Origin of the sequence: Sphingobacterium sp. BIGb0116, from assembly GCF_024808035.1 — a bacterium.
GTDB classification, from domain to species: Bacteria; Bacteroidota; Bacteroidia; order Sphingobacteriales; family Sphingobacteriaceae; genus Sphingobacterium; species Sphingobacterium paramultivorum.
This window is the reverse complement of sequence record NZ_JANUDT010000010.1, coordinates 1-115343: the sequence shown is the minus strand read 5'-3', so window position 1 is coordinate 115343 and position 115343 is coordinate 1. Positions and strand designations below refer to the sequence as shown.

The 115343-nt window shown below is 39.2% G+C and carries 113 protein-coding genes and 1 pseudogene (1 of these 114 running past the window's edge); 76 read left to right on the top strand and 38 right to left on the bottom strand.

All coding sequences use genetic code 11. The annotated features are described in order from the left end of the window. Together M2419_RS22005 and M2419_RS22000 are read right to left on the bottom strand one after the other, a co-directional pair. Positions 1-2208, bottom strand: partial view of a DUF1080 domain-containing protein gene (locus M2419_RS22005; protein WP_259255618.1) — the 5' portion only. 1194 nt of this gene lie to the left of the window's left edge; the window shows 2208 of its 3402 coding nt (coding positions 1-2208); it begins with the start codon at positions 2206-2208; its stop codon lies off the left edge, out of view. A 12-nt stretch (positions 2209-2220) separates the two neighbouring features. After that, positions 2221-3489 carry a Gfo/Idh/MocA family oxidoreductase gene (locus M2419_RS22000; protein WP_088160080.1) on the bottom strand — a complete coding sequence of 423 codons (1269 nt, stop codon included), beginning with the start codon at positions 3487-3489 and terminating at the stop codon, positions 2221-2223. Between the two features lie 384 nt (positions 3490-3873). Here M2419_RS22000 and M2419_RS21995 point away from each other — a divergent pair, with 384 nt between their 5' ends. Then, positions 3874-6015 (top strand): glycosyl hydrolase family 95 catalytic domain-containing protein, encoded by a 2142-nt coding sequence (locus M2419_RS21995; RefSeq protein ID WP_259255617.1) that lies wholly within the window; start codon positions 3874-3876, stop codon positions 6013-6015. Between the two features lie 168 nt (positions 6016-6183). Next, positions 6184-7431: a glycoside hydrolase family 88 protein gene (locus M2419_RS21990; RefSeq protein ID WP_159731401.1), complete on the top strand. Its 1248-nt coding sequence runs from the start codon at positions 6184-6186 to the stop codon at positions 7429-7431. A 196-nt stretch (positions 7432-7627) separates the two neighbouring features. On the opposite strand, the gene M2419_RS21985 is transcribed toward M2419_RS21990, so the two are convergent. Next, positions 7628-11503 (bottom strand): hybrid sensor histidine kinase/response regulator transcription factor, encoded by a 3876-nt coding sequence (locus tag M2419_RS21985; RefSeq protein WP_153844927.1) that lies wholly within the window; start codon positions 11501-11503, stop codon positions 7628-7630. 136 nt (positions 11504-11639) lie between these two features. On the opposite strand from M2419_RS21985, the gene M2419_RS21980 reads away from it, so the two are divergent. The 7 genes and pseudogenes from M2419_RS21980 to M2419_RS21950 all read left to right on the top strand — a co-directional run bounded on the left by M2419_RS21980 (position 11640) and on the right by M2419_RS21950 (position 22567). After that, positions 11640-14981, top strand: coding sequence for a TonB-dependent receptor (locus M2419_RS21980; RefSeq protein ID WP_153844928.1), 3342 nt, complete (start codon positions 11640-11642; stop codon positions 14979-14981). Between the two features lie 108 nt (positions 14982-15089). Next, positions 15090-16982, top strand: coding sequence for a RagB/SusD family nutrient uptake outer membrane protein (locus M2419_RS21975; protein WP_259255616.1), 1893 nt, complete (start codon positions 15090-15092; stop codon positions 16980-16982). Positions 16983-17121: 139 nt separating this feature from the next. Next, entirely contained in the window at positions 17122-18390 is a 1269-nt protein-coding gene (locus tag M2419_RS21970) for a DUF2264 domain-containing protein (RefSeq protein ID WP_153844930.1), read from the top strand. Between the two features lie 38 nt (positions 18391-18428). Continuing rightward, the gene (locus M2419_RS21965; protein WP_153844931.1) at positions 18429-19703 is read left to right on the top strand and encodes a glycoside hydrolase family 88 protein; all 1275 of its coding nucleotides are present in this window, start codon (positions 18429-18431) and stop codon (positions 19701-19703) included. A gap of 590 nt (positions 19704-20293) precedes the next feature. Continuing rightward, positions 20294-20761, top strand: a complete 468-nt coding sequence (locus tag M2419_RS21960; protein WP_259255615.1) for a hypothetical protein — start codon at positions 20294-20296, stop codon at positions 20759-20761. A gap of 132 nt (positions 20762-20893) precedes the next feature. Continuing rightward, positions 20894-21085, top strand: a pseudogene (locus tag M2419_RS27410) (glucuronyl hydrolase); the annotation flags it as partial. A gap of 528 nt (positions 21086-21613) precedes the next feature. Further along, complete coding sequence (locus M2419_RS21950) at positions 21614-22567, top strand: YafY family protein (protein ID WP_153844933.1); 954 nt, start codon at positions 21614-21616, stop codon at positions 22565-22567. Positions 22568-22718: 151 nt separating this feature from the next. On the opposite strand, the gene M2419_RS21945 is transcribed toward M2419_RS21950, so the two are convergent. Further along, positions 22719-23189: a DinB family protein gene (locus M2419_RS21945; RefSeq protein ID WP_153844934.1), complete on the bottom strand. Its 471-nt coding sequence runs from the start codon at positions 23187-23189 to the stop codon at positions 22719-22721. Between the two features lie 338 nt (positions 23190-23527). Between M2419_RS21945 and rplC the strand changes: the two genes are divergently transcribed. From rplC to M2419_RS21775, 34 genes are all read left to right on the top strand, one after another. Next, complete coding sequence (gene rplC / locus M2419_RS21940; protein WP_104385215.1) at positions 23528-24145, top strand: 50S ribosomal protein L3; 618 nt, start codon at positions 23528-23530, stop codon at positions 24143-24145. 5 nt (positions 24146-24150) lie between these two features. Next, positions 24151-24780, top strand: a complete 630-nt coding sequence (gene rplD, locus M2419_RS21935) for a 50S ribosomal protein L4 (RefSeq protein WP_075990873.1) — start codon at positions 24151-24153, stop codon at positions 24778-24780. Position 24781: 1 nt separating this feature from the next. Next, on the top strand, positions 24782-25072 hold the full coding sequence (gene rplW, locus M2419_RS21930) for a 50S ribosomal protein L23 (RefSeq protein ID WP_075990874.1): 291 nt from the start codon (positions 24782-24784) through the stop codon (positions 25070-25072). Between the two features lie 6 nt (positions 25073-25078). Next, positions 25079-25906, top strand: a complete 828-nt coding sequence (rplB, locus tag M2419_RS21925; protein ID WP_046674867.1) for a 50S ribosomal protein L2 — start codon at positions 25079-25081, stop codon at positions 25904-25906. Then, the gene (rpsS, locus tag M2419_RS21920) at positions 25906-26172 is read left to right on the top strand and encodes a 30S ribosomal protein S19 (RefSeq protein WP_002997495.1); all 267 of its coding nucleotides are present in this window, start codon (positions 25906-25908) and stop codon (positions 26170-26172) included. The genes rplB and rpsS overlap by 1 nt, the downstream gene beginning before the upstream one ends. A 6-nt stretch (positions 26173-26178) precedes the next feature. After that, the gene (rplV, locus tag M2419_RS21915; RefSeq protein WP_077438121.1) at positions 26179-26613 is read left to right on the top strand and encodes a 50S ribosomal protein L22; all 435 of its coding nucleotides are present in this window, start codon (positions 26179-26181) and stop codon (positions 26611-26613) included. Positions 26614-26624: 11 nt separating this feature from the next. Beyond that, complete coding sequence (gene rpsC / locus M2419_RS21910) at positions 26625-27419, top strand: 30S ribosomal protein S3 (RefSeq protein WP_046674869.1); 795 nt, start codon at positions 26625-26627, stop codon at positions 27417-27419. Between the two features lie 60 nt (positions 27420-27479). Continuing rightward, positions 27480-27902: a 50S ribosomal protein L16 gene (rplP, locus tag M2419_RS21905; protein ID WP_046674870.1), complete on the top strand. Its 423-nt coding sequence runs from the start codon at positions 27480-27482 to the stop codon at positions 27900-27902. 92 nt (positions 27903-27994) lie between these two features. Then, complete coding sequence (rpmC, locus tag M2419_RS21900; protein WP_153844935.1) at positions 27995-28213, top strand: 50S ribosomal protein L29; 219 nt, start codon at positions 27995-27997, stop codon at positions 28211-28213. 14 nt (positions 28214-28227) lie between these two features. After that, positions 28228-28482 carry a 30S ribosomal protein S17 gene (rpsQ, locus tag M2419_RS21895; protein WP_153844936.1) on the top strand — a complete coding sequence of 85 codons (255 nt, stop codon included), beginning with the start codon at positions 28228-28230 and terminating at the stop codon, positions 28480-28482. Between the two features lies 1 nt (position 28483). Continuing rightward, positions 28484-28852 (top strand): 50S ribosomal protein L14, encoded by a 369-nt coding sequence (rplN, locus tag M2419_RS21890; protein ID WP_046674873.1) that lies wholly within the window; start codon positions 28484-28486, stop codon positions 28850-28852. 2 nt (positions 28853-28854) lie between these two features. After that, a complete protein-coding gene (rplX, locus tag M2419_RS21885) occupies positions 28855-29199 on the top strand; it encodes a 50S ribosomal protein L24 (RefSeq protein WP_070570406.1) in 345 nt (114 codons plus the stop codon). Next, entirely contained in the window at positions 29199-29768 is a 570-nt protein-coding gene (gene rplE / locus M2419_RS21880) for a 50S ribosomal protein L5 (RefSeq protein ID WP_153844937.1), read from the top strand. The genes rplX and rplE overlap by 1 nt, the downstream gene beginning before the upstream one ends. After that, complete coding sequence (rpsN, locus tag M2419_RS21875; RefSeq protein ID WP_028071569.1) at positions 29761-30030, top strand: 30S ribosomal protein S14; 270 nt, start codon at positions 29761-29763, stop codon at positions 30028-30030. The genes rplE and rpsN overlap by 8 nt, the downstream gene beginning before the upstream one ends. Before the next feature lie 136 nt (positions 30031-30166). After that, positions 30167-30568 (top strand): 30S ribosomal protein S8, encoded by a 402-nt coding sequence (gene rpsH, locus M2419_RS21870; RefSeq protein ID WP_223584601.1) that lies wholly within the window; start codon positions 30167-30169, stop codon positions 30566-30568. A 21-nt stretch (positions 30569-30589) separates the two neighbouring features. Further along, a complete protein-coding gene (rplF, locus tag M2419_RS21865; protein WP_153844938.1) occupies positions 30590-31144 on the top strand; it encodes a 50S ribosomal protein L6 in 555 nt (184 codons plus the stop codon). Further along, entirely contained in the window at positions 31141-31503 is a 363-nt protein-coding gene (gene rplR, locus M2419_RS21860) for a 50S ribosomal protein L18 (RefSeq protein ID WP_172392455.1), read from the top strand. Before rplF ends, rplR begins: the two co-directional genes overlap by 4 nt. A gap of 12 nt (positions 31504-31515) precedes the next feature. After that, a complete protein-coding gene (rpsE, locus tag M2419_RS21855; RefSeq protein ID WP_075990876.1) occupies positions 31516-32034 on the top strand; it encodes a 30S ribosomal protein S5 in 519 nt (172 codons plus the stop codon). Between the two features lie 5 nt (positions 32035-32039). Continuing rightward, the gene (gene rpmD / locus M2419_RS21850; protein ID WP_046674880.1) at positions 32040-32219 is read left to right on the top strand and encodes a 50S ribosomal protein L30; all 180 of its coding nucleotides are present in this window, start codon (positions 32040-32042) and stop codon (positions 32217-32219) included. A gap of 119 nt (positions 32220-32338) precedes the next feature. After that, on the top strand, positions 32339-32785 hold the full coding sequence (gene rplO, locus M2419_RS21845; RefSeq protein WP_046674881.1) for a 50S ribosomal protein L15: 447 nt from the start codon (positions 32339-32341) through the stop codon (positions 32783-32785). A gap of 3 nt (positions 32786-32788) precedes the next feature. Continuing rightward, on the top strand, positions 32789-34126 hold the full coding sequence (secY, locus tag M2419_RS21840) for a preprotein translocase subunit SecY (RefSeq protein ID WP_046674882.1): 1338 nt from the start codon (positions 32789-32791) through the stop codon (positions 34124-34126). Between the two features lie 9 nt (positions 34127-34135). Continuing rightward, the gene (gene map / locus M2419_RS21835; protein WP_046674883.1) at positions 34136-34918 is read left to right on the top strand and encodes a type I methionyl aminopeptidase; all 783 of its coding nucleotides are present in this window, start codon (positions 34136-34138) and stop codon (positions 34916-34918) included. A gap of 74 nt (positions 34919-34992) precedes the next feature. Next, positions 34993-35211 (top strand): translation initiation factor IF-1, encoded by a 219-nt coding sequence (infA, locus tag M2419_RS21830; protein WP_002997456.1) that lies wholly within the window; start codon positions 34993-34995, stop codon positions 35209-35211. 45 nt (positions 35212-35256) lie between these two features. Then, positions 35257-35373: a type B 50S ribosomal protein L36 gene (ykgO, locus tag M2419_RS21825; RefSeq protein ID WP_013665024.1), complete on the top strand. Its 117-nt coding sequence runs from the start codon at positions 35257-35259 to the stop codon at positions 35371-35373. A gap of 30 nt (positions 35374-35403) precedes the next feature. Then, positions 35404-35781: a 30S ribosomal protein S13 gene (rpsM, locus tag M2419_RS21820; protein ID WP_112373918.1), complete on the top strand. Its 378-nt coding sequence runs from the start codon at positions 35404-35406 to the stop codon at positions 35779-35781. A gap of 10 nt (positions 35782-35791) precedes the next feature. Continuing rightward, complete coding sequence (gene rpsK / locus M2419_RS21815; protein ID WP_046674885.1) at positions 35792-36181, top strand: 30S ribosomal protein S11; 390 nt, start codon at positions 35792-35794, stop codon at positions 36179-36181. A 60-nt stretch (positions 36182-36241) separates the two neighbouring features. After that, positions 36242-36850 carry a 30S ribosomal protein S4 gene (gene rpsD, locus M2419_RS21810; protein ID WP_153844939.1) on the top strand — a complete coding sequence of 203 codons (609 nt, stop codon included), beginning with the start codon at positions 36242-36244 and terminating at the stop codon, positions 36848-36850. 95 nt (positions 36851-36945) lie between these two features. Then, a complete protein-coding gene (locus tag M2419_RS21805) occupies positions 36946-37938 on the top strand; it encodes a DNA-directed RNA polymerase subunit alpha (protein WP_153844940.1) in 993 nt (330 codons plus the stop codon). A 130-nt stretch (positions 37939-38068) separates the two neighbouring features. Continuing rightward, positions 38069-38572: a 50S ribosomal protein L17 gene (gene rplQ, locus M2419_RS21800; protein ID WP_153844941.1), complete on the top strand. Its 504-nt coding sequence runs from the start codon at positions 38069-38071 to the stop codon at positions 38570-38572. A gap of 157 nt (positions 38573-38729) precedes the next feature. Then, complete coding sequence (locus M2419_RS21795; protein WP_153844942.1) at positions 38730-39875, top strand: aspartate aminotransferase family protein; 1146 nt, start codon at positions 38730-38732, stop codon at positions 39873-39875. 141 nt (positions 39876-40016) lie between these two features. Further along, positions 40017-40979 (top strand): acetylornithine carbamoyltransferase, encoded by a 963-nt coding sequence (locus M2419_RS21790; protein WP_075990879.1) that lies wholly within the window; start codon positions 40017-40019, stop codon positions 40977-40979. A gap of 51 nt (positions 40980-41030) precedes the next feature. Continuing rightward, positions 41031-41828 (top strand): acetylglutamate kinase, encoded by a 798-nt coding sequence (gene argB, locus M2419_RS21785; protein ID WP_046674891.1) that lies wholly within the window; start codon positions 41031-41033, stop codon positions 41826-41828. A gap of 27 nt (positions 41829-41855) precedes the next feature. Next, complete coding sequence (gene proC / locus M2419_RS21780) at positions 41856-42662, top strand: pyrroline-5-carboxylate reductase (RefSeq protein ID WP_153844943.1); 807 nt, start codon at positions 41856-41858, stop codon at positions 42660-42662. Next, the gene (locus M2419_RS21775; RefSeq protein WP_259255611.1) at positions 42652-43716 is read left to right on the top strand and encodes a M20 family metallo-hydrolase; all 1065 of its coding nucleotides are present in this window, start codon (positions 42652-42654) and stop codon (positions 43714-43716) included. Before proC ends, M2419_RS21775 begins: the two co-directional genes overlap by 11 nt. A 35-nt stretch (positions 43717-43751) precedes the next feature. On the opposite strand, the gene M2419_RS21770 is transcribed toward M2419_RS21775, so the two are convergent. Then, entirely contained in the window at positions 43752-44225 is a 474-nt protein-coding gene (locus M2419_RS21770; RefSeq protein WP_046674894.1) for an Lrp/AsnC ligand binding domain-containing protein, read from the bottom strand. 389 nt (positions 44226-44614) lie between these two features. Here M2419_RS21770 and M2419_RS21765 point away from each other — a divergent pair, with 389 nt between their 5' ends. Next, the gene (locus M2419_RS21765; RefSeq protein WP_153844945.1) at positions 44615-45661 is read left to right on the top strand and encodes a hypothetical protein; all 1047 of its coding nucleotides are present in this window, start codon (positions 44615-44617) and stop codon (positions 45659-45661) included. On the opposite strand, the gene ruvC is transcribed toward M2419_RS21765, so the two are convergent. Continuing rightward, a complete protein-coding gene (gene ruvC, locus M2419_RS21760) occupies positions 45662-46228 on the bottom strand; it encodes a crossover junction endodeoxyribonuclease RuvC (protein WP_153844946.1) in 567 nt (188 codons plus the stop codon). Between the two features lie 100 nt (positions 46229-46328). Here ruvC and M2419_RS21755 point away from each other — a divergent pair, with 100 nt between their 5' ends. Further along, positions 46329-47303: a lysylphosphatidylglycerol synthase domain-containing protein gene (locus M2419_RS21755; protein ID WP_153844947.1), complete on the top strand. Its 975-nt coding sequence runs from the start codon at positions 46329-46331 to the stop codon at positions 47301-47303. Beyond that, the gene (locus tag M2419_RS21750) at positions 47287-48417 is read left to right on the top strand and encodes a glycosyltransferase (RefSeq protein WP_259255608.1); all 1131 of its coding nucleotides are present in this window, start codon (positions 47287-47289) and stop codon (positions 48415-48417) included. The genes M2419_RS21755 and M2419_RS21750 overlap by 17 nt, the downstream gene beginning before the upstream one ends. 7 nt (positions 48418-48424) lie before the next feature. Here M2419_RS21750 and M2419_RS21745 read toward each other — a convergent pair whose 3' ends face one another. Next, positions 48425-49159: a lysophospholipid acyltransferase family protein gene (locus M2419_RS21745; RefSeq protein WP_153844948.1), complete on the bottom strand. Its 735-nt coding sequence runs from the start codon at positions 49157-49159 to the stop codon at positions 48425-48427. Between the two features lie 123 nt (positions 49160-49282). Between M2419_RS21745 and M2419_RS21740 the strand changes: the two genes are divergently transcribed. The 4 genes from M2419_RS21740 to M2419_RS21725 are packed head-to-tail and all read left to right on the top strand — an operon-like array spanning position 49283 to position 52079. After that, on the top strand, positions 49283-49582 hold the full coding sequence (locus M2419_RS21740) for a DUF2089 family protein (protein ID WP_153848180.1): 300 nt from the start codon (positions 49283-49285) through the stop codon (positions 49580-49582). Between the two features lie 45 nt (positions 49583-49627). Next, positions 49628-50119 (top strand): hypothetical protein, encoded by a 492-nt coding sequence (locus M2419_RS21735; RefSeq protein ID WP_153848179.1) that lies wholly within the window; start codon positions 49628-49630, stop codon positions 50117-50119. After that, positions 50109-50693 carry a hypothetical protein gene (locus M2419_RS21730; RefSeq protein WP_153848178.1) on the top strand — a complete coding sequence of 195 codons (585 nt, stop codon included), beginning with the start codon at positions 50109-50111 and terminating at the stop codon, positions 50691-50693. The genes M2419_RS21735 and M2419_RS21730 overlap by 11 nt, the downstream gene beginning before the upstream one ends. A 12-nt stretch (positions 50694-50705) precedes the next feature. Further along, complete coding sequence (locus M2419_RS21725) at positions 50706-52079, top strand: S9 family peptidase (RefSeq protein ID WP_159731390.1); 1374 nt, start codon at positions 50706-50708, stop codon at positions 52077-52079. A gap of 159 nt (positions 52080-52238) precedes the next feature. Here the strand turns inward: M2419_RS21725 and M2419_RS21720 are convergent, their stop codons facing one another. Beyond that, a complete protein-coding gene (locus M2419_RS21720) occupies positions 52239-52946 on the bottom strand; it encodes an SDR family oxidoreductase (protein WP_159731388.1) in 708 nt (235 codons plus the stop codon). A 2-nt stretch (positions 52947-52948) separates the two neighbouring features. Beyond that, positions 52949-53863, bottom strand: a complete 915-nt coding sequence (locus tag M2419_RS21715; protein ID WP_075990891.1) for a lysylphosphatidylglycerol synthase transmembrane domain-containing protein — start codon at positions 53861-53863, stop codon at positions 52949-52951. A gap of 474 nt (positions 53864-54337) precedes the next feature. On the opposite strand from M2419_RS21715, the gene M2419_RS21710 reads away from it, so the two are divergent. The 3 genes from M2419_RS21710 (at position 54338) to M2419_RS21700 (ending at position 57317) form a co-directional block, all read left to right on the top strand. Then, positions 54338-54892 carry a lipocalin family protein gene (locus tag M2419_RS21710; protein WP_046674905.1) on the top strand — a complete coding sequence of 185 codons (555 nt, stop codon included), beginning with the start codon at positions 54338-54340 and terminating at the stop codon, positions 54890-54892. Between the two features lie 248 nt (positions 54893-55140). Further along, positions 55141-56292: a GDP-mannose 4,6-dehydratase gene (gmd, locus tag M2419_RS21705; RefSeq protein WP_046674906.1), complete on the top strand. Its 1152-nt coding sequence runs from the start codon at positions 55141-55143 to the stop codon at positions 56290-56292. A gap of 98 nt (positions 56293-56390) precedes the next feature. Beyond that, positions 56391-57317, top strand: coding sequence for a hypothetical protein (locus M2419_RS21700; RefSeq protein WP_153848173.1), 927 nt, complete (start codon positions 56391-56393; stop codon positions 57315-57317). Between the two features lie 313 nt (positions 57318-57630). Here the strand turns inward: M2419_RS21700 and M2419_RS21695 are convergent, their stop codons facing one another. The 5 genes from M2419_RS21695 to M2419_RS21675 all read right to left on the bottom strand — a co-directional run bounded on the left by M2419_RS21695 (position 57631) and on the right by M2419_RS21675 (position 65865). Further along, positions 57631-61377 carry a HAMP domain-containing sensor histidine kinase gene (locus M2419_RS21695; RefSeq protein ID WP_159731386.1) on the bottom strand — a complete coding sequence of 1249 codons (3747 nt, stop codon included), beginning with the start codon at positions 61375-61377 and terminating at the stop codon, positions 57631-57633. Positions 61378-61546: 169 nt separating this feature from the next. Beyond that, a complete protein-coding gene (locus tag M2419_RS21690) occupies positions 61547-62320 on the bottom strand; it encodes a succinate dehydrogenase/fumarate reductase iron-sulfur subunit (protein WP_259255605.1) in 774 nt (257 codons plus the stop codon). 14 nt (positions 62321-62334) lie between these two features. Continuing rightward, positions 62335-64269, bottom strand: coding sequence for a fumarate reductase/succinate dehydrogenase flavoprotein subunit (locus tag M2419_RS21685; protein WP_088160104.1), 1935 nt, complete (start codon positions 64267-64269; stop codon positions 62335-62337). Positions 64270-64326: 57 nt separating this feature from the next. Further along, positions 64327-65097, bottom strand: a complete 771-nt coding sequence (locus tag M2419_RS21680; protein WP_046674909.1) for a succinate dehydrogenase cytochrome b subunit — start codon at positions 65095-65097, stop codon at positions 64327-64329. 171 nt (positions 65098-65268) lie between these two features. After that, a complete protein-coding gene (locus tag M2419_RS21675) occupies positions 65269-65865 on the bottom strand; it encodes a porin family protein (RefSeq protein WP_153848169.1) in 597 nt (198 codons plus the stop codon). An 87-nt stretch (positions 65866-65952) separates the two neighbouring features. Between M2419_RS21675 and M2419_RS21670 the strand changes: the two genes are divergently transcribed. From M2419_RS21670 to pruA, 6 genes are all read left to right on the top strand, one after another. Further along, positions 65953-66162: a hypothetical protein gene (locus M2419_RS21670; RefSeq protein ID WP_070561956.1), complete on the top strand. Its 210-nt coding sequence runs from the start codon at positions 65953-65955 to the stop codon at positions 66160-66162. Further along, positions 66159-66500, top strand: a complete 342-nt coding sequence (locus tag M2419_RS21665) for a tRNA-binding protein (RefSeq protein ID WP_153848168.1) — start codon at positions 66159-66161, stop codon at positions 66498-66500. Before M2419_RS21670 ends, M2419_RS21665 begins: the two co-directional genes overlap by 4 nt. A gap of 9 nt (positions 66501-66509) precedes the next feature. Further along, entirely contained in the window at positions 66510-66977 is a 468-nt protein-coding gene (locus M2419_RS21660; RefSeq protein ID WP_046674913.1) for a nucleoside deaminase, read from the top strand. A 101-nt stretch (positions 66978-67078) separates the two neighbouring features. After that, positions 67079-67687 (top strand): superoxide dismutase, encoded by a 609-nt coding sequence (locus tag M2419_RS21655; RefSeq protein WP_120333147.1) that lies wholly within the window; start codon positions 67079-67081, stop codon positions 67685-67687. Between the two features lie 155 nt (positions 67688-67842). Then, positions 67843-68502, top strand: a complete 660-nt coding sequence (gene msrA / locus M2419_RS21650; protein ID WP_159731384.1) for a peptide-methionine (S)-S-oxide reductase MsrA — start codon at positions 67843-67845, stop codon at positions 68500-68502. 168 nt (positions 68503-68670) lie between these two features. Next, positions 68671-70308: an L-glutamate gamma-semialdehyde dehydrogenase gene (gene pruA / locus M2419_RS21645; protein ID WP_159731382.1), complete on the top strand. Its 1638-nt coding sequence runs from the start codon at positions 68671-68673 to the stop codon at positions 70306-70308. A 61-nt stretch (positions 70309-70369) separates the two neighbouring features. Here the strand turns inward: pruA and M2419_RS21640 are convergent, their stop codons facing one another. The 5 genes from M2419_RS21640 to M2419_RS21620 form a co-directional block, all read right to left on the bottom strand. After that, a complete protein-coding gene (locus tag M2419_RS21640) occupies positions 70370-71551 on the bottom strand; it encodes a metallophosphoesterase (RefSeq protein WP_259255604.1) in 1182 nt (393 codons plus the stop codon). Positions 71552-71569: 18 nt separating this feature from the next. Then, the gene (locus tag M2419_RS21635; protein WP_182330305.1) at positions 71570-72337 is read right to left on the bottom strand and encodes an endonuclease/exonuclease/phosphatase family protein; all 768 of its coding nucleotides are present in this window, start codon (positions 72335-72337) and stop codon (positions 71570-71572) included. A gap of 190 nt (positions 72338-72527) precedes the next feature. Continuing rightward, the gene (gene recA / locus M2419_RS21630; RefSeq protein WP_153848162.1) at positions 72528-73553 is read right to left on the bottom strand and encodes a recombinase RecA; all 1026 of its coding nucleotides are present in this window, start codon (positions 73551-73553) and stop codon (positions 72528-72530) included. Between the two features lie 67 nt (positions 73554-73620). Further along, a complete protein-coding gene (gene nth, locus M2419_RS21625; RefSeq protein WP_153848181.1) occupies positions 73621-74298 on the bottom strand; it encodes an endonuclease III in 678 nt (225 codons plus the stop codon). Positions 74299-74737: 439 nt separating this feature from the next. Next, positions 74738-76363 (bottom strand): S8 family serine peptidase, encoded by a 1626-nt coding sequence (locus tag M2419_RS21620; RefSeq protein WP_259255603.1) that lies wholly within the window; start codon positions 76361-76363, stop codon positions 74738-74740. A gap of 368 nt (positions 76364-76731) precedes the next feature. Between M2419_RS21620 and M2419_RS21615 the strand changes: the two genes are divergently transcribed. Then, positions 76732-78795 (top strand): S9 family peptidase, encoded by a 2064-nt coding sequence (locus M2419_RS21615; RefSeq protein WP_259255602.1) that lies wholly within the window; start codon positions 76732-76734, stop codon positions 78793-78795. Between the two features lie 22 nt (positions 78796-78817). On the opposite strand, the gene M2419_RS21610 is transcribed toward M2419_RS21615, so the two are convergent. Beyond that, a complete protein-coding gene (locus M2419_RS21610; RefSeq protein ID WP_046674987.1) occupies positions 78818-79081 on the bottom strand; it encodes a hypothetical protein in 264 nt (87 codons plus the stop codon). Positions 79082-79655: 574 nt separating this feature from the next. Here M2419_RS21610 and M2419_RS21605 point away from each other — a divergent pair. From M2419_RS21605 to M2419_RS21590, 4 genes are all read left to right on the top strand, one after another. Then, positions 79656-80372: a GNAT family N-acetyltransferase gene (locus M2419_RS21605; RefSeq protein ID WP_070561978.1), complete on the top strand. Its 717-nt coding sequence runs from the start codon at positions 79656-79658 to the stop codon at positions 80370-80372. A gap of 160 nt (positions 80373-80532) precedes the next feature. After that, complete coding sequence (gene argG, locus M2419_RS21600) at positions 80533-81717, top strand: argininosuccinate synthase (RefSeq protein WP_259255601.1); 1185 nt, start codon at positions 80533-80535, stop codon at positions 81715-81717. Positions 81718-81819: 102 nt separating this feature from the next. Continuing rightward, positions 81820-82833 (top strand): N-acetyl-gamma-glutamyl-phosphate reductase, encoded by a 1014-nt coding sequence (argC, locus tag M2419_RS21595; RefSeq protein ID WP_259255600.1) that lies wholly within the window; start codon positions 81820-81822, stop codon positions 82831-82833. 577 nt (positions 82834-83410) lie between these two features. After that, entirely contained in the window at positions 83411-84703 is a 1293-nt protein-coding gene (locus M2419_RS21590) for a DUF3472 domain-containing protein (RefSeq protein ID WP_259255599.1), read from the top strand. A 109-nt stretch (positions 84704-84812) separates the two neighbouring features. Here the strand turns inward: M2419_RS21590 and M2419_RS21585 are convergent, their stop codons facing one another. Beyond that, positions 84813-85649 (bottom strand): hypothetical protein, encoded by an 837-nt coding sequence (locus tag M2419_RS21585; RefSeq protein WP_259255598.1) that lies wholly within the window; start codon positions 85647-85649, stop codon positions 84813-84815. 273 nt (positions 85650-85922) lie between these two features. Between M2419_RS21585 and M2419_RS21580 the strand changes: the two genes are divergently transcribed. Genes M2419_RS21580 through M2419_RS21565 form a run of 4 tightly spaced genes read left to right on the top strand, consistent with a single transcriptional unit; the run spans position 85923 to position 88249 of the window. Then, positions 85923-86438 (top strand): RNA polymerase sigma factor, encoded by a 516-nt coding sequence (locus M2419_RS21580; protein WP_259255597.1) that lies wholly within the window; start codon positions 85923-85925, stop codon positions 86436-86438. A 41-nt stretch (positions 86439-86479) separates the two neighbouring features. Beyond that, positions 86480-87169, top strand: coding sequence for a hypothetical protein (locus M2419_RS21575; RefSeq protein ID WP_259255596.1), 690 nt, complete (start codon positions 86480-86482; stop codon positions 87167-87169). A gap of 6 nt (positions 87170-87175) precedes the next feature. Continuing rightward, complete coding sequence (locus M2419_RS21570) at positions 87176-87697, top strand: DUF4252 domain-containing protein (RefSeq protein WP_259255595.1); 522 nt, start codon at positions 87176-87178, stop codon at positions 87695-87697. Between the two features lie 6 nt (positions 87698-87703). Then, positions 87704-88249: a DUF4252 domain-containing protein gene (locus M2419_RS21565; RefSeq protein ID WP_259255593.1), complete on the top strand. Its 546-nt coding sequence runs from the start codon at positions 87704-87706 to the stop codon at positions 88247-88249. Between the two features lie 92 nt (positions 88250-88341). Here M2419_RS21565 and hemL read toward each other — a convergent pair whose 3' ends face one another. From hemL to M2419_RS21535, 6 genes are all read right to left on the bottom strand, one after another. Further along, positions 88342-89652, bottom strand: coding sequence for a glutamate-1-semialdehyde 2,1-aminomutase (gene hemL, locus M2419_RS21560; protein ID WP_259255592.1), 1311 nt, complete (start codon positions 89650-89652; stop codon positions 88342-88344). Between the two features lie 87 nt (positions 89653-89739). Continuing rightward, positions 89740-90132: a hypothetical protein gene (locus M2419_RS21555; protein ID WP_259255591.1), complete on the bottom strand. Its 393-nt coding sequence runs from the start codon at positions 90130-90132 to the stop codon at positions 89740-89742. Between the two features lie 143 nt (positions 90133-90275). After that, positions 90276-91244, bottom strand: coding sequence for a porphobilinogen synthase (gene hemB / locus M2419_RS21550; protein ID WP_070561999.1), 969 nt, complete (start codon positions 91242-91244; stop codon positions 90276-90278). A 20-nt stretch (positions 91245-91264) separates the two neighbouring features. Next, on the bottom strand, positions 91265-92851 hold the full coding sequence (gene hemC / locus M2419_RS21545) for a hydroxymethylbilane synthase (RefSeq protein WP_259255590.1): 1587 nt from the start codon (positions 92849-92851) through the stop codon (positions 91265-91267). A gap of 353 nt (positions 92852-93204) precedes the next feature. Continuing rightward, positions 93205-94446 (bottom strand): glutamyl-tRNA reductase, encoded by a 1242-nt coding sequence (hemA, locus tag M2419_RS21540; RefSeq protein ID WP_259255589.1) that lies wholly within the window; start codon positions 94444-94446, stop codon positions 93205-93207. 219 nt (positions 94447-94665) lie between these two features. Beyond that, positions 94666-95505 (bottom strand): hypothetical protein, encoded by an 840-nt coding sequence (locus M2419_RS21535; protein ID WP_259255588.1) that lies wholly within the window; start codon positions 95503-95505, stop codon positions 94666-94668. A 223-nt stretch (positions 95506-95728) separates the two neighbouring features. Here M2419_RS21535 and M2419_RS21530 point away from each other — a divergent pair, with 223 nt between their 5' ends. Continuing rightward, positions 95729-96127: a hypothetical protein gene (locus M2419_RS21530; RefSeq protein WP_259255587.1), complete on the top strand. Its 399-nt coding sequence runs from the start codon at positions 95729-95731 to the stop codon at positions 96125-96127. A 50-nt stretch (positions 96128-96177) separates the two neighbouring features. Here the strand turns inward: M2419_RS21530 and M2419_RS21525 are convergent, their stop codons facing one another. The 4 genes from M2419_RS21525 to rbfA are packed head-to-tail and all read right to left on the bottom strand — an operon-like array spanning position 96178 to position 98960. Beyond that, positions 96178-96828, bottom strand: a complete 651-nt coding sequence (locus M2419_RS21525; protein ID WP_259255585.1) for a hypothetical protein — start codon at positions 96826-96828, stop codon at positions 96178-96180. 2 nt (positions 96829-96830) lie between these two features. Further along, complete coding sequence (locus M2419_RS21520; protein WP_259255584.1) at positions 96831-97919, bottom strand: aminotransferase class V-fold PLP-dependent enzyme; 1089 nt, start codon at positions 97917-97919, stop codon at positions 96831-96833. Continuing rightward, positions 97912-98559 carry a leucyl/phenylalanyl-tRNA--protein transferase gene (gene aat, locus M2419_RS21515; RefSeq protein WP_259255582.1) on the bottom strand — a complete coding sequence of 216 codons (648 nt, stop codon included), beginning with the start codon at positions 98557-98559 and terminating at the stop codon, positions 97912-97914. Before aat ends, M2419_RS21520 begins: the two co-directional genes overlap by 8 nt. A gap of 29 nt (positions 98560-98588) precedes the next feature. Continuing rightward, the gene (rbfA, locus tag M2419_RS21510) at positions 98589-98960 is read right to left on the bottom strand and encodes a 30S ribosome-binding factor RbfA (protein WP_259255580.1); all 372 of its coding nucleotides are present in this window, start codon (positions 98958-98960) and stop codon (positions 98589-98591) included. Between the two features lie 583 nt (positions 98961-99543). Here rbfA and argH point away from each other — a divergent pair. Further along, positions 99544-100875: an argininosuccinate lyase gene (gene argH, locus M2419_RS21505; RefSeq protein ID WP_259255579.1), complete on the top strand. Its 1332-nt coding sequence runs from the start codon at positions 99544-99546 to the stop codon at positions 100873-100875. Between the two features lie 84 nt (positions 100876-100959). Here argH and M2419_RS21500 read toward each other — a convergent pair whose 3' ends face one another. Beyond that, the gene (locus M2419_RS21500) at positions 100960-102018 is read right to left on the bottom strand and encodes an aldose epimerase family protein (RefSeq protein ID WP_153848138.1); all 1059 of its coding nucleotides are present in this window, start codon (positions 102016-102018) and stop codon (positions 100960-100962) included. Positions 102019-102268: 250 nt separating this feature from the next. Here M2419_RS21500 and M2419_RS21495 point away from each other — a divergent pair, with 250 nt between their 5' ends. Continuing rightward, the gene (locus tag M2419_RS21495; protein WP_153848137.1) at positions 102269-103627 is read left to right on the top strand and encodes a deoxyguanosinetriphosphate triphosphohydrolase; all 1359 of its coding nucleotides are present in this window, start codon (positions 102269-102271) and stop codon (positions 103625-103627) included. 111 nt (positions 103628-103738) lie between these two features. Then, positions 103739-105850 carry a type IA DNA topoisomerase gene (locus M2419_RS21490; RefSeq protein WP_153848136.1) on the top strand — a complete coding sequence of 704 codons (2112 nt, stop codon included), beginning with the start codon at positions 103739-103741 and terminating at the stop codon, positions 105848-105850. 33 nt (positions 105851-105883) lie between these two features. Here M2419_RS21490 and M2419_RS21485 read toward each other — a convergent pair whose 3' ends face one another. The 4 genes from M2419_RS21485 to M2419_RS21470 are packed head-to-tail and all read right to left on the bottom strand — an operon-like array spanning position 105884 to position 108060. After that, complete coding sequence (locus M2419_RS21485) at positions 105884-106774, bottom strand: TIGR01777 family oxidoreductase (RefSeq protein ID WP_153848135.1); 891 nt, start codon at positions 106772-106774, stop codon at positions 105884-105886. 27 nt (positions 106775-106801) lie between these two features. Beyond that, positions 106802-107182: a hypothetical protein gene (locus M2419_RS21480; RefSeq protein ID WP_075990933.1), complete on the bottom strand. Its 381-nt coding sequence runs from the start codon at positions 107180-107182 to the stop codon at positions 106802-106804. Positions 107183-107186: 4 nt separating this feature from the next. Further along, positions 107187-107549 (bottom strand): hypothetical protein, encoded by a 363-nt coding sequence (locus tag M2419_RS21475; protein ID WP_153848134.1) that lies wholly within the window; start codon positions 107547-107549, stop codon positions 107187-107189. 4 nt (positions 107550-107553) lie between these two features. Beyond that, positions 107554-108060, bottom strand: coding sequence for a GbsR/MarR family transcriptional regulator (locus tag M2419_RS21470; RefSeq protein WP_112373885.1), 507 nt, complete (start codon positions 108058-108060; stop codon positions 107554-107556). A 225-nt stretch (positions 108061-108285) separates the two neighbouring features. Here M2419_RS21470 and M2419_RS21465 point away from each other — a divergent pair, with 225 nt between their 5' ends. The 3 genes from M2419_RS21465 to M2419_RS21455 all read left to right on the top strand — a co-directional run bounded on the left by M2419_RS21465 (position 108286) and on the right by M2419_RS21455 (position 110636). Further along, the gene (locus M2419_RS21465) at positions 108286-109269 is read left to right on the top strand and encodes a hypothetical protein (RefSeq protein ID WP_153848133.1); all 984 of its coding nucleotides are present in this window, start codon (positions 108286-108288) and stop codon (positions 109267-109269) included. Between the two features lie 115 nt (positions 109270-109384). Then, positions 109385-109789 (top strand): energy transducer TonB, encoded by a 405-nt coding sequence (locus M2419_RS21460; RefSeq protein WP_159731349.1) that lies wholly within the window; start codon positions 109385-109387, stop codon positions 109787-109789. A gap of 79 nt (positions 109790-109868) precedes the next feature. Beyond that, entirely contained in the window at positions 109869-110636 is a 768-nt protein-coding gene (locus tag M2419_RS21455) for a suppressor of fused domain protein (protein ID WP_202883701.1), read from the top strand. A 61-nt stretch (positions 110637-110697) separates the two neighbouring features. Here the strand turns inward: M2419_RS21455 and lat are convergent, their stop codons facing one another. Both lat and M2419_RS21445 read right to left on the bottom strand, forming a co-directional pair. Beyond that, complete coding sequence (lat, locus tag M2419_RS21450; RefSeq protein ID WP_153848130.1) at positions 110698-111987, bottom strand: L-lysine 6-transaminase; 1290 nt, start codon at positions 111985-111987, stop codon at positions 110698-110700. Positions 111988-112006: 19 nt separating this feature from the next. Beyond that, complete coding sequence (locus M2419_RS21445) at positions 112007-113536, bottom strand: aldehyde dehydrogenase family protein (RefSeq protein ID WP_259255577.1); 1530 nt, start codon at positions 113534-113536, stop codon at positions 112007-112009. 125 nt (positions 113537-113661) lie between these two features. Here M2419_RS21445 and M2419_RS21440 point away from each other — a divergent pair, with 125 nt between their 5' ends. After that, entirely contained in the window at positions 113662-114834 is a 1173-nt protein-coding gene (locus tag M2419_RS21440) for an acyl-CoA dehydrogenase family protein (RefSeq protein WP_153848128.1), read from the top strand. Positions 114835-115343 lie beyond the last annotated feature (509 nt).

The window sequence follows — 115343 nt, the reverse complement described above, 5'->3', positions numbered from 1 at the left end:
TAGGTCTTTACCGTTGAACATCGAAACATAACCTTCTTTGATTGGCATTTCAGCGAGATAGCGAACAACAGCTTCTTTAAGGTATCCACTTTCACTACCCGACAATTTACCGATTACCTGTTCAAGAACCTCTCTAACCTTTTTGCCATAGAACTTGTTGTCCATTGCAATGTTCATCGCTACATTGGCCGCAGTTCCGCCAAGTTGCGCATCGTTCATTAAATCGGCGGCAAAAACTAAAGACTGATATGTTCCTGTAGGTTGTAACGCCGATAATGCTGCTTTTTTCTGGTCTGCTGTTTTGGCAACGCTGAATGCATCTTTTAATAACAAAGTTTTCTGTTCAGGCGTATTCGGAGAAGAAGAAATTGATTTAATTAATCCTCTGTATACTGTTTTGAAAAGATTATCGTCTTTTTCTGTTCGGGAAAGAGATACCAATTCTGGTAGTGCGTTGGAGGTAGACCAGCTAGCCAAAGACTCAATTGCTGCGGACCGTAGACCTGTATTATTGTTGTTAAGGTATGCAGTTACAGCTTTCAATGACTGGGCGTCACCAAGCCCAGCAAAAATAGGGAAATATTTAGCCGTATTAGGCGCTGCAGACTTCGATATATTGGCTGCTAGTTTTTCTGTTAATCCTTTTGAATTTGTGCTTGACTGAACCACATTGACAATGGCACGTTGCAATAACACAGCAGATTTATTGTCTGTCGTATTGTTTAACCTACTGAATAGTTCCTCTAAATCCGATTCCTGAGCTACATTTGGGAGTGCTTTGTTGATCGCTTCTTCGACAGCAGGGTTTGAACTCTTTATGGCTAATACAGCTTTGGATGATGCATTGTTGGAACGTTTACTTAAAATATCCAGCAATTGAATCTTTTTGTCGTCGTCTACAGTGGCAAGTGCATTGTTGACATCGGTAACGACATTTGCATCTTTCGATGAAAGGATCAATGCTTTTACCGAATTGTTGAATTGTTGATCTGCGTTGAGCGCCTGGATTAAGGTATTGGTTTCTTTACCCTGAGATAGTGTATTTAGTGCACTTAATCCAGCTAATTTAGTTACGGGAGACTGTGTTTTATTTACTAATGCTTGGATTAGTTTTAAGCTGCTTGCCGAACCATTGTGGGCTAAGTAGTTCAATACACTTTCTTGCACTTCAGGAGTACCCTTGCTTGCTAAAGCAAGCAAGCTTTTTGCGTCGGCGCCTTTTCCGTATTTTCCAAGTAATTGTAATGCAATGTTACGGTAAGCACCATTATCGCTCTTAACAGCTGCTAACAAGTTCTTTTGTTGTTTCGCTGGGTCGATGGTCGTCAATAATTTAAGCGATGCAATTTGGCCGTTGATCGATTTTACTTTTTGTGATTCCTGGAAAAACTTGTTTAGGAACTTAACCGCATCTTGGTCGTGTTTATTGTCGATCAATGCTTGAGCATAGTCAATACCAAGTCCTACCGCATCCAATTTGTCATAGCTATAGCCGGCAGCATTTAGTTTTTCCTGGAATAGCGATTCAGAAGCTGTGCCCCCGATTTTGCTCAGCGCGATTAATGCTGTCCTTTGGAAGCCATCCGAATTATATTTTTGCGTTAATCCTAAAATGGCACTTTCAGCATTTTTATCTTTTAGATCTCCGAGTGCTGTAACCAGGGCAATGGCAGTTTTCTCTGTTGTGGATGATGCTAAAGCTTTTTCTAAGACTGCTGTCGATTCAGGGGTACGAATAGATACTAGGGTTCTCGCTGCTGCATCGGCAAGATAATCGTTTGTCAAACAATTAGCGACAGCTGGTATAGCTGTATTATCGGCGCATTGACGTAACAGGCGTAGGGCAAAGACCTGATTTGTTGGTTCACTCAATTGCGCTATGGATTTTGCCAATCCTTCAACAAACACTCTTTTCTGCTGTTCTTTGCCTGGTTGGTTTACGTAAAACGAATAGCTGTTTGCCGCAAATTCTATCGGAGCATTGTTGCTACCTGGTGCTTTAAGTCCTTTGAGGAAGGTAACGACGTCATCAGAAGAAAAACCTTCCAGCTCATGCATGGCAAGTAAAAACTTTTCTTTTTCTTCGGCAGGCTGTTGTGCCAATACGTCTGCTATTTTAGTTGCAGTCGTTCTATTTTGTGGTTGCTGAGCGTAGGTTGCACTAGATATAAGAAGCAATACGGTCAGCGAATTGAATATTCTTTTCATTAGGATATCTTTTTAAATAGACCAAGGGCCTCTCATTGGTTGGTGAATTAATCTATTTGCGGCGTCGTCATTAATAAATAGCTCATTTTGGGAGTCATATTTTAGTGATCTGTTCAGTCGCAATGCTGCTAATCCCATGTTGACCAATGTACAAGAACGGTGTCCATTGATTTCATTCAGTGCAAACTTTTCTCTTGTGCGAACGGATTCCAAGAAGTCAGTAATCTGTGGTGCAGGTTCAGGGTACTGTGCAAGTTTTCTTTCCAAATCTGGTATATCTGATTGGAATCCTCGATATAATTTACCTTTTGGACCTTCAATATAGGCTGCCTTTTCATCTTTCGCTTCACCGTCTAAAATAATCTGACAACCATCGGCATAGGTAAATGTAATTCGTCTCCATGTGCCCACGGCATCCGGATGTTGCTGCGGAGCATCAACGTCGACGGTAATCGGGCTTTCGTTGTCTTTACCTAAGAAGTATTGAACAGGATCCATATAATGTTGCCCCATATCTCCTAGACCGCCACCATCATAATCCCAATATCCTCTAAAAGTGGTATGCACGCGGTGTTTATTGTAAGGCTTGTATGGTGCCGGACCTAACCAAAAATCGTAGTCAAGTTCAGCCGGTACTTTCTCCTCTGGTAAATTTTCCTTTCCTACCCAATAGAACTTCCAGTCAAATCCGGTATGTTTGCTTATCGTAACTTTCAAAGGCCAACCTAACATGCCAGTATCAACTAATTTTTTGATTTTGCTTACTGGAACATTCATTCCATAAAAGTCATCCTTGAAACGAAACCAGGTATTTAAACGGAAGATATTGCCATGTTGTGCAATGGCTTCTTTCACTTTTTTACCTTCACCGATAGTACGTGTCATTGGTTTTTCACACCAGATATCTTTTCCTGCTTTTGCCGCTTCAATGGACATCAGTCCATGCCAATGTGGCGGAGTAGCAATATGCACAATATCTACTTCCGGAGATTTAATCAACTCCCTAAAGTCATGGTATTCCTTCACACCACCGCCTAAGTCTGCTTGTGCTGCCGCTAGATGGGTTTTGTCCACATCACAAATGGCTACTGTTTTAGTTCCGGCGTAGCCAAAGTGCCCACGGCCCATATTGCCGACACCAATTACACCTTTGGTTAGATGGTCGCTCGGAGCAAGATAGCCCTGTCCTCCGAGTACAAAGCGTGGTACAATAGAAAATGCCGCAGCACCGACCACGGATTTTTTTATGAAATCACGCCTTGATGAATTCTGTTCTTTCATTTTGGTTGGATTAGTTGTTTTATAATTGATCCACTATTAGGCTGTTAAAAATAACGGCATTGGATATTTAATCTTAAAAATAGATAAAAAACTGATAAATGTAAACTGATAACTAAAATTTTACGTATTGTTTATTTGTGTTTTGTTAAAAAATAACAAAAGAATACTGTTGAATTCATTTCTTTCATATATAGCTACCCCATTATTGCCTATGCTTTGTTGTTTTATCTATTAAATTGTTACATTTCAGTGATGTAGCTATTCGATGTGATGGACAGAGAAGAGCTTGAATCTAGGTTTTCCTCAATCGTTTTCGTAAAAGAGGCTTGATTTCAGGAGAATAATCCAGCATCTTTATGGTCGCTCTGATAGCATTAAATCCTAATGATGAATCTAAGAATACTGTTTTTACTCGTTTGCATCCTATGCCAGCCATTTGGAGGATCAGCTCAATTTAGAATTCCAGTATTGGGCCATACGATTTATGAAGGTGTGTTTACCGGAAATGGTCTCCTGGGAACGATGACTTACTTAGCTGGTAAGAATTCGATGCGTGTGGATATTGGAAGAACTGATATTTATGATCATCGAGCGAATTCGGCCGATAAATTGTTTGATCAGGCGCGTATGTCGTTAGGTCATTTTGAAATGGAATTTGAAAGCCCTATTGTGCAGGCACAAGGAGAAATTCATTTAAAAGATGCCTATGCTGAGGCGAAAGTCAGCACAGACCATGGGATGGTGAGAATTCGGACGACCACCTTATCGAATGACAACATTATTTTGCTAGAGGTATTTAAAAAAGATTTTAACGGGATTTACCATCTTACATGGAAACCCGACGAAGCCATCAGTCCTAGGATGGGATTCAGCTATACGCAAAAACCGAAAAATTATCCAACAAATCCAAAAGGAAGTTTTGGCACGCAAGGCGAAACAAAATATTTTGATCAGCCTCTTCTAGCCGGGGGAGGGTATGTGACGGCTTATTGTGGCAGATCCGGCAAAGAGGTGGATACTTATTTAATTACTGTAGATTATAACCAGCAGGGAACCGCTTATGTCAAAAAGGCGATCAATTATATTCGGAATTTTAATAAGCAAAAGTTAACAAAGGGACTGGCAGCCCATCGCAAGTGGTGGACAGACTATTTTGCAGCATCTACACTGGAGCTGCCAGATACGGTTTACCAGCAGTTTTATGATATGCAACTGTATAAGCTTGCCAGTGCAACAAGGTCAGATAAACCCGCGATGGATTTACAGGGTCCCTGGACAAGTCCAACTCCGTGGCCAGCGTACTGGCTTAATCTTAATATGCAACTTGCTTATTCCCCTGTTTTCAAAGCGAACCAGCTCGGTATTGCAAACTCGTTGATCCAGATGATTGATCGGAATAAAGATAATTTAAGACAAAATGTTCCCGAGCCTTATCGCTATAACAGTTTGGCTGTTGGTCGCTCCTCGGGGCCGACATTATGGAGTCCTGTTCTTCTGGCAAAAAATGTCTCATTGGATGCGGCTTCCGATGGAGAAAAGGAACTGGGGAATCTCGTATGGCTGTTGCATAGTTATTATCAATATTATCGAGCGACCCTGTCGCAGGAAGTATATGATCGCTTATTCCCGCTACTGAAGGAAGCGATAAATTATCATTTGCACCTAGTGGAAAAGAATCAAGCAGGAAAATACCATATCGGTGTGAAAACCTATTCGCCAGAATATTCAAAAGGGTATGCTTATGATACAAATTATGATCTTTCTATTTTCAAATGGGGTCTCAAGACGCTTATTGAGCTGGATCAAGAAAGAGGCGGCAAGGATAAACTTCATGCTGTCTGGAAAGACGTATTGGCCAACTTGATTGATTATCCACAAGATGTCGATGGCTTTATGATCGCAAAAGATCTTCCCTATGGCGAGTCGCATCGGCACTATTCGCATCTAATGATGATTTATCCTTTTTACGATATAAATTGGGATCAGGTAAATAATCAGGCTCTTATCGAGCGCTCTATTGCACATTGGCAGAGCAAAAAGCAATGGTTGCAGGGCTATTCATTTACGGGGGCTGCCTCTATGTATGCCATGATGGGGAGAGGAGATTCGGCTTTGGCTTCACTGGATGTTCTATTGCAGAAATATATTAAAGCCAATACGCTATATGCTGAAAGCGGTCCGGTGATAGAAACCCCACTGGCAGCGATGGCGAGTATTCAAGAATTGTGCATGCAGTATTGGAATGGTGTATTACGCGTGTTTCCTGCTATTCCTCATAAATGGAAGGATGTTTCCTTTACCAATTTTTTGACAGATGGTGGAAATCTCGTATCAGCAGAGCGGAAAAATGGAAAAACGGCCAACATCCGGATCAAAAGTCAATATGGAGGTCGTCTATGTTTAAAATCCGATATCGGAATACCAGAGGTAAAGATACAGGGAGAGGGTACGTTTGATATAAGGAAAGACGGAATGATTGATCTGCAGCTCGATAAGGGAGCAATCGCTTTGATCAACACACATTGATAACGCGAGATTAAAGAAAGTAAGACAGGACGAGCTAAATAGGCAGATTCTGTGAATCAACGCTCTATATTCCTCAATCAATTGAAATAAGGAAAAAGAGCATATTATTGAGGTATAAAATTGAAGCGCTAATGCGCTGACCAAATAAAAATAAAAGAATAGAAAATAATGAAATTAAAACAACTTTCCGTGTTATTATTGGCCATTTTGGGTACTTCGACTGTCGTTCAGGCGCAAACGGCAAAACCAAATCTATCCAAAGCGTTTATTCAGCAGCAGCTAGATGCTGCAGCGAAGCAAATAAAAGTCCTGGCGAGTGAAACTCCGGCAGAAAAGTTTCCAAAAACTTTCGAAAATGGCAAAGAGGTATTTTCTTCGTCGAGCTGGTGGTGTTCGGGGTTCTATCCAGGGACATTGTTGTATTTATATGAAGGCACTAAAGATGAAGGGCTATTAAAGAAAGCAACTGAGAAATTGACCTATCTAGAAAAAGAAAAGAACAACAAGGGTACACATGATTTAGGGTTTATGTTATTCTGTAGTTTTGGAAACGCACTGCGTCTCACGGGTGATAACCAAAAGTATGGACCAGTACTCAGCACCGGCGCCAATTCCCTAGCATCTCGCTATAGTCCAACTACCAAAACGATCCGTTCTTGGGATCACGGATCATGGCAGTATCCGGTTATAATCGATAATATGATGAACCTGGAGTTTTTGACACAGGTGTCTAAAATGACTGGAGATAAAAAATTCTATGATATTGCGGTATCTCATGCTGAAACAACCTTGAAAAATCACTTCAGAAAAGATTATAGCTCATACCATGTGATCGATTATGATAAAAACACAGGTAAGGCCATTGGTAAAAAGACCCATCAGGGCGCATTTGATGAATCGGCATGGTCAAGAGGACAAGGATGGGCGCTGTATGGTTATACCATGATGTACCGCGAGACAAAGAAGAAAGAATTTTTGAAGCAGGCCCAGCAAATCGCAAAGTATATCCTAAGCAATCCGAATTTGCCTGCTGATCTGGTTCCTTACTGGGATTTTGATAAAGATAAAATTGCGCAGTCAGATAAAATGTATCCGAATAAGGATCTGCGGGATGTATCTGCGGCGGCATTATATGCATCTGCTTTGTTAGAGCTCTCACAATACACAAAGGGAAGTGAAGCTTTGAATTATTTTGATAAAGCAGAAACGATTCTTAAGAACCTGTCGAAGGTACCTTATCTGGCACCTTATGGTCAAAATGGTGGGTATATCTTACAACACAGTGTTGGAGCGCTGCCATTAAATTCGGAAATCGATGTGCCGTTGACTTATGCAGATTATTACTATGTTGAAGCCTTGGTTCGTTATCAACGCCTATTGTCCGGAGAACCTATGATCAAAGAGATCGCTAAATAAGGTTGTCAACAGTTAAAAGCTTATTTTAGTGGGATCAGATCGTTTAAAAAATGATTTGTTTTAAGTAAGGCTCGAACTTGATTAAAAACGTAGTTAAAGCTAAAAGACAGAGGTGGCTATGCCACCTCTGTCTTTTTTATTGGGAATAACAGCGTTTATTGAGCATTACGGAGACTACAGTTCGATATAACAGGGTTTAGCTATTCTGGTTGGGCGTAGCGGTTTGTTCCGACGGATTGTATCCAAACTGTTTTTTAAATTCCTTACTAAAGTACTTCCTGTCCGAAAACCCCACAGCATAGGCGATCTCACTGATGTTCATGTCAGAATTCAGTAGTTCTTTCGCTTTGTTTAGCCTATACGTTTTAACATAATTATTGAGCGATAAATTGGATATGGCCTTCAGCTTACGATAGAGAATTGGAGCGCTCATTCCCATTGTACGCGATATAAAATTAACATCAAAGCTATCTGACTGGATATTTTCTTCGATCAACTCATTTAGGGATGAGATGAATTGCGCATCAAGTTCATTGTCGAATGAAGCTGTTTTGACCTGAAATTCTTTACTCTTTTTGTGGCTGATAGCCAGGAGGTTTTGAGCAGAAAGAAATAGTTGTTTATTGTCGAAGGGCTTTGTTAAATAGATATTTGCACCCTGCTCCAGGGCTAAGGTTTGTGAATGGCTGTCTGTTACGGCTGTCAACAAAATGAACGGAATATGGCTTGTCACCATATTTGTTTTAACGGCCTGACACAGTTGGGCTCCATCCATATAAGGCATCATCAGGTCTGAAATAATAAGATCAGGGATATATTCCAATGCTTTGGAAAGAGCTTCTTCGCCATGATCAGCCGTAATGATTGTGTAGGTGTCCTGAAACAGACTGACTACCGTTGCTAATAATTCTTTGTTGTCTTCTACAATTAAAATAGTTTGTTGCAAGGAAGTATCGAGCGTGTTTGGTACCAGTATGCTAACGTCTTCTGCTTCCTTTGCAAGGAGGCCTATTGCTTGTGGCTCTACTTTCTCGCCAGCTTGTTTCGGTAAGGTTACCGTAAATACCGTCCATTTTCCTTTTTCATCGTCCTGTGAAAAACAACGAATCTCTCCCTTGTGCTGCAGTACAATTTGTTTGGTAAGTGCCAAACCAATGCCTGTGCCGATCGCATCATTAGCTTGTTCTTCACGATAGTATTCTTCAAAAATTTTAAACTGATTGTCTGTGGCAATGCCAATGCCGTTATCAACTATGTTTATGGAAAACGAGTCCTCGCTTTCGATCAGATCCAGATAGACTGTACCATATTCGGGTGTGTATTTGATGGCATTGGAGAGTAGGTTAAACATCACTTTGTCAAATTGGACTGTATCGATGGACTGCAGTCCTACAGCATCCAACTGACGTATATAATAGTTGAGATGTTTTGTTTTGGCAAGGTCATTCAGTAAGTAGAACGTATCTTCTATGTATTCTCTAAAAGAGATGTCGGTTTTCTTCAGCACAAAGTGTTTGTCATCGAATTTTTTAAAGTCCAGCAGCTCGTTGATTACACCAAGGAGTTTACTGGCATTCTTTTTTATCCGTTTTACTTTGTTTTGAGTAGCGGTAAGATTGGCCGTTTCGGAAATAATTTCGTCTAATGGAGCTGTAATCAAAGTCAAGGGTGTGCGAATTTCGTGCGATATCTGTGTAAAGAATTTTATTTTCTTTTCCTGTTCCCGTTCTGAATTGATCAACATCTCACGTTCGACAACGAACTTGATGACAAAATGTACCCCCAGCGTAAACAAGCCGGCATACAACAGATACGCCCACCAAGTTCTCCAAAAGGGAGGTTTAATATCGATATTGATCCGTAGGGGTATACTGCTCCAGATGCCGTCGTTATTACTAGCGAATATGGTCAAGGTATGCATTCCGACTGGAATATTGGTATATCGTATTGACGGAGTACTTGTTTCAAGCCAATCCTTGTCAAAACCATCGAGCTTGTATCGGTATCTATTCTTTTGCGGTTTGATGAAATTAGAACCTGAGAAATTAATCGTAACAAAGTTTTCATCATGTCGGAGTTTGAGCTGATAACTGTTGGGATCTGTTGTTTTCTGAATCCGTCCGTAGTTCAATGGTGTCTCTTCAAGAAAGATATTTCGGAAAAATACCTCAGGGATAGTCAGATTGAAGATTATTTTTCGGGTATCCAGGGCAACTACACCATTGAGAGTTGTGACGAATAGTGTTCCTGTTTTGCTGGCAAAGACTTTGGCTCCAAGTAAATTTTTGACCGGTAAACCGTCATACTGATTCAGGAGGTAGCTATGTTTTGTTTTGGGATTATAGCATATTAATCCATTTTTACTGGTAAGCCATACCTGCTTGTTCACAAAGATGGGCCAGCCTAGCGAATTGTTCGGAAAGCGAGATACCTTGGTTAAGTGATCATGCTGATCAAAATGATATAAGTATTCTTTGGATGTCAGCCAGATGTCCCCGTTCGGATGAACATAAAACCCACCTAGCGTCAATGTATCCAGCTGTTTTATTGGTTTTATGTTTGATTCATTCGTTTTTTTGCGAAAAAGTGTACCTCCTCTGAGAAAATATGTCTGCTGTTTATTGTCCGCTTGGATATCATCAATTGTGCCTGTTTTTAATGCAGCGTTATATGCTGCAGGTTTTCCAGGATCGACGATGTAAAGCCCTTTATTGGTTCCGAGGTAAATGCGGTGAACTGGATCGACATAAATGCTATAAATATTGTTTTTGAGATTCAGGAGATCTTTTTCCAGGTAAAAGTGTTGTGTGTTTCCAGATTGTGCATCGATAATGGAATAACCGCCGCCATACTGTGCCGCATAAATTTTGTTATCTCTAACGTATAGATCCTTGATCAGGTTTGACTGGGTTAATTTAGACAAAGGGGAGGTCATTTCTGTTCTTTTGTCAATTTTGTTGATTCCTTCTTCTTCTGTTCCAATCCAAAACGCATTTTCTGACTCTGCGAAACTGCCGGTGATATCGCTGTTGAGGCTGAGACCAGGACGTGAACGTGTTGAATAATGCTGTATGGGGATCAGATCGGGGTAGATGGCATTGATTCCTCCAAAATAAGTTCCTATCCAGGTGATCTGTTGTCGATCAATAAAGATATCATAGATAGAGTTTTGACTCAATGAGTTTTTGACGGAGGTATTATGTTTATAATTTAGGAAATGTGGTGCCCCATTAAAGATGGAGAGTCCTTTTAATGTACCGATCAAGAGGTCTCCCTGTTTAGTTGGGACGATTTTTCTGATGTTATTGCTGAGCAGATTGCTATTTGTTTCTGTTAGATTATTCCATTTTTTATCAACGAAGTTGTATTGGAATATTCCATGCAATTTTGTGCCAACCCACAGGATGTTTTTATGAAGATACATTGTGCTGAAAATCTGTTCTTTTAGCGGCAGGGGGGATGCTATAAGATTCTGGATCGTAGAAATTTGATTATTTTTTAATGAAAAGGACGTTATACCATCCATGCTCGCCATGATATAGGTTTCCGGTCCTGTCTGAATAATCGATTGTACACGGGATTGGTTAATGATTTTTTTTAGATTGTAGGTGCCTGCTGTGGGGATAGCCTGAAAGAGCCCTTTGTCGGTGCACAGAAATATTTTGTCTGAAAAGATCTGTATGTCGGCGACGGCAATTTTTTCTTGAAAAGGTTTTCCCTGTTTAAATACCGCTTTGCGTTTGTCGATATCGAAAATGAATAACTGCGTTGCTGTAGCAATGAAAAGGTCATTATTTGCGTTGATGGCAATCTTGTTAATGTAATCTACCTTTTTAAATACCGTATCCTGTACGAGAATATTGGTGATATTTTGGGAGTCATATACAAAAAGGTTGGCTCCGCCGCCGAACCAAAGTTTACCTTGTTTATCTTGAGCAATTGCTAATACCGCCTGTTTATCCAATACGTTCTCCTGGCTTAGTGTCTCAAATTTTAAATTCTGGGCATGACAAATGGAAATGATGGATATCAACAGCAGAAATTGTCGCGATAAAATAGGTAGTATGCTCATGGTTATGGGGTATTTGTGTCAAATTTAAGATTTTACCCCCAAATATTTATGAATTTCACCCCTCTTAATTTGCTCATAGACTCATCTTTGACCTATTAAACAACCAATTTTTATCATAAAACTAATTTCCTAAAGTATGGCAAAGTTTTACAAAGTTGGACTGTCTGCTATGATGATGTTTACTGTGGGTGCGAGTATGGCACAACAGAAAATTTCAATTACGGGGCGGATTACAGACAGTCAAGGAGCACCTTTATCGGGTGTAACGATTCGAGAAAAGGGTGGAAAGACCGCCACTTCAACAAATGAGGCAGGTCAATATGCCATTTCTGTTTTAGAAAATGCTACATTACTGATTTCATATATAGGATATCAGGATCAAGAAATCAATCCTAAAGGGCGTTCGATAATTAATATCAGTCTGGAAAAAAACACCTCAGCGCTTGATGAAGTTGTTGTTGTGGGTTATGGCACGCAGAAAAAAGTCAATTTGACTGGATCTGTCGCTACTGTCGGTGCAGATAAACTTACAAATAGACCGATAATGAACCTTGCCGCGGCTCTAGGTGGAACTGCACCTGGTATACGTGTTACGCAGGGCAATGGGAATCCCGGAAGCGAGGATGTGTCCATTCGTGTTCGTGGTACAGGGTCTTTCAATAATAATAACCCGCTGATTCTTGTTGATGGTGCTGTAGCCGATATGGTTCCATTAAATACGGATGATATCGAGAATATTTCTATTTTGAAAGACGCGGCTTCAGCAGCAATTTATGGATCTCGTGCTGCTAATGGCGTCATTCTCGTAACTACTAAAAAAGGGCGGAAAGGTGAGGCGCCTAAAATAACATTCAATGCATTGTATGCGCGTGAGAAAGCGCAAACTGATTTGAAATTTATGTCGAGTACAGCAGATTGGATGGAACTACACAACATCGCTAAGGTGAATGCTAACCCGACTTCGACATCTCCTGATTATACACTTTCAACGATTGAAGACTGGCGCAAAGCAAATGCTGATCCTAATGGTACATATACTAATCCGATCACTGGGAACAGCATCCCTAATTGGTTGGCATATCCAAATACTGATTGGGCGCAGGTTCTCTTCCAGCCTCAATATTATCAGCGATATGGTGTTTCAGTAACTGGAGGGAGTGATAAATCTTCTTATCTCATGTCCGCCGGATACCAAAATAATCCTGGAACGTTGGCAAATACTGGAATGAAGAGATTCAACATTCGGACCAATTTGGAAACAAAAATTGCGGATAGAATTACTTTTGGAACACAAACCTATGCTACAAAGGAGTATAAGCAGCCTGGTAGCACTTCAATGACTTATTTGCTTCAGGCTTTTCCAGGAATGACACCAATTTATGAGGGAAAATATGGATCCAGTGAAGATCCCAACACAACAAATAAGGATAATATTCTCCAACAGGTGGCTTCGAATGGTGGAGAAAACAACTACACACGTATCAATAGCACATGGTATGCTAACGCGGACCTTTGGAAGGGAATTATTGCAGAGGCTCGCTTTAACTACAGTGAGTATACGCGTGAAGATGAAAATTATTCCCAAAATTTGCCGAGGTATAGTTTTAGAGAAAGCTTTGAGAAGCCTAAAGAGGGTATAGGAAATTTGGACCAGGCGACAACTTACCGTTTTTCTTATAAATCTTCCAGTTATACAGCGAATGCATTATTGCGTTATGCACATACTTTTGGAAAACACGATGTTGGCGGATTAGTAGGTTACGAGCAATATTATTCAAAGACAAGTGGGTTTAATGCTACTCAACGAGGATTGCTTGATTGGAGTGTTACTGATATAAACTCGGGAGGTACAATGGAGTCCATTGGCGGCTCTGATCAGAATAGAAAAGATAATGCAAAAGCGGAGAACGCAATGATTTCTTATTTTGGGCGGGTAAACTATGCCTATGATGGTAAATATTTGTTCGAAGGAAACTTTCGTTCGGATGCGTCATCTAAGTTTGCTCCAGGACATCGCACAGGATTTTTCCCTTCTTTCTCGGCAGGTTGGGTTATCAGTAACGAAGGGTTTTTTGATCCAGCCAAAACAACGGTTAATTACTTAAAGCTTAGAGGGTCCTATGGAACCTTAGGGAATACAATAAGTGGAAATTACGATTGGCAGACTCTTTATCAGAAAGTGAATAATGTATTTAACGAGTCGGTTGCGAATGGGGTTATTCAGCAAACTATCCAAAATCTTAGTTTATCATGGGAGAAACTAACGACATATAATGTTGGGTTGGAAGCCAGTTTCTTAAATCGTCGTTTGAGTGTCGAGGCCGATATGTATTCCCGAAAGACTTCTGATATCTTAACGGCAGCTATTATTTATTTGACGATGGGTAATATCAATGCACCGATGTCCAATACTGCTTCAATGAATAATAAAGGGATAGAACTAAATTTGGGGTGGAACGACAAAATTGGAGATTTCAGGTATGGAGTTAGTGGTAATATCTCTTACAACATGAACAGAGTTTCCGGATTTAAAGGAACGTTAAAGTATGAACAAGATCCATCGACTCTCGATATTTGGGGTAATCCAACTTGGCGTTATACGAATTTAGCAGATGTGTCTACAGGAGGAAACGAGCGTCGTGTGGAACAGCATATGCTTGACGAATGGTTTTTAAGAAAGCCTTACGCGGGTACTGGAACTTATATGAAATCTGATGGAAGTGTAGATCCCAATGGTGGTCCAACAGATGGAATGATTCGTACTAAAGCCGACCTGGAGTGGGTGAAATCCATGATTGCTGCAAATTATTCTTTCAATAACAATACAGTGGGCCCGGGAGCAGCAAATATTTGGTATGGACAAATGCTTATGGCAGATGCGAACGGTGATGGTAAGTACGGTAATGATGATGACCGTGAATTCACTGGGAAGTCTTCTGTTGCCAAATTTGTGTTTGGCTTAAATCTGACAGCAGCGTACAAGGGCTTTGATCTAAGCATGCTTTTGGCGGGACGTGTCGGCTCTTATCATTATATTAATGAGCGTGGATCTAATGGATCAATCTTAGCGAATACAGGTGATCAATTGCCAGCAGATGCCTGGACCAAATATTATTCTTATGATGCAGTAAGAGCAAATAGCGATTATGATAATTATGATCCTGCTACAGATCCAAATGCAAATATAAATGGTAAATATCCACGTTTACTTTCTTCAAGTTCAATCATGCAGGCTAATACATTCTATCTGTACAATACCTCGTATTTAAAGTTAAAGTCTTTGCAGTTGGGGTACACATTTCCTAAAAAATGGATTAATCAAGCTAAAATTAAAGACTTAAGGGTATTTGTAACTGGAGAAAACCTATTGACTTTTAAACATAAAGACTTTCCAGGAGTGGACCCGGAATTAGGTGGTTCATTGATTGTTTATCCGATCGCGAAGTTATATTCCGCCGGGGTATCAGTAACTTTTTAACTTAATCTCAGAACAGAAGGATAAGTTAATTTGAGTTTTCAATAGAGTAAGACTTAGACTAGCATCTTAATCTTAAACTCTGTTTAGTCAAATAAAATAGAAATAGAGATGAAAAAAATATTAAAATCTGTCATAGCAATTAGTATAGCAAGTTCTTTATCGTCTTGTACGAAAATATTGGACCTTGCACCTAATGACAAAATATCTTCGGGAACAATGTGGTCAACGGAAACGCTGGTTGATCAAGGGGTAATAGGTGTTTACTATTCGTTACAACGTCCGGTAAGAAGTGACGGAATTGTAGGGACATCTGCAAATATTGGGTATTATGCTTATGAGGCATTTGGTATGACTGGTCAAGGTGAATATAACTTAAATAACCTTTTCTCCAGCGCTGTGAATCCAAGTAATTCCTATTTTTCATTCCAATGGAAATGGTTGTATGATGGTGTACATCGCGCTAACGATGCAATTGTTCATATTCCCGGTGCGACGATGGCTCAGGAGAAAAAGAATAAATTAGTAGCCGAATGTAAAGTATTACGAGCCTTTTTTTACATGCGGCTCAATGAACTGTATGGTCGGAATGGTTTAGGTGTTCCTATTTACACCGAGCCTATCAGTCCTGCAGAAGGTAATAAAGGGCAGAGTTCAGAAGAGGATGTTTGGGCGCTTATTATTAAAGATTTGACTGATGCAATCAATGAGAGTGCTTTGCCGAACAATCAAATCCAAGGTGAAGGACGTGTGAGTAAAGGTGCCGCTTATGCACTACGTGGCCGTGCTTATCTTATGACCAAAAAATACGATCAGGCAGTTGCTGATTTTGCGAAAGTTGGAGAGAGCGGCTATAAACTCTTTTCAAATTATAAGCAATTATTTAAAGTTGCCAATGAACGTTGTGAAGAGATGATTTTGAGCGTTCAATATATTGAGGAACCTTCAGGATACGGTTCTGCCGTACAGAAATATACCGCCGCATTTCAACAGGGAGCAAAAGATAGTAGAGGGTGTTGGACAGATTTGCAAGTAACCCCGGCTTTGGTCAATTTGTATGAAGAAATAATTGATGGTACTACTGTACGTCCTTTTAGTTGGTCGGATTATATTCCTGAATGGAATACTGTAAATGCTTTAGGAGCTCCCAATAGAAAGGTCTTTTTTATACGAGACCAAAAAGTTAACGGAAATGATGTTCACCCTACGGTAACCACAGTAATCAATACAGAATTAAATAAATTGAATAGTACTGCGCGAGTGTTGTATCTGCCTGAGGGTAACGAAGCACGGCTTAAAGCAGCTTATGCAAATAGGGATCCACGGTTAGCTTATAATGTAGTGACTCCTTATGCATCTTTCCAGGGAGTGAATAGCAATTCCACGGCTGCAGGTATGTATACATACAGATTCCCAGTCACAGGTAAGTACTATGTAGACCAATCTGGAGCTGAGCCCAATTTAAATAGTAGTTTACCTGGTAGTTATTATACTTCGGGAAGTGCCAATGCGCAGGCAGAATTTAAGTATATCCATCGTAAGTTTGTGGGCGAAGGGTTAGAATATGCTCGCCGTGAGCAAAATCCGGTCGACGAACCTATTATTCGTTATGCTGATGTTTTGTTGATGTGGGCAGAAGCATTAGTCGAAATGAATGATTTACCTGGTGCGATGGCAAAAGTAAAACAGGTCAGAGATCGGGTTGGAATTCCAACAATGGCCTCTTCTTTTTCAGATCAAACCAAAGCACGGAATTATGTACGAGATGAACGGCGCCGGGAATTAATTGGTGAAGGAGTTAACTTTTTTGATGAAATGCGTTGGAAGACACTGAAAGAAACAAAGTTCAACGAAAAATTCGCACAACATGTTTGGGGTGGCACAGAAAATACTGGTGGTACCACTTATGAATGGATAGGTGACCAATGGTACACGTGGCCAGTCCCTAAATCTGAAATAGAGTTAAATAAAAATTTGAAGCCAACACCAGGGTGGGTTTATTAAGTAAAGAAGTTGTTATCAATCGCTCACGCAATCGTTTGCTAGAGCGATTGATTTTTTTTGATTTGTTTTTTTAGCTTAAAATAAAGATTTTTAATGTTTTGTGTAACACTTCGATTATGTTCGTTATAAACCAATGTCAATGAAAAGAAGACTCTTATTAAAACTATTGGGCGGTGCCGGGATGGGCGCACTGGCGACATCTTTTGCTGGTGATGCGAAAGCCAATGTTGCCGCGTCGGAAAGAAATAATTACAGCGAGAACGATCGTGCCTATTGGGTGTCTATTTTACATAAGATGGCTGCTCCAATATTAGGCAATATCAGTAAGCAACAATGGCGTAAAAATATGCCGATGGAAGTGAGCCCTACTTTTGATAGTCGAGACCCTGGAGTCGGATACTTAGAAGCTTTCGGTCGTTTGTTGGCAGGTATGGCTCCTTGGTTGGCTTTGCCAGATGACGCAACTGAAGAAGGTCAATTGCGTAAAAAATTACGTGACCAAGCATTACTCGGTATACAATATGGTGTCGATCCTAAATCGCCGGATTATTTTACCTGGCGAGGCCCTTCATCCCAAACACTCGTCGATGCGGCGCATCTTGCGCTGGCTTTTTTGAGGGCCCCACAGGCTTTATGGCAGCCTTTGGACCAAGTTACTAAAAAAAGAGTAGTTGAAGAATTCAAACTGCTGCGGAAGATCAAGCCGAATGAGAGTAATTGGTTGCTGTTTGCCGCGATGACAGAGACATTTCTCTATAGCATCGGGGAGGAGTGCGCGCGTGAAAAGATCGATTATGCAGTCAATAAATTTGATCAGGAATGGTATGTCGGAGATGGCTGGTACAGCGACGGAGCGCGTTTTAGTTTTGATCATTACAATGGGTATGTGATTCACTGCATGCAGGTTGAGTCGCTACGCCATAATATTACCGCCGGCGGAAAATACAAAGAAATGTATGATAGAGCGTATAAACGAATGCAGCGCTATGCACATCATTTGGAACGTATGATTTCTCCAGAAGGTCACTATGTCGTTGTCGGTCGCTCGTCAACTTATAAGAATGCAGCGTTCCAACCTTTGGCGACAGTTGCTTTAGAAAACAAGCTACCTGAGGATATCTCAAAAGGACAGGTCCGGGCAGCTCTTACAGCGATATTAAGGCATATTTATATTGACAAAACCTTTGCCTCGTCAGGATGGCTGCGTATGGGAGTGGTAGGTGATAAACAATCCAATCTCGCAGATTACTATACAAATGCAGGGTCTATGTATGTGGCCTCCCTGTCATTCTTGCCTTTGGGATTACCTGCAGACGATGAGTTCTGGACCTGTGCTTCACAACCCTGGACTTCTCAGAAATGCTGGAGTGCCGAGCAATTTCCGAAGGACTATTATGTAAGTTATTAAATAAAACAAGAATAGAGGGTTCTAAATTTTATATAAACATGAAGATACAACATTATATTACGGGGGGCCTAATCATTGGGCTGGGAATGCAAGGAATTTCTTGTTCTAGTCAACGGAATTTAGGATCCGTTAAGTTGGGGCTTGACAAAGAATTCGTTCATTCAAATTTAGAAGATGCACATAAACAAATCGCTTACCTCGCAGCATCGATCAATGAATCCGATATGCCCACGACTTATAAAGATGGTAAATATGTGAATTGGGGTTCGAGTTGGTGGTGTTCGGGGTTTTATCCCGGTACAGTGCTCTATCTCTATGAATATACCAAAGATGAGAAGCTATTAACGGAAGCGAAAAGTAAGTTAAAAGAACTCGAGAAGGAGAAGAACAACAAGGGAACACATGATTTGGGCTTTATGTTATACTGCAGTTTTGGTAATGCATTACGTTTGACGGGAGATTCAGCTGCTTATAAGGAGATTTTAAGTACAGGAGCAGCATCGCTGGCAACACGTTTCCATGTAGCACCGCAAACGATTCGTTCATGGGATGGTGGCAAAAACTGGGATGACCAACCCTGGACCTATCCAGTGATCATCGACAATATGATGAACCTGGAGTTTTTGACGGAAGTTTCCAAAATGACAGGAGACAAACGCTATCGTGATATTGCTATAACGCATGCAAATACAACGATGGTCAATCACTATCGAAAAGATTATAGTTCCTACCATGTGGTGGATTACAATCCGAAAGATGGACGTATTATTTCGAGAAAGACGGCACAAGGCGCTTTTGATGAGTCTGCATGGGCTAGGGGACAGTCTTGGGGACTTTATGGTTATACAATGATGTACCGCGAAACGGGCGACAAGAAATATTTGGAGCAGGCTAGGCATATTGCTCAGTTTTATCTGAATCATCCCAATCTTCCGAAAGATCTGATACCTTATTGGGATATGGATCAGAATAAACTTACGCCGGACAGTAAATATTATAGCCAAAAAGATCTTCGCGATGTGTCGACAGCTTCAGTGACTGCTTCGGCTTTGCTGGAACTGGCACAATACACAACAGGCAGTGAAAGCCAGCTGTATATCTCGAAGGCTGAGCAGATGTTGCGCTCGCTTTCTTCTAAACCCTACAAAGCAGATTACAAGGAAGCCGGTGGCTACGTCTTGAAACATAGCGTCGGTTCAATCCCACATAAAACAGAGGTGGATGTGCCTTTAACCTATGCCGATTACTATTATGTAGAGGCATTGGTGCGGTATGACCGATTGCTCCGCGGAGAAAAGGTGATTAAACAATAGACGATAAGGCACGTTTAAACTGTTCTTAAAATAAGTGTTGTTTTAGGAACAGTTTTAGCCGTTTGTGCTCTTGGGAAAAATGCAGTTCCAACCAATCCCAAATTTTCATTGGAGCATCTCCTGTTATAATAGTCGCGATAGACCCATAATATTTGGCGAGATCTGTCACCCGGATGTGTCAGATCTATACCGCTCCGTTTATACGTTACCAATATCATAAATCTAACAAAGAATGAAAACAACAAATAGTAAAGTCAGATTTATTGAAATTACACTTATTGTGTTTTTTAGGGGTCGGTAAGTTCTTGTATTTTAAAATTGTATATTCTGATCAAGTAATCATTTGGACGTATTAGTAGGCAGTACACCTATTTTTTTACGGAGAATTTTTTAAAGCGATGCGCCGTTGATCTTTCAACCATAATTATTAATGGTGAGGCATCATTCGCTAATGATCGAGAAACTTTAGTCAATTTATCTAAAAGAAAGGAGGCCCTTATGATTTAGTTAAGACAGAAGCCAATTGTTGATAAGCTATATCTCAAAAAAGCTTATTGAAATAGTCAATTATTTATAAACACTTTTGAATTATGTTAAAAAAATCATTTATAATAGCCTTTGCGTTATTTATTGTCACTGGTTTGTTCGTTCAAGCTAGAGATTTGAGTGTACCAGCAGCAGTAAAATTATCTAATAAACGAAATATAATTTCTACGGAAAATGTTGGGGCAAAAAAAAATACCAAAACGACTATTAAAACACTAAGCAGCACATTCGACTTTTATGTGTATAACTTTAGTAATTCACCCATTTATTTGACCTTTAGCGGGAATTTTCCAGGAGGAACCACACAGCATGTTGTAGTCCCTGCGAATACGTTGTCTTATCCAGTCAATATTCAAAGTGGAAATTATGATATTTATGCAAGTTGTCCTAGTTGGTTAACAATGTGGTATGCGATGAGCTGCGGTCATTCGGGCTCCGGACAATCTTACACTTTCGAAAATGTTTATTTGAGCGATACTGGCTGTACATCGTTAGATGTCGGAAGCAATTAAATTGCCCAAAATAATTAATGTTGCTGTCTCAATGTCTTCATTGGGGCAGCTATTTACTATTTCGGTCGAATACGATGGTAGAAGCCGAAAGAATTTTTGATCCGCTACATCGCGAAGGCTAAGCAGATGTAGCGGTCGCTTTCTTCTAAACCCTACAAAGCAGATTATAAAGAAGCCGGTGGCTATATCTTGAAGCATAGTGTCGGATCAATTCCACATAAAACAGAAGTGGATGTGCCCTTGACCTATGCCGATTACTACTATGTGGAGGCATTGGTGCGATATGATCGGTTGCTCCGAGGAGAAAAGGTAATCAAGCAATAAGGAGTGACTTTTTTAAGTTTTCAACAAAGTTATTAACACGATGTGGAAAAGTGAAGTATATAGGTACTTCACTTTTTTTGTTTTATTGGATTTAACGCTCTCAATCTAAAAACAAGTTTCTTCATGTTGTACTTGATTCTATTCTCTGTCAAATACAGTCTCTTTCATCTAGTGCACATGGGTAGTATAACATGATATTATTTTCTATATTAATAGGGGTTTTATAGGGGGATAACAGGGGGTTAGCAGGGGGTTAACAGGGGTACTACCCCTGTTAACCCCCTGCTAACCCCTAATAAAAATAGTGTTACTCCTTTTTTAATTCGGAATCTGATGTTAACTTGTTAATTATTTGCTCCTGAAGAAGCCAGTTACAGGTAAGCTTTATATTTGATATACGTTCGATAAAGATACACGAGCAGAACTATATATTTTGCTGTATTATATTTGCCGTGTTCCATAATTTAAAACTTTGCCATTTTTTGTGACATTCATTAAATCATTTGGGCTTTTTGTACCTTTATCCCAATGACCGATATTCAAAAGAGATTCGACCGCATACTCGCTATTTATATGCATCTACAAGCTAAACCTGTGGTCACCGCCGCTGCTTTGGCAGAACGTTATGAAGTTAGTCAGCGTACGATTTATCGTGATATCAGATCCCTGATGCAAGCTGGAATTCCGATTTATGGTGAAGCGGGAAGCGGTTATTCTTTGGTGGAGGGATATAAGATGCCGCCTCTGCAATTTACCCGAGAGGAGGCATTGAGTTTTGTCGCAGCGGAGAAACTGGTGGAAAAGTATACAGATCGGAATCTTGCGCATCATTTTACAACAGCATTGCTGAAAATGAAAGCCATATTGCGGGGCAATGAAAAAGAACAGGTGGCCTTAGTAGGGGATAACTTTCTGGTGCGCGGTGGGCGTCATCAATTCAATGAGAAGCTTACCCATGGCACCAATATACTGATCGAAAGTATCGCTGCAAAGAAATGTGTGGAAATCTATTATTCCAAACCTTCGGATAAAACTCCAGAAAGGCGTGAAATCGAAGCTGTGGGTATTTTTGTGGAGAGCAAGTTTTGGTATGTCCTTGCTTTTTGTAGATTACGGAAAGATTATAGGCAATTCCGTTTGGATAGAATAAACAATATTAGAATACTTGCCGATGACTTTGCAAAGGAGCATCCTGAACTTTCATCTTTTCTGAATAAACGTCATGACGTTCCCACGACAAAAGTTGTCGTGCAAGTGGACAAGGATATGGCCCGCTATATGGAATGGGATCGCCACTATTTTGGTTTCCAAAAAGAAACGGTCACTGATAACTATGTGGAAATGCATTTTGAAAGCATTAATATGGAGAATGGCTTTGCGCGTTGGTATCTGATGTTTGCCGATAAAGGAACAATTATTGAACCTGAATCGTTAAAAGAGGTCGTAAAGCGGTTGCTCTCATCGGCATTGGAGCAAGTTTAGTCAAAAACGACGAAATCAGCCTTGCTGCTATTGTACGCAAAAAACTTGTTCGGCTGAAAGGACAGGTACCGAACAAGTCATTTGTAGGCTGTACTAAAAATAAGCTTCAGCGCTCTGTTAAGAAGGAATTTTCATTGCAGACATTACCTATTTAACCTCTTTCCCAAAAAAATGGAGGTTCTATGCCGAGTAATCTTAGATAAACAAATCCCTGACCGCGGTGGTGGATCTCATTGTCGATAAAATAAAATATGCTGTGGATAATGGGCGATTTGTATTGTCCAAATAAATTGAACTCTTCGGCAAAGCGTTCTTCTGGGATTTGATTGAACAGTTCACTGATCTGAGGAGTAGCTTCATCCCAAGCCTGAAGCAATTGTGCTTTGGTCGAATAACTGAGATTCTCATTGAGTTCGCCGCTCTTGTTGTTGACAATCTCTTGGAGACCTGGAACAGCAATACCTAATAGCTCCTTAATCATATCTGCAAAGGTGCGCATGCCTTCTACTTTGTAATCGAACAATCCTTCTTCTGGAAATTTTTCAATGGTTTGTCTTGTTAGGTTTCTGTGGCCTAACCAATGCTGAAGTAGCTCGTTCTTGGAAATGATTTCTGTTTTCATGATTCTCGTATTTAAAGTTTTTGAGTAAGCTATACATCGCCTTCTGCGTTGTATGACAGTTCAAAATTACTGCGGTTTGTGACAGCTGTGTGGCAGTATAAATTCGGAATACTAATTTTATTTTTTTTTGAGGGCGTTTATTTCGTGTATGGAATGTTGAAGGGATAAATCGTAAAATAGGAGGGGAGAATAAAAAGAAGTAGAAAATAAAAAAAATAATTCACTAATTATTTGACAGTTATAAAAATGTTTGTAACTTTGCAGTCCCTTAATGGGAATAGTGTGTCTTGAGCGAAGCCCTACTGCTTCGAAGGACTTTTAATTAATTAATTTACAACATGTCAGGTATTATTGGAAAAAAAGTAGGAATGACGAGCCTGTTTAACGCTGATGGGAAAAATATTCCTTGTACAGTGATTCAGGCCGGGCCGTGCGTGGTTACGCAGATACGTACGGAAGAAAAGGATGGCTACTCGGCAATTCAACTTGGTTTCGACGAAGCTAAGGAGAAAAACACGACAGCTCCTTTGAAAGGGCACTTTGCGAAAGCAAACACAACGCCTAAGCGTAAGTTGGTAGAGTTTAAAACTTTCCCAGATGCAAAACAACTTGGTGACGTAGTTGACGTTACACTTTTCGAGGAAGGCGAATTCGTGGATGTAGTCGGTACTTCAAAAGGTAAAGGTTTCCAAGGTGTAATGAAACGTCATGGATTTGGTGGTGTAGGTGGTGCGACTCACGGTCAGCACAACAGATTACGTGCTCCAGGTTCATTAGGTGCTTCATCATGGCCTTCACGCGTATTCAAAGGTATGCGCATGGCGGGTCGTACAGGTGGTGACAGAGTTAAAGTTCAAAACTTACAGGTGTTGAAAGTTTACGCTGAGCAAAACCTTATCGTTGTTAGTGGTTCCATTCCAGGAGCTAAAGGTTCTTATGTAATCGTAGACAAATAGTAGAGATGGAAGTTAAAGTTTTAAATTTATCAGGTAAAGAAACAGGTGCCAAGGTGCAACTTCCTGAGTCGGTATTTGGGTTAGAGCCTAACGATCATGCGATCTATTTGGATGTGAAACAATACTTAGCGAACCAACGCCAAGGAACTCACAAATCTAAACAACGTAACGAAATCGCGGGTTCTACTCGTAAATTACACAAACAAAAAGGTACTGGTGGTGCTCGTGCGGGTTCTATCAAGTCTCCATTGTTTAATGGTGGTGGTCGTGTATTCGGTCCTCAACCTCGTGACTACTCGTTCAAATTGAACAAAAAATTGAAACAAGTAGCACGTAAATCAGCGTTGTCTTACAAAGCAAAAGATAATAATATTGTGGTATTGGATGAAGTAAAATTCGATGCTATCAAAACTAAAAATTATGTTGCTTTAATAAATGCGTTGAATGTAGCTGATGAGAAAACATTGTTGGTATTGCCAGCTTACGATGAAATTGTTTATAAATCAAGCAGAAACTTGAAAAAAGCAAAAGTTATTGTTGCATCTGATTTAAATACATATGATGTATTGAACGCAACAAAATTATTGTTGACTACAGATTCTGTTAAATCTTTGGAGGAAGCATTAGCTAAGTAATATGGAAATTATTAAAAAACCTATCTTGACTGAGAAAGCTTCTATGTTAACGGAAAAATTAAACCGTTACGCTTTCAAAGTGGATCACAGAGCAAACAAAATCCAGATTAAAGCAGCTGTTGAGGCTATGTTTGGTGTTACAGTTCTTGCTGTAAACACTGCAGTAGTAGCTGGTAAAGCAAAAAGCCGTTACACAAAAGCAGGTTTCGTATCTGGTAGAGCTCCTAAGTATAAAAAGGCTGTCATTACTATTAAAGACGGCGAAACTATTGACTTTTACAGTACTATATAATAAAAAATGGCAGTTAAAAGATTCAAACCGGTAACCCCTGGTACTCGTTTCAGAGTAGGCGCTGACTACTCTGATGTTACTACAAACGTTCCTGAAAAATCGTTAGTAGTAAAAATCAACAAGAAATCAGGCGGTCGTAATAACTCCGGTAAAATGACTATGCGTTATCTCGGTGGGGGACATAAAAAAGTATACCGATTAATTGATTTCAAACGCGATAAAAAAGATATCCCTGCAAAAGTAGCTACTATTGAGTACGATCCAAATCGTACTGCTCGTATTGCATTGTTGCATTACGCTGATGGTGAAAAACGTTACATCCTTGCTCCAGCTGGTTTAGTAGTTGGTCAAACTGTAATCGCAGGTGATAAAGTTGCCCCAGAAGTTGGTAATACATTACCATTAGCAAACATTCCATTGGGTTCTATCATCCACAACATTGAATTAAATCCTGGTCAAGGTGGTTCAATTGCTCGTTCGGCTGGTACTTATGCTCAATTGTCTGCTCGTGATGGTAAATATGCCATCATCAAATTGCCTTCGAGCGAAACACGTATGATCTTATTGACTTGTGTTGCTACAATTGGTTCGGTATCGAACCATGAAAGATCTAACCAAGTGTTAGGTAAAGCAGGTCGCAAACGTTGGTTAGGTCGTCGTCCAAGAGTTCGTGGTGTTGCGATGAACCCAGTAGATCACCCTATGGGTGGTGGTGAAGGCCGTACTTCAGGAGGTCACCCACGCTCACGTACAGGTGTATTAGCTAAAGGCTTCAAAACACGTTACAAGAAGAAAACATCGAATCGTTACATCATTGAGAGAAGGAAAAAATAATGGCTCGTTCAATTAAAAAAGGTCCTTATATCGATCACAACTTAGAGAGAAAAGTTCTTTCTATGAATGAAACTAACAAGAAGTCAGTTATCAAAACATGGTCTCGTAGATCAATGATTTCCCCTGATTTTGTTGGCCATACCTTCGCAGTGCACAACGGGAATAAATTTATCCCTGTTTATGTAACAGAAAATATGGTAGGTCACAAGCTTGGTGAATTCGCTCCTACGCGTACATTCAGAGGCCACGCAGAAAAGAAAAAATAATAGGTAATGGAAGCAACAAAAAAACTTAAAAAGTCTGTCTTAATTAGACAACGCAAAGAGCAAGAGAAAGCTCAACAAGGAGGAGCTTCGGATGCCAAATTATTGAACTGCCCTACTTCGCCTCGTAAGATGCGTTTAGTGGTAGACTTAATTCGCGGTCAACGTGTGGAAAATGCATTATACATTTTGAAACACTCAAGTAAAGAAGCTGCTGCTCGTGTAGAAAAATTATTATTATCTGCAATCAAAAACTGGGAAGCCAAAAACGAAGGTAAATCAGTGGAAGAAAGCGAACTAATTGTAAAAGAAGTATCAGTAGGTGGCGGTCGTCAATTGAAAAGATTGCGCCCAGCTCCTCAAGGTCGCGGATACAGAGTTCGTAAACGTTCAAATCACGTTACGTTGGTAGTTGATAGCAAATTAAACGTTGAACAAAACTAATTTATTGAGAAATGGGACAAAAAGCAAATCCAATAGGTAGCAGATTAGGAATCATCAAAGGTTGGGATTCTAACTGGTTCGGAGGTAAAAACTATTCCGATAAATTAGTTGAAGACGAAAAAATCAGAAAATATCTTTCTGTTCGTATTGCAAAAGGTGGTGTAGCTAAAGTTGTTATCGAAAGAACTTTAAAACGTATCACTGTTACAATTCACACTGCTCGTCCAGGTATCGTTATCGGAAAAGGTGGTCAAGAAGTTGACAAGATCAAAGAAGAGTTGAAAAAACTGACTAAAAAGGATGTTCAAATCAACATTTTCGAGATCAAACGCCCTGAGTTAGATGCTAAGTTAGTAGCTGAAGGTGTCGCTAAACAATTAGAGGCACGTATTTCATTCCGTCGTGCAATGAAAACTTCAATCGCTTCTACAATGCGTATGGGTGCAGAAGGTATCAAAATCATGTGTTCTGGTCGTTTAGGTGGTGCTGAAATGGCGCGTACTGAACAATACAAAGAAGGAAGAACTCCTTTACACACATTACGTGCTGATATCGACTACGCTTTAGCTGAGGCATTGACTACATACGGTAAAATCGGTATCAAAGTTTGGATCTGTAAAGGTGAGGTTTACGGTAAACGTGACTTATCTCCAAACATTGGTCAAGCATCTGGTGTAAAATCACGTGGCAACCACGAAGGTGGTGGCGAACGTCGTGACAACCGTAATAACAAAGGTGGTCGCGGTGGAAATAACCGTGGTGGAAACAACCGTGGTGGAAGCAACCGTGGTCCGAAAAAAGATTAATAGTTTTATTTAGATTACAACAAAACCTGCTGAAAAAGCAGATTTAAAAAGTATACGAACATGTTACAGCCAAAAAGAACGAAGTTCAGAAAGATGCAGAAAGGCCGCATGAAAGGTAACGCTTCTCGTGGAGCGGAGTTAGCTTTCGGTTCTTTCGGTATCAAAACAATGGAGCAAGCATGGATCACTAGTCGTCAAATCGAGGCAGCTCGTATTGCGGTTACACGTTATATGAAACGTGAAGGTCAAGTTTGGATTCGTATTTTCCCTGACAAACCTGTTACCAAAAAACCTGCAGAGGTACGTATGGGTAAAGGTAAGGGTGCTCCAGAATACTGGGTAGCAGTAGTACGCCCAGGCCGTATGTTATTTGAAGCAGAAGGTGTGCCTTTGGAAATTGCCAAAGAAGCATTACGCCTTGCAGCTCAAAAACTTCCGGTTCAAACTAAGTTTGTGATTCGTAGAGACTACGTTGAAGCATAAAAATCTTGGTAATGTCATCATTTAAGCGTTAGGGCCGTTACCCCTAACGCTATATATAAAGCGATGATAACCCAAATAACAACTGAAAAAACATGAAAAATTCAGAAATTTTAGAATTATCTAATGAGGACTTAAAAGCTCGTCTTGTAGAAGAGAAAACAGCCCTTACAAAATTGAAATTTGCACATGCTGTTTCAGCTATTGAGAACCCTAACGTGATCAAAGCAGCACGCAGAACTATCGCTCGTATCAGTACAGAGATCAGTGCACGCAAAGCTGCAGCTAAAAATGAAACAGCCTCTGAGGCGTAAAATTTAAAGTCGAAATGGAAAGAAATTTAAGAAAAACAAGAATCGGCTTAGTAGTTAGCAACAAGATGGACAAATCTATCGTGGTAACAGTGGAACGTAAAGTGAAACACCCGATCTATGGTAAGTTCGTGAAAAAAACTACTAAATTTAAAGCTCATGACGAAACTAATACCTGCGGTATCGGCGATACGGTATTAATCATGGAAACTCGTCCGCTGAGTAAAACAAAAAACTGGAGATTAGTTGAAATTATAGAAAGAGCTAAATAACATGGTACAACAAGAATCAAGACTTAATGTAGCTGACAATAGCGGTGCTAAACAAGTTTTAGTAATCCGTGTATTGGGCGGTACGCGCAAGCGTTATGCATCAATCGGAGATAAGATTGTTGTATCGGTGAAAAGCGCTATGCCTTCAGGAAACGTGAAAAAAGGTTCCGTTTCTAAAGCAGTAGTAGTTAGAACGAAAAAGGAAATCCGTCGTAAAGATGGTTCATATATCCGTTTCGATGACAACGCCGCTGTATTATTAAATAATAATGATGAACCACGTGGTACACGTATCTTTGGCCCTGTTGCTAGAGAGTTGCGTGAGAAACAGTTCATGAAAATTGTATCATTAGCACCGGAGGTTTTATAATTATGGCACAGAAAACAAAAACAACTACGCACAAAATCAAAATTAAAAAAGGTGATTTAGTGAAAGTTATCGCTGGTAACTCTAAAGGTGTTCAAGGAAAAGTATTAACTGTTTTAGTGGATAAAAATAGAGCTATCGTTGAGGGCGCTAACATCGTAAAAAAACACACTAAACCAAGTGCAGCTAATCCTAATGGTGGTATCATTGAGAAAGAAGCTGGTATTCACATCTCTAATTTAGCTGTTATCGATCCTAAAACAGGTGCAACTACACGTGTAGGTCGTAAGTTAAATGCAGATGGTAAATTAGTTCGTTACGCTAAAAAATCAGGGGAGGAAATTAAATAATGACTTACGTACCAAGATTAAAAGTGAAATATGCGGAAGAAATCCGTAAAGCACTTCAAGAAAAATTTCAGTATAAAAGTATTATGCAGGTTCCTAAACTTGAGAAAATCGTTGTTTCACAAGGCGTAGGAGCTGCAACAGCTGACAAAAAATTAATCGATAACGCTATTGCTGAGTTGACTTTAATCACAGGTCAACAAGCCGTTGCTACAAAATCGAAAAAAGATATTTCAAACTTTAAATTACGTAAAGGTATGCCTGTAGGGGCACGTGTTACTTTACGTGACAACAACATGTTTGAATTCTTGGATCGTTTGGTAGCAGTATCGCTTCCACGTATTCGTGACTTCCGCGGTATCAACGATAAAGGTTTTGACGGACGTGGTAACTATAACTTAGGTATCACTGAGCAAATCATTTTCCCTGAGATCAACATTGATAGAATCAACAAGATCCAAGGTATGGATATCACTTTCGTGACTTCTGCTCAAAATGATGTTGAGGCTTTAGAATTGTTGAAACAATTCGGTTTACCATTTAAAAATCAAAATACTAATAACAATGGCTAAAGAAGGATTAAAAGCACGCGAAGTAAAACGCGCTAAATTGGTAGCTAAATATGCGGCAAAACGTGCAGAATTAAAAGCTGCTGGCGATTACGTTGCATTAGATAAATTGCCTAAAAATGCTTCTCCAGTACGTTTACACAATCGTTGTAAATTGACTGGCCGTCCTAAAGGATATATGCGTCAATTCGGTATCTCTCGTGTAACATTCCGCGAGATGGCTTTAGATGGCAAAATCCCAGGGGTGAAAAAAGCTTCTTGGTAATTAAAAAAAAATACTTAATTTTGCCCGGGCAATTCAACTTAGGATTGCCGGGGTTTTTGCATTTTAAAATTGTTTAACAGATAGAAGGTCCCATACCAACGGTTGGGAGGGAAACCGCTGTCACAAATTTTCATATATAATGACTACAGATCCAATTGCGGATTACCTTACACGAGTAAGGAATGCCATCAAGGCCAACCACAGGGTTGTTGAAATTCCTGCATCGAACCTAAAAAAAGAGATTACTAAAGTTCTTTTTGATAAAGGTTACATTGCTAATTACAAATTCGATGAGAATGGCGTACAGGGTACGATCAAAATCGCATTGAAATATAACCCAATTAGCAAAATTCCGGCTATTCGTACGTTGACACGTGTGAGTAAACCTGGTTTAAGAAAGTATGCAAGCGTTGATACTATGCCTCGTGTTTTGAATGGTTTAGGTATTGCTATCTTGTCAACATCTAAAGGTGTAATGACAGATAAAGAAGCTAGACTTCAAAATGTTGGTGGTGAAGTTTTATGTTACGTTTATTAATCTAGGTAAAAGCACAAAGAAATGTCAAGAATTGGAAAAGCGCCTATCGCTATCCCTGCTGGGGTAACTGTTACTATTTCGGACAAAAACTTAGTTTCAGTAAAAGGTCCTAAAGGCGAATTAACACAACAAGTTGACCGTGACATCACGATTGCTCAAGAAGAAGGCAATATCGTTGTAACACGTCCAACTGATCAAAAGAAACACAAAGCATTACACGGTCTATATCGTTCCCTGTTGGCTAACATGGTTCACGGTGTGACTGAAGGTTACAAAACTACGCAAGAGTTAGTCGGTGTAGGTTACCGTGCTTCAAGTACTGGTAATGTATTAGAGTTAACTTTAGGTTTCTCTCACCAGATTGTTTTTGTATTGCCAAACGAGGTTAAAGTATCAACTACTGCTGACAAAGGTAAAAACCCTACAATCACTTTAGAGTGTGCTGACAAACAATTAATCGGTCAGATAGCGGCTAAAATCCGTGGCTTCCGTAAACCAGAACCTTACAAAGGAAAAGGTGTTAAGTTTGCAGGTGAAGTATTGAGAAGAAAAGCAGGTAAATCAGCTAAAAAATAATAATCATGGCAGGACAAAAAGCATCTCGTAGAGAGAGAATCAAAAAAGGAATCAGAAAAAACCTTGCTGGAACGTCTGAACGTCCACGTTTATCGGTTTTTAGAAGTAACAAAGGTATCTATGCGCAAATCATTGATGACAATGCAGGTAAAACATTAGTTGCTGCATCTAGCTTGTCAAAAGAGTTTGTTGCATCTGGTAACAAGGTTGATCAATCTAAAGCTGTAGGTAAATTGGTGGCTGAAAAAGCAGTAGCAGCAGGTATTAATAAAGTAGTTTTTGACCGTAATGGGTACTTATACCATGGCCGTATCAAATCTTTGGCTGAAGGTGCTCGCGAAGGCGGTTTAGACTTTTAATCATAGAAAGAAATGGCATTAAGCAATATAAAAAGAGTAAAATCAAGCGAAATTGAATTAAAAGATCGCTTAGTAAGTATCCAACGTGTAGCTAAAGTTACTAAAGGTGGTCGTACTTTCAGCTTCTCTGCAATTGTTGTAGTAGGTGATGAAAACGGTATCGTAGGTTACGGTTTAGGCAAAGCTAAAGAGGTAACTGAAGCAATCACGAAAGGTATCGATGACGCAAAGAAAAATTTGGTAAAAGTTCCTATTATCAAAGGTACTGTTCCTCACGCGCAATATGGTAAATATTCTGGTGGTTCAGTTTTGATTAAACCAGCTGTAGGTGGTACAGGAGTTTTAGCAGGTGGTGCAATGCGTGCAGTATTGGAGTCTGCTGGTATCAAAGATGTATTGGCTAAATCATTAGGTTCTTCTAACCCACACAACGTGGTAAAAGCAACTGTAACTGCTTTAGCAGAAATGCGTGATGCGTATACAGTAGCACAACACCGCGGTGTCGATTTGAATAAAGTATTTAACGGTTAATTATCATGGCAAAAATCAAAATCACCCAGATAAAGAGCGTTATCGACAGAAGCGAGCGCCAAAAGAAAACTATTGAGGCATTGGGTTTGAAAAGAATCAACCACTCAGTAGAAGTTGAAGCTACTCCATCAATTATTGGAATGGTACGTAAAGTAAACCATTTAGTAGCTATCGAAACTATTTAATATTAGCATATGGAAGAGGTCTTTGGGCTTCTTCCATTACTTGTTATTAATAATAATTATTTTTTAATCGCTAGTACCTGTTTAGTGAGAGCGAAGGGCTAGCACAATTTAGTTTAAAAATGAACTTAAGTAATTTAAAACCTGCAAAAGGTGCAGTAAAAAGTAGCAAACGTATTGGCCGTGGTACTGGTTCTGGTCGTGGTGGTACTTCAACGCGTGGTCACAAAGGTGCTGGTTCTCGTTCAGGTCACTCTACGAAAATCGGTTTCGAAGGTGGTCAAATGCCTTTGCAACGTCGTGTGCCTAAATTTGGTTTCAAAAACATCAACCGTGTTGAGTACAATGGTGTAAACCTAGATACTTTACAAGCGTTGATCGAGAAATACAATTTAACAGCTGTAGATTTCGACGCATTGAAAGCTCATGGTTTAGTGTCTAAAAATGACAAAGTTAAAATCTTGGGTCGCGGTGAATTGAAAGCTAAAGTTGAAGTAACAGCGCACGCGTTTACTGCTTCTGCTCAAAAAGCTATTGAAGCTGCAGGCGGTTCTATCGTTAAAATTTAATAAATGAAGAAACTAATCACAACCTTAACCAATATTTGGAAAATCGATGATTTACGTACGCGTATTCTAAATACCTTACTTTTTCTTTTGATTTACCGTATTGGATGTCACGTGGTATTACCAGGTGTAAATCCTCATGCTTTGGCTTCTGGTCAAAAAGAGGGTTTATTGGGCTTATTGGATATGTTTGCGGGGGGATCTTTCTCTCGTTCGGCTATCTTTGCTTTAGGGGTAATGCCATATATCTCGGCATCCATTGTTGTTCAATTGCTGGGCATCGCGGTTCCTTACTTCCAAAAGATGCAGAAGGAAGGGGAAAGTGGTCGTCAAAAAATGAATCAAATTACTCGCTATTTAACTTTAGGGATTACTTTGCTTCAGGCTTTTGCTTATGTACGTACTCAAATCGAGCCAAGTGCTAAGACAATAGCTGACCCATTATTCACTATTCTAACTGCCATAGTTTTGACAGGCGGTACTTTATTTGTGATGTGGTTAGGGGAAAAAATTACTGATAAAGGTATCGGTAATGGTATTTCTTTGATCATCATGACTGGTATTATCGCTCAATTGCCAAGTGGTATCACTGCGGAATGGGTTTCTAGAATGGCGAAAGGTGGTGGTGGTCCAATTCCATTGTTGCTTGAATTTGTAGCTTTGTTCTTTGTTGTGATCTTTACGATCTTGATCGTACAAGGTGTTCGTAAGATCCCTGTACAATACGCGAAGAAAATCGTTGGAAACAAGCAAGTCGGTGGAGTACGTCAGTATATACCTTTAAAGGTAAATGCTGCAGGTGTAATGCCTATCATTTTTGCGCAGGCAATCATGTTTGTGCCAATGAGTTTAGGACAGTTCTTCCCAAATCTTCAGTCGGAATTTTTGACTTCGTTGAGTAACTATACTTCTGTAGCATACAACGTGACATTTGCGGTGTTAATTATCGCATTTACGTTTTTCTATACAGCGATCATGGTGAACCCACAACAGATGTCGGACGACATGAAGAAGAATGGAGGTTTTGTACCGGGTATTAAACCGGGATTGGAAACTAGTAATTTTATAGACCGCGTAATATCAAATATTACATTTCCAGGTGCAATTTTCTTAGCGATCATTGCTATTCTACCTGCTATTGCAAGTTTGTTTGGTATTAATAATCAATTTGCGCACTTCTACGGTGGTACGTCTTTATTGATTTTAGTAGGTGTGGTGTTGGATACTTTGCAACAGATCGAATCTCATTTATTGATGCGTCATTACGATGGATTAATGAAAACAGGTCGCATTAAAGGTCGTTCGGCCGCGTCTGTTGAGGGAATGGATCATTCGGCAATTTAATTTCTTTAGATGTCTAAAGTATTTTATAAGTCAGCAGAAGATATAGAGCAATTGCGGAAGTCAGCAGATGTGCTTTCGCAATTGCTTGGTGAAATCGCAAAAGTGATTAAGCCTGGGGTAAAGACTATATCTCTTGATAAATTAGCTTATGAGTATATTCATGATAACGGCGGGACGCCTGCGTTCTTAAATTATCAAGGATTTCCATATTCTTTGTGTATATCTGTCAACGATCAAATTGTACACGGCTTTCCAAGTGATTATGAAATTAAAGATGGAGATCTTGTTTCGGTCGATGGTGGTGTCAATCTGAATGGTTTTATCAGTGATTCGGCTTATACCTTTGGTGTAGGTGAAATATCTGAGGAAGCACAGTTGTTATTAGATGTAACAAAGGAATCATTGTACAAAGGTGTTGAACAGGCTGTGGCTGGTAAACGTGTTGGGGATATTTCTTCGGCTGTTCAGGAGTATGTGAGCAAATTCGGATTCGGAATTGTTCGCGAGCTGGTTGGACACGGAGTTGGTTATCACTTACATGAAAAACCTGAGGTTCCCAATTATGGAAAACGAGGTGCTGGTCCTAAATTGGAAGAAGGTTTGGTTATTTGTATCGAACCGATGATCAATGCGGGGCGTGCGGGTGTTCGTTTTTGGGATGATGGTTGGACAGTAAGTACAGTGGATGGAAAATTATCGGCGCACTTCGAACAGATGGTTGCAATCCGAAAAGGAGAACCAGATGTGTTGCTGACATTCGAACATGTAGAGAAAGTTTTGAACAAAAAGTAATTGGTTTTCAATTATTTTTATTTATCTTTGCACTCCTGTTCGCAGGCTTTTAAATTAAATTTAATCGAGAATATATGGCTAAACAAGCCTCAATAGAACAAGACGGTATAATTAGAGAGGCACTTTCTAATGCTATGTTTAGGGTAGAGTTGGAAAATGGACATGAAATCATTGCCCATATTTCTGGTAAAATGCGTATGCACTATATCAAAATTTTACCTGGTGATAAAGTTAAATTGGAAATGTCTCCGTATGATTTGACTAAAGGAAGGATTACTTATCGCTATAAATAGCCGTAAGTCCTTGTATTAGTGCAAGCTTTTGAAAAAATAAATATCATGAAAGTAAGAGCATCAATAAAAAAACGTAGCGCGGACTGTAAGATCATCCGTCGTAAAGGTAAAGTTTTTGTAATCAACAAAAAGAACCCAAAGTTTAAACAACGTCAGGGTTAATTCATTAAAAAAATAATAGCTTAATATTATATGGCAAGGATAGCAGGTATTGATTTACCTAAAAACAAAAGAGGTGTGATCGGCCTTACCTATATTTTTGGTATCGGTCGTACAAGAGCTGAATATATCTTGGAAAAAGCTGGTATCAGCGAAGATGTGAAGGTACAAGAGTGGAATGATGACCAATTGGCAGCAATTCGTACCATCATTAACGACGAATTGAAAGTTGAAGGTGCATTGCGTTCAGAAATTCAATTAAACATCAAACGTTTAATGGATATCGGTTGTTACCGTGGATTGCGTCACCGTAAACACTTACCAGTTCGTGGTCAACGTACTAAAAACAACTCACGTACTCGTAAAGGTAAACGTAAGACAGTTGCAAACAAGAAAAAAGCTACTAAATAATAAATAAGAAATGGCTAAAACTAAAAAAGCTGCAAAAAAGCGTATCGTTGTTATCGAACCTGTAGGTCAGGCTCACATTAACGCAACGTTTAACAATATCATTGTAACTTTGACAAATAATCAAGGTCAAACTATTTCTTGGTCTAGTGCTGGTAAAATGGGTTTCCGTGGTTCTAAAAAGAACACTCCATATGCTGCTGGTCAAGCTGCACAAGACTGTGGAAAAGTTGCTCACGACTTGGGTTTACGTAAAGTTGAAGTGTTTGTTAAAGGACCTGGTGCTGGTCGTGAATCAGCAATCAGAACATTGCAAACTGTAGGAATCGATGTGACTACTATCAAAGATATCACTCCACTTCCTCACAACGGTTGTCGTCCTCCAAAACGCAGAAGAGTTTAATTAATTTAAAGATAAGATTCATCGGCAATAGGCTGATAGATACTTTAATTGTAAAAGAAAATGGCTAGATATACAGGACCTAAGTCCAAAATTGCCCGTAAATTTAGAGAGCCGATCTTCGGCCCAGATAAAGCGTTAGAAAAGAAAAACTACCCTCCTGGACAACATGGAGCTTCTAAACGCAGAGGTAAGCAATCTGAATATGCTATTCAGTTGTTAGAAAAACAAAAAGCAAAATACACTTATGGTGTATTGGAGCGCCAGTTTGCAAACTTATTTGTTAAAGCTGCCTCTAAACAAGGTATTACAGGTGAGATCTTCTTAAAATTGTTAGAAGCTCGCTTGGATAACGTAGTTTACCGTTTAGGTATCGCTACTTCTCGTGCCGCTGCTCGTCAGTTGGTATCCCACAAACACGTTACTGTTAACGGCGAAGTTGTTAACATTCCATCATATAGCTTACGTCCAGGTGACGTTATAGCAGTTCGTGAACGTTCTCAAACACTTGAAGCCATCACAAATTCAGTTGCAGGTCGTACTGTAAACAAATTTTCTTGGTTAGAGTGGAATGCGAAAGAATTGACAGGTACTTTCTTAAGCTATCCAGAAAGAGCTGATATTCCTGAAAACATCAAAGAGAACTTAATCGTTGAGTTATACTCTAAATAATAAATAAAATAGAAGAATGCATAGTCCAATTTTGGGGTATGCATCTTCTATTGTATTATAATTATTATTACAAATAAAACATTAAAAGAAAATAAATGGCAATTTTAGCATTTCAAAGACCGGATAAAGTTATCATGCAAAAATCTACGGATTTTGATGGTACGTTTGAATTTCGTCCATTGGAGCCTGGTTTTGGTGTAACCATTGGTAATGCTTTGCGCCGTATTCTATTGTCCTCTTTAGAAGGATATGCAATTACGTCGATAAGGTTTTCTGGCGTTTCGCACGAATTTTCAACGATCAAAGGTGTTGTTGAAGACGTAACTGAAATTATCTTGAACTTGAAACAAGTTCGTTTCAAAAAAACAGGTGAGATTGGCGACAACGAAAAGGTATTTGTAGTAATCAATGGTCAAGAACAATTCTTAGCTGGTGATATCACAAAGTTCTCTAATAACTTTACGGTCTTAAACCCAGACATGGTAATCTGTAACATGGATAATTCAGTGACAATTGAATTGGAATTGAGTATTGCCAAAGGTCGTGGATACGTAAATGCTGATGAGAATAAAGTTGTTGATGCGCCAGTAGGTGTTATCGCAATCGATTCGATCTTTACTCCGATCAAGAATGTTAAATATACCATTGAGAATTACCGTGTAGAGCAAAAAACTGACTACGAGAAATTGTTGTTGGATATCTCTACTGATGGCTCAATTCACCCCGAAGAAGCTTTGAAAGAAGCTGCTAAGATCTTAATTCAACACTTTATTTTATTCTCTGATGAGAATATGCTTCTTGAGTCTCAAACGAAAGAAGAAACTAAAGTTGTTGATGAAGAAATCTTACACATGCGTAAGATCTTGAAAACAGAATTGGTAGATCTTGATCTTTCAGTTCGTGCATTGAACTGTTTGAAAGCTGCTGATATTCGCACATTAGCTGAGTTAGTAACTTACGACGTGGCTGATATGTTGAAATTCAGAAACTTCGGTAAAAAATCGTTAAGTGAAATTCAAGAATTGGTTAAATCAAAAGGTTTGTCATTCGGAATGAACTTAGCAAAATACAAATTAGACGAAGAATAATAATTTATTAAGCGACCACTATATGTAATTCCTCTTCAAGCTGATTGCTGAACAAGATGGGCTTTTGCCTTTGATAGATTTCGCAGTTTAAGTAAAGCAAGAACGGTATATATAGTATAATAAAATCAAAATGAGACACGGAAAAAAAGTAAATCACTTAGGCCGTACGGATAGCCATAGAAAAGCAATGTTGGCTAACATGGCAACATCATTAATCCTACACAAACGTATTACGACTACTTTAGCTAAAGCTAAAGCATTGCGTACATATGTAGAGCCTTTGATTACTAAATCTAAAAACGACACAACACACTCTCGTCGTACAGTATTCGCTTATTTGAAAGATAAAGACGCAGTTTCTATCTTATTCCGCGAAATTTCTGAAAAAGTAGCTAACCGTCCAGGTGGTTATACTCGTATCATCAAAATGGAAAATCGTTTAGGTGATAACGCAGAAATGGCTTTCATCGAATTAGTTGATTACAACGAAATCTATGGTAAAAAAGCTGCTGCTGCTGATAAAAAAGCTACTCGTCGTCGTGGTGGTGCTAAGAAAACTACAGCTGCCGAAACTGAAGCTCCTGCAGAAGTTAAAGCTGAAGTAGAAGGTGAAGAAAAAGTAGACGGAGAATAGTCTTCTTCTGATCTAGCATAAAAAAGTCCTCTTTTTAAGGGGACTTTTTTTATTTTATGACCATTCCTACCGTTATAACTAATATATTTGTAATGCTAAAATCTGATAGCTTTTTCTATTACTAGCTATTTCGTTTATCAATCTATAATTCATTAAGATGAAACCATTTGATGTTTATCCCATTAATCCCATTAACATAGTAAAAGCTAATGGATCAACGGTGTGGGATGCCGAAGGAAATGCTTACTTGGACTTGTATGGTGGCCATGCTGTGATATCGATAGGACACACGCACCCACATTATGTACAACGCGTCACAGAACAATTGAACCGTATTGGGTTCTATTCCAACTCTGTCGAGATTCCAATTCAGCGTGAACTTGCCCGATTGTTAGGGGAAATTTCGGGAAAGGTTGATTACGATTTATTTCTTTGCAATTCTGGCGCAGAAGCAAATGAAAACGCATTGAAGCTGGCTTCTTTTTACAATAAGCGTAAAAAAGTCATAGCGTTTTCAAAAGCTTTTCATGGAAGGACTTCATTGGCCGTAGCGGCTACAGACAATCCTAGTATAGTTGCTCCTGTCAATGAAACTGATAATATTGTATTTCTTCCTTTCAATGATGAAGAGGCTTTGACTGAGGCTTTCGCATCATATGGTGATGAAATTTCATCTGTTATCGTGGAAAGTATCCAAGGGGTAGGTGGAATCAGAGAAGCGTCAGTATCGTTTCTTCGATTGATTCGGTCTCTTTGCGATCAATATAATGCGGTGTTTATTGCAGACGAAGTACAATGTGGGTACGGAAGAACAGGCTTATTCTATGCGCAGGACTATTCGGGCGTTGAGGCCGATATTTACACAATGGCAAAAGGTATGGGCAATGGTTTCCCAATTGGTGCAATCAGTATATCGCCCAAATTTAAAGCGACTTACGGTAGCTTGGGAACGACATTTGGTGGCAATCATCTCGCATGTGCTGCCGCACTGGCTGTATTGGAGATTATCCAACAAGATAAACTGATGGAAAATGCGGCTCAAGTCGGACAATATCTTATTGATGAGCTTAAGCAACTCGATGAGATTATAGAAGTGAGAGGCCGAGGATTAATGATCGGTATAGAACTACCTGAATCTTTGGCCCATGTGAAGAAAGATCTCTTGCTAAAGAACCGTATCTTTACAGGAGAGGCTAAGCCTTTTGTGATTCGCTTATTGCCTGCTTTGAATATTACGAAAGATCATGCTGATCAGTTTTTAGAAGCATTGAAAGCACATATCAAAGCAGTAACGGTTGCATAACCTTAAGGCTGTCGATCAAATTATCCAATAGCCACACATCGGCTAATGCAAATTTGATTGCGACATAGTAGTTAAAATATATACTGAGTGTGAGGCGCCTATTTATTGCCGTTGAAAATGCACTCGAATAAATAAATATAGATGAAAAAGTTTTTCTCTGTTAAGGATGTTTCCAGTGTAGCGGACGTTGTTCAAGAAGCGTTAGCTTTGAAAGCTGCACCATATGACAATCAGGACCTTGGCCAACATAAAACCTTGGGACTTGTATTTTTGAATCCGAGTTTACGTACACGTTTGAGCACACAAAAAGCGGCGATGAATTTGGGCATGAATGTGATGGTTATGAATATGGATAAAGATGGTTGGGCTCTTGAGACACAAGATGGTGTTGTGATGAACGGGACAACTGTTGAACATATTCGTGAAGCCGCCGCTGTTATGGGCGAGTATTGTGATATTTTGGGACTTCGTTCCTTTCCAAAATTGAAAGATCGTGAAGAGGATTATAGTGAGGACCTGTTCAACAAATTCATTAAGTACTGTGGTGTTCCTGTTGTTTCCTTAGAGAGTGCAACACGCCATCCATTGCAGAGTTTGACAGATATGATTACCATCACTGAGTACAAGAAGACTGAAAAGCCGAAAGTGGTATTGGCTTGGGCTCCGCATGTTAAGGCATTACCTCAGGCAGTACCTAATTCTTTTGCAGAATGGATGTGCAAAGCACAAGAAGAGGGATTGGTCGATTTTACGATAGCTCAACCTATGGGGTATGAGTTAAGTGAAGAATTTACTGCTGGAGCAACCATATCTAATAATCTTGAGGAAAGTTTAAAGAATGCTGATTTTGTCTATGTGAAAAACTGGTCTTCTTATCAAGAATATGGCGAGGTATATGGTGTTGATGAAGATTGGATGATGGATAACAAGAAGCTCAATTTGACGAACGATGCCAAAGTAATGCATTGTTTGCCAGTAAGAAGAGATCTTGAATTGTCTTCTGAGATTTTAGATGGACCAAACTCACTCGTGATTAAAGAGGCTAGCAACCGTGTATGGGCTGCTCAGGTTGTTTTAAAACGTATGTTAGAGGATTTGGCATAGTCCAATCCTATAGATTATTGAAAAACTATTTTTATTGGGAAAAGTTGCGTAATGGCTAATAGTGTATTAAATATAATTAAAATTGGCGGGAATATTATTGATGATGAGCGCCAATTGGATTCTTTTTTAGAAAAGTTCTCCGCATTATCAGGGAAAAAGATTCTTGTACATGGTGGGGGTAAAATTGCAACTCGTTTGGCTAGTGAACTGGGAATTGAAGCCCAAATGGTAGAAGGGCGTCGTGTGACAAATGAGGAAATGTTACGCATTGTAACAATGGTATATGCTGGATTGACAAATAAAACAATCGTTGCTAAGTTACAAAATTTGAAATGTGATGCTGTTGGATTGACTGGAGCCGATGGTGATGTCATTAAAGCGATAAAGCGTCCGGTTAAAGATATCGATTACGGCTTTGTAGGTGATTTGTTGCATGACTCTGTAAATACGCTGGCTATCAAGAAATTTCTAGAAGCTGGGTTTGTTCCGGTGTTTTCGGCTATTACACACAATGGCCTTGGACAATTGCTCAATACCAACGCGGATACTATAGCTTCTTCATTGGCGGTGTCTTTGGCTTCATTATATGAAACTTCTTTGGTTTATTGTTTCGAGAAGAACGGCGTTTTACGCGATGTAACAGATGAGAATTCAGTAATCCCAACGATTAAGTCAGAAGAGTTTGAACATCTTAAGGAATCCGGCGTGGTGAATGACGGGATGATCCCTAAGTTGCAAAATGCATTCAATGCTATAAATAAAGGTGTTCAAGAGGTCTATATTGGAAATGCTAATAATTTGCATTTGTTTCAACAAGGACAATTTGGCACTTGCTTGACATTAAAATAAAAATCTAACCTAAACCCAACGATCGCTATGAAAAAGGTCACCATTATCGGAAGCGGTAATATCGGTCTTTCTTTGGCAAAAGGACTTGTAAAAAGTGAATTTGCCAATGCTGCCGATATTACATTGACGAGGAGAAATTTGAATGCACTGGCCGAAGAAGCGAGCCAGGGCTTCTCAGTAAGTAATGATAATAGGCTCGCTGTAAAGGGGGCTGATATTGTTGTTTTCGCAATACTACCTCAACAACTAAAAAAGGTATTGGTGGAAGTGGCCCCTGTAATTGAAAAGACAAATCAGATTTTTGTCTCCATCGTGTCAGGAGTCTCTTGTACCGATTTAAAAGCAGAGTTGGGTGCAGATGCCACAGTTATACGGGCAATGCCCAACACAGCAATAGCAATAGCTCAATCAATGACTTGTATCGCCAGCGACAATGCTTCGGACGATAGTTTGAAGGAGGTTGAGAAGATGTTTGAAACTGTTGGTTCAGTGGTTGTCATTAATGAAGACCTTATGACATCGGCAACGGCATTGTGTGCCTGCGGTATCGCATTCTTCCTACGTGCTATTCGTGCTGCTTCACAAGGTGGAGTTGAAATCGGATTTCATGCGCACGACGCATTAAAAATGGCAGTTCAAACTGCAAAAGGCGCTGCTGATTTGTTATTGCATACCAATGCTCATCCAGAAGGAGAGATTGATAAGGTAACATCACCAAAGGGATGTACAATAGCGGGATTGAACGAAATGGAACATAACGGTTTTAGTTCTGCTTTTATAAAGGGAATTAAACTGTCTGCGGATAAAGCAGGAGGACTATACCATGAAGGATAAACAGCATCTATTTGAAGATGCTCTGGCCCTTTTAAAACAATTAATTGGACTGTCGTCTTTAAGTAAAGAGGAAGAGTTCACGGCAGATTTAATTGATCGCTTCTTTCGGGAGCGTGATATCAAAACGCATCGGAAAGGCAATAATGTCTGGGTGTATAATGCCCATTATGATATCACTAAACCTACGATATTGCTTAACTCCCATCACGATACAGTAAAACCAAATACGGGTTATACAAGGGATCCTTTGGCGGCAACTGTAGAGGAAGGTAAATTGTTCGGATTGGGGAGCAATGATGCTGGAGGCTGTTTGGTATCATTGATAGCTACATTTTTGTATTTTTACCAGCAGACGGAATTGAAGTATAACTTCTGTCTTGTCGCCAGTGCCGAAGAAGAGATCTCAGGTAAGAATGGTGTAGAATCTGTTTTGGATGCTATCGGTCCAATTGATTTTGCAATTGTGGGTGAGCCTACCTTATTGGATTTGGCAATTGCAGAAAAGGGGCTGATGGTGTTGGATTGTACCGCTTTAGGGACGGCTGGACATGCTGCGCGTAATGAGGGTGATAATGCGATCTATAAAGCGATCAAGGATATTGAATGGTTTCAAAATTATACATTTGAAAGAACTTCGTCAACCTTAGGCCCAATTAAGATGTCGGTAACAGTAATTCAGGCGGGATCACAGCACAATGTGGTACCGGCTACTTGTAACTTTGTTGTTGATGTCAGAACCACAGATGCTTATTCGAATGAAGAGACGTTGGATATTATCAAGTCTCATGTAAAATCAGAGGTCACAGCGAGATCGACGCGCCTGAAGTCTTCTTCTATTTCTGAAACGCATCCAATCGTCAAAGCAGGCATTGTACTGGGACGTAAAGTATATGGTTCACCGACGATGAGTGATCAGGCTCTTATTCCTGTCCCTTCTCTGAAGCTGGGACCTGGCGATAGCGCGCGGTCGCATATGGCAGATGAGTTTATCTATATTGATGAAATTAGAGCAGGGATCGATCTCTATATCGCAATGTTAGAAAAGATAGTATAAAAAAAGCTTCCATTTTTATGGAAGCTTTTTTTATACTAGACTAAGCTGATTTGACGTTTGATACTCTCTTCGAGAGAGATGATCGTCTCGGTACGTTGAATCCCTGGTACGGATTGAATATCTTCATTCAATACTTTTCTCAGGTGAACTGTATCTCTACAGATGATTTTTGCAAAAATACTGTATTGGCCAGTACAATAGTGTAATTCGACCACTTCTTTGATTTCTTTCAATTTATCTACCGCATCTGCATATTGTGAACCTTTTTCAAGATAGATACCCAAAAAGGCCGTGATATCAAATCCGACTTTTTGAGGATTGATAATTAGATTTGACCCTCTAATGATACCTAGTTCTTCCATCTTCTTCATTCTAACGTGAATTGTACCACCTGATACAATTAGCTTTTTTGCTATTTCTGTATAAGGAATAGAGGCATCGTTCATTAGAATAGACAAGATTTGGATATCCAAATTGTCTAGATCATAGTTTGCATATTGATTTTCCATTAACAATGGTTTTTGTGTTCATTAATTGGTCGTTGCATCAAGATCTGACCAATAGCTAAAATAATTAAATTTATTTCAAAATTACTAAGAATTTTCGGTTTATAGATGTAAATTTAATAAAAAATACTTATTCATATTGATAATGTTATATGTTTTTGATTGAAAGTGATTATAATTGTTTCATGGTGATCTTATTATAGGTTAAGTGATTGTTTTCATGTTTGATATCAAGATTATGATAAATTAATTTAGTATTGCCTTTTTTAGAAGTAGGAAAAACAGTTGGCATATTGAAAATCTAATCAGTTCGAATTTAGCATATGATGGGGGCAAAAATGTAGCAGACTGTGTGATGTTTGAGTAAACGAAAAATCAAATACGGAATAGAGATGGAAGAAGTTCAAGATGTAAAGATTTCGAAAAAGAAACCGATTTATGAAGTAGGGGAAGGACTTCATAAATACCTTAAGCTGTATCAGCGAGACGAAAAGTTGCCGATAGGATACAAAGATCTACTGAATTTTACGGAGACAGTACCTGTCATGGATAAATTTGGCAACGATACTTTTTGGGAGACTCCACTGTATCCGCAATATCTTATCGACCAATTGTATGACGGATTGAAGGTGATTTATGCTAAACTGAAAGCATCAGGTAATACGCGAATCGTCCAGCATAAGTATATTGATCGTGTAGAGTATTGTGGCTTTGGCAATACTAAACCATTTCGTATTCGTATCGTAAACCGTTTAAATGATGTGTACGATTATTTTTACATCAAGCAAGCCGATGCGTCGCGAATATATGGATTGGAGTTAGAAGAAATATTGTCGCCCAATCAGGTGAATTATATGGTAGACCATGATACTTTGGTTGAAGAACATATTGTTGGAATCCCCGGGGACACTTTTTCGAAAACACGTATGTTCTCGCCTGATTATAATCTGACCCGGATTTCCAAAGAATTTGTCAAGTTTAATGAACGATGTATTATTACGTTGTTGGGGGATATGAGGGCCTACAATTTTGTGATGCAGATTACACCAGATTTTGATGATTTCCAGTTTCGAATTCGGGCAATAGATTTTGACCAGCAGTTTTATGAAGGAAATCCGAAAGTATATATGCCACAATTTTTTAAGGAGAATCTTCCCTATGTCAAATTAGCGATGGAACATCTAAATGAAAAAACTGTGCTGCAATACCAACAGGAGGAGCGTTCTTCCATTGTGCATAGAGTCCGGAGTGAAAGACATCGGATCGCTGATCTGAGGGATGCTTCGCAAACGCAGGTCCTTTCTACGCAGGAGAATATCAAACAGTTACGTGAGGGCTATGCTGAATTTTATCAAAATAACTCTTACCTCAAGTGTAAAACGATGACGGATATTGTTGAGTTGAATGTGAAGAATGTGATTCGTCAGGTACAAATGTAATTACTTGATCCGATCTTTGTTGTCTTTGATAAAGGCGGACCATCCAGTGTACGACTTGCTGCTGCTTGATGCTGCATTTTTCTGAAAGGAGTGGCAGACAGCGATTGCCAATCCGTCGGTGGCATCTAAAAATTGTGGTGTTTCCTCAAATTTTAATAAATTTTTTAGCATAGCGGAAACCTGCTCCTTTGTAGCATTTCCATTCCCTGTAACGGATTGTTTTATCTTTCTTGGGGAATATTCAAAGATTGGGATATCTTGCGCCAGCGCCGCCGCCATGGCAACACCTTGCGCTCGCCCTAATTTGAGCATGACCTGTATGTTTTTGCCATAAAATGGGGATTCAAGAGCTACGCAGTCGGGATTATATTCCTGCATTAGAGCAGAAGTTTTTTTGAATATACGTTGTAGTTTTAGGGCATGGTCATCTAAATGTCCCATTTTGATGACCCCCATTGAGACCAAGGATATGTTATTGCCGACTTCTTTGATGATGCCATACCCAAGTATTACTGTTCCGGGGTCTATACCTAAAATTATTCTTTCTTTCGCCTTTTCCTTCTGCATATACAATAATACAAATTTTGCGTTTTATTCGCGGATTGCGTTCGACAAAACTTAATCATTTGGCTAAAATTTAGTAACATTGCTCTCTAATTATCAAAAGTTGACTGGAAGACAAAAAAAATACATCAGTCTTTTATTGAAGATACTGGTTTTCGCCCTAGCGACCTGGTATATCGTTGTGAAGGTATCCGATAGAAGCAATATTGAGAAGTTCAAAACCCTAATTGCCGGTTTGGAGCAGCATTCGGTTGTTTGGACCCTTATTTTAATTGTGGTTTTAATGCTTGTCAATTGGTTGCTTGAAGTTGTGAAATGGCGGTATCTTGCATCTAAACTGGAGCATATGTCATTTTGGAAGGCTTTCCAATCCGTTTTCTGCGGGCTTACCTGGGCTATTTTTACACCCAATAGGATTGGAGAATATGGCGGGCGGGTACTTTTTCTACAGCCCCAACATCGGGCAAAAGGAGCCGTAGCGATGGGCGTTGGATTATTTGCGCAATTGGTGCTCACAAGCGTTGCTGGATCACTAAGTATCGCTTGGTTTATCTGTAAATTTCTTTCTACTCCTTTAACAGTACAATTTGGGGTATGGCTACTTGCTATTATCTATGCTGGAGGATTTGTAATCTTATATTTCAATGTAAAATGGATTGATTTATTGGTCGGTAAAATTAAGTTTTTGACACGGATTAAGCCCTTCTTTGAAGTATTGGAGCATTATTCAATGCGGGAGCTCAGTATTGTTCTTTTAAATTCTTTGGCGCGATTTGTTATTTTTACTTCTCAGTATATCATCTTGATGAAGCTAACTTTGCCTGAGTTACCACTTTTATCCATGATTCTGATGATTTTTATCCTGTTTTTTGTCCAGGCAGCTCTACCTACATTGGATATTTTTGATTTCAGTGTTAGAAGTTTTGTTGCTAGCAATCTATATAGCTATATTACCACACAAGAAATTGCTGTAATGGCTATTGTTTCCTGTATTTGGTTCGTTAATTTGATTCTTCCAGCTATATTTGGTTCTATTTTTGTTTTTAAGATTAATTTTTTCGGTGATACAAATTCTTAACTATTTATTGATCATTTTTACCTGCGTATATGCAATTCTAGTTTTATGGATGCGCAGGGGCTGGTCCTTGATTTTGGAACCTAACAATTCTATTAGGCCAACAATGACCGTATCTGTGATTATCGCTGCGCGGAATGAAGAGTTAAATATTAGGCGCACCATTGAATCCATACTAGGGCAGAATTATCCTAAAGAGCTCCTTGAGCTAATTATTATCGATGACCATTCAGACGACAATACGTCTTTGATTGTGAAAGAATATGAAGATAAAGGTGTTAAGCTGATTCAATTAAACGAAAATGGCCGTTTGAATTCGTACAAGAAATTAGCAATTTCAAGAGCAATAGAATGTTGTCATGGTGAAATTATTATTACCACTGATGCGGACTGCCGCATGGGGTCGAACTGGTTAGCAACGGTTATCAGCACATTTGAGAAAGAAGGTGCTTATCTACAATCTTCTCCAGTGGTGTATTCGGAGGAGAAAAGTTTTTTTGAACGACTGCAAACCTTGGAATTTTTGTATTTGATAGGTCTGGGCGCTGCAGGTATTGGTAACAAAAAACCAACGACCTGTAATGGAGCAAATTTGGCCTATCGAAAGGATATTTTTAAACAAATGGGCGGATTTAAAGGGATTGATGAGCTAGCATCCGGAGATGATGAACTTTTTTTACATAAGGTAGCAGAACAATATCCCGAGAAAATAATGTTTTGTAAATCAAAAGATGCCGTTGTTTATACGGATGCGAAACCAGATTTGAAGTCATTCATTAGTCAACGCAGACGTTGGGCTTCAAAAAGTACCAAATATAAAAATAAAGGTGTCATCGCATTGGGGATTTCCATTTGGTTCTTTAATTTATTGATTTTGGTAGCTTCAGTTCTTGCTCTTTTCGGCGTGAAATTCGTTGCTTGGGTTGTACTTTTTGCATTGCTATTGAAGATGGTCGTCGAATTTCTTTTTATTGAACCTTTGACCAGGTTCGCAAGCAGAAAGGAACTCTTATGGTATCTTCCTTTATTGAGCTTGGCTCATATTCTTTATCTGGCTTATATAGGCATATTGGGTAATGTGGGTAAGTACGACTGGAAGGGAAGGCAGGTTAAGTAGCTTATTCCTATTTCTCGACCTTTAGTTTTATCGCTTCTTCAGCTAATTTAACGATCTCCTCAATATTCTTACCCTCCGTATCCAACGGATTTAGCACTTCCCAGGTCATGTGAAGAAATGGGGTCAGTGGATACATCCCATATTGTACCATTTCATATGATCCAGTGATCGCAATAGGAACAACGAGTGCATGTGGATTTTTCTTTAATAATGTGGCAATCCCACCAACATGAAAGGCCTTCATTTTCCCGGTCTTTGATCTTGTACCTTCTGGAAAAATAAACGCGGACCAGTTTTTGGTTTTCATATTATTGGCAAGTTTTAATATTTCAGCAATAGATTGTTTGGGGTCATTGCGATCTATATTTGCGGCACCACCATGTTTTAAGTTGAATGAGATACTAGGTATACCGCTGGCAAGTTCTATTTTAGAAATAAACTTTCCGTGAAATCTACGCAAAAAATAGATCATTGGGGGGATATCAAAAGTACTTTGGTGATTGGCAACGAACACGATAGGTTGACCTGTTGGAATATTTTTGTTGTCGATAAATGTCACCCGATTAAATAGCGTGTAATAGCAGGCAACGAGGCAGGCATTTAACATATCGACACTTTTTTTGTGGGCATCATATCCACCTAGCTTTAAACATAGCCACTGTATGGGGTGAAAAATAATTAAGGATAAACCAAAACAAAACCAAAATATAATAGATAGGAAATAGCCTAAAAACTTCTTCATAAACGTTATTTAATGATACAAATATATCATTAAGCAATGGTTTTTGAAAAATATTGATTTTATAATGTTTTGTTTTAACATTATTAATATTATCTTTAATAATGTTAATAATGTTATTATTTAATGAAAAAAATACCGGTTGATTGCCCTTGTTGTGAGTCGAAGTTAAAAGTCGCCAAATTGGTGTGTGAATCCTGTGAAACCGAAGTTGTAGGTAAGTTTTCTTTACCTGTGTTGATGCAGCTTACTGTAGAGGAGCAAGAACTTGTTTTGAATTTTTTGATGCACTCAGGGAGTTTAAAAGAAATGGCAAATCAGATGGGCAAATCCTATCCGACGGTCCGTAATATTCTCGATGATCTGATTCGCAAATTGAAATCGCTTGATCATACAAACAATGGTGGCAAAAATAGAAGTATTTAGCAGTCTGGACAATCGAATGATTGATAAACAAAGAATTATATCAAGATGAAAAATAATACGCTTTATACCGAAAGCCAATCTTTTTTTAGCTGGTGGCTCTGTCTGATCCTTTTATCTGTCAGTGTGGCCAGTTTTTCTGTGCACTGGAATGAGCTCTTGCGGTTGAATTTTGCTCCATTATTTCAATTACCGGGGTTTTGGATCAATTTGGTATTATGGGGATTGTTTGGCGTTCTACGATTAAGAACTACTATTCGTGAAGATGGAATTGAAGTCTATTTTTTTCCATTTAATTTCTATCGTAAAAGAGCGCGTTGGACAGATATTCGTGCTGTTGAGGTACGAAAATATAACCCGATTGGTGAGTTTGGTGGATGGGGTTTTCGGAGAGGGCAGAAAGGGCTGGCTTTTTCAGCTCGTGGTAATATGGGCTTACAACTTACATTGGAAACTGGCAAGATATTACTTATTGGAACCCAAAATCCAGTAGAAATCGAAAAGCTGAGCTTATCTCAATTCTTAAAAAATGAAAGTTAAACAGATTTTTCAGAATCCATTTGCGGAATTGCCGGAGTGGAAACTATTCTTTGCTGGTGTTATCGGATTTTTGTTATCAAGCTATGTTATTTATTTATCGGGCCAGCAGTTTAATGGATTTATGCATTTCTATCAACCAGATATAGGGGTGTCCATATGGGTTGTCTTGGGCGTTCATGCCTTTATGGTTTTGGCTCCTTTTACACTTCTTTACGGTACAGGGATGTTATTAAACAGAAAGACTAGAATCATTGATGTCATGAATGTCGTTTTGATTATACCATTTCCGCTCTATTTTGCATTATTTTTGGGGAAACTATTAAATCAGGACAAATTTACTGACCAACTATTAAAAGCGGTGCAAAAAGGCGATCATACATTGGCCGGAGTTGATAAAACTGAACTATTTTTATTTGGTATGTTTGGAATAATCAGTTTATTATTGCTGTTTTATCAGTTCTATTTATTGGTCAAGGGCATGAATGTAGCGGTTAACAATAAGAAGATTGGTATCAGTGTACTATTTGTGGCATTATATTTTATACTGGATCTATGTATACAGTTTAATTTCTAGTAAAAAATGACAATGAGAAAAATTTTATACCTATTTATCATTTGTTTCCACTTTTCATGTTCCCATGCACAGACATTTGATGGATCATGGAAGGGCGAGGTTGAGGTTTCGGGGCAGAAGTTGCTGCTGGTGTTCAACATTCAAAAAGATAGCGCAGGGAAGTGGAATGGAACCTTTGAGAGTCCGATGCAAACAGCGCAGAAATTTGCAATCAATCAAATACGTATAGAGCACGATTCCATTTGGATGGACGTTAGGAATATAGGTCTTCTGTATGCTGGCTTTTTGGATCGGGATAAAGATGTTATGAAAGGAGTGATGAAGCAGGGTCCTTTTGAATCTGCTATGATTTTGGTACGAAGCGAGAACGAACAGAGTGGGCTTTCTCGTAAACAGGATGTTTTCCCCCCTTATAGCTATACGGAAGAGGAAGTGGAATTCAAAAATAGCGCGGGCAATGCGCTACTTACGGGTTCCCTGACTTATCCCAAAAGTGGAGGGCCGTTTCCTGCGGTAGTATTAATCAATGGCAGTGGGCAACAAAATAGAGATTCTGAAGTGTTTGGTCACAGGCCATTTAAGGTGCTTGCTGATCGTCTTACGAAAAATGGTTTTGCCGTATTACGTTACGATGACAGGGGAGTAGGTGGCTCCAAAGGAGAAGTTAATTTGGCAACAACGATTGACTTTGCTTCCGATGCCAATGCTGCAGTTGATTTTCTAAGCAAAAAAGCTGTAGTTGATGTGGATAAAATCGGGATGATTGGCCATAGTGAGGGCGCTTTAATTGCTGAAATAGTGGCATCAGAAAATAGTAAAGTAAAATACATAGCGCTTCTATCCGGACCTGTGATTAAAGGTGATTCCCTACTGATCTTACAAAGTTACGCCTTGGGGAAAGTCGGTGGTTTATCTGAAAAGGCTTTGGATGTAAATAAAGCAAATAATCGAAAATTGTATAATATTCTATTGGAAGACGAGCCACCAAAAGTATTGGCCGAATCGTTGGAAAAAGAACTTATTCAGCAAAATAACGGGAATCCACTGACTCCTGATATGAAGATTAAACTTAGTCCAATGATGAGCCCCTGGTTTAGAACGTTTCTTCGCATCGATCCAGCTTATTATCTGAAGCAGGTGAAAGTACCGATTTTCGCTTCCTTCGGGGGAAAGGATGTTCAAGTCCCGGCGAATGAAAACATCTATTGTCTCCAACACCTGCATTTAAACACCACCGACGTCACCATTAAGGATTATCCTAATTTGAATCACCTTTTTCAAAATGCGCAAACAGGAAAAATTGAAGAATATTTTGAAAACTCAGAGAGCTTTAATGAACAATTGATGGATGACCTTACGAAATGGCTTAAACTGAAAACAAATTGATTTAATCAACTAAAGGCTGCGGATTTTAATATTTTTTCCGGATCAAATAAGTTTAAAAAAATCGGGACCATTTAATAGTGCATTAAATGGTCCTGACTATATTAGATAAACCTGAGTGTATTAGAACAAGGGATATCTCTTTGAAGTGCGCTATTCCAATTAGGGTGTTGTATTGGCTACGGGAAGTATTTTCCCATTGAAATAGTGATGCCCATTTTGAGCGAAATCTGCGATGTAGCGTCCCATTTCAAAGGCTAAAGTACCCGCTTCAACACCTGGAAAAGCAGCTTCGAACATTTCAGTCTGAGCAGATCCTAAGGCTAGGCAGTTCACTTTGATTCCCTTTTCCTTAAATTCCTCCGCTAAGCATTCTGTAAGCACTGCTAATGCAGCTTTACTGGTTGAATATGCCGAAAGTCCGGGAAACTTTAGGGATCCCTGGAATCCGCCCATACTGCTAATATTGACAATATGTGAGCCTGATTGCATCATGGGAACAACGTGTTGTATCATATTGACGTGTCCCATCACATTGGTTTGTAGCATTTCAGCAAAATCCTTTCCATCAGTTTCCATAAATGGCTTATTGATGAGTGCTCCAGCATTGTTAATCAAGATATCAACCTTATCAAATTTTGATTGGATGAAGGGAACGAGAGTAGTATAGTCATCGTAGACAATATCAAATTGAGCCGGATATAAAGTGCCGCCATCATAGTTGAGCTGACCTGCAATTTCATGAAGTTTTCTCAGTTTGTCTGCTGATCTAGCCAAAGCAATTACTTTGTTGTCCTTTTTAGAGGTCAAATCCAATACCGCTTCAAATCCAACACCACTGCTTGCACCTGTAATAATAATATTTGCCATGTTTATTCTTCTAGTTTTTGACTTTGTTCAACTTCTTCTGCGGAAGGTAATTTGTCCTCGCCAATTGCTTGCGGATGAAAGATAAAGTAAATCCCCGAAAGAGCAACGAGAGCGGAAATAATATAAAATAACAATGTGATCAAAACCGCATTGTGAGAGTCTACCTGGAATATGCCAGCTCCCCACATAATCACAAGTTCACGCATGCCCAATCCCCCAACAGAAAACGGAATGATTGAAACCAAAGAAGATGCAAGGAATAGAAATAGGTACGGAGAGAACTTACCGCTAAAACCTAAGGCATAAAGAATGAGGATTGCTGCGAGAACCTGCATTGATTGTACACCAATAGCCTTTAAATGTGCTCTTAGAAATGTTGCCTTGTATTCCTTAAAGAACTTGGTTACGATAAAGTAATAGAGAACGCTCCCTATAATAAATAAAATGATGGTAAGATAGTTTGGAATCCCTAGCTGTGGCATATAGGTAACCAGCGCTGCGATGATAAGGCATAGTGCCCATAGGCCGCTTAATCTGTCTAAAAATAGGGCCGTGAATAATTTTCTTCCTTTAATATTGAATCTTTTCCTGAGGAAAAATATCTTATATCCATCTCCGCCAACACCCCCAGGTAGAATGAGGTTATAAAATAGGCCAAGTTGGTACAATTTCAAATTATATTTTTCCGTGACATCCAGACCGATTGCCTTTAAAAAGGTTAATAAACGCGAAGAGGAAATAAAAATGGAGATACTATAAGCGACTAAAGCAAAGAATAGATAGAGCGGATTGGAATTGATGACAGCTTCTTTCAGATCCTTTAGAGATACCTTGCTGAATACCCAATATAAGGCTCCCACAGTAACAACGATCTTTGCTATATTTTTGGCTATTTTGAGCCCCTTTTTTTTATCCATAGAAATTATACGTCCAATCTTGTTCAGCTGTAATTAGCGATTTGGCGAATCCAAAGTTAGAAACTTTGTCGAATTGTGCAATTGTGCTTAAGCTATCGTTGGGTAAATTCTTGAATACAATAATATCAAATATAAAATACCAAAGATAGTCGCAAGAGAAAATAGCCAATTTAGGTCAATTCTGTTATATTTGTGCTTGAGCACAGCGATCATCAATCCAATGATGAAGCAAAATAATAAAATAGGAGCGACAAGCGCGATCTTATTGGTAAATGCAAGGCTGATTTGATTCAATTTGCTTTTTGCTTCCTGTCCTAAAAAAAGCGGATAAGAAGCAAAGGCCAATAAAATGATAAATAACCTTAACAGCGTTTTTGCGATTATTTTGCTTATGGTATGATTTTTGGCTGTAATCTTCATGATTTGTGGATTAATTTACCCCAAAAATACAATTTGAAATTAAAATTTATACATATGAATCGATTCGTTTTATCATTAGCAACAGTTTTTGCTACGGTGACCTTATTTTCTTGTGGAGCACAAAAGCAAGGTACATCAACTGGAAATCCTTCTTCCAATACGAGTGCAGCTTCTGGTCCTAGCGCTTCGGATTGGAAATCCGCTGTAAAAGGAACGTGGACATTGAATACAATCGATAGAGAGAATTTACCTTCTTCATTCACGATTAAAAGTGTATTTGAAGAGGCTCCTGCAGAATGTTTCGTAGGTAGTACATGGAATTTTATTGGAAATGGTAAAGGATCAATTACATTTAATGCGCAAGGAACTTTATGTGCTCCGGGTGCATCACGTGAGATCTTTTGGTCTATCTATAACCCTGGAAAAGGCTTAGGAGAACCTCAGTTTCAATTTAAAAAGATTTATGCAGGCGATAAGGCGAAGAACGTAACAACAGGTTACCGTTTGGATTTATCTTATTCGGATGGGAATAAATTAGTTATGCGCATGCCATTGACTGTTGCTAACGGAGAAGCCTATTTAGTGTTTAATTTTACGCGTTCGAACTAAACGTAAACGATAAAAGAAGAATAACAGAAAGCTATAGGAATTCCTATGGCTTTTTTTGTTTAAAATTTAATACTTTTACACTCCCAATTCATTATGATTTATTTGTGCCATAGGCTGCGGAATTTACCGATACAGTGAAAAAGCCAACTATGCATGATAATCTTGTGGGCGGATAAGCTTATTTTAAGTATGAAAATGGGATATATACCTAACGATTTCGTCAGGTATTGCTTAATCTAGAGAGAAACATGGCTGAACAAAACACGAAAACTGCTTTAATAACAGGTATAACAGGACAAGATGGTGCCTATCTAGCAGAATTCCTATTGAAGAAAGGTTACAAAGTACACGGTTTAAAGCGTCGCAGTTCTTTATTCAATACAGATCGTATTGATCATCTTTATCAAGATCCCCATCTTGACAATAGAAATTTCACATTGCATTTTGGTGATTTGACGGATTCAACCAACTTAATCCGTATTATACAGGAAACACAGCCTGACGAGATTTACAATCTTGCGGCGCAATCTCACGTAAAAGTTAGTTTTGATACGCCGGAATATACTGCAAATGCCGATGGTATCGGTACCTTGCGGATTCTTGAAGCAGTCAGATTATTGGGAATGATTGAGAAAACCCGTATCTATCAGGCTTCTACTTCCGAGCTGTATGGATTGGTGCAAGCGGTTCCACAAAGTGAAACAACACCTTTTTATCCGCGAAGTCCTTATGCTGTAGCAAAAATGTACGGTTATTGGATTACTGTCAATTATCGTGAAGCCTATAAGATGTATGCCTGTAATGGAATTTTATTTAATCACGAGAGCCCTGTAAGGGGAGAGACTTTTGTGACACGTAAAATTACCAGAGCTGTAGCAAAAATCGCGCTAGGGCTACAGGATAAATTATATCTTGGTAATCTGTCGGCACAACGCGACTGGGGGCATGCCAAAGATTATGTAGAAGCAATGTGGTTGATTCTACAACAAGAAACCGCAGAAGATTTTGTGATTGCTACAGGTGTGACAACAACTGTAAGGGACTTTGTTCGCATGGCTTTTGCAGAATTGGGAATCGAGATTGAGTTCAGTGGAAAGGGAGAGCAGGAGAAGGGGGTAATTATCGATATTGACGAGGAGCGCCTAGCCCAGTTAAATATTGATAAGTCGCTGATTAAATTCGGTCAGACTGTTGTCAAAGTTGATCCAGCATATTATAGACCAACTGAAGTCGATTTACTTATTGGTGATCCGACTAAAGCAAATACAAAACTTGGATGGACGCCAAAATATGATCTTCAGATGTTGGTAACAGATATGGTACAATCCGATCTTCACCTGATGAGAAAGGAAGAATACTTAAAACAAGGCGGATTTGAGACCTTGAATTATTTTGAATAATTCATAATTGGTAATAAAAAATAAAACTGGAATAATTTTTGTTTAAACATTCAATAGTATAAATTATAGATTTATACCTATGAATATGACAGTATATTATGATAAATTCAGAAGTTGTTTCGAGTAAGAAAGAAGAAGAAAAGAAGAAAGATTCTTCGAAGATTTACTTCTTTATCATTGCGATAGCAGCATTACTTGCAACGAACATATATTTTTATGTCAAGTTTAAGACCAATGGTGAAAAGGTCTATACACTTACAGTGGAAAAAGAAAATTTGCAGGTACAAATCGATCGTATTGAAGCTGAATTGGATAAAATTGATGTAGAAAATGTCCAATTGACTCCAGAGATGTCCGTGCAGAAGGATGATTCCAGAGCTGAGATCGCAGAGCTTCGTAAAAAACTTGAAAATAAGAGTATTACTCCAAAAGATATCGATGAAGCACAGCACAAGATCAATCAGCTTAAGAAGCAGGTGGATACTTATCGTGTAAATGTGCAGCGGCTGATTCAGGAAAATCAGATTTTATCGAAGCAAAACTCCAACTTGAGCGAATCTGTTGTCGAAAAAGAAAAACAGATTACTTCATTAGTTACATCAAATTCGGATCTGAAAGAGAAGGTTGCAACTGCTTCAGCATTAAAGGTTTCAAGCATCAGTATAAATGGCCTTGAAGTCAAAAAGAATGGAAAGGAATTTGTAGAGGAACGCGCTAAAAAAATTGATAAGTTAAAAATCAATTTTACCATTGCTGATAACCCCTTAGCAAAAAATGGAGAACGTGATATCTATGTCAGAATTATAGATCCACAGGGAAATCTGGTCGTGCAAGGTGATAATATTTTCTATGTACATGGCGAGAAATTACAATATACTTTTAAACACAATATTTTATTTACCAACAAAGGTGAAGATTATATCGTCTATTGGGCAGCAGAGGAAGGATTCTCTAAAGGGGCCTATACGATTTTGTTATATGAAGATAATGCAATTATGGGACGATCTACTGTTGTATTGCGTTAAAAATAAATATACTATAAACAAAAAAGCTCTTTGCAGTCATGCAGAGAGCTTTTTTGTTTATAGTATACTGTTCTTGTTATACTGACCCTTAAAACAAAAGAGTAAGGCTATCCATTAACTGGTTAGTTTTATGCTATCAGTGTTTGAGTTATGAGGTGCCCTAATTGAACGCTACATTTTTATTTACATTAGTTGGCATGACGACCCCTTCTTTACACAAATGGAGCGGCAGGTCCTTATTAGATATACTGGAGATAGGTTTCATATACGCTTTCTTCGATGTCTTATTTTTGTTGATTGTTATCTGCACATATTAAGACTCTACCTGTTGCAAAGGAAGCAGTATATGAAACGTCGTACCTTCGCCTTCTACAGTCTCAAAATAAATTTGCCCATTACTGGCTTCAATTGTTTTTTTGACAAGAACTAGCCCTAAACCGTTTCCTGAACTCTTTGTCGTGAAATTAATCTGGAAAATTTTATCCTGCATCTCTTTGGGAATTCCATAACCATTGTCTTTGATGTCTATCTTGACAAATTTGTCTGAGTAGCGTTCAATGGAAATCTCGATCTTCATGTTTTTTCGTCCATAACCGCCTTCAATTGCATTTTTTATTAAATTATTGAAGGTTCTCAATAGCTCATTACCATCAGCCTTAACAATAAGGGTTTTGTGATCAGCATTGTTAATGAGACGAATACTTACATTTGGTGTATTGTTGTACAAGGAAATGGACTTTGTTATTTTTTCTACAATATTGATGTTTTCCATTACCGTATTTGGGAATTTTGCGAAGTGCGAAAATTCTGAGGCAATATGTGTCAATGCATCGATTTGTTCGATAAATGAAGTGGAGAATTTATTGAAGCGATCCGGAAATTTAGGGTCCTCATCTTTGTACGATCTACGGAGTTGCTGAATGCCTAATTTCATTGGTGTCAGCGGATTTTTGATTTCATGGGCTATCTGTTGAGCCATCTCGCGCCAAGTGGATTCTCGCTCAGTATCTTTGATTTTATTGGCATAGTCCTCAAGTTTTATGATCATGAGATTATATTCTTTGATCAATGTACCTATTTCATCATTTCGTTGCCAAAACAGAGGTTCGTTGGGTTGTCCCAGGCGTAGTTGTGAGATCTTCTTACTGATGATGCTCAATGGATTGGTGACACTGTTGGCCACAAATGTCGCATAAAAACCAAAGCCTATGATGATCAGCGAATAAATGTTCACTATCGTATTTAAAAGAAGATTTTTATTGATATTTTCTTCCTTCTGAAGCGAGAAGTTTGGTATACCTATATAAGCCAGTGTATTATAGTTTTTATCCCTGATGGTGGCATAACTGGTCTCAAATTGAAAAGTGCCTATACGCTCATCTTCAATCGTCTCCGATTTTTTTAAGATAGAAAGATTCTTCAGTGCAGCTGGATTAATGAATGTAGAGAAAAGCTCCAGATCGTAGATTCTACGCTGTGAGCTATAAAGTAACCTGCCTGATTTGGAATAAAGATTGAAGTCTTTGGAAATAGTTTCAGATAATGTCTTGAGCATGCTGATAAGCTGCGTTTCGGTGGATGTTTCATCCGTGTAGGTCAACATATTTTCCATCCGTTTGCCCAATTCGATAATAAAACGTTCCTTACTTGCTCTATTATTATTATAAAGCTGCTTGTTGATACTTATATACGAAATTACCGCCGATATAAGGATCGCCAGTATTACTGATGAGATAATGGAGGTCTGAATACGTGTAGAGTACTGTATTTTATTTATTATTTTGTAGAACTGATATTTTAAATTACGGAAAGTTAGCTTGGTATTCTTGAGAAAGATATAGAATGATTTTATAAAATGGAAAAACATGAAAATCATAAAAAATACCAGGAACAAAAATGAAGTAGTCGCTAGATAATCCCAAAAAGAAGGTTTCTGTTTACTGATAACATATGTTGAGAATTTATTGGCAACATAAGCCATATGTAGGTATGCATCACGGTCCAGTACTTGAATATATTCTCCTGGAACACCTTTCAGCCCCCTTAAATTGTTCTCGTAGGTATATTTTCCAAACTGTGTTATTAAAGAGCCTCCTTTATAGAGGGCTATCGAATAATCCCCTTTATTATAATATTGTGAATTGTTGATCCGCATATCGGTGAGGATTTCGGGATAGGGAACCGTATAACTAAAATCTTTATTGGAAAGATTGATGATGACATTGACAACCCTATTTTGGTCAATGGCGACAGGAATAATGGAGAAGTATTCATGCGTACCTAATTCCGCACTGGCACGGTAGAAGTTCTGCGTGACTTTTATAGACTTGTTGATTACCTTTTCTCGATATTCATTGATCTTATTCTGACTGGCTGGATTGAGGGGAATATTATTTTGATCATAATAATATGCTTTGAACTCATACTTGGAAAGATAGCCACTAAAATACTTTTTCTTGATAAAATCGTTGATCCCTTCGGTATTGGTATAGGGTAGACTGATATTAAATAAATGTTTTAATTCTTCATCGTTTGCTATGCTGCTTTCAATATCAGAGAATAATGAAACAGCATTGACATCATCTTCTGATTGTAGATTACTCAACAAGATTTTCATGTCGATTAAGTTCCGTTCCTGATAGAAACGTGCGTGCGTGATCGCACTTATGATTGCCCAAAGTATCAGTACAGCGATATAATTTGTTAATATATGTCGGTCGAAATACTTCTCGCCAAATGATTTAATAAGGATGATCAGTGCAAGTAACAAATTGACCAGGCTATTTTTCTCTATATAGAAGGAAATGATCAGGATGACAAAAATGACACATGCCAGTTGAATATTGAGTAGCTGCGTCGGTTTTAATTCTAATTTTTTAAGAAAAAATAGTACAAGATCAATGTAGATACTTAAGGCCAAAATACCCATGCCAACAATGCCTAGATCTACCCAACTTAAGAAATGTAAATCGACAAGTTTTGTGAAATCAAAATAGATGTTGTTGGAGTGTGTAATCAATGTACCAGCGATATCATACAATAGACCGAACGATAGATATATACTTAGAATAAATCCGATTGCGATAGGAATTCTAAAGAGCCGGATGTTTTTTATTTTGTCAAAGTTGAGCTCTTTGCGAATTGCATAGATAAATAGAACCAACCATAGCACCAATATGGTGGTGGACATCACGGACCATATATTAGGGAAGAAACGGTTGTAAGCATAATTACGCGAGTCGAAAATTGAAAATGTCGCATTTTCGGACAGCAGATTCCATTTAAGATCAGCAAATTTGACAAGGCTAAATATCGATAACAGCAGGATTGCAGACCACCAGGCCCGTCCTGTCTTGGCCATATGTAAGCAGAGGCTATTGAAGAAGATCAGTAATGCGATCCAGGCAAGTAGCCAGCAGAAGAATTGCAAAATTGTATAGGCATTTTCATGCTCTCCATCTTTCAGCTTAACGGAGAACAGATAAGACCCCTCATTGCTATAGATATTTTTAATGGTGACCGTGTCTGTATAGGAGGCAATGTCAATATTTCTGGTGTCGAAGAAGTTTCTCCGCAAAGAGCTATTTAAATAGGGGTTGTTGTTATTTGTATAGCCTTTTACAATAATATAGGCGAGTATACTGATATTGCCAATTGTTTTTTTTCGAACAACGTAAGAACGGTTATCATCCTGAATAAAATTGGATTTTTCTGGAAATCCCTGATCTGTAATAGGTACAAATAGATGCGTGCTCCACATCTTCGGTTCATGGTCCTTAAAGAGAAATAAATAAACCTTCTCATTGGTTTTAAACTTTTCAAATGCCTGATAAACTGCTATCGGATACTGATCGTAGTTTTTAAATGTTTTGAGTAGGAGTGAATCATTGAAAATTCGGTCGACTTTTTTCTCTTGTTGAGCGATATAATCATTGAGTGATTTTGTATCAATGTCCAGTATTTCCTTATTGGTAACAGATTCTTTAATGGTGATAGCTGTTCCTATAAAGCATAAAGTCAAGATAAGTAGGAGTAATCGAATTTTTATACCAGAATTCACGTTCGTCAATTTACATTATTGTAAATATAAAAAAAAGTCCTTGCTTTCTTAGGGCAAGGACTTTTATATTATTTTTCTGAACTATCTATTTTCATGGGCCAGAAAGAATCTTCATTAGATTTCTTTAGCTGTTGATGCTAGCGAAAACATGAAGGATTTAATACGCTAATTAAACGTGTGGTTCTTCTTGACGGAAGATTTTGGCAGTCAAATACTCGCGGTTTAGACGAGTAATGTTTGTTAATTTGATACCAACAGGACATTCTGCTTCGCAAGCTCCAGTGTTCGTACAGTTACCAAAACCTTCTGCATCCATTTGATCTACCATTGCCTGTGCACGTTCGTAACGCTCAGTTTGGCCTTGAGGTAATAAGGCAAATTGAGATACTTTTGCAGACACAAATAACATTGCAGAAGCATTTTTACATGCTGCAACACAAGCACCACAACCGATACATGTAGCCGATTCGAATGCTTCGTCAGCAATACGTTTAGGGATCGGAATAACATTGGCATCAGGAACACCACCTGTATTGACATTTACATATCCGCCCGCTTGTTGAATGCGGTCAAAAGCCGTACGGTCTGTTGCAAGGTCTTTCAATACCGGGAATGCAGCAGCTCTCCAAGGTTCTATCACGATAGTCTGTCCATCGTGGAAGCTACGCATGTGCAATTGACATGTTGTGGTACCTTCTTTAGGACCGTGAGGGCGACCGTTGATTACTAATGAACACATCCCACAGATACCTTCACGACAGTCGTGATCGAAATATACAGGATCTTCTCCTTTACGAGTCAATTCTTCATTGACAATATCAAGCATCTCTAAGAAAGACATATCATCAGCGATATCGTTTGCCTGATAAGTTACAAATTGACCTTTATCTTTATCATTTTTTTGACGCCAAACTTTCAGCGTTAAATTCATATGTTGTGCCATGATAATTTTCCTTCTTATTTATAACTTCTTTGTGTTAACTGAACGTTCTCGAATACCAAGTCTTCCTTGTGTAATTCCTCAGGTACATTGTCTCCTTTGTATTCCCAAGCAGATACATAGGCGAATTCATCATCGTTACGTTTTGCTTCACCTTCTTCAGTTTGGCTTTCTAAACGGAAGTGACCACCACAAGACTCAGCGCGTTGCAATGCGTCAACAACCATTAACTCACCTAACTCTAAGAAGTCAGCTACGCGACCAGCTTTTTCTAAAGAAAGATTTAATTCTTCGTTCTCTCCAAGTACTCTAACGTTTGTCCAGAATTCTTTTTTCAACTCTTGGATCAAACCTTGTGCTTTTTGTAATCCTTCAGCTGTACGAGCCATACCACAATATTCCCACATGATGAGACCTAGTTTTTTGTGGATATCATCAACAGTTTCTGTACCGTTTAAAGACAATAATTTGTTGATTTTGTCTTCAACTTCCTTACGTGTAGCTTCGAAGGCAGGATGGCTGTGATCTACTGGTGCGAATGAGCCTAATTTAGCTAAGTAATCACCCACAGTGTAAGGAATTACGAAATAACCATCGGCAAGACCTTGCATCAATGCAGATGCACCTAAACGGTTTGCACCGTGGTCAGAGAAGTTACACTCACCTAAAGCATACAAACCAGGGATTGTAGTCATCAAGTTGTAGTCAACCCATACGCCACCCATTGTGTAGTGAACAGCCGGGTAGATACGCATTGGTTGTTTGTATGGGTTCTCGTCAGTGATTTGGTAGTACATGTCAAATAAGTTACCGTATTTAGCACGTACTGCATCTTCGCCTAGACGACCGATCGCTTCTTTAAAATCCAAGAATACGGCGAAACCAGTTTTACCAACACCACGACCATCATCAACGGCTTCTTTTGCATTACGAGATGCTACGTCACGTGGTACCAAGTTACCGAATGAAGGGTATTTACGCTCCAAGAAATAGTCTCTGTCGTCTTCTTTGATATCATTGGCTTTGATCTCACCTTTACGTAATCTTTCTGCCATTTCTTGAGTTTTAGGAACCCATACACGGCCGTCATTACGTAAAGACTCTGACATCAATGTCAATTTGGATTGGTGATCGCCTGTTACCGGAATACACGTTGGGTGAATTTGTGTGTAACAAGGGTTTGCAAAGTAAGCACCACGTTTGTGTGCTCTCCAAGCTGCTGTAACGTTACATCCCATTGCATTTGTAGACAAGAAGAATACGTTACCGTAACCACCAGTACACATCAATACTGCATGTGCAGCATGAGTTTCGATTTTACCTGAAACCAAGTCACGAGTTACAATACCTTTAGCATGACCATCGATCATAACTAAGTCTAACATCTCATGACGCGTATAAGATTTTACTTTTCCTTTTTTGATTTGACGGTTTAATGCTGAATACGCACCTAACAACAATTGTTGTCCAGTTTGACCACGCGCATAGAACGTACGGCTTACCTGAGCACCACCGAAAGAACGGTTGTCCAATAAACCACCATATTCACGTGCAAAAGGAACACCTTGCGCAACACATTGGTCGATGATGTTGACAGATACTTCTGCCAAACGGTAAACATTTGCCTCACGTGAGCGGTAGTCACCACCTTTGATTGTATCGTAGAATAAACGGAAAACAGAGTCTCCGTCGTTTTGGTAGCTCTTTGCTGCGTTAATACCACCTTGTGCCGCAATAGAGTGCGCACGACGAGGTGAATCTTGGTAACAGAAGGTAATTACATTATATCCTAATTCGGCTAAAGATGCTGCTGCAGATGCACCAGCAAGACCTGTACCAACAACAATAACAGTAAATTTACGTTTGTTAGCAGGGTTAACCAACTTAAGATTAAATTTATAATTTGACCACTTTTGGGCTAATGGGCCCGCTGGTACTTTTGAATCTAACATATCTCTTAATTTTATATTGATCGATAAAGCCAGAGCTTTATCTTAAAAGATTCTGAATTATTTAAAGAAGAAAAACAATGGCATTATTGCAAAGCCAATTGGAATTAATACCCCAAATACCCAAACACCGATTGCTCTGATGATTCCAATATATCTTCTGTGGTTAAAACCTAAAGTTTGGAATGCAGATTGGAAACCATGAATTAAGTGGAATGCCAAAGCTGCCATCGCAATAACATACAAAGCTACCAATGCAACATTTTTGAATGCAAAGTCAACTTGCTTGTACAAATCTCTCGCTTTTAAGATTTGAACATTGTTTTCTACCGTTTCTTGGTAGTCGTGGAATTCAGAAGCTTGAAGTTCTCTCGCTGTGGTTTGTCCAGTTGCCAAATCAGTACGGTATTCAATGTACGGCACTTCATCATTGTGAAACTTCCACCAAAAATTAGACATGTGCGTAGCTAAGAATACTAAAATGACAGTACCTAAGATACCCATGTTGCGTGAATTCCACTTGCTGTTTGCTTGACCATCATATTTGGCATAACCAATAGGACGAGCGGCCTTGTTTTTCATCGACAATGTAATGGCGTAGATGACGTGAACAATTACCGAAGCATACAATAAGTAAGAAACAACTTTGATTGGTGTAAAGTGAGTCATAAAATAGGCGTACTTGTTGAACGCTAGACCCGCATCATCTTTAAATAATTGCAAGTTACCAACCAAGTGAACAACTAGGAATAAACATAGGAAGATTCCTGTTAAGCTCATGATTAGCTTCTTCCCAATCGAAGAACTGAAAACTGGCTTTGATTTACTCATTATCCTTGTAATTTAATTTGAATTAGGCAAATCTACTATTTGCTATTAAATATGATACCATTTTGACAAGAAAAAGCAACAATTTAGAACGGTTCTAAAGTTTATTGAAATAAAAAGTCCGTTTTGAATAAAAACGGACTTTCTAACGGTATATGAACAGTGTTTAACGAACTATAGAATACTGAATAATCTATAGCCTAAACCGATACTCCACATGTTAATTTTTGGATTTGCCTGGCTCTCATTGTTGACTTTGTTTAAGCCCATTTCGTATCTTACATCGACACGTAAGCTTGAAATGTCAGCACCTACACCGAAGGCCCAAGAAGTACCACTCTTTTTATAGTTATTTGGGTTCAACTGATCAATGACTTTATCTTGCTTGTCATCTACTTTAAATGAAAATATAGGACCAGTCTGGATTCTTGCTCCGATAGGGCCCAAACCAAAGCGCTTGCCCAATAAAATAGGAACATCAACCGTTGTAAATTTTACATCTGTCGATTCGCCATTCTCAGCTTTCACTGTCGTGTTTTTACCGGTTAAATAAACCTCAGGTTGAATATGGAATCCCAATACACCAACACGTCCATAAAGACCTGCTTGGTAGCCTGCTTTTGTGTCTGAATTGAAATATTTGCCATCGCTTTTAAGCTTAGAGAAGTTCAAGCCTCCTTTTACACCCACCTCAAACCCGGGCAGAAGCTGCGCTTGTGCCGTTGCTACGCTACCACAAATCAAAAGTAATGCTGGTAAAATCTTTTTCATAATCTTTTATTTATGTATATATTGTATCTTTAAACAAACTTTTACAGTTCAGTAAAGATATACAAATTTTATACCTAAATCTTAGTTATGCTGAAAATTAACGAAGAACAATGGCAAGTAGCCAAAGAAAAACTCCGTCGCAAGTACAACCACTTAAGTGATGAAGATTTAGCTTTTCAAGCAGGAGAGGAAGATAAACTGATCAATAGATTGTCTTTACGTTTGGGAAGAAAACCTTCATATGTTTTGTTTACAATAGGTAAAGAGATTCAGGATATTAGTAGCAACCGATTATGAGTGATGCCATTAGTTGGGGCGATTTCGAGAAAGTGGATTTACGGGTAGGAACGATCCTGGATGCAAAAGACTTTCCAAAAGCGAAGAAACCAGCTTATCAACTGGAACTAGATTTTGGAGATGAAATCGGTATATTACAGAGTAGTGCCCAGATTACAGTACACTATAACAAAGAGGAGCTGATCGGAAAGCAAGTGGTTGCAGTCATAAACTTCCCCAGAAAGCAGATTGCTAATTTCTTTTCTGAGTGCTTGGTAACAGGATTTCCTGACGAAAATGGAGATATTATTTTGACATCAGTCGACAAAAAATTACCAAATGGATCTAAACTTAGTTAAGTTTGTACCATGACATTTATAGATTTTGAAGGAACACAACTCATCGATAGTGACGAGTCGTTCATGCGTATGGCATTGAATGAAGCTAAGGTTGCGTACGAAGAGGGAGAGGTACCTATTGGGGCGGTTATTGTTCATCGAGGACGTGTTATAGGGAAAGGTCATAATTTGACGCAGCGATTGAATGATGTGACAGCTCACGCTGAGATGCAGGCTTTTACGGCAGCTGCAAATTACCTTGGAGGCAAATACCTGGATGAATGCACATTATATGTTACTATTGAACCTTGTATTATGTGTGCCGGAGCGGCCTATTGGACACATATTGGTAAAATAGTCTATGGAGCCAAAGATGAAAAGCGTGGTTATTCTCATTTTCACGATAAAATATTACACCCCAAAACTGTCATTACACATGGCGTTTTGCAGGAAGAATGTGCTGATCTGGTAAAATCATTTTTTCGTCAAAAACGGTAGAGAGATAATGGATTTATTGTAATACATAAAAACATAACCGTGTATATTATGTTATATTTGTATATATAAACGAAGTAATAAACATTTAAATTAAAATAGATATGGCATTTGAATTAGAAGCGTTACCATACGCAGCCGACGCATTGGAACCACATATTGACAAAACTACAATGGAAATCCACCATGACAGACACCATCAGGCATATGTGGATAACTTAAATAAAGCAATCGCAGGAACAGACGCAGAAAACCTATCGTTATTGGATATCATCAAAAATGTAAGTAAATATTCTGCGGCAGTACGTAACAACGGTGGTGGTCACTACAACCACTCTTTGTTTTGGAAAGTTTTAGGCCCAAATGCTGGCGGAGCTCCAACAGGTGAGTTAGCTGAAGCAATCAATGCTACTTTTGGTTCATTTGATGAATTGAAAAAGCAACTTCAAGCTGCTGGTGCAACTCGTTTTGGATCAGGATGGGCTTGGTTAATTGTTGGTGCTGATGGTAAATTAGCTGTAACTTCTACACCAAACCAAGACAATCCATTGATGGATGTTGCTGAGGTAAAAGGCACGCCTATCTTAGGTATCGACGTTTGGGAGCATGCTTATTATTTGAAATTCCAAAATAAGCGTCCGGCGTATTTAGAGGAAATCTTTAATGTTATCAATTGGGATGCAGTAGCACAAAACTATGCTGCAGCAAAATAAGTGATCATTTGATAGAAAAATAGAAAAGCGACAATAAGTTATTATTGTCGCTTTTCTATTTTAGAAACAAAACGTCGTTAGTGTTTGTTTATAGAACATCAATTTGACTCCAATAATTAAAGGAAGAAAAACGGATGGAAGAAAGATAGCTATTTATGAGAAATATTCTGATATTTTTAACAGTACTTTTTGCATTGAACTCTTGTCAGGGGCAGCAACAGGGGCCGCGGGTAAAGAAACCTGATTTCACCAAATTACCTGCAAAAAATAGGGCAAGTTTGGATACGGCGACATTTGCGGCGGGATGTTTTTGGTGTACTGAGGCACAGTTTAAGGAGTTAAAGGGTGTTGTAAATGTTGTTTCAGGATATACTGGCGGATGGGTAGCAAATCCAAGTTATGCGCAGGTTTGTACCGGGAGTACAGGACACGCAGAAGCAACCAATATTATTTTTGATCCTAAAGTGATCAGCTACGACAGATTATTGGAAGCCTTTTTTGTGGCACATGACCCAACGGAGCTCAATCGTCAGGGAAATGATGTTGGCACGCAATATCGTTCGGCTATTTTTGTACACGATAAAGAGCAGCTTGACAAGACTCAATATTATCTTTCGGTCTTGGAGAAAGAAAAAGTTTTTAACAAACCCATTGTAACCGAAGTAGTTCCGGCAACAGTATTTTATCCGGCAGAAGACTATCATCAAGATTATTATAGATTAAATGGAAAAGAACCCTATTGCCAATTGGTCATTAAACCGAAATTGGAAAAATTTAAACGTATCTTTTCCACTGTGCTCAAAGCGGGACAGTAACTTTGGGTATTCATAAAATTTGAGGTAATTTTACTTCTATTAGCGCTATTTAGTATCATGCTAATAAGTTGAAACCATGGTTTCTTATGTAAATAATGGTTAAACAAACTTGATAGCTTCATGACTGTTAAATAGCATTTTTTTGGATGAATAATAAATAATTGTAATATGTCTAAAGGATTTTTTACAGTTCCTGTTCCTACCAATGAACCGGTGTACACATACGCTGTCGGAACGAAAGAACGTAAATTGTTGAAAGCAGCAATTGATGAGGCACGTTCTAAACAAATCGATATCCCAATGTATATTGGTGGTAAAGAAATCACTACTTCTAAAAAAGTAAACCTAGCTCCTCCACATGACCACCAACATATTTTAGGTCAATACAATCAAGGCGATAAATCTCACGTTACAGATGCAATCAATGCAGCTTTAGCCGCAAAAAAAGATTGGGAAAATCTTACTTGGGAAGATCGTGCTGCGATATTCTTAAAGGCTGCTGAATTGATTTCGGGAAAATATCGTTATGAGTTGAATGCTGCTACAATGTTGGGGCAATCGAAGAACCCATATCAGGCAGAAATTGATTCGGCATGTGAAATCATAGATTTCTTGCGTTTCAATGTGCAATATCTTAGTGAAATCTATAAACAACAACCTCCAGTATCTGGTAAAGGTGTTTGGAACCGTGTAGAACAACGTCCTCTTGAAGGTTTTGTATTTGCATTGACTCCATTCAATTTTACAGCTATTGCGGGTAATCTACCTTCTTGTGTTGCAATGATGGGAAATGTTGTGGTATGGAAACCATCCAATACACAAATCTATTCAGCAAATGTATTGATGAAAATCTTCCGTGAAGCTGGGCTTCCGGATGGTGTAATCAACTTGGTATATGTTTCAGGTCCTGACGCTGGCGATGTGATTTTCCAACACCCTGATTTCGCTGGTATCCACTTTACCGGTTCAACAGGAGTATTCCAAGATATCTGGAAAACGATCGGTAACAATATCCACCGTTATAAAACATATCCACGTATTGTTGGTGAGACTGGTGGTAAGGATTTTATCGTTGTACACCCTTCGGCTGATTTAAAAGTGGCGAATACGGCTTTAGTTCGTGGCGCTTTTGAATACCAAGGTCAAAAATGTTCTGCAGCATCACGTGCATATATTCCAAAATCATTGTGGCCGGCATTGAAAGAATCTATGACTACTGACGTAAAATCTTTTACAATCGGTGGAACAGAAGATTTTACAAACTTTTTCAATGCTGTAATTGATGAAAAGTCATTTGATAAATTAGCGAAGTATATCGACAAAGCTAAAGAATCTAATGAAGCAGAAATTGTAGTGGGCGGTACATACGATAAATCTAAAGGGTATTTCATTCATCCAACAATCATTGAGGCTTCAAAACCAGATTACGAAACGATGGTTGAGGAGTTATTCGGACCTGTATTGACCGTATATATTTACGAGGATGCTAAGTTTGAAGAAACTTTAGATATTGTTGATACAACATCTATTTATGCCTTGACAGGATCGATTATAGCACAAGACCGCTATGCCATTAGTTTAGCAACAGATAAATTGAGACATGCCGCTGGTAACTTCTACGTGAACGATAAGTGTACAGGTGCTGTCGTAGGTCAACAACCGTTTGGCGGTGCTAGAGGCTCGGGTACAAACGACAAAGCGGGATCAATGATCAACTTGCTTCGTTGGGTGTCTCCACGTACAATCAAAGAGACATTTAATCCAGATACAGATTATAGATATCCTTTCTTGGAAAAAGGAGAATAAGCGAAGCTAGCATTATAGGTTTGTTAAATATAGAAAAGGACGCTTAATTAAGCGCCCTTTTCTATTTCTTAAATAATCCCAATTCGGTACCATCGTCTCTTGTCATCCGTATAGCCAGTGACTTGCTGTTCCCGGATACATCGATAACTGTTCTTTTACCTACTTTGGGACCTCCGCCTATAAAAACAGGATAATTATGGTCTTTATCTGCCGGGTAGTATCCATATTGATGGGTATGGCCAGAGATAATGGCATCAATTTTATATTTTTGAAATAGGGGATGAAAACATGCTCTATTGTCCAGGGTGCCATGCCAATCATCCGAATGAAAAATTGGAATATGGCTAATGACGACCGTGTGTTGGGCTCTCTTTCTTTCCTTGGACTGGAGGACCTGTTCCAGCCATTTAGCCTGTTCTTTTCTGTAGTTATCATAATCTACTGTTCCGGCGTACACTTCATGGTTATCGGGCTTGTCCTCACCACTGTCCAACATGATCCAAAAAATAGGTCCCCTTTTAAAAGCTTGGTAGTACTTATTGTCAGGATAACCAAAATATCGTTTGAAATTACGTGCGAAGGATCCCCTTGTCTCATGGTTTCCCCGATTCATAATGAATGGTTTGCTTGTCGCAAAAAATTCAATTGGCTTTAGTAGTTTCTCTGTAATATCTTGCTGATTGGTGACATAATGGAAGGAATCACCATTCAGTACAAAAAAATCATAGGGTGAAATATCCTGACGCGGGATAAGATCAAGATAGCTGCTTTTTTCCTCATGCACATCGTTATAGACCAGACATCGAATCTGCTCTTGATTATTCCGGGCTAATTTAGCCTCAAAAATAGGGCTTTCTATTTCTTGACCGTATACGATTTTATAAGGATCGAATTTTTGGATTTCCTTCGCCTTGACGCGATAGCGAAACGATCGGGGTGCGTCCTCAATAGTAAAATGAAAGAAATCAGTATTGGCATTGATCATCCCATCCTCGGATTGGTAGATCTTTTTTTGGACATTCCCTGTGTTGTCGAGAATCTCGAGCCAAGCAAAGGCATCTTTGCTCAAAATCGTAAAAATACTGATTCCTGTTTCGGTTTGATTTTGTAGATAGGCAGGTACGACAAAGCTAAACTCGTTTTCTGCCTCATTGGCGTCTTTTTCTTGCGCAACGCTTATATTAGGTAATGTAATCCCGGCCAGAGCCAGGGATTCTAAGAATCTTCTTCTGTTAAAATTCATATTTAAGGTCACAAGTGGTTATTTAATGTTTATCTCGACATATAATGGCCGATGATCACTCGCATATTGTTCGTTCAGAATACGGTGGTTGGAAAATTTCGCAGCGGCAGATTTAGTAATCATGATATAATCGATTTCAGTGGTGGGCTTGTCTTGAGGGAAAGTAAACCCCTTGGTGATACTGGTTTTTTTAAATACTTTACCAAGCTCCGTAATGGCAGGATCTTTGGGCTCGGAGTTTAAATCACCGACGAGGATGGTGGGTAATTTTTCATTCTCGAAACGATTGGTGATGAATTTCGCCTGTTCGATTTTGTTTTTGTCCTTTAGATCCAGGTGTGTATTGGCAAAGAGGATTTTCCTTTTGTGAATTGTAACTTCGATGATAGATAAACTGCGCCTTTCGCTTTCCACAGGGGAGGGCAGAAAGTGTTTCTCTACACGTTCAATCGGACTTTTAGATAGGATAGCAGTACCATATTCGCCTTTTTCAAGATCTATTCCTTTGGAAAATACATAATGCATGTCTGTCAATTCTGCGAGTTTTTTTGCTTGGTTTTCAAAATAAGACCTACCGAGATTAACATCGATTTCTTGAAGCCCTACGAGATCGGCTTTTGAATTTTTAATAATCTTGGCAATTGTGTCAAGGTTGATAACTGATTCTTTTTCGGTGGGTGGGTTCCCATGGTGGATATTAAAGGAGAGTACGCGTATCGTTTGTGCATTTAGATGAAATACTGATCCTAGCAGTATCAAGAGGAATGGAATTAGTTTACGGTTCATTGTTTATATTAAGTTTAGCATTTGGATGTCGGATTTTAGTTCTTCCTGCTAAAATTAATAAAATCTATGAGTACAAATTGAAAACTTGAGACATGTAACAAAATAATCATTTAAGCACTTGAGCCTTCATGAAAAAAAATAGCCATCCTAAACAGAATGGCTACCTACATTATACTAATTTTTACAGGAACTAGTCTTGGTTTTCCTCGATGTTAAGCATTGGATCTTCTCCTGTTACTTCAGCGCGGATTTTAGCTTCAAGTTCATCCATTAAGTCTGGATTGTCGAATAATAAAGCTTTGACGGCATCTCTACCTTGTCCTAGTTTGGTCTCACCATAGCTAAACCAAGAGCCTGCCTTTTTGATGATGCCATATTCAACACCTAAATCAATGATTTCACCTACTTTAGAGATACCTTCACCAAAGATGATATCAAATTCCGCGATGCGGAAAGGAGGGGCTACTTTATTTTTTACAATCTTCACTTTTACGCGGTTACCCGATACTTCATCAGAATCTTTGATTTGTGATGTACGACGGATATCTAAACGTACAGAAGCGTAGAATTTTAATGCATTACCACCAGTTGTTGTTTCTGGGTTGCCAAACATCACACCAATTTTTTCACGCAATTGGTTGATGAAAATACAACAACAGTTTGTTTTTGAAATTGTACCGGTCAGTTTACGTAAAGCCTGAGACATCAAACGAGCTTGAAGGCCCATTTTAGAATCACCCATTTCGCCTTCGATCTCACCTTTTGGCACCAAAGCCGCAACGGAGTCAATAACAATAACGTCGATTGCACCAGAACGGATTAGGTTATCAGCAATTTCTAAACCTTGCTCACCATTATCTGGTTGAGAAATCAATAAATTTTCTACATCTACGCCTAATTTTTGAGCGTAATATTTATCAAAAGCATGCTCAGCATCAATGATTGCTGCAATACCGCCTTTTTTTTGTGCCTCTGCAACAATGTGAGTTGCTAAGGTAGTTTTACCTGACGATTCAGGTCCATATATTTCAATGATACGGCCTTTTGGTACACCGCCAATTCCTAAGGCAATATCCAAACCTAGAGATCCTGTAGAAATAGCCTCGATCGGCTCAACAGCAGTATCCCCTAATTTCATAATTGAACCTTTTCCAAAGTTCTTTTCCAATTTATCTAACGTCAGCTGTAAAGCTTTTAGTTTATCTGTGTTGCTCATATTTTTAGTATATATTTCTCAAAATTAAAAATTAAAAATCATAAACCAAATATTTTCACTAAAAAAATTAGTTTTTTGTTTCTGGTATAGCTGAGACACTTTTTATATGGTGATTTTTTTCAAAGTATTTACACATATAAGTGATAGGGCATTTCTCACACATTGGTTTTCGGGCCAGACATATATAACGTCCATGTAAGATCAGCCAATGATGGGCAATCGCAATTGTATCTTTGGGTAGATTTTTTACCAACTGTTTTTCCACGGCCAATGGCGTTGTCGCACGATAAGTTAGCCCAAGACGGTTTGCAACACGAAAAACATGTGTGTCTACAGCCATAGCGGGGTTATGATAAACAACAGAGGAAATGACATTAGCAGTTTTTCGACCTACACCTGGAAGTTTCACAAGATCCTCGATTTTTTCGGGTACAATATTGTCGAACTTTTCAATCAGTAGCTGAGCCATCCCCACAAGGTGTTTGGCCTTATTATTCGGATAGCTTACAGATCGTATATAGCTAAACACCTCGTCTACGCTGGAAGCCGCCAAGCTGTGTGCATCAGGGTAGCGTGCAAACAATTTGGGCGTGACTTGATTGATCCTTTTATCTGTACACTGTGCAGATAAAATAACAGCAACCAGTAATTCAAAGGGATTACTATAGTTGAGTTCTGTCTGTGCGTCAGGACTATTTTTGGAGAAATAATCTACGAAAGCCTTGTATCGTTCTTGTTTTAACATCGGTTCAAAACTAGCCAAAATTTCCATCAAAAAAGAAATTTTGAAACCTACTACACGGGGAATAGTCTGATTTTAATGTGCAAAACGGAAGGCAAATCTCAACTGTTTTGGATCGTAGATAAATCAAGGCAATATTAAGGTTAAAAAATAAGGCCTAATCTCCCAGATTAGGCCTTTCTTTTTTCCAGTTGTTTCGAATATGCCAGGATATTCTCTACACTTCTCTTGCTTGGATGAAGCAACATTTTTGGTAATTGAAGTTTCAATTCATTTTCTATGTCCTCGTCTGTCATTACCTTCTCGTTTTGGGTTAGCAAATTTTGAACTTCGTTTTCTGATTGGGTAAAGTTTTCTACCATAAGCATCCGTTGTTTTGTCTCTGTAAGTTAAATAATTAAACGGACAAAAGATAGTTTTGGTATAAAAAACGAGAAAATATTTATTTTTTCTTTTTGTTGGTATATTCCTCTGCTTTAATAATGGCGTTATAGGCATTGACGATTCCTCCGGTGACCGAGATGTCCGCTAATCTAACCGTTTTGGTGGCATCTTCACCAACCTTTATCTGTACCAGTTGGTTCGGCTTTTCCACCGATTCCATAATAATCTGTTTGGTTTCCACAGCGCTCAAATTGGGATAATAAGATCGAATCATTGCAGCCAGACCAGCGACAACGGGCGCAGCCATACTCGTGCCCTGTTCTTCTTTATACTTGGAATCTGGTACCGTTGAGTTGATGTGAACGCCAGGAGCGAAAACATCGACCGTTTTTTTACCATAATTGGAAAAATCGGCTAATAGTTCATTGTCCAAATGAAGGCCGGTTGCGCCTACGGTGATCCATGCATTGGCAACTCCGGTGGTATCACCTTTTCCATCCGTATAATACTTCATCGGAAAATTAGGTTCTATATCGTTATCTTCACTGTCATTTCCTGCGGCATGAACCATCAATACATCTTTGGATTCAGCATATCTGATGGCGTCGTCTACAGCCTGCTTATTATAAGCATAACTTTTCCCAAAGCTCATGTTCAGTACTTTGGCTCCGTTGTCTGCAGCGTAGCGAATAGCATTTGCGACGTCTTTGTCACGCTCATCACCATCAGGGACGAGTCTAACCGTGAGTATCTTAACGTTATCTGCTACTCCATTGATGCCTATATTATTATTGCGTTTTGCACCAATGATTCCTGCGACATGGCTGCCATGTAATGCATCTGGCCCCTTTACATCGGCGTTGCCATAATGTCGCTCTGAGGCATCTTCATAATTATCGCCAACAATAGGTCGAGAATCGTATGCTTTGTTTAAATGATAATCAACTTGATTGTTGAAATATTTTGCACCTTCGGTGATATCATCAAAAAATTTGGCAAAGCCGCCGTTGTGGATTTCGTCTTTTGCATAGCCTAGTGCGATACGTTGCGTATTTGTGGTTGCTTTGAAATTGTCTATATCCTCCTGTGTGATATCTTCAGGCTTTTTACCTATTTCACGTACCACAGCGTCTATGTTGCGTTTGAGTGCATCGTAGGAAAATTGGCCCATCTTAGCTTCTTCTAGCTTGCTTTTATATTTGGCAAGCATCTTTTGATAACTAGCGAAAGCTTTTCGACCAGCTTCATTGAGTTCTGTTGCCGCTGTGATGTTTGCAAACTTTTCGTCCAGTATCCTAAGCTGTCTTGTCAGCTCCAGGTTGTCGAACTGAACATCTTTTCCATTGGCGTTTCCAATAAAGTTCCAGCCATATTTATCATTGATATAGCCATTGCCATCATTATCTATATCATTTGCAAGACTATCCTTCACATTGATCCACACAACATCTTTGAGATCCTCGTGATAAACATCAACACCTCCATCCAATACGCCAACGATGACTGGAGTGGAGTTTCTTCCTTTCAATAAAGTTTTATACGTTTTTTCGGTACTGATTCCCATCACCCCATCCGTTTTATAATCCAAATTAAACCAATTTGCTGGAATGGTATCCGATTGTCCGAAAGAGATAAGTGGCAATGAGCCTAAAGCAATTAGATATAGTGATTTTTTTAAATTCATATGTAAATAATTCTTAATGAAGTGTCTGCTTTCAATGATTGCCATGAACGCATTCCACGCGGTTATTCTCTACTGTTTGTTTTAAATTTTTTTCAAGAGCGTGCCTGCTCATTTATTTCTAACTATAGCAGAATAGCAAAGATAATGCTAATGCTTCTTCTGAACTGTTAATTTTTATTAAAAGTATTTATAATCCATAACTCTTATTAAACTGTTGACGAAATATCTTAAATTCAGATCTTTCTAGGAGGCTCCTGTTTTATAGGATGGTCCGGATAGCAGAATAAGAAAGCGTGTATATTAAATAGCGAATAAGAAAGCGAATGCAACAAAATAAAAAAATAGTTTGGCCTAAAGTAATGGCCCCAATGGCAGCAGTTTACCCTCATGTAAGAAACATACATGATGATGCTGTGCGAGATGATTATTACTGGATGATTGATTACTTTAAAAAAGGAGAAAAAGCTCAAGAAGTTATTGACTATCTGGAAAAGGAAAACGATTACACCAGTTTGATGCTTCAAGATACGGTAGACCTACAGGAGGATCTTTTTCACGAATTGAAGTCCCGTATTAAGGAAAAAGACGAGTCGGTACCTTATTACAAAAATGGCTACTATTATTACAGCCGGACGGAAGAGGGGAAACAGTATTTTAAATTCTGTCGGAAAAAGGGCACGCTTGAGGCCGAAGAAGAAGTGCTTTTGGATGTAGACCAGCTTGCGCAAGGGCATGCATATTATACAGCAAAGGGATTTTCGGTTAGTCCGGATAATCGTTTGCTTGCCTTTAGTGTGGATACCGTGTCCCGGAGGGAATATACCATATTTATCAAGAATATTGAGACCGGAGAAATTTATCCCGATCAGATAAGGAATACGGAAGGGGCCGCGATATGGGGAAATGATAACCTGACGTTGTTTTATACCGCTAAAAACCCTGTAACTTTACTTAGCGAGAAGATTATGCGACATACATTGGGTAGCGATCCAAAAGTGGATGTGCCTGTGTATGAAGAGAAAGATAATACAAATTATATTGCTGTCGGTAAATCTAAAAATGGAAAATATATTATCATCAGTTCGGAAGGGACATTGTCCTCAGAAATTTGGATATTGAATGCGGATTTACCACAGACGGAATTTCGCGTTTTTCAGCCAAGGATACATAATGTTCTGTATTCGGTCATTGCATTGGACGATCGCTTTTTAATTCTGACCAATGATGAGGCCATCAATTTCCAAATCAAACAATGTTCCTTAGATCGTACAGAGCGTAGCAACTGGCAGACATTCATCGACCATCGGCCGGATGTATTGGTCAGCGATATTGAAGAGTTTAAGCACTTTCTAGCGATTGCTGAACGAAAAAATGGATTGACTCAATTGGCAATTTATAATTTAAATAGTCAGCAACAACACTATTTGGATTTTGGAGAAGTTACCTACACTGTATATCCGGGTATTAATGTTGAATACAACAGCGATAAGTTGCGGTATGGCTATACTTCTTTAGTGACACCAAGCTCAGTCTATGAATATGACATGGCTAAGCGGGAGAAAGTATTGTTAAAGCAACAGGAGATTTTGGGTGGATATGACCAAGCTGCATATATCACCGAACGTGTTTTTGCAACAGCAAGAGATGGTATTCAAGTACCAATCTCTATTGTTTATAAACAAGGAACCAAACTTGATGGTTCAGCTCCATTGTTGCAATATGCCTACGGATCTTACGGGGCGTCGATGGACCCCACTTTTTCGAGCAATCGACTGAGTTTGTTGGATCGTGGATTTATCTACGCCTTGGCACATATCAGAGGTGGAGAGGAAATGGGGCGGCAGTGGTATGAAGATGGGAAAATGATGCATAAGATGAACACCTTTTATGATTTTGTGGATTGTGGTAAATACCTGATTGATCAACATTATTGTACATCCGAACATCTCTATGCACAGGGGGGAAGTGCTGGAGGTTTGCTGATGGGCGTAGTCGCTAATATTGCACCGGAGCAATATCATGGGATAATAGCTCAGGTGCCGTTTGTGGATGTTGTGAATACCATGTTGGACGATACAATACCGTTGACTACAAATGAATATGATGAATGGGGCAATCCTAATGAAAAGGAAGCTTATAGTTATATGAAGGCCTATTCTCCATATGAAAACATTGAAGCAAAAGAATACCCCAATTTATTGGTCACAACTGGGCTTCACGATAGTCAGGTGCAGTATTTTGAACCAGCAAAATGGGTGGCTAAACTTAGAGCAACTAAAACCGGAGATGCGGTTTTACTATTAAAAACAGACATGGATTATGGCCACGGTGGGGCATCTGGTCGATTTGACTACTTAAAGGAAATTGCATTGGAATATGCTTTTCTCTTTAAATTAGAAGGTCTTATTTCAAATTATACAAACGAACAATAAAAAAGCGGCATTAGCCGCTTTTTTATTGTTGAGCATGATTAATGCTATCCTGTTGTTTTTGTAAACGTTCTTCCCGCTCGATCTCTCTCGAATCGATCTGATGCTGTTGATAATTGTCCATGGCCACTTTACTGGCTTTCTGCGATACGTAGATCGCTAATAGGGCAACAATAGTAATGATTGCTATTCCCCAGGCATATTTATGTTTGTCCTGTTTGACGAGCCAATACATAAAGATAATGTAAGGGACAGCAAAAATAAGATAGAATATTAAACTCGGTGACATACTATTCTCCATTAAATGATCCCTACAAAAGTATCGTTTTTGACTAAAAATAACGAACCGATACAAAAAACAACAATTTCAATTGATAAAGCCTTAAACCTTTATCTGTTTTATTGTCAAATTAATATCGCTAATGTGTGTGGTCTATTGCCGACTTATTGCCGATTAATTGCTTGAAAATGAAGCTTACAACAAGGTTTTGATGGTAGATTGTAAATTTTTAATTTTTGCAAAAAATCAATGAGAATATTGTGGAAAAGAAAAAAATATTTTTATACATTTGCATCGTCAGAAACAATTGACAGCGCATTAAAAAATGAAACAGAACAAAAAGAACGATTATTCTTATACTCAAACTTTTGAGAAGTTTATGAGGAAGGTCTTTTGTGCTTTCATTTTTGTAGAAATACCTGTTTTACGCCTCCGACGACCTATACTACCTCGGGCTTGATTTGAGGTAGTGAATCTTTCTAAGCAAGACCATGATTGTCCGATGGTTTTGAATCATTATTTTAATTTATTTAGTAACAAAACACGACAGTAGTTGTTGTTTTATTATTAGGGTCGTAAGTCAATGACTATATCAGATTTTTTAATTATCCCGGCTAAACCTGAGCATGCACATTATGCGGAGGTTATTTGCGACGAAATGTTCGAGTCTGCAAAGGCTCGTGGTACTGGTATTGCGCGTCGTAAACCAGAATACGTTGCCAACAAGATGAATGAAGGTAAAGCAGTGATTGCTTTACATAGAGATGGCCGATGGGCAGGTTTTTGTTATATAGAAACTTGGGGGCATGGTGATTATGTCGCTAACTCAGGTTTGATTGTCAATCCCGAATTCAGAAAAGTTGGTTTGGCTAAAGCGATCAAAAAAAGAGTCTTTGAGCTTTCCCGTGAGAAATACCCTAAAGCGAAGATTTTTGGTTTGACAACCGGGTTCGCTGTGATGAAAATCAACTCAGAACTAGGTTATGAACCGGTTCCATATTCCGAATTGACCTCCGATGATGAATTTTGGAAGGGTTGTCAAAGTTGCGTGAATTATGAAATCCTGATGAGTAAAGACCGTAAAAACTGTATGTGTACAGCCATGCTTTGGGACCCCGAAGAGAAAGAACGTGAATTGAGAGAGAAGATTCAACGCAAACATGAAGCGAAAGAACGCTTGGAAAGAATTACGCAAAAACAGTCTCTGCTAAAGCGTATACAGGCGAAGTTTTGGAAATCGGCCAATAAATTTATTGCCGTCAATTTTCCGAAGCATAACAAAGTCGCAAAAGGATATTAAGCGAAGACTTGAAAGATTAAATTAAAAATAGACGTAGCATGTACGTGAATATGTCCGTAACAACACGATCTGTTCATGGTCCGCTCGACATAAAAATAAAAACCGAGTGAAACGACTTAAATCAGCCGTTGAAAACAAGCACTCATAAAATAACATTCTAATGAAAAAAGTAGTTTTAGCATTTAGTGGCGGTTTAGATACTTCATTTTGTTGTATCTATCTTACACAAGATTTAGGTTTAGAAGTTCATTCCGTAGTTGTAAATACAGGTGGTTTTTCGGATGAAGAATTAAAAAATATTGAAGAACGCGCATATGCTTTAGGTGTGAAATCACATACAGCTATAGACGAGACGGCAGACTATTACCGCGAAACTATTAAATTTTTGATTTTTGGCAATGTGCTGAAAAATGCGACTTATCCATTGTCAGTGTCTGCTGAACGTGTATGCCAAGCAACAGCAATTGCAAACTACGCAAAGAAAATTGGCGCTGAATGTGTTGCTCATGGATCTACAGGTGCAGGAAATGACCAAGTGCGTTTCGATATGATTTTCCAGACCTTGATTCCAGGCGTGGAAATTATCACCCCAATCCGTGATCTACAATTGTCGCGTGAAGCCGAAATTGAGTATTTGAATAAACATGGTGTAGAATACTCTGCTGAAAAAGCAAAATACTCTATCAATAAAGGACTTTGGGGTACTTCTGTTGGGGGGGCGGAAACATTGACATCCAACCAATATTTGCCTGAATCGGCATGGCCAACTCCAGTGACTTCTTCAGCGCCGCAACAAATTACAATCGATTTTGAAAAAGGAGAGCCTATTGCCTTAAATGGTGAGAAAATGGCTTCAGTTAAAGTGATTCAAGAATTACAGGCAATCGCTCAACCGTACGGTATTGGCCGTGATATCCACGTGGGTGATACCATCATTGGTATCAAAGGTCGTGTGGGTTTTGAAGCCGCTGCTTCTGTCATTTTAATTAAGGCACATCATGCCTTAGAAAAACATACCTTGACCAAATGGCAATTGTCTTGGAAAGACCAAATCGCTGCTTTCTATGGAAATTATATGCACGAAGGTCAAATGCACGATCCCGTTATGCGTGATATCGAAGCATTCTTGCAATCTTCACAAGAAACAGTGACTGGCCGAGTGATTGTTGAACTTCACCCATACCGTTTCGTCGTCATTGGTGTCGAGTCTGAACACGATTTGATGTCCAATAAATTCGGTAGCTATGGTGAGATGAATAAGGGCTATACAGGAGACGATGTGAAAGGTTTCTCCAAAATTTTTGGAAATCAAACCATCATTTGGCACAAAGTGAATAAAAAATAAACCGTGTTTTGTGCCCTGTATTTTTTCTTAATGTAAAATTGATAAGAAAAAATACAGGGCATAATAGGTGACAACACATACCTAAATTCTAAATTCAAAAAAATGATAAGAGTAGGAATAATTGGTTCGGCAGGATATACTGGTGGTGAATTATTACGTGTATTGATTTATCATCCTGAGGTGGAAATCGTATTTGCTAATAGTGCTTCCAATGCAGGAAATAAGTTATATGAAGTGCACAATGATTTACTTGGCGATACTGAATTGACATTCTCTTCCGACTTTCACTCTGCGATTGATGTCTTGTTTTTATGTGTGGGCCATGGAGATGCACGCAAATTTTTAGATGCAAATCCGATCGATGCGTCCGTAAAGATTATTGATCTTTCACAAGATTATCGTCTTCGTGCGAATACGGCTTATCAAGGGCAACAATTTGTGTATGGGCTTCCGGAACTAAACAAAGAAGCAATCAAAACAGCTCAGTATATTGCTAATCCAGGATGCTTTGCAACAAATATCCAATTGGCTTTATTGCCATTAGCGAGTAAAGGCTTATTACCTGATCAAATCCATGTTAATGCAACGACTGGATCAACAGGAGCGGGGCAAAAACCGGGTGCAACCACGCATTTTTCCTGGCGTAACAATAATCTTTCTGCTTACAAATCTTTTGAACACCAGCATTTACAGGAAATTTCAGAGTCTTTGGATCAGCTGCAAGTGGGATTTTTACCGGTGTCAGAAGGATCGTTGTTGGAACGTGCAGCAGCAAAAATTAATTTTGTTCCACAACGTGGAGATTTTGCCCGGGGAATTTTCTCGGCAATTTATGTAGACACCGATTTGTCTGAAGAGCAGGCCTACGCCTTGTATGAGAGCTATTATGCCGCTCATCCTTTTACACATGTTAGTCCTAAAAATATTGATCTCAAACAGGTCGTTAATACAAATAAAAGTATTATCCACCTCGAAAAACACGGAAATAAGCTACTTATTTTAAATGCAACCGATAATTTGCTGAAAGGGGCATCCGGTCAAGCTGTACAAAATATGAACTTAATGTTCGGTTTAGATGAGCGTACAGGATTAAACTTGAAAAGCGTTGGTTTTTAACCCTTTTTAGGATATTAAACAGCGATATTAACAAGATGGGAATAATTTGAGGATGGCCTGAAAGCGAAATAAGGTTTTCAACATTTTATTAACATCGTGTGGAAAAGTGAAGGGTCTACCCTTCACTTTTTTTATGAATCGGTGTTTCGAACCATAGATTATCCGGTTATGAACCATAACATGTCGTTTATGAAAAAAATGGATCATCATTTTGCATCAACTGCTCAAGTTCATTAACTTAAGAAGAGGAAGTCCATGTTGGGCAAATAAACAAGAGTCAATTCGATTATATTGCTGTTTTTTTACACAATCGATTGATATACATTTTCTTTCTTTTTCTGTAAATCTAAGCCCTATCTTCATTAAATAATCCAGTTTCACAAACCGATACCATCTTTATTCAATAGTAAGGTGGAGCAGAAAGATAGTTGATAAATTGAATTCAGAACTAATAAAGAAGTCGGTTTCACGAGGTACTCGAGTATAATAGTATATCGAGTTTATGGCGAACATGAATAACCGCAGGTAGTATAACTAACTTAAGGTTGATATATAAATTGATAAAAAAAAATAAAGTATGAAAAGAAAACACTTTATCCAGTATCTCTTTATGGGAGCTTTATCCTGTCTTTCGATAAGCAGTATTGCGCAGACAGCAGAGAAGACGTATGCTGTTCCTCTTGCCGGGAATGCGTTCATTACTGCAGGGCAAGCCGGTGATGCGGAAATTTCCGGTCGTAATGGCCTGGTAAAATGGTCAAGCGACAAGGAAGTTGCGTCGGTTTATTTTCGTGCTCAGAAAGCAGGGAAATTGACATTAAAGCTGAAAGCGAAAAATGATGCTGGGAAATCTAAAATAGAAATTGACGCACAAGGAAAAAAAACTGTTGTAGATGTTGAAGGGACTGAACTTATCGAAACAGCTCCGCTGTCCATTGAAATAAAGGGTCCCGGTTATGTTCGGGTCAACCTAAAAGGAGTCAGTAAATCGGGCAGTAATTTTGCTAATGTGACAGAACTACTTGTTAGCGGTGAAGCCGCGTCAGAAGGACTTATCTATTCTGATAACCCGGACTATTACTACTGGTCCCGAAGAGGACCTTCCTGTCATCTTAATTATACCGTTCCTACGGAGGGCAACGTGAGTTACTATTATAATGAAGTAACCGTCCCTAAAGGTGAAGATAAAGTTGGTTCCTATTTTATGGCGAATGGTTTCGGAGAAGGCTACTTTGGTATACAGGTTAATTCAGAAACCGAGCGACGTATTTTATTTTCCGTATGGAGTCCATTCCATACAGATGATCCGAAAAGTATTCCAGACGAGCAAAAAATCCATCTGCTAAAAAAAGGAAAGGACGTGCATTCGGGCGAGTTCGGAAATGAAGGGTCAGGCGGACAGAGTTACCGCAAGTACTTTTGGAAAGCAGGTGTAACCTATAAGTTTCTCTTGAAAGGTGTGCCCGACGGAGAAGGAAATACCGACTATACAGCTTGGTTTTTTGTACCTGAAGAAAATGCATGGAATGTAATCGCAAGCTTCAAACGTCCGCAGACAAACACCTATCTAAAACGCTTCCACAGTTTCTTGGAGAATTTTAGCCCTAATCAAGGTTACTTGGGCAGAAAGGTCGAGTTTGGCAATCAATGGGTTTATGATGGGCAGTGGAAGGCAGTGCAAGAGGCTTCATTCAGTGTCGACAATACATATCGTGCCAATCAGCGTATTGATGCGATGGGTGGAAAAACGAAAAATGGGTATTTTCTTAGAAATGGTGGTTTCTTTAACGAAATTGTTAAGCCTGGAAGTAAATTCCAATTCGTTAATAAAAATACGGCTCCGAAAATTGATTTTGATAAATTGCCTTAAATAGAAGGCACTAAACATATGTACGGAATGTACAATTCATTTGATGAAGTGATAGTAAAAGAGCTGCAGGTATTTGAAGTGCGGCTCTTTTACTTGTTATAACCTATTTCTATTTTTCAGATAGTTTAATATCACGTTCTACCGAAACATTATCTCCTGTAACAGCATTACCATCCTTATCTACTAGGGTCAATTTTACTTTGTTGTTGCCTATTGGCAGGCCTTTTATCTCATATGGCCCCCATTTGTCCAATGTAAATGTTTGGCCATTGATATCTGCAATTACCTTGTTGCCGTCTGGAGCAAGTTTGGTATTGACTAGGTAAAAATCTAACAGTAGACTTTTTGTCTCATCTCCTTTATATTCACCTTTAGGTCGGGAATAGAAAAGCGATGGTTCCTTTGGTGTTGCATCTGTCGTCAATTTACCCGTTGCATCAATCTTAAATTTTACCAATTTAGAAGCTTCAGTGGTTTTTATGGATTCATGATAGGATCTTGATAAAAACGAGAGCAGGTAATGTTCCGAATTTAACGGTACGGTTACGGAATTCTCGGGCTTGTATAGAGCCGTATAAGGTTTATTGTCTAAAATAAAATGAATATGTTGTCCATCATGCGAATTCGCCATATGGGCAGCATGGGCATCATCAGTCATCTCTGTTAATTTGAAATTCTTAATTGCATATTTTACAGTTACTTTTGCGGAGTCTGTTCCTACCTTTTCTGCAGTGATTGAGGCGATCTGCAGATCAGCTCCAGGAAATTCTTTCGAGTCTGCAATAGGACTGACATTGATAGAGTCCATTTTTTGTGCAGTATTTGTGTCTATACTGCTGCTTGAGTCAGCTCCATCTGTACTTTTCGTAGAAGAGTTGTTACATCCAATGGCACCTATTAGGAGCGCTACTGCAGCAGTAATACCTGTAATTCTGTAATACTTCATAATTTTTTTGTTTAATTTTTTAATCATTCAGCATCTTAAGTAACAGTCTATGTACCTATTTTGTTTGTCGTAAGGTCAAAAATAGGGCTTCTGGGCTACTCATTTAAGTTTAATATACAGTGAACTAAATATTTTTAAAAAAATAGTCATATTAGATGTAATAAATCGGTAAGCTGAAATGTCTTGATTATATAAAAGGCACGGGTGATATGGAGATGGAGCAAAAGCCGATTAGAAGATTAAAATAGCGTAAGTCTCTATATTGACGATAATATGAACCAAGAGCAATTTAAAAATACCGTTTTCATCCATAAGGATAAGCTATTTCGCTTTGCGAAACGGATCTTGGTTGATGATGATGAGGCTTTCGATGCAGTACAAAATGTGATGATGCGGTTGTGGCAATTAAAAGATCAGCTGCTTCAATATAAAAATATGGAAGCCTTCTGCATGCAGAGTGTGAAAAATGAAGCGCTTAATCGTCTAAAAAGAGATAAGGTCAGGGCAGACTTTGTTGAGCAGCATCAGGTTGTTACCATGACGGAACATACTGTTGGGAATACGAAAGAAATTATCCTGGAGATGATCAATTCCCTTCCCGAAAAACAACGGCTTGTTATGCATCTGCGCGATGTGGAGGATTATGACATCGATGAAATCAGTGAAGTATTGGAGATGGGCGAGTCTGCGGTCAGAGTTAATCTGATGCGTGCTAGACAGAAGGTAAAAGAGCAATTGACAAAATTATTCGATTATGAAACCACGCGGATTTATTCAGGTAAAAAATAAACCCGATTGTTTCATCGTATTTGAAAATAAGATGCACAGTGATGAAAGATAAGAAATTAAAAGAATTGGAAGAGAAGTACTTTAATGGCCAGTCGTCATTAGAGGAAGAAAGAGCATTGAAAAGCTCGGATGACGCTTTTTTTCAATCATTGAATCAGGAAAAGAATACGACAATGGACTGGTCCTTTGAGGACTTCCAAAGTGAGATCAATGAGGATAAGAAACGTATTGTATGGTGGAATAATCGCTGGATAAAATATGCTGCAGCAGCCATGTTGTTGATGGCTATTGGAATTGCACTATTCCTAAATCAGGAGTCAACAACTCAAGTACCGGTACTTGCCGAAAAGGAAATGAAAGCACTGAAACCCGTGGACAAGAAGCTGATCGAACAACAAAATGCAGAAGCGGGAGTTTCCAATTCTAATGATGGGAGCCGTTCGGTGGAAAGCGGTAGGTCCTTACAGCTAGCAAAAACGGTCAAACGTCCTAAGGTTAAAAAACAAGCGATGGAATGGACTGAAAAGAAGGAAATGGTTGCTGAAGGTCTGCAGTCTGTCGAAAGTGCATCCTACCAGGCAGACTATGTTGTTTTGAATGGGAAGCCTGTCGCTAACGAACAGGAAGCTGTTGAATTGACGCTAAAATCTTTAGGCTTACTGGCAAATAATCTGGAAAATGGCGTAGATAAAGCAATGAATATAAAACAAATGTCAATAACGATTAACTAAAATAAAATGAAAGGTTTTTTAATAGCTTGCCTTCTACTTGTAGCAAGTATGGCAAATGCACAAATTTCAAAATTGGATAAACTTTTTGAACAATATCAAGGAAAAAAAGGCGTGACAACACTCAAAATAGGCGCGCCGATGTTCAAACTATTGGGTAATTTGAAAATAGACGATGAGGATATGCAGACAATTACACCACTACTTAAGAATGTTAAATCGTTGCGGATGCTGATTGTCGAAGATGGAGAAGATAAAGCCTTAACAGGTATTATTCAGGGGGCTGTTTCAAATTTAAAATATGAAGAACTCATGTCGCTCAATAATGAGGGCCAGGATATCCGGTTCATGGTGGAAAATATATCTGCAAATGCCGATATCCTAAACAATCTGTTACTTACGATCAACGGAGATGGGCAAAATCTATTTATGATCCTTGACGGGGCTATACCGTTGAAAGACGTGACTAGCTTGGTCAACGAAGGGAACAATAAAGTGAGTAAGAATAAAGGTGATAACAGCAAAAAGTAGAAGATTATGAAAAGATTACTAACCTTGTTGTGCCTAGTTGGCGTTCTTCTCTCCATGCAGTCATGCATGATAAAAAAAGCTTCCAATATGGACTTCGTCAGCCGGTCTAATGTATCTGACGATGCTGAGATTGTTGCCATTAATTTACCGATTTGGTTAACAAAACCCTTTATGAAAAAAGCCTTAAAGGATGATAATGATGAAGAGTCTCGTGCAATGGTCGAAATTGTAAAGAAATTAAAGAAGTTCAGAATGCTGACACTATCAAATAATGATAAAACGAAGAATGCACGGATTTTGGACGATTACCATAAGTTTTTGAAGAAGAACAAATTTGAGGAATTACTGGTTATTAACACGGATGGACAGGAGATTTCGCTGAATGCGCGTATTGATAAGAATAATGTTATTCAGCGGGTTTCTCTACTGGTTCATGATAACGAAGATGAAAGTGTATTTATGGATATCAAAGGTAAGTTTTCATTGGATGAACTTATTGCCGGACTAAATAAGATGAAATCTAAAGATAAGAAGTTGGCAAACAAACTGTAATAAGCACGTTGATGCAGGCCTACACTTCCACTAACTCATAAAAAAAGCTCTCTAGTAATATACTGGAGGGCTTTTTTTATAGTAGTTTGATTTTATGCACTAAAGACAATGTCTAAAGCATCGAAAATATGTTTTTTTGCCTGTTCAAGATCTGCTGCTGTATGCGCATCAGAAACAAAGCCTACTTCATAGCCTGAAGGACCAAAATACACGCCGCGATTTAACAACTCGCGGTGCATAATTTTATAAGATTCCATCGATTTAGGATCGATTTCACTCGCTTTTTTAATTTCTTGTTGTTCTGTGAACGCAAACCAAAAAATAGAAGCAACATGGAAAAGTTGAACTTTATACCCTTTCTCAGCAATATAAGTACGCATATCATTGACGAAAGCTTCTGTTTTGGCATTTAAATTTGTGTAGAAATCCTTTTGTGCCAAGATACCTAATGCGGCAATGCCGGCAGCCATAGCAACTGGATTTCCGGATAAAGTTCCGGCTTGGTAAACTGCACCATCAGGAGATATACAAGCCATCAATTCTTTTGAGGCTCCATAAGCGCCAACAGGCATTCCACCACCAATAATTTTTCCATAGGTGATAATATCTGGTTGTACGTCATAGTAAGCTGAAGCACCTTCAAAACCAATACGGAATCCTGTGATCACTTCATCCATAATCAACATTGCACCATGTTCCTTGGTGATATTCCGCAAGAAGTGAACATATTCCTTAGATTGCAACAATAAACCATTGTTTGCAGGGATACCCTCAATGATAACTGCCGCAATCTGACCGTTAAATTCTGCAAAAGCAGCTTCTAAAGCTTGTTTATCGTTTAACTCAATAACAATGGTTTCGTCTGCAAATGCTTTAGGTACACCAGCCGATGATGTCTCACCAAAAGTAACTAAACCAGATCCTGCCTTCACTAAAAGAGAATCGGAGTGCCCATGATAACAACCATCAAATTTGATGATCTTATCGCGTTTCGTATAACCTCTGGCCAAACGGATCGCAGACATTACGGCCTCAGTTCCGGAACTGACAAAGCGAATTTTCTCAATAAACCTATTGTTTTCGATAATCAGCTCTGCCAGCTGGTTTTCCAGCGCAGTAGGAGCGCCAAAACTTAAGCCTTTCCCAAGTTGTGCCGCTACAGCTTCACGAACTTGATCATTATTGTGCCCTAAAATTAAGGGACCCCATGAACAACAAAAATCGATGAATTCATTCCCGTCAGCATCCCACAGGTGTGCTTTATCGCCACGCTCAATAAATAATGGGGTACCATATACGGATTTGAAAGCCCTAACAGGAGAATTTACGCCTCCAGGGAAATATTGTTTTGCTTTTTCAAATAGCTCAGCAGATTTTGCTCTTGAAATATCAGGTGCTTGCATAGTCTATGTATTTGAATGCGAAGTTATCTTTTTTTAAGAAGATAAGTCTCATAGAAACGTAAGGAATCCATAATAGCCTGATATTAGCTATTTAAATTGAGTAATAGCTTCTTTTTTCAGCAATTTTATTTCCTGTTTATTGACAAACAGGATAATCTCATTTGCTGACTTAATTTCAATCTCAAAAGCCGTCTTGTTATCATTATATTTTCCAAAAAGGTTTGGACTAAAAAAGTAGCCACTGAATTTTCTGCGATTTAATATAGCAATGCTATCTACTTTCTGATGAATTGAGGTTTGGGGACTCTGAGGATTTGAATTTGAAAAGGTAAATAAGGCGTCACCATTTTTATTGAATGTGATTGATTTCAGCTTAGCGTTGTCCGCAATCCAATTGCCTTCCAAAAAGGAGTAAAAGGTAGTTTCATGAATGGAAGAAGCCGATAAAAGGAAACTGCTGATTATAATACTTTTTAACATAATAAGGCGGATTATAATTTTCTGTTTGACCGCAATGTCGTAAAAAGGTTTAAATAATATCTTTAAAAAAAACAGAAGCTCGAAAATGAATTCCCGAGCTTCTGTTAGTTATATTCAGATTATCGAAGATAATCTGGAAGTTGTTAAATAAAACCTTTCTCCAGTACTTCTTTGGAGTGATAGGATAAGATTGCCGTAGCGCCTGCACGTCTGAAGCTCAATAGCGTTTCCAGTATGACGCGCTCATCGAGCCAACCGTTTTGAATAGCGGCCTTTAACATCGCATATTCTCCACTGACATTATATACTGCAATTGGTAGATCGAAGTTGTCTGCAAGAAGTTTAACGATATCCAAGTAGGGAAGTCCTGGTTTTACCATCAGAAAATCCGCTCCTTCCTGTGCATCGAGCTGTGCTTCGATAAGCGCCTCTTTTGCATTGGCAGGATTCATTTGGTAGGTCTTTTTATCGCCATGTTTGGGCGCTGAGCCTAAGGCATCTCGAAAAGGACCATAATAGGCCGAAGCATATTTTGCCGTATACGACATCAAAGAAACGTTAGTAAAACCATTATGGTCCAATAGCTCACGGATGTAACCGATGCGGCCATCCATCATATCTGATGGGGCAATGATATCTGCACCTGATTGCGCATGTGCCAAGGCCATTTTGCCCAATACCTCTAATGTCTCATCGTTTAGGATCTCACCGTTTTCGACAATTCCATCGTGCCCGTCACTGCTGTAAGGGTCCATGGCAACATCCGTTACGATACAAGCCTCCGGAAAATTTTTCTTTACGGCAGCAATCGCACGCAAGTATAAACTTCCATCACGGTAGCTTTCTGTAGCATACTTGTCTTTTAATGACTCTTCAATGTTAGGGAAAAGATCAAATGAACGTAAGCCCAACTTCAGGCAACTTTCCACTTCCTTCAATAGATTGTCTATTGAATAGCGATAGATGCCAGGCATCGATTTAACCTCAGTTTTTTGATTTTGCCCATCGACGATAAAAAGTGGGAAAATCAAATTTGACGCGTCTAAACGTGTCTCTTGAATCATGTCGCGAATCACGGCAGATTTACGATTTCTTCTCGGACGTTGTAACATTTTTTTTAATTATTTATTAACTAATACTCCAATCCAAAAACGGCTTCGGAAAGACCGATCTCGTCTGGAGAATAAGGAAGTGTATAAGGCACATTCATCTCATCAAACTTTGCACCGGTGGAGCGGCCAATACAGATTACTTTCTGGCCTGGTTCCAGTAGGTTGTCTGCAAAATAAGCTTCCACATTGCTTGGACTGGTAAAGACCAATACCTCCGCATTGGATGGATCTACATTTTCTTCTAAGACCGTTTCATATACCGGTATATTGATAATTTTCGTCTCCGGGCTTAATGCTTTTTGGATCGTCTCCAAAGATTCCTTCGCACGTGGAATAAGAACGGTACCACCATTGGCCAATTCAGCAAATTTCTTCGCAATTTCCTCCATATTGATGCCCTCACTGTCGCCAGAGAAATCAGCAACGCGGTCATATTTGCGCAAAATCTCTTCCGAGCCACGGCCAATGACACCTATCTTGGTCTTTTTGCTCAAACGTGGCTCTAAATTGAAAAAATGCTCAATGCCATTCTTGCTTGAAAATATAATCCAATCCACGTGTTTTAGGATAAAAGGATCCAATTTGTTGATGATAGGGAATATTTTGATCAAAGAGCGGCCTTCAATAGTAATATTGTGTTTGGCCATTGCCCTTGCGAAATAGGAATTTTCGTCTACCTCTCGGGAGATAAATACAGATTGTGGCAACTTTCTATCTTTTGCATACTTGCTGAAAATGCGCTCCGCTAAACGTATAGCATCGGTATCTCTAAGGTAAACACGGTCAGGAAAATCTTCACTTGTTTCAGCTATGGAGGCCCAAGCTTCATATTCATCACCGCTTTTACGGCAATAACAGCCAAGTGGCGCATGGCATCCTGCGTCAAATTTATTTAATACCAAACGTTCTACAGAGATTGTTTTTGCTACTTCTTCATTGTTTAAGGGCCGTAAAGCATCAAAAAGTTCCTTGTCAACTTCACGGATCTGAATAGCCAGTACCCCTTGCGCTGGTGCCGGGATAATTTCAACAGGAGGAATCTCCTCCACATGAAAATCTGTAATATCCATTTCAATACGGCTAATACCTGCCTTTGCAAGTACGATAGCATCGTATTGCTCATCACGTAGCTTCTGGATTCTTGTCTGTAAATTACCACGGAGATCGTCAAATTCTAGATCAGGACGTAGTGCAGAGATCTGCGCTTTTCTACGGTTGGATGATGTTCCAACAGTCGCATTGTGCTTTAATGAAAGTCGTTTTTTGATATCCACACAATCTTTGTGGATAATCAATAATTCAGCGGGATCTTCGCGCTCAGAAACCGCTGCAATGATCAATCCTGGAGGGTTGACCGTAGGTAAATCTTTATGTGAGTGTACAGCTAAATCAATGGTCCCGCTTAAAAGTTCCTCTTCAAGCTCTTTGGTGAAAAATCCTTTGCCTTCTAATTTATCCAAACGAAGGTGTTGAATGATATCCCCTTGTGTTTTAATGACTTTTAATTCTGCTTCAATTCCGATTTCTGCCAATCGATCTTTTACAAAATTTGCCTGCCACATGGCAAGAACGCTTCCCCGGGTACCAATAATTAGTTTTCTATTCACGTTAATTTTACTTTACCTATTAAAACAATCACAAAGATGTTCCACCGGTAGCCCCGTATTCAACTAGCACAGCATGTGTTTTTGATTCAATTGAGCCCCGGAAATAAACAATTTCGGAAAAATGTGTTTAATACCATTTATCAGAGCAAAAATAAATAAATAGAAGGAATATGTTGACACGTTACTGTCATTATATGTCAGGAAATAATTGATAAACCGAAATTTAAAGGAAACAGTCAAAGGATAGCTCCGCGGGACGGGAGCAGATTCATGCAGCTAAATAGGCGTTGTTAAAAACCTAGGGAAGCAACAAAAAGTAATAGAATATAACTGCTTGAAGAGGAAGCTTAGTATTAATTTTTTTCCGTTTCTGGAGTTTTAACCAAAATTTCTTTTGCCATAACCATTGGAACCTTGATATATTTCTTTTCCATATAGTTGATGACTTTTTCCAATACTTCTCTCGCTTCGGGGGTTAGGGCTTGAACCTCTTGGGCAAAAACCTCATTTAGCGCGAATGATTTAATTTCTTTAATCTTTTCAGGAACCTCACGCATGGCAACCTCTATACGTCGCTGTTTGATTAAAGGTAAAAATTCTTGGATATTGTCCTGTATAATCTTTTCGGCACTCTCCAATTCGTTATAACGCTCTTGGATGTTTTTCTCTGCAATAGCTTGTAAGCTGCTCACTTCGATATAATGAATCGGATTATTTTGGAGAACTTCAGCATCAATATCATTCGGAACGGCTAAGTCAATGATAATTTTCTTATCAGTCTCTCCGTTTAATAAGGATTGATAAAGTGTGTTGTCAATAATGGAGGTCGGAGCACCTGTGCAAGTAATCAGAATATCAAAGCCTTCTTTGTATTGATCAATATCAGCTAGGGGGTAAGCTTCAGCATTTAATTCTTCGGCTAAGGCTTTAGCATTCTCCACTGTACGATTGAAAATAACGAACTTGGCTTTTTGGTTCTTTTGGAAATATTTCGCTAAATTCTGATTGGTTTCTCCAGAACCGATGATAACGATTCTAGGGTTTTCAACCAGTTTTAGTTCGCGCAATTTGCGATAGGCGAGAGAGACAACAGAAATTGGGTTTCTGGAAATTTTAGTATAGGTGTATACTTCTTTAGCTGTTTTTACAAGGCGATCCATCATTAGACGTAGAAAATCTCCAGTAAAACCAGCTTCTCTACAACGATCATAAGCCCGACGCACCTGTGCTAAAATTTCTTTTTCACCAACAACAAGACTTTCAAGTGAGCATGACATCCGAAGCAGGTGATTTAAAGCATCCATACCCTCGTATTTATTGACCTGTCCTAAATAACATTGTAGTCTTTCCTGAGGAACACAGAAGTTCAATTTTCCCATAAAATCAGCAATGAATTCATGGGTCAATTCGTGAGCACCATAAAATACAAACTCTACTCGGTTACAAGTACCAATATAAAAGATCTCTGGAATGTCTAGGCTATGCTTTAGATTGATGAGGCGACTTTCTAAATCCTCATTGCAGATCACTAGATTACCTAGATCTTTTAGTTCGACATGTTTATGAGTAAACGCTAATACTTTAAGATTTTTCAAAGCTCTAATCCCTCGCTTATATTTAACGGTACAAATGTAGCTTAAAAGCTTTGTGCTTGTGTCAAAAATCTGTCAAAGGGATTAATTTAGAAAGATTTTAAATAGATGATTTTGATGTTTAAATGGCTGTTTCATAGTTTTTTATATTTTAGTGTAGCGCTGAATGATTTTCGTCACGATCTGTCGTGACGAAAATTTTAAGTTATAAAATACGATAAACTACTCTTTAATACCCGTGTTCGTCCCTGTAGAGTCGATGGTGACATCTTCCAATTCTTCCACATAAGGCTCTTCTTCGGAAGTAGTAGCTTCCTGAATTTCACTATCACTGTATTGGTAATAGCTGTCGAAAGTTTTACTGCTTTTATTGTAAATCAATGCGTACTTGGAACTTTTATTCTTGACAATAATTCCATCGGCAGGAGCGGGCACCAATTTCATTTCATCCATGAAAATTTTCTGTCCCTTTTTGAAGCTGTTAATGAGTGGGAGTTCGCTTGAATATTCCTTCCAGAATAAAATATCGCCTTTTGCAGAGATGATCCAGATAGCACTGCTCTGGTAGTCGTTCTTTTCTACCAAGAAAGCCATTTCTTTATTCCAACTGTCTGAATCGTTGCGATCGGTAAAGTTACCATAACAGAAAACAGATTTAGCACGATCTTTTATCCGTGTAAACTTGTATATAGGTTTATCATCTACAGGTTCAAGGTAGTTATTACCCATGAATATCTTTGTAATACCCCTTCTATAGCGTAACGGGATATTATCGTATTCGGGAATAGTGAATATTGCATTGTTCCAGTGTTGATAGTCTTCTAGTGAACTCCAACCATCAGCATCTTCCAGATCTTTGGGATCCGCATTGTCAAATCCCACAACAGCTGTCGCAGTACTATCCACCTGCAAGCCGTCGAAAGCTTGTCGATGGCTATAGTTGTAATATCCACCACCCGCTAGGACAACCAATAGCACGGCGCCAATAATGATATAGACCTTTCTCTTTTTATTAGGCTGTGCAGGTTGTTCTGTTGCGATTTCTTCAACTTCTCTTTTCATGTTTGTTATTCGGCTTAAATGCTAAAAATTATATTCATTTCTTTTAAACAAGTGAAAAACCAGATTCTAGATGATTGATGATCTTTGGATTAGTCTTGTTTTTTATTTGTTCTAAGCGTTAATTGCGCTTAAAAATAGAATAATTTTTCAAAAAGTGAAATACAAGTTATATATGTGTCAATATTCAACTTATATTCGTAGCAGTTTTAAAGGAATTTGAACCATGATTATTATCAAAAAATACTTTGCCATTGTTGGACTAGTCATTTCTTTTTTGTCTAGCATGACACCATTCTTAAAAGTACCTATTAAGGGAAATTGGAATTTATATCAGGTAGATGCCTATTTGTTCTTTCTTACATTACTTATACTCGGGGTGACTGCCCTCTTGTTTTTTGTCCGTGCAGTAAGAGCCTATCAGTGGATGACGCGATTAGCTGCCTGCTGGTACCTATTGAGTATAACCGCAGTCTGGTTTAAGATCAATAATTATTTCGGCTGGGGATTTGCCGATAAATTGCTTTCTAAATCCCTGCACATGCGCTGGGGCTGGATTGTCTATTTGGTTGGCATTGTACTATTATTGTTGAGCACCAAGAAGGTTTCTGGTACGGCTGAATAAAATAAAGCCGTTTACCAAACAAAAAATAAGCTAGATGAAATTCATCTAGCTTATTTTTTGTTTGGACGATGCGGTATGAAATGACTTTTCAGCTTGTCCAGTCCTAAATCCTCTTCAATCTTATCCAGTTCGTAGGACCATATTTTTTCATCCAAAATTTCGTTCAGCACTTTTGGATTAGTAAGGTCTACAGGACGTACACGTTGTTCTCTGTTGATTGGTGAGGTTAGTTCCTGCAAACTACCGCTATGCCGTATGATCTGAAAACGGAAGGTAGGCCATTTCCCAACATTTGCAAAGTTGCCTGTATAAAACTGCATAGAATCGTGCGGCGGTATTTTATTGCTGAAAATACCTTTCACTTTATTCGCTGTGGCTTCAGCTACGGATACCAGTAGCTCAAAGCTGGTTTCATTGATGATATGTAATTTGGCAAGTCCATCTTTGTGATCTCCCGAAATTGCCAAAAGTATTCCTTTTTCGATAAATCGATGTGGTGTCAGTGGTGTCGCATGCTGGTCAAGTTCATCATCTGCTCGACGCATATTACCGAAGACAAGGGTGATTTTATCCATGGGCACCGGAATCTCAAAACCAGTGTCGTCTGTAACGCCTACAATATCGTTGGGCTGCATGGATGTGATATGCCCCTCAATGGGCTCATCGACAAACCGTACTAAGTCGCCTATTCTAAATTTCATGTTTACTTTACTTTTGTGTCAATAATATATAGTAGCTTCTCAAGATCCGAGTGATCATTGTATAAATGAAATCCAACACGGATCCCCGATCCTCGGGGAAAGCATTTTATGCCCTCATCTAAGAGAGTTTGATAATTGTCGGGGTTGATCTGAATATTGAAAATATTGCTCTGCGGACGTCTATTGATGATGCTGTCCAATAACAGTTTTCGGTCGGCAAGTTCAGCGCGGGCATCTGCGATCAATTTTTGGGTATAGGTCACTGTTTCGGAAAATCCCCATTCCTCCAATTGAAGCAGAGACTGCTGTAGGGTGCCGTGCGATAGGGTGTCCAAATGCCCAGGTTCAAAACAGAGTTGTACCACAGATTTATTCATCCATTGATTGTTGAGGAAGCTGTAATTTTTTTGGATATCCGCATAAAGTATCGCTTTGAGTCTGTCACTTAAGAGAACAAATCCATTGCCAAAGCCAGCCATAAGCCATTTGTATCCACTGGATAATACGGCGTCAAAGCCCGAAAGCGTGAAATCAAAAAGATCTGTTCCCAAAAACTGGGTGCCGTCACCGACGATCAGCAAGTCGGGATGCTGATGTTTTAATTCCTGTATGAAAGATAGGTCTATTTTTAATCCCGAAATATATTGAACAATGGAAAGGATAAGGACATCTGGTTTAAATGTTGCTATTGTGTCCAATAAATTCGTTTCCAGCTGTTCGTCCATCCTGACAAATTGATGTTCAAAACCGCTTATAATTGTAGGAAAATTAACTGAAGGATAATCATTGTCTAATAGCAGCACTTTCGATTGTTTTGGTAAACCTGCCAATAGTGCATTGAAGGCAAAGGAAAAACAACTTGATAAGAAGACATTTTGGGAAGGGCAATTGAAAAATTTACCGAGCGTATCCCGACAGGCATCTAAAGTTGCACCTTGCTGTTCGCGTAAGGTACTGTTCGCGTCAAAGAAATCTTGGTCTCTTTTGGCGCGCCAAGCCTTTGTTTCACGTGAAAGTAAGCCGGATCCCGGTGTGGTGAGGTAGGTTACGGTTGAAGCGATGTCAAAATGTTTACGATAAGGACTACTCATGTCTTTGGTCTTTTGTTAGTATTGCTAAATAATCTGTCAAGGAGAGGTATTCACCCCCCATGCTTTCCAAATGATCTGTGTGAAATTGGCAATCAATTAAATGTAGTTCAATTTCTTGGGCGAGATAAATCAGGGCCGCTTTCGAAGCGTTGGCGACTTTTGAAAACATACTTTCTCCACAAAAGACACCATTGATTAACACGCCATAAAGCCCGCCAACGAGTATATCATCTTGCCATACTTCCACCGAATGTGCATAACCTAGCTCCGCAAGTTTACTGTATGCTTGGATCATGCCCTGGGTTATCCAGGTTCCAGCCTGATCTTTTCTATTGATAGTCGCGCAAAGCTGAATGACTTCTTTAAAGCTGCGGTCTATTGATAAGGAAAATGTTTTTTTCCGGAGCACACTCGCCATGCTTTTGCTGATCTTGACCTTGGAGGGATCGATCACAAATCTGGGGTCTGGGGCATACCAAAGTATCGGGCTGTCATCGCTGAACCAGGGAAAAATTCCGTTACTATAGGCCAGTAGCAAACGATCTACCGAAAGATCTCCTCCTACGGCGAGTAAACCATCTTCTTCTGCATAGCTTGGGTGTGGAAACTCCAGTCTGTTCGTGTCCAGTTCAAATACCATGGTTGTTTAACATGCTGCGATAGATGGCATTATTCTGGCTGACGCGGTTCTTTGCCGATCTCGTCAAATAGTTTGTCCATGTGTTCAACATATTCGTTGGTATCATCGAGGAAGAACTCCAATTGAGGAACAATCTTTACCTGGTTCTTAATTTTTGCCCCCAGTTTGTAACGTATTTCAGATGTTTTGGAACGAATAGCCTTAATATCTTCCTGTGCCGTTTTTGTGTTTAAAAAGCTCACGTAAACACGGGCAATTGCCAAATCAGGCGTAACACGAACCCGTGTAACCGTGATAAATGCGCCGGGAGCCCATGAATTACCTTCGCGTTGAAATAATGCTGCTAAATCCTGTTGAATCACCCCAGCAAAACGTTGCTGTCTCTTGCTTTCTGTTCCCATCGTATACGTTTTATGTTGAATATTCTCAATTGTGTCAAACAAAAATAGCCAAAATTTCAATTAAAAGAGAAACTTGGATCGACATAAGAAAAAAGGCACATCTTGGTTTGACGTGCCTTTAAATTTCGATTCACAATTGGTTAGGTAATTTCTTTCAAGTTTTAAGACTTTGGGGTCTATCATATTTGGTTTGAAATTTCGGTGTATTTAAAGCGGTAAGTATTTACTAACCTTACCATCTTCTATTTTTTCATCTCCCTTACACTACAAACATAGGAATACTTAAAAAACTGACAAAATAACTTTTAAAAATAAAGTGAGTGGTTACTTATAATGTGTGTTTATCGCGATTTAACAAACTTTTAACATTTAATTTTTTTTGTAACGGCACTTTTTTTTCACCCGATTTTTTGTTTTTCATCAAATTGTCCGAGCAAAATGTATGCAATCTTTGCATTGATATAACCATTTGCAATTGGTATTTTTGTAAAAATTGTATGTGATGGAATTATCAGGAGCTTCAATCAACACTAAACCGACCAAAGGCTTTTGATAATAACAGGATCAAAAAGAAATTATACGCATGAAAATCTGGCAAAAAAATATAGATGTCGATTCTTTTGTAGAATCGTTTACGGTGGGCAATGATCGCGTCATGGACCTGCAACTTGCTGCTGCGGATGTTTTGGGTTCATTGGCCCATACACGCATGTTGAATAGCATAAACCTGATGACCGATGAGGATCTAACGCTTGTACAAAAAGAACTCAAAAATATCTATAAAGAAATTTTAGCCGGTGACTTTCGTATAGAAGACTCGGTAGAAGATGTGCATTCGCAGGTTGAAATGCTGCTTACACAGCGTATTGGAGAGGCCGGTAAGAAAATTCACTCCGGCAGATCCCGTAATGACCAGGTTTTGGTCGATCTAAAATTATACTTCCGCTCAGAGATTCAGCATATCATCCAGAATACAGAGGCCCTTTTTAATGAATTGATCCAACTCAGCGAGCGGTATAAACATATTCTGATCCCTGGATACACCCACTTGCAAATTGCCATGCCTTCATCGTTTGGATTATGGTTCGGTGCTTACGCCGAAAGTCTTGTAGATGATCTGGAGATGATGCGTGCAGCATGGAAGGTTTGTAATAAGAATCCTTTGGGATCTGCTGCAGGGTATGGATCATCCTTTCCATTGAATAGAACGATGACGACACAATTGCTAGGATTTGAAGACCTCAATTACAATGTGGTTTATGCACAGATGGGAAGAGGGAAGACTGAACGTATCTTGGCACAGGGTATGAGTTCCATCGCGGCGACATTGGCCAAGTTTGCAATGGATGTATGTCTGTATATCAACCAAAATTTTGGCTTTATCTCCTTTCCTGCACATTTGACTACAGGGTCGAGCATCATGCCACATAAGAAAAACCCGGATGTCTTCGAGCTGATCCGTTCACGCTGTAATAAAATACAGGCCTTGCCAAATGAAATTGCATTGATGACGACCAACCTTCCATCGGGTTACCATAGAGATCTTCAATTGTTAAAGGAAAATTTATTCCCAGCGTTTAAATCGCTCAATGAATGTCTTGAAATCGCAACCTTTATGTTGGAAAATATAACTGTAAAAGAAAATATCCTGGACGATCCAAAATACGATTATTTGTTCTCTGTTGAAGTCGTGAATAATGAGGTCCTGAAAGGAGTTCCTTTCCGGGAGGCCTACAGGACTATCGGTATTGATATAGATGAAGGGCGTTTCAAGCCGTCAAAAGAGGTAAATCATACCCACGAGGGAAGCATTGGAAATCTCTGCAATGATCAGATTCAACGTATGTTCGGCGAGGTTAAAGCAACTTTTGGTTTTGAAAAAGTCGAATCAGCATTGGATGAGCTTTTAAAATAAAAAATGCGCTGTGGTCCTACAAAGGAAACAGCACATCAACATAAAACGGCCGATAAGCATGTGCTTATCGGCCGTTTTATGTTCTTATTTTTTTATGGAGAACTTAAAATGTGTCTCGGAGTCGAATGATTCGCCTGCTTTTAACAAAGTTGAAGGAAATTCCGCTTGATTGGGTGTATCCGGAAAATGCTGTGTTTCCAGACAGAATCCGGCATAAGGAAGATACTTGTAACCTCTTTTGCCAAAATCATTTCCCGTCATCCAGTTTGCTGTATAGAGCTGTACACCCGGCTCCGTTGTAAATACATCCAGCTGAATGCCTGTGTTTTTTGAATAGACTGTTGCACAAGGCTGCGAAATAGGCAGGTTGTTGACATAACAATGGTCATAGCCTTTGGCAGCGATCAATTGTTCGTTATTTGCCGTAATATCTTGGACAATAGGTTTGGGTATGCGGAAGTCGAAGGCGGTGCCTTCCACAGGTACTATTGCATTTGGTATCTGGTTGTCGTCTACAAATAAGACCTCATCTGAGTTGATCTGAAGGATCTGCTGCAATACGTCGCCACTGCCTTCCCCATCCAGATTGAAGTACGTATGATTGGTCAAGTTGACGTGCGTATCGGCATCCGATTGCGCATGATATTTGATAATGATCTCGTTATTTCTGGTCAGGGTATAAGAAACCATAACTTTTAAGTTTCCTGGAAAGCCCTCTTCACCATCTGGGGAAACATAATAAAATTCGACGTGCGATTGGTAAGTTACCCTTCTGTCCCAAACCTTATCATGAAAGCCCGAAATGCCACCATGAAGACAATTATTTCCGTTATTTTGCGGAAGCGTATAGTGTTTTCCGTTGAGCTCAAATTTGCCATCAGCAATGCGATTGGCAAAACGCCCCGCTGTGCATCCATGGTATTTCTCATCAGAATCGAGATAGGCCTGAATTGAATCGAAGCCCAGTGCTACATCCACTAAATTTCCCTTGTTATCAGGTACCAAAATACTGACAATACGAGCACCGTAATCCGTTAAGAGGACTTGCATGCCTCCTTCGTTTTTTAATAAGAGCAAATGCGTGTTTTTGCCTTCGATTGTACCTTCAAAATATTTTGGAATAAGTGTTTGATATTTCGTCATGATGGATCCCTATTGGTATTTAGGTTAAAGATACAGAATATAACCAGTATAAAAATGACTTTGATAACAGCTGTTTGTAAAATTTGTCATTTTGAAATACAATCATAGATACTGTTGCAAAAATGACTCCTTGATAGGTGAATAACAGGAGTAAAATATAGCGATATGCGGACAGTCATTCGGGTAATTCCTAAATCTGTATCCTATGATTATAATTGTATTTGAAGGCAAATTTATCTAAGTTTGCGCTATGTCTGAAAAAATGAATTGGAAAGATTTGCTCTCTGCAAAGCGCTGGGGTTACGAAGATCGGAGCGTAGATAGTTACCTTGTGGCCCGGTCGGAATTTCAACGGGATTATGATCGTTTGATCTTTTCATCCCCATTTCGGAGATTACAGAATAAGACGCAGGTTTTTCCACTTCCTGGCGCTGTATTCGTGCATAATAGATTGACACATAGTTTAGAAGTTGCCAGTGTGGGACGTTCTTTGGGGCGTATGTTTTATGCGCAGCTGAAAGAGGAAAACCCAAACCTGGATAATGATTACCCTTTTCTGCAAGAAGTCGGAAATATTATCTCGGCGGCATGTCTTTCACATGACCTGGGCAACCCTGCCTTTGGTCACTCGGGTGAATCCGCCATATCCACGTATTTCACGGATGGAGATGGACGTAAATACCAAGAGCAGGTCACGGCCGAAGAATGGGCAGATCTGACCCACTTTGAAGGAAATGCAAATGCCCTACGGATTCTGACGCATGCCTTCCAGGGCAAGGATCCCAAAGGTTTTGCATTGACCTATACTTCCCTGGCTTCCATTGTAAAATACCCCTGTCTGGCAATTGATGGCCACCTTAAGAAGAACCATCACCGCAAGAAATATGGTTTTTTTACAGAAGAACAAAAGGCGTTTGAGAAGGTTGCCAATGAATTGGGACTATTAAAAGATCCCTCTAATCCAAAGGGCTATCTGAGACATCCCTTGGTTTATCTCGTGGAGGCTGCAGATGATATCTGTTACAATATTATTGACTTGGAAGATGCTCATCATCTTAAAATATTGTCCTATCAAGAAGTGGAAGAATTACTATTGCCGCTATGTGGTAAAGAGAATCTTCGTGACAGGCTCGATGGATTGCTGGATACCCCGAGCCGCGTAGCATTGTTGCGTGCCAAAGCGATCAATACCTTGATTAAGGGGTGTGTTGATGTCTTTGTCCGGGAACAGGACAAGTTTTTATCGGGAACTTTCGGATCAGCTTTGATGGACGCCCTTGATGAGGAGATTGTCACGCAGATGAACAAAATTTCTAAAATTTCCATCGCAAAAATCTACAACGCTCCAACAGTTGTTCAGATTGAAATTGCCGGTTACCGGGTGATGGATGCATTATTAAAAGAGTTTGTTCCGGCGTATCTTAAGAAGAACAAAAATAATTACGATAAGAAACTAGTCGCTTTAATTCCAGCACAATTTTATACGGAAAAACAAGATTCGTATTCGAAAATTCGCTGTGTTTTAGACTTTGTTTCCGGAATGACCGATGTTTATGCCATTGAACTTTATCGTAAGATCCAGGGAATAACGATACCATCAATAGAATAGGGACGTTTAAGGTAAAGGGGTAAAACATCAATATTAAATTGAGACTAGCTGTAATACCAGGAGGTATTATCCTAAAGTCTCGGATCTAAAATCTAACATCTCATATCTAAAATGAAGGTTGTAATTGCTGAAAAGCCCTCCGTGGCGCGTGATCTAGCTCGAGTGATGGGGGCGAAGGAAGTCAAAGACGGTTATATCGCCGGCAATGGCTACGCTTTTACGTATGCTTTTGGTCATTTGGTTCAACTCTGTACGCCACAGGCTTATGGATACAATTCGTGGACAATCTCGAACTTGCCGATCATTCCACCAACATTTAAGCTGGAGTCGAAGAAGGTGAAGCGTGATGGCAAGCAGATGGACGATACCGGAGCAGTTAAGCAACTCAACACCATAAAATCCCTTTTGGAACAGGCCGAAGAAATCATTGTGGCTACCGATGCTGGACGTGAGGGTGAATTGATCTTTCGTAATATATATTATTTTTTGGGTTCTAAAGTGCCTTTTAAACGCCTTTGGATATCGAGCCAAACAGATAAGGCCATTAAAGAAGGATTTGCCAATTTGAAAGCAGGTACGGAATATGATAGTCTATACATGTCTGCCCGCTCACGTTCGGAATCGGACTGGCTCATCGGTATCAATGCGACGCAGGCCATCACCTTGGCGGCGGGGAATAAAGGATTACTTTCTTTGGGTCGCGTACAGACACCAACTTTGGCCATGATCTGTTCGCGCTATCTGGAAAACAAAGACTTTAAACCCCAGGCATTTTATAAAATTCAGGCTGGGTTTGAAAAAGACAATATCAGTTTTAAGGCAACCTCCAATAAGATCGATAAAAAAGATGTTGCCGAGCAAACCATTGCGCGATTGACCGTTGGTTCCAATGCCCGTGTGGCAAAGGTGGAAGCCAAAGAAACAAAAGAGCAGCCGCCCTTGCTGTTTGATTTGACATCGCTGCAACAGGATGCAAATAAAAAATATGGTTATTCGGCAGATCAGACACTGAATATCGCACAAACACTTTACGAAAAGAAGGTCATCACTTATCCGCGTACGGGTTCCCGTTACATCGGTGAGGATGTTTTTGAAGAAATTGGCGCACTTTTTCAACATTTAGCAGATACCGCAGATGAATCCATCGCGTCGATTGCAAAAAACCTGATCGGTGCAAAATTGAACAAACGTTCTGTCGATGACAAAAAGGTAACAGATCACCACGCTTTGTTGGTGACGGATGAAAAACCGGGGCCCATGCTCAAAGAGCAACAGAACGTTTACAATATGATTGCCAAGCGTATGGTGGAAAGTTTCTCGGAAGTTTGTATAAAAGATATTACCACCGTGACAATTGATGCGCAGGGAGTTGAACTTATCGCCAAAGGTACTGTGATCAAGCAGTACGGCTGGCGCCTTTCCGCGGAGCAGATCGAAGCGCCTGATGAAGATAAAAACAATGACGATCAGGATAATGAAAATGCGCAATTACCGAAGCTATTAGCCGAGGAATTATTGCAGGTTCTGACCCTCGAACTTGCCGAACGTTTTACCAAAGCAAGACCCATACATACCGAAGCTTCGTTATTGAAGGCCATGGAAACCTCGGGAAAGGAAATTGAAGACGATGAGATGCGACAGGCCATGAAGGACTGTGGACTTGGTACACCTGCTACGCGTGCTGCAACCATCGAAACACTTTTTCAACGTGATTATATTAAGCGCGACAAGAAAAAACTGATTCCAACGGAAAAGGGGCTTGCGGTATACAATCTTGTAAAAGATCGTTCCATTGCCAAAGTAACCTTGACCGGTAAATGGGAGCAGAAGCTGGAGGAAATGCGGGCCAATAAAGTGTCTTATGATGTTTTTATGAAACATATTAAGGACTATACGGCCAAAATCACAAAAGAATTGTTGACACTGCGGATTTCTCTCGCACAAGAGGAAGTTAAACCTCAACAAAAAGGAAAGATAAAATGTCCGAAATGTGAGAAGGGATTGATTTTGCTCTACGATAAAGTAGCCCAGTGCGACCATTATGCCCGTGGATGTGATTTTAAGATCTGGCGGACATTAAATGGTATCTTTCTGGACGAAAAAGAGATGAAGAACCTATTGGAGAAAGGAAAAACCTCCGAGTTTAAAGGCGTAAAAAATAACGAGGGCGCCATTGTCACTGCGCCGCTTGTATTTGAAAATTTCAAGGTTAACGTGGGATAAATGGTTTACCCCACGTATTTATCTTTTCGGTTTTTATCCCCGCTGCAGAATATCCTGCAAAGCAGTTGAAATCGTTGGAAACTGGAAGGTAAATCCACTGTTCTCCAACCTTTCAGGTAATACCCAACGGCTTTTTAAAAGCAGCTCTGTCTCCGTCCCGATTAAAACCGCACCTATTTCCAGTAGCCATTTTGGAGATGGTAGGCCAATTTTACGGTTCATTACCTGTCGAAAAGTTGCCATAAAAGTCTTATTCATAATCGGGTTGGGTGCCGCACAATTAACGACACCATCCAAATCCTCATGACCTTTTAAGAACAAAATAAGCTGAAATAGATCTTCAATATGAATCCAGCTAAAATATTGCTGACCATTTCCCTGTATACCCCCTAGTCCGGCACGTACAAGATTTTTAAAAGGAAGGATAACCCCTCCATCCGCGCCCAAAACTATCGCCATCCGAAGTGCCACCTGTCTTGTCTTTTCCGATTTGAAGTCGAAGAAAGTCTTTTCCCATAATGTTGCAACATCAACGGAAAAACCTGTTCCGATCTCCCCCGAACTTTCTGTCATTGGATGATCTTCGGCATGACGATAGATGGTAGCGGTACTCGCGTTTAGCCATAGCTTTGGTGGATTGGTACAGCCTGCTATGAGCTCCCCGAGAAGCGTAGTCGTTGCTGTTCGTGAAGAAAATATTTCGGCCTTATTTTTTTCGTTATACCGACAGTTGACAGATTTTCCGGCTAGATTGATTAGCATCGCTGCATTTTCCAGTGAATCGGAAATAGCGGATCGATCGGTCCAAAGGATATTGCCCGGCCGACGGCCAATGATGATCACCTGATAGCCTAATGTACGAAATCTCTCGGAAAGATATTGTCCAACAAAACCTGTTCCTCCAGCGATGACTATTTTATTCATGACAAGTGTATTTGCAGTCTGTTTTAATTATGCATTGAAGGTTGTATCCATGTTTCTTCGTTGTTTTGCAATCCGTTTGCCTCTAAAGAAGAGAAACATATTAAGAAAGAGCATTACACCAAGATATATGCTAAATCCACCGATTTTATAACTCAGACGCTCAATGAGTTCCTGAATGCTCGGCTTGTACAGGCTGATTTCAAGTATATAGAGTGCAAATCCTAAATTCATGAGGTAGAATCCGATGCGAAATAAATTATTCGTCGCATGGGCTACCTCCGGCCTACCGGCAAAGATATCATTCATGTAAACAATGCTATTTTTAAAAAGCACGTAGGCAACATAATAGGTTAATCCTATTGCAATGGGTAAGTAGATAAAGTACCCGATAACTGTTAAATTTCCCATGATATTAATGTTTAATGGTTAATGAATTCTTTCTTTTTGCGAAAAAGTAAATACTGAGCATATTGAAGTAATGTAACCCAACAAGGACAAAAAGTAATCGTCCTGTTTTAAAGGCAATGCTGCTGATCATTTCATCAAATGATTCAATTTGTCGCCAATAACTAAATTGCAGGATTGCATATCCGATGTTGAGTAGGTAATATCCCAGCAGCAATAAATTATTTGTCGTATCGGCCAAGTTGACCTCCTGGCGGAAAAGCGATAGGATGAAAATCCGACCATTTTTATGGAATAACCGACCGACCCAAAGAATAATATAACAGGTGAGCAGGCCGTAGATTGCGTACGCTAGGATATTGAAGTTCATGACGCTACATCATTAGTTTAATCAATTTGATTAATAAATCTCCGCCGCTTGTATTGAAAATCTTGTTGGCAATAGTTTCGAGTTGATCCGTCAGATTTTGGATGTCCTTTACCGTTTTATGGAACTCCTTGCCTTCTGCTGTCTGGTCCTTTTCGGTATTTCGGCTTATATCCTTTAGAATATCCATAACGGGGTCAAGCTCTTTCTGCTTACGCATCACCGCAATTTTCATCGCCCATTTTAAGACCTCTTTCTCTGCAACGAAATATTCCTTTCGATCACCAGCAATATGTTTTTTGTAGACAATACCATAATCGATCAATTGCCGGATACTCATATTGGCATTCCCGCGCGAGATCACCAACTTTTCCATAATCTCATCTGTAGACATGGGATTGCTTGCGGAAAGGAGTAGGGCATGAACCTGAGCAACAGATTTGTTGATCCCCCATTCAGAACCTAATGCGCCCCAGGTGTCTATGAACTGTTGTTTTGCTTCTTGTAATTCCATCGTGTTTTTATTTTTTGCCAATACCTCAATTTGTTTTTATCGGACTATTGAACCGATCGGCTTTCCCATCCTTTTTTGTGATTGCCTATATCAAAGGTATTTAAAGTTTTTGTATTTTCAATAATTTCTGAAAATAAAATAAGTTTAAAGATGCAAGTCACCATATCGTAATAAGAATTTGCTTTTCTTGCGGGCTTTTCGATTTGTTTTAACTTTGCCAGCATTATGGCGACAACTTTGTATAATCCATTCAAACAATTTCAGTTTGATTCAGATATTTGTTTTTTAACAGGGAATAAGCTTCAGTCGGAAGAAGAATCCATTCAGGTGTTTCCTGTATGGATGATGAAATCTTTTCAATTGGAAGATAAACCTTTTAAAATGCTGGATGAGAATCTGGTTACTTACAAATCGTTGAAACTACCCTGTTCCATGGCTGCATCCGAAGCTATTGAGCAAATGGAGCGTGCGGTAGAACAGTCGTTTGAACAAGGCTATGAAGCCGTCAAACAGTTGGATCCATTACTATTGTTTCAATGGATGACAAAAATTATCTATGGGGTGGTTTTTAATGAAATTCTTGCGGGAATTCAGCAGCAAAAAGCTTCTGGTGAAGATATGAACTTTTCTCAGGCACTCGCGCAGCGTTTTACGAATCTACATGCGATGTTACAGTCTCTGGTTGTACCGATGGAGTTTGAAAATACATTCCCATTTTCATTGGTTGTTGTACCTGTTGAGAATGCACCTGATACATTTATGTATCGTGATGAAATCAATACCTTGATCTTCTCGATCCGTATGAAGGACTTTGCTGTAGTTGCCTGTCTTCAAGATAATGCTACAAACAATATTTATCACGAAGATATTCTCAAAGTCATTGCGGGCAAAACATTACACCCGATCCAGTTTGAAGAATTGTGTGCACGCTATTTTTATTCAGCCTACTTATTTAACCGTCTGCCAGATTATACCTATCTAAACACCCCGCAAAAAGTCTATGTTGAACCTATGCCATTAGCAGATATGTCGATGAAACCTATCTTTGATCATTGGCAAAATAAGACTTATGGCCAAGTTTTGGAAAATTTTTGGAAACCTTGGGGATTGACTTTATTCGAGATTATTAAAAATCCGGAGCATCCGATCAGTTTTCTTGTTGATGAAACAGGGGCGTTTGTTGCAGAGGTTGCTATGCCGCTCAATTAGTCCGGAGTATTTAAAGCAATAAATTATCTTATACAAGCGTTAAATGGTACGATTATGGATAGGATAGGTTATGTATTTAACGGGATTTAAGACTTTTTTTTCAATTCTACTTTTTATGGTATTGTGTACTTCCGCAAGTGCACAAGTGATTGCTAAACGGGATATTCCTGCAGATAGTATTGCGCAGAACGTTGATGATTTTCCCTATTTCAAGGGCGGGGTGGTGGCCTGGTCCAGATTTTTGCAAAATAACCTGGATTTGTCGGGAACAATCAGGGCAATGGACAGTGTGGCCTATGCAAAATACGGATCTCGACAGACGGCAATTCTGAAATTTATTGTTTGTGAAGATGGGGCGATCTGTAATATTGAAATCGAGAATCCCGATAAAGTGAGTCCCGAGTTTGCAAAGGCTGTGTTGTCTGCCATGCGCAGATCGCCGCAATGGATGCCGGGACAGGTCAAGGGAAAACCAGTTAAAACAAGATTTAGGCAACCTGTAGTTGCTGTGATCGAATAAATTTGAAAAGCAAAAGAATAGCTTAAATTTTCACCTTTTATAAGATAATATGTCATTTTGGGATAAAGTCAAAAAAATTATGAGCGGCGAAGAGGAAGAATCTCCGTCCGAAAAAAAAGATACAGAAATTACTGCTGGAGGGTCTACGGTCTACCGTTATGAAGATCAATCTGATGATAAGGATCCAAAAAACTTATTCCCCGAGGTACAATGTGTCTATCTGGATGAAATCGAGGAGCATTTGACCAAATATATTGCCGAACCCGATATGGTGTTCCATGAGATTATCTCCGAACTTGTTCATATCGATGTACATTGGATTAAACCAAGTGCAAACTATCCATACCATATATTGGTTACGTCGGGCATGAGTGATTTGGCCATGCATGTTCCAGATGAAGTGGAAAACAAAGAGGCTTATGAGCGGGCGGAGCTAATGGTCGTGTTGCCTGCAGATTGGAAGATCGGAGAAGAGGAATTTCAGGATGATAACAATTATTGGCCGGTCTATTTTTTGAAAAGATTAGCACGGTTTCCCCATGAATATAAAACCTGGTTGGGATATGGGCATACCATTCCCAATGGGATGGAAGCCGAGGATATTGCAAATACTGGTTTCGGTTGTATGTTGCTGCTTCCACCTATGCTAAGTTTTGATGAGGAATTTTTGGAGTTAAAAACCAAAGATGGTAATCTGATCAATTTTTATGCAATGATCCCTGTATATAAAGAAGAGATGGATTACAAACTTGAAGAGGGTACAGATGCACTCTTAGACCTGTTTGATGAGTATGGAATTTCAGAACTGGTCGATATTGACCGTCCCAATGTATGTAGAGATAGATAGTTTATAAAAAAAATAAGCAATGCTATAGGCTACATTGAAGCTTTTTAGCATTGCTTATTTTTTAGGAAATACTCTTTTCTATAATTGCTATCGTTTTATCAATATCCTCATAACTCACATTAAGGTGCGGTCTAAAACGGATACTTTTCTCTCCACAGCCTAACATAATCAGTTTATTTGCATAGGCATTTTTGATAAATTCATTGCGTGCAGCTTCCGATGCGAAATCCAATGCAACGAATAAACCCTCGCCTCGTAAATTGGACAGCTGCGGTTTTTTCGCTAACAGTTCCTGGAGCTTATCTTGTAGATAGCGCCCTTTTTCTGCTGCATTTTGAACCAGATTTTCTTGTTCTATGACTTCAAGAATTAATTTAAAGCGGAGCATATCCATAAAATCGCCACCAAATGTTGAATTGATACGACTGGATTCTTTAAAGACATGATGTTCCACCTGATCAAATTTTTCCTTACTCGCCAGTATACCACATACCTGTGCTTTTTTGCCGAAGGCAATGATATCGGGAATTACGTTGTAATGTTGGTAAGCCCACATTTTCCCCGTAATACCCAATCCAGTCTGTACTTCGTCAAAAATCAATAGGATCTGATTTTCATCACAGATTTGACGAAGCTGTACGAAAAATTCCTTTCGAAAATGGTTGTCGCCACCTTCACCCTGTATCGGTTCAATAATGATACAGGCAATATCGTTGGGGTTGGCGGCAAGGGCTTGGTGTATTTCAGAGACAGCCTTTTCCTCCAAAGCAATCGTCTGATCGATATGTTCGCTTGTTAAGGGGTAGCTCAACTTCGGATTGGTAATGCGTGGCCAGTTGAACTTTGGAAAATAAAGGTATTTTCTGGGGTCTTGTGTATTTGTTAATGATAGGGTATAACCGGATCTACCATGAAAAGCCTGTTTAAAGTGAATGACCTGGCTGGCTTCCTTTTGTATTCCCTGTGCAAAATTAAGCCTTGTTTTCCAGTCAAAGGCAGCTTTTAAAGCATTTTCCACGGCGAGTGTTCCGCCCGAGATGAAAAAGGCATAGGAGAGTTCTTTCGGTATGGCTACGCGGTCAAAAGTGTCGACAAAATCAGCAAACTCTTTTGGGTAAATATCCGACATGGCTGGTTTATTGACGGCCATTTTGCCTAAGAAGTCACGTTGTTTGACCAAATGTGGATGATTGTAACCCACGGCCATGGAAGCAAACATACTGAACATATCGAGGTATTCATCTCCATTTTCATCCACGACATAAGAACCATGGGATTTTTCCATATCCATAACCAAAGGAAATCCATCAGCCAATATATGTTTGCTTAATCTTTCATGTACGTTGCTCATAATTTTGTGTCTAAATGGTTTATAAATCAAATTTGATACCTTGTGCCAACGGTAGGTCAGTCGTATAATTGATGGTATTTGTTTGACGGCGCATATAGGCTTTCCAGGCATCCGACCCAGATTCCCGACCTCCGCCAGTCTCCTTTTCGCCTCCAAAAGCACCTCCGATTTCGGCTCCTGATGTGCCGATATTGACGTTGGCGATACCACAATCAGAGCCAGCAGCACTCAGAAATAGCTCGGCTTCCCGTAGGTTGTTCGTCATGACGGCAGAAGACAATCCCTGTGCGACGCTGTTTTGTAGGTCTATGGCCGCACCGATATCTCCCTTGTATTTGATTAAGTAAAGAATAGGGGCAAAGGTCTCATGCTGTACGATTTCATAATGATTTTCGACTTCGGCAATGACAGGCTGCACATAACAGCCACTTTCGTACCCCTTGCCTTCAAGTACCTTTCCTTTGATCAGCATTTTTCCCCCTTGTGTTTTAATTTTGTCCAGTGCGTTTAAGTATGATTTTACGGCGGCTTTGTCGATCAATGGTCCTACATGATTTTTCGTGTCCAAAGGGTCACCAATTTTTAACTGACCATAAGCTTTGGTCAGTTGTTTTTTGACATTGTCATAAATGTGCTCATGGATAATAAGTCTTCGGGTACTTGTACAGCGTTGTCCGGCTGTACCCACGGCACCAAATACAGCGCCGATGATGGTCATTTTTAAGTCTGCGTCTGGAGTAACGATGATCGCATTGTTTCCACCGAGTTCCAAAAGTGTTTTACCGAGGCGTTGTGCTACGGTGACGGCGACTTCTTTTCCCATGCGCGTGGATCCTGTTGCAGAAATCAAAGCGATGCGGTTGTCTGCCGAAAGCCACTCGCCAACTTCTCTGTCGCCCATAATGAGGTTGGATATTCCCTCGGGCAGCCCGTTGTTGTGTAGGATTTCTGCAAGTAATTTTTGGCAAGCTATGGCACATAGCGGTGTTTTTTCGCTGGGTTTCCAGACGACAGTGTTGCCGCAGACCAGGGCGAGAGCGGTGTTCCATGCCCATACCGCCACCGGAAAATTAAACGCTGTAATAATACCTACGACGCCCAAAGGGTGATATTGGTCGTACATGCGGTGCCCGGGGCGTTCCGAGTGGATGGTGTTACCATACAGTTGGCGGGATAGGCCTAACGCAAAGTCGCAGATATCGATCATCTCTTGCACTTCCCCCATGCCTTCTTGGTAAGATTTACCCATTTCATAGGAAACTAATTTTCCGAGAATGGGTTTAAGCTCCCGGAGCTTGTCTCCCAGTTGGCGAACGATGTCGCCTCTTTTTGGGGCAGGTAGTAGGCGCCATTGTAAAAATGCATCTCCGGCCTGCTTAATGACCGCTTCATAGTCCTTACGATTGCTGCCTTTTATTTTTGCGATGAGTTTTCCATCGACAGGTGAAAAGGATTCGAATTCTTTACCTTCGGAAAACCATTGCTGTCCAGTTGATGATCCTAAATTCTGGGAAGATATTCCAAGTGTTCTAAGCGCTACTTTTATCATAATGGTTTATTTTATTCGTGGAATAGTTTAAATATATGAAATAAATTTTTTGTTGACAAGTTTGTTCTGAATATTGTTCAGTGAAAAATAATCATTATCTTAGATAAGCTAATGTAGACTATATCATGATCAAACAGATTAATATCGATTATTACCAAGTGGACGATTTATTGTCCGAAGAACATAAACTGATACGGCAGTCTGTCCGTGATTTTGTGAAAACAGAGATCAAGCCTTTCATTGAAGATGCGGCACAGGAACATCGCGCTATTGGAGGGTTGATGCCTAAATTGGGGGCAATTGGAGCTTTGGGGCCTTATATTCCTGCTGAATATGGCGGGGCGGGATTGGATCAGATTTCTTATGGCTTGATTATGCAGGAACTGGAAGCCGGTGACTCGGCAATTCGTTCTGCAGCATCGGTGCAGTCCTCTTTGGTGATGTTTCCCATTTATACGTATGGCAGCGAGGAGCAGCGTCGTAAATATTTACCGGGGTTGGCATCCGGCGAGTTGGTCGGGTCTTTTGGGCTTACTGAGCCTAATCATGGATCTGATCCGGGTGGAATGGAAACGAAATTGACGGCAAAAGGAGATGGTTTTTTATTAAATGGGGCAAAGATGTGGATTACAAATTCGCCTGTCTGTGATATTGCCGTCGTTTGGGCACGAGATGAGTCCGCAAAAGTGCGGGGAGTAATTGTTGAGCGTGGAATGGCTGGTTTTGAAACTCCGGAGACTTTGCATAAATGGTCGTTACGCGCATCTAAAACAGGTGAATTGGTTTTTCATGATGTTTATATCCCTGCGGAAAATGTGCTTCCTGCTGTAAATTCAATGCGTGGACCGCTTTCCTGTTTGAATTCAGCCCGCTATGGAATTTCATGGGGGGTGATTGGAGCAGCAATAGACTGTTATGAAACTGCTGTTCATTATGCGTTAGAGCGACATCAGTTTGATAAACCAATTGCTGGTTTTCAATTGCAGCAAAAGAAGCTAGCGGAATTTCTGACAGAAATTACCAAGGCGCAGTTGTTGTCGTGGCGTTTAGGGCTGCTCAAGAATGAGGGGCGTGCTACTCCACAGCAAATCTCCATGGCAAAGCGGAACAATGTGAATATGGCGCTGCAGATAGCGCGTGAATCTAGGCAAATCCTTGGCGGAATGGGGATTGTTGGTGACTTTCCAATAATGCGGCATATGATGAACCTAGAGTCTGTAGTTACCTATGAAGGGACGCATGATATTCATTTATTAATCACAGGACAAGATATTACGGGGCTGAACGCTTTTTCTTAATCATTTTCTTTGATCCAACCCACCCTCCACGGGGATTAACTATACGATGCTTTAGTGAATTTTTATCCAATAAAGCATCGTATAGTTTGTGCAGGCTTTGCTATTGCCAAAATAAATCTTCGGTCCGTATAGACTTATTTATTCTTAATCTCATACCGTCGCGCTATAATGAGCAGTCTCCAAAACGGATAACAGGCTAACGTTTTCATAAAAAATGCCTATATCATGGCGATTCTGGTTGGATGCTGGGACACTTATAGGGCTATTTGTGTAGTGTTCTATTTATTCGCTTTTATTTAGTTCTTCTTTAAGCTAGATTTTAATTGGTATTTAGTTAGCTTTTGGTTAGGGTTAGTTTAGGTATAACCTAAGCTATACCTAAACTAACCCTAACTAAACCCTAAGTAAACCCTAAGTAAAAGCTATACCAAAATGAGAATTGATCAAGGTTTACTTTAGACTGGTTCCGCCATCCTCTATTCCGCTGCGGTTGCGGTTCGCTGTCACGT

What these genes read in the sequence shown, in the direction of transcription:
- M2419_RS22000 (WP_088160080.1), bottom strand. Translation starts at nt 3,489, where the DNA reads ATGAAAGAACAGAATTCATCAAGGCGTGATTTCATAAAAAAATCCGTG.
- M2419_RS21995 (WP_259255617.1), top strand. Translation starts at nt 3,874, where the DNA reads ATGATGAATCTAAGAATACTGTTTTTACTCGTTTGCATCCTATGCCAG.
- M2419_RS21990 (WP_159731401.1), top strand. Translation starts at nt 6,184, where the DNA reads ATGAAATTAAAACAACTTTCCGTGTTATTATTGGCCATTTTGGGTACT.
- M2419_RS21985 (WP_153844927.1), bottom strand. Translation starts at nt 11,503, where the DNA reads ATGAGCATACTACCTATTTTATCGCGACAATTTCTGCTGTTGATATCC.
- M2419_RS21980 (WP_153844928.1), top strand. Translation starts at nt 11,640, where the DNA reads ATGGCAAAGTTTTACAAAGTTGGACTGTCTGCTATGATGATGTTTACT.
- M2419_RS21975 (WP_259255616.1), top strand. Translation starts at nt 15,090, where the DNA reads ATGAAAAAAATATTAAAATCTGTCATAGCAATTAGTATAGCAAGTTCT.
- M2419_RS21970 (WP_153844930.1), top strand. Translation starts at nt 17,122, where the DNA reads ATGAAAAGAAGACTCTTATTAAAACTATTGGGCGGTGCCGGGATGGGC.
- M2419_RS21965 (WP_153844931.1), top strand. Translation starts at nt 18,429, where the DNA reads ATGAAGATACAACATTATATTACGGGGGGCCTAATCATTGGGCTGGGA.
- M2419_RS21960 (WP_259255615.1), top strand. Translation starts at nt 20,294, where the DNA reads ATGTTAAAAAAATCATTTATAATAGCCTTTGCGTTATTTATTGTCACT.
- M2419_RS21950 (WP_153844933.1), top strand. Translation starts at nt 21,614, where the DNA reads ATGACCGATATTCAAAAGAGATTCGACCGCATACTCGCTATTTATATG.
- M2419_RS21945 (WP_153844934.1), bottom strand. Translation starts at nt 23,189, where the DNA reads ATGAAAACAGAAATCATTTCCAAGAACGAGCTACTTCAGCATTGGTTA.
- rplC (WP_104385215.1), top strand. Translation starts at nt 23,528, where the DNA reads ATGTCAGGTATTATTGGAAAAAAAGTAGGAATGACGAGCCTGTTTAAC.
- rplD (WP_075990873.1), top strand. Translation starts at nt 24,151, where the DNA reads ATGGAAGTTAAAGTTTTAAATTTATCAGGTAAAGAAACAGGTGCCAAG.
- rplW (WP_075990874.1), top strand. Translation starts at nt 24,782, where the DNA reads ATGGAAATTATTAAAAAACCTATCTTGACTGAGAAAGCTTCTATGTTA.
- rplB (WP_046674867.1), top strand. Translation starts at nt 25,079, where the DNA reads ATGGCAGTTAAAAGATTCAAACCGGTAACCCCTGGTACTCGTTTCAGA.
- rpsS (WP_002997495.1), top strand. Translation starts at nt 25,906, where the DNA reads ATGGCTCGTTCAATTAAAAAAGGTCCTTATATCGATCACAACTTAGAG.
- rplV (WP_077438121.1), top strand. Translation starts at nt 26,179, where the DNA reads ATGGAAGCAACAAAAAAACTTAAAAAGTCTGTCTTAATTAGACAACGC.
- rpsC (WP_046674869.1), top strand. Translation starts at nt 26,625, where the DNA reads ATGGGACAAAAAGCAAATCCAATAGGTAGCAGATTAGGAATCATCAAA.
- rplP (WP_046674870.1), top strand. Translation starts at nt 27,480, where the DNA reads ATGTTACAGCCAAAAAGAACGAAGTTCAGAAAGATGCAGAAAGGCCGC.
- rpmC (WP_153844935.1), top strand. Translation starts at nt 27,995, where the DNA reads ATGAAAAATTCAGAAATTTTAGAATTATCTAATGAGGACTTAAAAGCT.
- rpsQ (WP_153844936.1), top strand. Translation starts at nt 28,228, where the DNA reads ATGGAAAGAAATTTAAGAAAAACAAGAATCGGCTTAGTAGTTAGCAAC.
- rplN (WP_046674873.1), top strand. Translation starts at nt 28,484, where the DNA reads ATGGTACAACAAGAATCAAGACTTAATGTAGCTGACAATAGCGGTGCT.
- rplX (WP_070570406.1), top strand. Translation starts at nt 28,855, where the DNA reads ATGGCACAGAAAACAAAAACAACTACGCACAAAATCAAAATTAAAAAA.
- rplE (WP_153844937.1), top strand. Translation starts at nt 29,199, where the DNA reads ATGACTTACGTACCAAGATTAAAAGTGAAATATGCGGAAGAAATCCGT.
- rpsN (WP_028071569.1), top strand. Translation starts at nt 29,761, where the DNA reads ATGGCTAAAGAAGGATTAAAAGCACGCGAAGTAAAACGCGCTAAATTG.
- rplF (WP_153844938.1), top strand. Translation starts at nt 30,590, where the DNA reads ATGTCAAGAATTGGAAAAGCGCCTATCGCTATCCCTGCTGGGGTAACT.
- rpsE (WP_075990876.1), top strand. Translation starts at nt 31,516, where the DNA reads ATGGCATTAAGCAATATAAAAAGAGTAAAATCAAGCGAAATTGAATTA.
- rpmD (WP_046674880.1), top strand. Translation starts at nt 32,040, where the DNA reads ATGGCAAAAATCAAAATCACCCAGATAAAGAGCGTTATCGACAGAAGC.
- rplO (WP_046674881.1), top strand. Translation starts at nt 32,339, where the DNA reads ATGAACTTAAGTAATTTAAAACCTGCAAAAGGTGCAGTAAAAAGTAGC.
- secY (WP_046674882.1), top strand. Translation starts at nt 32,789, where the DNA reads ATGAAGAAACTAATCACAACCTTAACCAATATTTGGAAAATCGATGAT.
- map (WP_046674883.1), top strand. Translation starts at nt 34,136, where the DNA reads ATGTCTAAAGTATTTTATAAGTCAGCAGAAGATATAGAGCAATTGCGG.
- infA (WP_002997456.1), top strand. Translation starts at nt 34,993, where the DNA reads ATGGCTAAACAAGCCTCAATAGAACAAGACGGTATAATTAGAGAGGCA.
- ykgO (WP_013665024.1), top strand. Translation starts at nt 35,257, where the DNA reads ATGAAAGTAAGAGCATCAATAAAAAAACGTAGCGCGGACTGTAAGATC.
- rpsM (WP_112373918.1), top strand. Translation starts at nt 35,404, where the DNA reads ATGGCAAGGATAGCAGGTATTGATTTACCTAAAAACAAAAGAGGTGTG.
- rpsK (WP_046674885.1), top strand. Translation starts at nt 35,792, where the DNA reads ATGGCTAAAACTAAAAAAGCTGCAAAAAAGCGTATCGTTGTTATCGAA.
- rpsD (WP_153844939.1), top strand. Translation starts at nt 36,242, where the DNA reads ATGGCTAGATATACAGGACCTAAGTCCAAAATTGCCCGTAAATTTAGA.
- M2419_RS21805 (WP_153844940.1), top strand. Translation starts at nt 36,946, where the DNA reads ATGGCAATTTTAGCATTTCAAAGACCGGATAAAGTTATCATGCAAAAA.
- rplQ (WP_153844941.1), top strand. Translation starts at nt 38,069, where the DNA reads ATGAGACACGGAAAAAAAGTAAATCACTTAGGCCGTACGGATAGCCAT.
- M2419_RS21795 (WP_153844942.1), top strand. Translation starts at nt 38,730, where the DNA reads ATGAAACCATTTGATGTTTATCCCATTAATCCCATTAACATAGTAAAA.
- M2419_RS21790 (WP_075990879.1), top strand. Translation starts at nt 40,017, where the DNA reads ATGAAAAAGTTTTTCTCTGTTAAGGATGTTTCCAGTGTAGCGGACGTT.
- argB (WP_046674891.1), top strand. Translation starts at nt 41,031, where the DNA reads ATGGCTAATAGTGTATTAAATATAATTAAAATTGGCGGGAATATTATT.
- proC (WP_153844943.1), top strand. Translation starts at nt 41,856, where the DNA reads ATGAAAAAGGTCACCATTATCGGAAGCGGTAATATCGGTCTTTCTTTG.
- M2419_RS21775 (WP_259255611.1), top strand. Translation starts at nt 42,652, where the DNA reads ATGAAGGATAAACAGCATCTATTTGAAGATGCTCTGGCCCTTTTAAAA.
- M2419_RS21770 (WP_046674894.1), bottom strand. Translation starts at nt 44,225, where the DNA reads ATGGAAAATCAATATGCAAACTATGATCTAGACAATTTGGATATCCAA.
- M2419_RS21765 (WP_153844945.1), top strand. Translation starts at nt 44,615, where the DNA reads ATGGAAGAAGTTCAAGATGTAAAGATTTCGAAAAAGAAACCGATTTAT.
- ruvC (WP_153844946.1), bottom strand. Translation starts at nt 46,228, where the DNA reads ATGCAGAAGGAAAAGGCGAAAGAAAGAATAATTTTAGGTATAGACCCC.
- M2419_RS21745 (WP_153844948.1), bottom strand. Translation starts at nt 49,159, where the DNA reads ATGAAGAAGTTTTTAGGCTATTTCCTATCTATTATATTTTGGTTTTGT.
- M2419_RS21740 (WP_153848180.1), top strand. Translation starts at nt 49,283, where the DNA reads ATGAAAAAAATACCGGTTGATTGCCCTTGTTGTGAGTCGAAGTTAAAA.
- M2419_RS21735 (WP_153848179.1), top strand. Translation starts at nt 49,628, where the DNA reads ATGAAAAATAATACGCTTTATACCGAAAGCCAATCTTTTTTTAGCTGG.
- M2419_RS21730 (WP_153848178.1), top strand. Translation starts at nt 50,109, where the DNA reads ATGAAAGTTAAACAGATTTTTCAGAATCCATTTGCGGAATTGCCGGAG.
- M2419_RS21725 (WP_159731390.1), top strand. Translation starts at nt 50,706, where the DNA reads ATGAGAAAAATTTTATACCTATTTATCATTTGTTTCCACTTTTCATGT.
- M2419_RS21720 (WP_159731388.1), bottom strand. Translation starts at nt 52,946, where the DNA reads ATGGCAAATATTATTATTACAGGTGCAAGCAGTGGTGTTGGATTTGAA.
- M2419_RS21715 (WP_075990891.1), bottom strand. Translation starts at nt 53,863, where the DNA reads ATGGATAAAAAAAAGGGGCTCAAAATAGCCAAAAATATAGCAAAGATC.
- M2419_RS21710 (WP_046674905.1), top strand. Translation starts at nt 54,338, where the DNA reads ATGAATCGATTCGTTTTATCATTAGCAACAGTTTTTGCTACGGTGACC.
- gmd (WP_046674906.1), top strand. Translation starts at nt 55,141, where the DNA reads ATGGCTGAACAAAACACGAAAACTGCTTTAATAACAGGTATAACAGGA.
- M2419_RS21700 (WP_153848173.1), top strand. Translation starts at nt 56,391, where the DNA reads ATGATAAATTCAGAAGTTGTTTCGAGTAAGAAAGAAGAAGAAAAGAAG.
- M2419_RS21690 (WP_259255605.1), bottom strand. Translation starts at nt 62,320, where the DNA reads ATGGCACAACATATGAATTTAACGCTGAAAGTTTGGCGTCAAAAAAAT.
- M2419_RS21685 (WP_088160104.1), bottom strand. Translation starts at nt 64,269, where the DNA reads ATGTTAGATTCAAAAGTACCAGCGGGCCCATTAGCCCAAAAGTGGTCA.
- M2419_RS21680 (WP_046674909.1), bottom strand. Translation starts at nt 65,097, where the DNA reads ATGAGTAAATCAAAGCCAGTTTTCAGTTCTTCGATTGGGAAGAAGCTA.
- M2419_RS21675 (WP_153848169.1), bottom strand. Translation starts at nt 65,865, where the DNA reads ATGAAAAAGATTTTACCAGCATTACTTTTGATTTGTGGTAGCGTAGCA.
- M2419_RS21670 (WP_070561956.1), top strand. Translation starts at nt 65,953, where the DNA reads ATGCTGAAAATTAACGAAGAACAATGGCAAGTAGCCAAAGAAAAACTC.
- M2419_RS21665 (WP_153848168.1), top strand. Translation starts at nt 66,159, where the DNA reads ATGAGTGATGCCATTAGTTGGGGCGATTTCGAGAAAGTGGATTTACGG.
- M2419_RS21660 (WP_046674913.1), top strand. Translation starts at nt 66,510, where the DNA reads ATGACATTTATAGATTTTGAAGGAACACAACTCATCGATAGTGACGAG.
- M2419_RS21655 (WP_120333147.1), top strand. Translation starts at nt 67,079, where the DNA reads ATGGCATTTGAATTAGAAGCGTTACCATACGCAGCCGACGCATTGGAA.
- msrA (WP_159731384.1), top strand. Translation starts at nt 67,843, where the DNA reads ATGAGAAATATTCTGATATTTTTAACAGTACTTTTTGCATTGAACTCT.
- pruA (WP_159731382.1), top strand. Translation starts at nt 68,671, where the DNA reads ATGTCTAAAGGATTTTTTACAGTTCCTGTTCCTACCAATGAACCGGTG.
- M2419_RS21640 (WP_259255604.1), bottom strand. Translation starts at nt 71,551, where the DNA reads ATGAATTTTAACAGAAGAAGATTCTTAGAATCCCTGGCTCTGGCCGGG.
- M2419_RS21635 (WP_182330305.1), bottom strand. Translation starts at nt 72,337, where the DNA reads ATGAACCGTAAACTAATTCCATTCCTCTTGATACTGCTAGGATCAGTA.
- recA (WP_153848162.1), bottom strand. Translation starts at nt 73,553, where the DNA reads ATGAGCAACACAGATAAACTAAAAGCTTTACAGCTGACGTTAGATAAA.
- nth (WP_153848181.1), bottom strand. Translation starts at nt 74,298, where the DNA reads ATGTTAAAACAAGAACGATACAAGGCTTTCGTAGATTATTTCTCCAAA.
- M2419_RS21620 (WP_259255603.1), bottom strand. Translation starts at nt 76,363, where the DNA reads ATGAATTTAAAAAAATCACTATATCTAATTGCTTTAGGCTCATTGCCA.
- M2419_RS21615 (WP_259255602.1), top strand. Translation starts at nt 76,732, where the DNA reads ATGGCAGCAGTTTACCCTCATGTAAGAAACATACATGATGATGCTGTG.
- M2419_RS21610 (WP_046674987.1), bottom strand. Translation starts at nt 79,081, where the DNA reads ATGTCACCGAGTTTAATATTCTATCTTATTTTTGCTGTCCCTTACATT.
- M2419_RS21605 (WP_070561978.1), top strand. Translation starts at nt 79,656, where the DNA reads ATGACTATATCAGATTTTTTAATTATCCCGGCTAAACCTGAGCATGCA.
- argG (WP_259255601.1), top strand. Translation starts at nt 80,533, where the DNA reads ATGAAAAAAGTAGTTTTAGCATTTAGTGGCGGTTTAGATACTTCATTT.
- argC (WP_259255600.1), top strand. Translation starts at nt 81,820, where the DNA reads ATGATAAGAGTAGGAATAATTGGTTCGGCAGGATATACTGGTGGTGAA.
- M2419_RS21590 (WP_259255599.1), top strand. Translation starts at nt 83,411, where the DNA reads ATGAAAAGAAAACACTTTATCCAGTATCTCTTTATGGGAGCTTTATCC.
- M2419_RS21585 (WP_259255598.1), bottom strand. Translation starts at nt 85,649, where the DNA reads ATGAAGTATTACAGAATTACAGGTATTACTGCTGCAGTAGCGCTCCTA.
- M2419_RS21580 (WP_259255597.1), top strand. Translation starts at nt 85,923, where the DNA reads ATGAACCAAGAGCAATTTAAAAATACCGTTTTCATCCATAAGGATAAG.
- M2419_RS21575 (WP_259255596.1), top strand. Translation starts at nt 86,480, where the DNA reads ATGAAAGATAAGAAATTAAAAGAATTGGAAGAGAAGTACTTTAATGGC.
- M2419_RS21570 (WP_259255595.1), top strand. Translation starts at nt 87,176, where the DNA reads ATGAAAGGTTTTTTAATAGCTTGCCTTCTACTTGTAGCAAGTATGGCA.
- M2419_RS21565 (WP_259255593.1), top strand. Translation starts at nt 87,704, where the DNA reads ATGAAAAGATTACTAACCTTGTTGTGCCTAGTTGGCGTTCTTCTCTCC.
- hemL (WP_259255592.1), bottom strand. Translation starts at nt 89,652, where the DNA reads ATGCAAGCACCTGATATTTCAAGAGCAAAATCTGCTGAGCTATTTGAA.
- M2419_RS21555 (WP_259255591.1), bottom strand. Translation starts at nt 90,132, where the DNA reads ATGTTAAAAAGTATTATAATCAGCAGTTTCCTTTTATCGGCTTCTTCC.
- hemB (WP_070561999.1), bottom strand. Translation starts at nt 91,244, where the DNA reads ATGTTACAACGTCCGAGAAGAAATCGTAAATCTGCCGTGATTCGCGAC.
- M2419_RS21535 (WP_259255588.1), bottom strand. Translation starts at nt 95,505, where the DNA reads ATGAAAAGAGAAGTTGAAGAAATCGCAACAGAACAACCTGCACAGCCT.
- M2419_RS21530 (WP_259255587.1), top strand. Translation starts at nt 95,729, where the DNA reads ATGATTATTATCAAAAAATACTTTGCCATTGTTGGACTAGTCATTTCT.
- M2419_RS21525 (WP_259255585.1), bottom strand. Translation starts at nt 96,828, where the DNA reads ATGAAATTTAGAATAGGCGACTTAGTACGGTTTGTCGATGAGCCCATT.
- M2419_RS21520 (WP_259255584.1), bottom strand. Translation starts at nt 97,919, where the DNA reads ATGAGTAGTCCTTATCGTAAACATTTTGACATCGCTTCAACCGTAACC.
- aat (WP_259255582.1), bottom strand. Translation starts at nt 98,559, where the DNA reads ATGGTATTTGAACTGGACACGAACAGACTGGAGTTTCCACACCCAAGC.
- rbfA (WP_259255580.1), bottom strand. Translation starts at nt 98,960, where the DNA reads ATGGGAACAGAAAGCAAGAGACAGCAACGTTTTGCTGGGGTGATTCAA.
- argH (WP_259255579.1), top strand. Translation starts at nt 99,544, where the DNA reads ATGAAAATCTGGCAAAAAAATATAGATGTCGATTCTTTTGTAGAATCG.
- M2419_RS21500 (WP_153848138.1), bottom strand. Translation starts at nt 102,018, where the DNA reads ATGACGAAATATCAAACACTTATTCCAAAATATTTTGAAGGTACAATC.
- M2419_RS21495 (WP_153848137.1), top strand. Translation starts at nt 102,269, where the DNA reads ATGTCTGAAAAAATGAATTGGAAAGATTTGCTCTCTGCAAAGCGCTGG.
- M2419_RS21490 (WP_153848136.1), top strand. Translation starts at nt 103,739, where the DNA reads ATGAAGGTTGTAATTGCTGAAAAGCCCTCCGTGGCGCGTGATCTAGCT.
- M2419_RS21485 (WP_153848135.1), bottom strand. Translation starts at nt 106,774, where the DNA reads ATGAATAAAATAGTCATCGCTGGAGGAACAGGTTTTGTTGGACAATAT.
- M2419_RS21480 (WP_075990933.1), bottom strand. Translation starts at nt 107,182, where the DNA reads ATGGGAAATTTAACAGTTATCGGGTACTTTATCTACTTACCCATTGCA.
- M2419_RS21475 (WP_153848134.1), bottom strand. Translation starts at nt 107,549, where the DNA reads ATGAACTTCAATATCCTAGCGTACGCAATCTACGGCCTGCTCACCTGT.
- M2419_RS21470 (WP_112373885.1), bottom strand. Translation starts at nt 108,060, where the DNA reads ATGGAATTACAAGAAGCAAAACAACAGTTCATAGACACCTGGGGCGCA.
- M2419_RS21465 (WP_153848133.1), top strand. Translation starts at nt 108,286, where the DNA reads ATGGCGACAACTTTGTATAATCCATTCAAACAATTTCAGTTTGATTCA.
- M2419_RS21460 (WP_159731349.1), top strand. Translation starts at nt 109,385, where the DNA reads ATGGTATTGTGTACTTCCGCAAGTGCACAAGTGATTGCTAAACGGGAT.
- M2419_RS21455 (WP_202883701.1), top strand. Translation starts at nt 109,869, where the DNA reads ATGAGCGGCGAAGAGGAAGAATCTCCGTCCGAAAAAAAAGATACAGAA.
- lat (WP_153848130.1), bottom strand. Translation starts at nt 111,987, where the DNA reads ATGAGCAACGTACATGAAAGATTAAGCAAACATATATTGGCTGATGGA.
- M2419_RS21445 (WP_259255577.1), bottom strand. Translation starts at nt 113,536, where the DNA reads ATGATAAAAGTAGCGCTTAGAACACTTGGAATATCTTCCCAGAATTTA.
- M2419_RS21440 (WP_153848128.1), top strand. Translation starts at nt 113,662, where the DNA reads ATGATCAAACAGATTAATATCGATTATTACCAAGTGGACGATTTATTG.